The organism is Peribacillus sp. FSL K6-1552 (genome assembly GCF_038005205.1).
GTDB classification, from domain to species: domain Bacteria; phylum Bacillota; class Bacilli; order Bacillales; family DSM-1321; genus Peribacillus; species Peribacillus butanolivorans.
In genome coordinates this window covers 692,057-807,399 of sequence record NZ_JBBOST010000001.1, presented here as the reverse complement: position 1 = coordinate 807,399, position 115,343 = coordinate 692,057, and the positions used below count along the sequence as shown (strand labels likewise).

Sequence of the window (115,343 nt, the reverse complement as noted above, 5' to 3'; positions counted from 1 at the left end):
TCATCGTTTGCATCTGCAATAGATCCCGGACGAAGCCCATCTCCTAATGAGAAAGATACATCATATGCTTTCATGATTTCACAGATTTCTTCAAAATGGGTATAGAGGAAGCTTTCTTCATGATGAGCCAGACACCATTGAGCCATAATAGATCCCCCCCGGGAAACAATTCCCGTCATCCGCTTTGCTGTTAATGGGATATATCGCAGAAGCACACCAGCATGTATGGTAAAGTAATCAACACCTTGCTCAGCCTGCTCAATTAAAGTATCCCGAAAAACCTCCCATGTTAAATTTTCAGCGACTCCATCTACTTTTTCAAGCGCTTGATAAATCGGTACTGTTCCAACAGGTACAGGCGAATTTCTAATAATCCATTCACGGGTTGTGTGTATATTTTTTCCGGTAGAGAGATCCATGATGTTATCGGCTCCCCAGCGAGTGGCCCAAGTCATTTTTTCTACTTCATTTTCGATGGATGAACTAACCGCTGAATTCCCAATATTCGCATTTATTTTCACATGAAAATTACGTCCGATAATCATCGGCTCACTTTCAGGATGGTTAATATTAGCCGGTATAATGGCCCGCCCGCTAGCTACTTCATCTCGTACAAACTCAGCGGAAACACTTTCTCTAATCGAAATAAACTCCATTTCTGGGGTAATGATACCTTTACGAGCATAATGGAGTTGGGTTATGTTTCTCCCCTTCTTTGCACGCAAAGGATTTCGTATCAATCCCGGAAAAACTTCTGCTTTGGAATGAGACTCAACTTTTTTATAACCATTATCTTCGGGTTTTATTTCACGCCCCACATACTCTTCAACGTCTTCCCGTTCAAGAACCCAGTTGCGTCTAATAGGGTCAAGACCTTTACGAATATCAATAGAATACTCAGAATCCGTATAGAAACCGCTAGTATCATAAACGCGTAGAGGTAAATTTTCCTCTTCACCAAATGCTCCTGTTGTGGGACTTAGTTTAATTTCACGCATAGGAACTTTTATATCAGGTCTAGACCCCTCTACATAAACTTTTTTACTTCCTGCAAAATTGGACATAATTGAAACGTTCATGTCATTTACTGAATTACTCATGATTTCATTTCTCCTTTTTAAGTTAGATTAAAAAGGACAAAATCCAATCCATTTTCGCACGAAAAAGCCAGGTCTCATATTTAAGACCCGGCTAAAGTTAGTATGACTACAGAAATGACCAAATTAAATGTCATTGAATAGTAGATTCTAACTTCCCCACGCTGGTATGAACCAGATCAGGTCCTGAGGGTTAAGAAGCTTTAACACGCTTCTCTCTCAGCCCAACTTTTATTGGACACCCCTAGTCTGAATAATATTAATTATTACAAGGTAACTATATACCATCCATTTTGGTTTGTAAATAAATTCAAAGACCTATTATTTTAATGCCATGTTTTGAATTAAATAAAATCCCCTCCAAGTTAAGTCTTTTGGAACTTACTACTTGAAGGGGATATATCCGTTATTTATTTAGACTCTCAAGGATAGGAAAAAGCTCCTCTAAATGCATGATTTCATAATTAGGGATAACTTCATTCCGTTCCTTATCATGACGGTTTATCCAAACCGATTTAATGCCTGCACGTGATGCACCAAGGATATCCGTCATTAAATTGTCGCCGACCATTAATACTTCATCCTTATCAAGCTCCATGATTTCTAATGCATGCTCGAAAATAGAAGCATCCGGTTTCCCACGTCCAAACGCGCCGGAAATAACGATTTGATCGAAATAAGGAACTAACTCAGGCGTGATCTCAAGCTTCGTATTTTGAAGCTCAGGCGAACCATTCGTCAGCAATAACAATTTGTACTTCCCTTTTAACTCATCTAACACCTGGAATGTTTCTTCATAAATAAATGGTTTTTTCCGTCTCTCAGCAGGGAAACGTTCTGCTAGCTCAAGACCAAATGCCGGGTCATCTATCCCTAATGCATTCAAGCCTCTTGTCCATGCCTCTTTCCGATAAGCTGGTACAATCTCGGCCATCTTACGGAATTCATCATGATCATCTCGAAAATTACCCCAAAGTCCTTCAAACGGGTTGATACCGATCATTTGCGTAAATTCATATGTATCATAAGAAGAATAAAGCTCACGTGCTTCTTTCCGTACTGCTTCCTCAAACTCGTCAACATTCAAATCATATTTCGCCATAGCCAATTCGCAAGTCGCTATAAAAGCCTCTTTCACACTCTTCTGATCCCAAAGTAACGTATCATCTAAATCAAAAAAAACTGCCTTTACCAAAATGCTCACCCTCTTTTCCCTACCATTGAATTCGAAAAAATTACACTATTACAATAATAAACCACAACCATTAGAAAAAGAATAACTATCGGTAAAATGCCTTCATCTTTCTTTGAAATATCAAAAGGCTTACCCTATTTGCTCATGAAAACTTAAAAAAGTTCACATGCGAGTTTTTCCTTATTTTCTTTCGAACACATACAACTTTCCATTACTAGCAATCTTAAACTTTGGACCTGCGAATCCCCGTCGGATCAGCTCTTTCCTCATATATACCATGAGAGCAGCATGACTCACAATCAACACATCCTGCTCTCCTTTTGCGAGAAGCTCGTCCAATACTTTATTGATCCGTTTCTCAGCAATCTTAATCTCCGCTCTCGTCTGCTTGTTAACTACCGAGCAACAGCGAATCCAAATGGCCCAAAGTATGAATGGCAGCTTCACATTCCCGTTAAGAGGTGGAGATGGTATTTCCCGAAGTTCCTCCATCTGATTAACCTCACCAGGATAGATATGCTCAGCCGTCTTCACTGCTCTCGACATATCGCTGCAATAACATCTCTTCCATTCCTCATCGTCCAATAAAGTTGTCCCATAAATAATATCTGCTACATCATAATCCTTAAACCATTGATTCATATCATCCGCCGTCACATATTTTCCAGTTGGGAATTCATGTGCCACCTTAAAGTGTCGTACTAAACCAATTTTCATTTTTTTCTCCTCTTTAACTTTTGAAATAAAAAATTCACTTTCTAATTAATCCACCTACTTATATAATAGATAATGTAAAAATTATACAAAGGTGGTAATTGAATGCTATTCAAGAATTTCACTAAGATTGTCCTTGCTGTCGCATTAACTTTTACATGCATCTCTTTTTTACTGATAAAAATCGACTCAGTCTCAGCAGCCACTACAGAAAATGCCACGGTAAATACGAAGGGTTCCCCTTTAACTGTTAGAAGTGGCCCCAGCACCAGCTATAAAAAAGTAGGATCGTTGGAGAAAGGGAAAGCCGTAACCGTTTATTCGAAAACAAAATCCGGCTGGTCGGAAATTCGGTACAATGGAAAAAAAGCCTATGTATCTACAAAATATTTAAAATTCAGCAATGTGAAGATAACCAAGAAAAAATATAAAAATATCAGTGACTTGTCGTATCCGCAAGTATCAGGACTAAAAAGTAAAGCAGCTCAGGATAAAATTAATCTGGTGTTAACTAAGCATGCCAAGGACGCCTATTCCTCTTATCTACAAGCCAAAAAGGATAGGGAAAAAGATAAAAATGAGGAATGGTGCAAAGAATCCCCATACTCTTGTCAGTATAGTTACAGTATTTCGTATAAAGTGAAATTCAACCAAGATGGAAAGCTAAGCATTCTTATTGACGATTACTACTATAGCGGTGGAGCTCATGGAATGGGATACACAACATCCTATAATTTCAAAGAATCTTCCGGTAAACAGGTGAAAATCAGTGAAATCCTCACATCCAAAGTGAAATATACGAAGGTGCAGAAATATGCTTATGACTACATGAGGAAAAGAGATAGTTTTTATGTAAAAAAACAGAGCGATGTTCCCGTCAATAAGGATTCACAGTTCTATTATACAAACGGGGGGATCTATCTCGTATTCCAAGAATATGAAGTGGCTCCTTATGCTGCTGGCCATCCTGCCGTAAAAATCCCAAGTAAGGTTTATAAATAATTTCGTTGCACAGGAGCTAACTCCTGTGCTTTTTTAGTACCCTTTAATTCAATATATCTAACAAATGATGAAAAATATAGAACCATATTTCACAATCTGATGCGATTTCATGCATACTTACCATCGCATTCAAAAAAGTGGATTTTTTAATAATAGATATTTGATGGGAATATGTTTTTAACCAATGCCGAACTTACTTTTGTCTGATTTAAACATAATTCGAAGAAGCTCTTAGTTAAAGGACGAGAATAAGGAGTGAATAGGGTTAGATGAGGCCGAATACGAAGAAAAGCTAACCAGAACGGATTTAAAATGATCCAAGAATAATAATGAAAATAGAGAAGGCTTTTACCTTCTCTATTTTTTTCACTTCAAAAATTGGAGTTCCGTAATCGTACATATTTTTCTAAATTTATATTTACCGCTCATATCACTAAATTGGTAATTATTCAGTACCTTTTCCAGCTGTCCTTTTAGCTTTTCTTCCGCAATAAATGAATCGACAGTCACTTTCCAATTTTCTTTTCCGATTAGATCATCGAACGGAATAATGTCTAGAACTTCATCATAAATTTGGATGCTCTGATCAATTCCAAAGCTTCCGTATATGCTGCCATTTTCATCAGCAAAAATATGCTCCGATTCCAGATCCTCCACCAACACCTCTAAAAACCCCTTTGACTCAACAGGCTTGATGGCAATCTCTGCTTCAGCCTTTACAGGCCCTAATCTCTTATCAACAATCTCAATCGTTAACTGAACTTGAATAGGCTGATATACTGCCTCAAACCCTTCACACAGTTCAGCTGCCGAATTATATACCATCAGACCTACCTCCCTTTATCAATATTATTATATAATAAATTGCATCATTTTCTTATCAAACAATCTTATTCAAGATCATTTATCGGCCTTTCTTTTTTTAAAGCTCCTATTATACTTCTCTATATCATAATACTATGAAGATCTGACGCGCAAATTGCCGTAGATGTCACACGTACGATAATATCATCCTTCTTCTGAAGTTTCGGATTAGGTTTAAATTCTAAAAAACGAGATACAAAAAAAAGCCCCGAAGAATCGAAGCTTACTTATGGATACCTTTATTTAGTTGATGATTCCTAATAAGCTTATATAAATCTTCTCAATCTATTCTTCATTTACTCATGATCTTATTGTATTTTTCTTTTTTATACTCTTTTATTACCTCATTAAATACATCAGGGTAATTTGTAAACAATCCCGTTGCTCCCCATTCTAAAGCTTTTTTCATATCAGCTCTTTCATTTACTGTATACGGATGAAATTGAAGACCATGATTTCTGACCATTTTCACGTATTGTCCATCTATCTTAGTGAAGTTCGGACCAACTCCAATGGCATATTCCTTAATAGATTCTAATTCTTTATCAGAAATAGTTGCCTGATTCTTATAAGAGAAAAGTTGAACCAGTGGTAACTTTGGATTCATGTCATGAACCTTCAACAGACTTTCTTTGCTGAACGATTGTATAAGTACATTTTTGGTACGTCCCTTTGAATCTACCATCTTATAATCTTTCAGAACCTCTAGAAGTTCTTTTTCCATTCCTGGATATACCTCTGGAGACTTAGTCTCAATATAATAATTTGCCTGTCTGCCAAATTTTTTAAAAACCTCTTCAAGAGTTGGAACCACTAACCCTTTATATTTCGTTTTTGCAAATTGCGGATATTTTTCATTGAACCAAGAGCCGGCATCCAGTTTTTTTATTTCTGCTAGTGTTAAATCTTTCACCAGACCTGTACCATTTGTTGTGCGATCCACCTTTTCATCATGCATCGCTATTAATCTTCCGTCCTTAGTCATCTGGAGATCGATTTCTATGTAGTCACCCTTCATTTGTTCTCCCAATTGATAAGCGGGAATGGTATGTTCAGGAGCATAACCAGAAGCACCGCGATGCGCGATATTCACAATTTTCTTGTCATAAATTGATGAGTTTGAATGATTTTCTTTTGCTGAAGCAGCTGAAGCATCCAACGATGTAGCCTGTAATATAAATCCTACGCTCATAATACATAAACCTAATTTCTTTATACTAGTTTTCAATTTCCCTCTCTCCCTTCTATTCTTACTTTCATTTTAGAAGGGAAATGTAAAGCTACAACTAATATAGTGTAAAGAAACTACACCTCTATAAAAATAAGGAAAGAAACCCATAAAACAGCATACTGATAAAAATCACTTAGTCCGTTTCACCTATATTGAATGCACTATCCAGTTCCTTTAGACTTACTTTACTTAATTTGCTTCCCAACTTAAAGCTTTGTAAAATGAGATATCAAAATCTATGTTTTTTTGATTTACAAAAAACTAGTAAAAGATTACTATTAAAAAAAACAGAATATTAAAATCAAGGGGAATTATGTTAAAAAACTATCAGTATTATCAAAACAAACACCGATTTATACTTAAGGCATTTATGGCAATGATATCCTTTTTACTATTAGTTGGCATTTCTGTATCTCCAATAAGTTGGAAAGCTAATCCTTACGATATGTCTTTACAGGTCATTTTGATATCTGGAATCATTCTTTCTTTGTTATTTTTCGTAAAAAAAGAAACTAATTTATATAAAACCCTGTTCATTTTCTTAATTACTGTTTATTTATATATTAAATTTTGGGTATTCCCAGATACTGCAATTATGTTGTCTTTATTCGCAATAGCACCCTTAATCCCCATTTTTCTCTTTGATAAAATAGGGTTTTATATTGTCGCTTCTTTAAATATCATACTTGGACCTACTTTTATCTTAGTTATTTCGCATACAAATCTTCAGTATACGTACGAGTATGTCGCATTGGATAGTTTTGGTAATACATTGAATTTTATAGCTATACAAATAATATTAGTATTTGTATTTATAGGAACAAACAATAGAATGGAATCCACAAATGCATTTCATAAAGAAATTCAACAAGCTAAACAATTAAATTCAGTCGGTCAGCTAGCCGCTACCATTGCGCATGAAATAAGGAACCCCATTACAGTCGTAAAAGGATTTGCCCAATTATTAGATCAAGAAAAAGAACTGAACGAAACAGAAAAATTTTATGTACAAACCATGCTTACAGAACTTGAATATACACAGGTAATAATCAATGACTATTTATCATTAGCAAAACCACAATCAGGAAATATCCAGGTTATTCATTTGAATCATGAAATTCAGAAAATCTCTGATCTATTAACTAGTTTTGCTAATAATTGTAATGTAGGCTTTCTACTTAAATTTAGCGGAGAACTATACATCAAAATGAATCCGATTGAACTTAAACAAGTTTTAGTTAATATTATTAAAAACGGGATTGAATCAATGAACAATCCCGGATTTATCACTGTAGAAACAGAACAAGAACGAAATATGGCAAGAATAAAAATCACGGATACAGGTATAGGACTTTCTAAGGAACAGCTTAAAATACTAGGCACGCCGTTTTATTCACTTAAAGAAAGAGGTACCGGTATCGGCTTAACTGTTTGCTATAATATCGCCCAAAAATACAAGGGAGAAATTATAGTAAAAAGCCAATTGAATAAAGGAACATCCTTCACTATTTTTTTACCTTTATATAAAGAAAAAGAATAAAAAACAACACCTTCCAGTAACTCCAACAAAACAAAAAAAGGATGACCTCCCATCACGGGCGGTCATCCTTTTCAATTAAGCTTTAAAGCTATCTTGCCATTTCAGTAAATGATTTTCTAAAAAGCGGACAAACGAGTCTGAGATTTTACCAGCGAGAGCAAAAATGATAATACCTACGAAGTCGTTCACGTGCACTCAGAAACTGGGAAAAAGCATTTGTTATTAGGTGGCTTTGCGGGAAGAGTTGAAGGATATACAACAAGTGAATCTGAAAGATTATTAAGTATCTTCGATTCATACGTTACCCGCTTAGAAAATACCGTACGTTGGCAATGGAGCGAAGGGGATGTTGTTATTTGGGATAACTTAGCCACGCAGCATTACGCTATTGCAGACTACGAGAGCCAACAACGCGTTGTTCGCCGTGTCACAGTAGGAAAAGATGTTCCTGTAAATAAAGACAACGAATCCAGTAGACTACTTATTAAGAAATAAAACTTTCTGTCTGAAGTGAAAAGGGACACTCATAAAAAGTGTCCCTTATTCTGGTATTTATATGTCATCTTAAGGCAAGCCCGTTTATAATGAAGGATTTATTGTACCTTGGGAACTAGGTTTGATACTCACTAACTTTGCCTTGTTTATTCAAACTTATGTTTTTTTGATAGACGATTGGTGATGGTATCTTCTTGTGGTGAAGTTCGCCGTATGTAAAAGGCCAGTATGAACGCAACTACGGTTAACCATGTAGCTATCATAAATGCATCATCTACCCCCATTACACTTCCTTGTTTAATGGCCAGTGCCATTTGAGATTTATTTTCTGATGATATGTTTCTTTCAGTTAAAATGCCCTGTACATGTTTCGTTCCCTGATTTGTCATAACTGATACAAAGAATGCCATGCCAACAGCACCTGCAATCATTCTCAACGTATTGACCATTGCTGTTCCATATTTATTTAAGCTAAGTGCCAATTCATTTAATCCAGCTGTGAAGATAGGCATCATCAGTATCGACATACCAAACATTCTAATAGTATATACCCACACCACATAAGAATAAGACGTATCTGTTTCAAGCCGTGTTAAAAGATAGGTTGTAATAATAGTAATAGCAAGTCCGCTTACCGCAAGCCATCTCGCACCAAACCTATCAAACAGCTTACCTGTGATAGGAGACATAATCCCCATTACAATACCTCCAGGCAATAGCATGAGGCCAGATTCCAAGGGAGTAAAGCCACGGATATTCTGCATATAGATTGGCATTAATATCATTCCAGAGAACATACCCATAGTCGCGATGACGTTGATAATCGTAGTTAATGTGAACATCCGATAACGAAAAATTCGAAATTCCAAAATAGGATGCCTTACTGTAAATTGCCTCCAGACAAATAACACTAAACTGATCCCGCCTACAAGGAACATTATAAGGACTTCAAAACTGCCCCATCCCTTAGTACCTCCTGTAGCAAATCCGTATAGAACTCCGCCGAATCCCATGGTGGATAGAATTACACCCATTTTATCGAGTTTGGGACGGCTAGTTTCCCCTACATTTTTAATAATAAAAATTGCAAAAAGAAAGTCTAGAAGTGCAAATGGGAAAATGACAAAAAACAGTACTCTCCAGGAATAGTTTTGTACAATCCATCCTGATAACGTTGGTCCTACGGCTGGAGCAAAATTCATCGCAACTCCAAATATACCCATCGCAAAACCCCGTCTGTTCGGAGGAAATAAAGTGAAAATCACGTTTGTAATCAAAGGGAATAGAATCCCTGCACCTGCTGCTTGAACCACACGTCCGATCAATATGACGGAGAAGGTAGGTGCAATCCCACATAATAAAGTTCCTAAAGCAAAGAGTCCCATCGAAGCAAGATATAATTGCCTTGTATTAAACCTTTCCATCAAGAAAGCTGTGATCGGGATGACAATCCCATTGACCAACAAAAAGATAGTTGTCAGCCAATTAGCTGTTGCAGCCGATATTTCAAAATGATTCATCAATTGAGGCAAGGCGATATTGATTAGAGTCTGATTCAAGAAAGCGACGAGAGCACCAGCCAGCATCACCGCAAACATGGGGCCTGTACGAACTTTAGTGATTGCTGTTTTATCGAGATTCATTCTTACGGCACTTCCTTTGGTTGAGTTATTACATATTGTTACTTCCTACTATTTTTTTCAAGTCTTAATATTCTAATTCGACTTTACTAAGTTAATATGCCTCTCTATCATAAAGGAAATCAACCTATCTTTTCCAATAATACACGTCAGCTAAATTCGTTTAACCTCAATTTACGACTTTTAGATGGTGTTTTTCTTTTTATCAACTCATATTGGCACTATTTTAAAGATATTTCTTTGTTGTTCCCCTTCTAATAACCATACAACCAGACCTTAATTCGTATAATTGTATCTACATTCTTTACGTTTACCACTATGAATGTAATCACCTCAGTGAATAGATAAAAAAAGAGAAACTGCCGATAAATTTATATCGATTGTTTCTCTTCATTCCATATTTCAGCTTATTTTTGTCTGCAACCTCATCCAATACTGATTTTTTTAATTAGGTCTTTTTATAAAACTTTCCACTTAATGGGGGGAAAGTTCAAAATTCAAGTAGCCTTTTTATGAATTAATTCCCCTTAACGATTATCTCATCGATAATACCGTATTCCTTCGCCTCATTTGCGCTTAAAAAATAATCACGATCAGTATCCTTCGCCACCTTTTCGATAGGCTGCCCAGTCCTTTCCGAGATGATCTGATTGATATGGTCCTTCAGTTTCAAAATCCTTCGGGCAGAAATTTCAATTTCCGTAGCTTGCCCCCTTGCCCCTCCAAGAGGTTGATGAAGCATAATTTCACTATTCGGCAAAGCGCACCTTTTTCCTTTCGTACCCGCCAATAAAAGCATTGCCCCGAATGATGCAGCCATACCCGTACATACAGTCCGGATATCAGGTTTAATATATTGCATCGTATCATAAATGGCAAAACCGGCACTAGTCGATCCCCCAGGACTATTTATGAAGATGGTAATTTCTTTATCAGGTGCATCTGCCGCCAAGAATAACAATTGGGCAACCACACTATTGGCTAAATGATCGGTGATTTCTTCCCCAATCATGATGATTCTGTCTTTTAGAAGTCTTGAATAAATATCGTATGAGCGTTCACCCTTGCTGGATTGCTCAATTACATATGGAATGGTAGTCATATCTCTTCTTCCTCCTAACAAAATGATTGGCTATGCAGCCATTGAGAGAGTGTTTGAAGGAGTGAAGCATGCTTTGGAATGCATCGAACGATTCATCAGTTTAGGAATCATTGATTCACTGTTCAGGGATTTGAAAGATGGAATGCTTCTAATGAGGATATCAGGATTTTGGGCCTTCAAAGCCTGTGTCATCAGAGACATCAGCCTCTGTTCCTCATCATCTTGCCAATCTTCCGCACAGGACAACTTACGCTCTTCAACGCCATCATTGTCAAAACGCTTTTTCACACGATTCAAGATGGCCTTTACAGCCGTTTCCGTCGTGTTCAAATAATCTGAGATCTCTTTAGATCGATAGAGGAACCCTTCCTTTAATATGAACACCACAGCTTGTTTTGGGGTAAGGGATTTTATAATATATTCAACCGTTTCAAAGGCATTTTCCCCAATTGCCGCCTGCTGTTCGGTGTCCTTCAGATCTTTTACAGATTCTTTTTTTCTTTTACGTATCGTATCAATCCAGGAATGACGGGCTATCGTCTTCAATAAAGCCGTTGTTACCTCCGTTTTATTCCCATAGCCCTGCATTACCTTCAGTATCGTATCCTGTGCTAGATCATCGCCATCCCAATTATTTTGGGTAAGGAATCGGCAAAACCGAAGCAATTCAGGATAGACTTCACGCAAAATCATGTCGTTATCTTTTCCTTCAGAAATATCTTCTTTCACCTTATTTAACATTTTTCTCACTCCTTCAACACCCTCTATCCTATAAACGTTTCAGAAAGAGAAAAAGATATGGGGGTGAAAAATTTTTCCTTTATTTTATTCTATTCCATTTTTTCCTGTGAATCTCCTTTCATACTAAAAACCTGTTTGGTTATGACCAAACAGGCTAATGTCAGCGTTCTGTATGCAGCAAATAGACTTTCCTCGCCTACCGCGCTGTGTACCCGGTTCTTCACCAATGATTTCAGAGAGGCCCTTATTTTCTAAAACACTTAATCCTCCGAGCATTCAGTTCGGTTCCATTAAGCCAACCAGCCAAATCTTTGGATGTGACCTCCCGCTTACCGTAATTTTTCGCAAATGTCCTTACCTTTTGAATTCTGAATTTCAAATTTCCGGGTGGTCCATAGGAACTTGGCTGCTATTCCAAGTGTTCAATGCATTCAACCGTGTATTCACTAGGTTCCATTTCGTTGGTTTCAATACCGAACCAACTGGAGGAGCGACTCTCATTAGCGCTATCTTTACAATAATTCACTAAAGAACCGGCTGGCATCTCTTCCGATTCTAGATCGCTCATCTCTTCAAAATTCACTGATCGCTCGTAATGCCGTTCACTATCTGATACCCTCTTTTCATTCTCCAGGTCTGCGAACATGAACATGCAGTAAAAAACTGCAATCATGATTGCCATAGTCATCAACCTTGACTTTGCAGGCAGTACCTTATTTTTCAATATAGCTAATATACTCTTCATGTTAATTTCCTCAATCCTGATCATACTAAAAAAAAGCCTTTTAATTCTATAATGGTGTTTCTTGTAAAATCAATATTGCATTTTCATGTTAGACAAAAACCTTGAGCATCCCCACTTTTACCTAAGATATCCAGTTACCATGATAACATAAAAATTAATTATTTTTCTAAAATGAACCAATTGTCATTTAAAATCCTACTTGAACATGAATTGATAAAAGAAACAAACCTCCCTCTTTGAACAGGAGGGAGGTTATCAATAGCCACAATCAATCCGTAATATTCACTTAATGCCTTAATGCACTCCTGTTGATGCTACGCTGGAATTCATCAGCATCCGTTTTTTCGATGAAATCATTCAATCCGTCGATAAATGATTGTTTATCCCTTGGCAATATCCCGCTTAATGTTAATGCATTCGAAGCATGCAATGACGATATCCTTGTATCGTCCTTTACATTTAAATGTTCGATGAATGTTTTTAATTCTATGATTCTCTCCATTTCAGCAGCTTCTTCAAAATCGCCTTGTAAATACTCCATATGCAGCTCTGTACCCGGTATTAACGTTGTAGACATAGGGAATATCGCCTTGGACCGAACTTCATTTAACAATGCCGCTGTATCCATCGCATTAGGCAATCCCTTCCCTCTCCCTGCAAGGCCGTACATGACCATAACGAAAAACTCGATATCAGCTTCACCCGATTAAATATATTACTTTGGCTGAAAGAACCAGAAAAAAACTTCAAGGAATTTGGATGGGCCCCACATTTAACGGAACCAGAATTCATCAATAGTGTTTGTGTTTATCATATTCAGTTAAAGACAGGGAACTCCCAATCAACTACATCGGAAAATTTATCAATACTTGAAAAAGCAGGTCTACTGCAATCCAAAAAAGTTGCTGTATGGACACTTTATCAAAGAAATGAAAAAGTAATAAAAGAGTTCTCCGAATGGATAGGCAATGTACTATAAATACTAGGAAAATCAAAAAAGCGCGGCTTTTCTTTTGGGAAAATCAAGAAAGTGCCGCGTTTGTATTTTCTACATTCATCCACTGGGTATCTTACCCTTCCCCCTACAAACGATCACAAAGCTATCAAAACACTCCTCACGTTGACTTCTATCCTTTTCAAGTGTTAATCTTAAACTAACTAAAAAAGTATACATTCAAAATACCGATTCCACTAGCATGAAAAAAGGGTGATCCACAGTGCCGAAAGAACATTTAATTGACGTTCAACCAATCAGAGCGTTGTCTAAAATAGACGATATGAAATGGTCATTGAAAAGACATTGCAGCGAAAGAGATTACATATTGTTCTTGTTAGGCATCAATACCGGCTTGCGTGTATCTGATCTATTATCGTTGAAGGTAAAGGATATTAGAGGCAAGATGAAAATTATCATTAAGGAAGGCAAGACAAAGAAGCCTAGAACAATACAGCTTAACAATGTATTTAATGAGTTAGCAACTTATATAGATACCATTGATAGCGAATGGCTATTCCCTTCACGCAAAGGTGATAAGCCGATAAGCAAGATACAAGCATACAGACAGCTTAATAAAGCCGCAGATATGGTAGACATTGAAAGTGTAGGAACTCATACCATGCGGAAAACATTCGGATACTGGTACTATAAACAGAGTAAAGACGTAGCTAAATTACAAATGATTCTTAACCATTCACACCCTGAAATAACTTTGAAGTACATAGGAATTGCTGATGAAGAAATAGAGGACTGCTTAAATGGCTTTGTACTATAGGAGGACGGATTAAATGACACTAACTGAATACAATGCAAAATACGAATATATCATTCGCAGTAATATTTCTGACAGACAAAAGGCACTGAAATTAGCTGATTTAATGACCGATATAGAAGGACATCTAAATGAGGCGGGGGAACATCAGAATAAAGAGGCAAATGCTTTGTATAGAAAAGTATCCCTTCTATCCAACTTGTTATAATCGAGCCTAAGACCTCGCCTTATGTGCAGAGGTCCTTTTTTTTGTCTTGAAAGTAGCGATTACAATTTATGCTTAAAGTATATGCTTTGTTTCTGTAAGGCTTTGGACTGAACCTCATTTAATAATGCCATTATGCCACTCGCATCCAGTAGGCCTTTTACTCTTCCAGTAAGACCACACCTAACATAACGATAGGCTCTATTCCAAGCTTCATTCTCTCTCTTTTCTGACCCTCCTAAGCCGAATGCTTAACAAAACAATCTATAACTCCAGACATCTTTCGTATAGAAAATTAAATGATTAATATGATCCGACTTAATCATCGCCGCAGTGGTGTCAATGTTTACATATTAAACATACTTAAGGAATACTTTTTCGCCATCATTTCTAAGATCTTTATCCCGGCAACGCTGTTCCCCTTCTCATCCAGTGCTGCACCATAAATTCCAATCCCACATTTTCCGGGAACGGCCCCCATGATTCCCCCTGACACACCGCTTTTAGCCGGAATGCCAACATTAATGGCAAATTCACCTGATGCGTTATACATGCCGCAGGTAACCATGAATGTTTTGCAAATACGAGCAATGTCCCCAGGGATGATTTGCCTTCCCGTCAACTGATCTTTCCCATTCATGGCCAGCACACAGCCTATCCTCGCCAAATCCTGACTGTCCATTTCAATGGCACACTGCTTCGAATACAATTCGATTAAGTCCTCCACATCCTCATTTATTACATTATGCTGCTTTAAAAAATAGCTTAACGACCTATTTAAGTCTGCTGTATTGTATTCTGAATGGGCAACCTCTTCATTAAAACCGATAGTAGGATTTTGCGTCAACTCCCGGATAAAATGTAAAATACGCTTGAATCGTTCATTTACACTGTCACCTGCAATCATGTGGGTCACAGTCAATGCTCCTGCATTGATCATCGGGTTTAACGGCTTGGATGCCTTGTTTGTCTCTAACTTGGCAATCGAATTAAAAGGGTCACCGGTGGGTTCTTTTCCTACATAGGAAAAGACATATTCCTCACCTTTTTCCATTAATACCAGAGCAAGTGTCAAAACTTTTGATATGCTTTGCAGAGTCACTTTACCACTTACATCCCCCGCACAATACCCTTTACCGTCAGGATAGTAAATAGCCACAGATAAGCCCTCAGGATTCGCCTTTTCAAGAGCCGGTATATAGTCCGCCACTTTTCCCTTATTTGTATATTTTTTTGCCTGATCAACCAGTTGCTGTAATTCTTCATTGGACCTGCATTGACATCCCATATTGTTCACAATTTTCCGCCCCTTTGAGAATTTGTCATGTGAAGTGTTGTTAGATAGTGGTCATATTATTTATTACCATATTTCATAGTTATTATTTGCAAAACTAAGAAGCAGATAATAAAAGAAGTAAAGTTACAGGAGCTACTATCTTCATTGTGGGAGGAGGCTCTTCACTCTCTTTGCACTGCTTCTGATATAGAGGAACTGTTACATTGTTCTAATTGACTTATAATGACAAAGGAGAGGAGCGTATAGAGGGCTATGTAATCTCAAAAACCCCTTTTTCATTTTCTATTTATTTATTAATCAAGCTTTCTCAGACAACTCCTCTTTCTCTTGGTCTTGTCTTATTGGATATCAGTTTAATTTCTCACTCAAAAGCCAGCTCCAGAGCGAATCTCCAAAGAGTATTCACCAGTTGCCCCTCCAAGGAGGCTTTTTCATAAGTGTTCCTGTTCCATTACTACCTTACTAGGTTGCCTTGAAAATGGGAAATCCAGAGTGAACAAGGGAGGAAAAGCTCTTTTGACTCTTCACGTTTGCTGGAACTAATATTACATACTTAAAATGGTGTGGCTTTCAGTTTAAAGTCGGGTCTCAATTTTCTTTCATGTTCTTAACCGTAGGAGCTAACTAAATTTCCATTTTCTTTAATTACATTAATTTATTAGCATTTTATCTAACTCACGGACTTTATCATATGACTCCAATAGTTGTTCAGGTATTAATGTTCTCCCATAATCCCAAGCATTAGTTTCTATTTCAGATTTCAGCGTTTCTTTTTCCTCTTCGTGACCATACATCATAATCCTTAAATCATGTTTGTTTTTCTTAAAATCTAAATAATAACCAATAATACGATAAAGAATAATTTTCACAAAGTCTTCCTCTGTCTCTTTAATTCTAACTTTTCCTTTATAACCGTTAACTTGAAGATAATTAAACTTTATAGTATTGGTCGATACGTTATAACTCATAGGTGCACTTAGATTATTGTCAAATTCACAAATAATATCCAAATTGTGCTCATTTAATGTGTTATTAATTATCTTTTCGATATCGCTTATATAAAGCATTTAACTGTCACTTCCCTTTTAAAGACTTACTTCATTATAGTATTAGCTTAAGTTATTCTTCCTTTATCAATATAATAAACTGTTTAGATATTAAAATCATACAGTTAAAAAACAAAGGAAATATTTACTATGTAATAATGAATTGGTGTGCAAGTCCTACGAGAAGATTGTGAATAATCCCCTACTAGACCCCCTAAAAGGGAAGAGATTGCTTTTAATTACTCTTCCAATCTTTCCTCCTTCTATTTATTTTAATTTGAAACTTTCTATCCTTGGTTGTATTTCTTCTTGATATTGTTCCACCATCATTTCAAGTGAAAGCATTGTAAATCCGGTTCTTTGCCTTTGGCAAAGGCGTCTATCGACATTTTCTAGTTACTCAATTTGAGTACAGATGTACATTCATCTGGTGAGTAAAAATGCTCAACAGATAAAGATTGACAACATTTTTATGGTGACTCATACTTGTAGTGAATAATATAACAGAATATTAAGAATATTGGAGGGGTAATTATGAATAAGATTTTCGTTCCTAACGCAATCGCTACTTTAACAAGACTTTTCTACAGTTCAACTACACTGAATGAGTATTTAGCGATGCGAACCGCTCAATTCTACATTGAAGACCTGAAGTTACTACAAGACGTGGAAGCTGTTGCCTTGGCAATTGAAGATCAAAATGCTTTCGCTTTATTGTCTAAATTTAAATTATTTGATTATAAGGCTGCTGAAGAAATTGAAATAGCACTATCCGCTTCTGGCTATACGGAAGCAGAACTCAATGCTATGAATATAGAAATCTGAAATCATCGGGCCACTACCATTAACTGGTTCTAATATCAATAATGATTTTTAGGTTACGAATAGTTTTCGTAACCTCTTGTTCCGCTAGTTCACTGAGCCTCTCAAATTGACCGCTATAATGTAGCGGTGTAAATCTGAATGAAGTAATTGTTCATGCAGGTCAAGAAGGCACTATATGCAATGTATAAGGTAGGTAAAAAGCTGATGTGTGTAATATACGCCTCAGGCCCTAACGTCAAAAAGCTAGAAACTCTAATAAAGTTACCCGCGTTGAAATAGCCTGTAATTATTACAATGATATGTAGGTGCCTCGGTAGCCACGAGGTACCTGCATATTTAATATGCACGTAAAATCCCCAAGATTATTTAAAATAATGTTGAAATGGAGGTGAATACACCGTCATGACCGAATATTATATTATGGAGAAGGTCGACCCAAAGAAGTTTGTACTCGAAGAAGTTTTAACTTCCACCGAATGTATAGAACTGCCTCTCGAATCAAGTACCAACCTTACAATTTTACCGATTTAACCTAAATGTGAATAGCATAAGAAATGAAGGTGAATAAGCTTTCAATGCACACTTGATGGAAAGTAGGAGAAGCCATGGAGAAATCGAAGAGTTTACAAGAAATCTATAATGCCAACCGACCAGAAAATAATGAGCTTTTCCGAGCGATACAACAACATCTTCAAATGAAGCATCCAGACAAGCGAATGACAGCTATGAGAACCTTGCAAATAATTGTTGCCGATAGTGTTTCATCTGGAGAGCTGCGTAACGTGGAAAGTCGGCTTTTATACAGTTGAGTTGATACGAAAAAGTTTCTTATCAACTCATCCAGTCCTGTGAGTTATGCAGTTCTGAAATTACCGAACACAGAAAGGAATAATCCCACCATTGAAAAAATTTCTAAACAAAATCAAAATAGCTGGCTCCATTTTGACCATCATACTCATGATATTCACTTTCGGAATTATACTTTTCAACAAAGCTTTCACAGAGCCAGAAGTAGATATGAAGTATTACAAGATGGGGCATGTCGAACACAGGCCAAATATTTGGGAGGGCATGAGTAAAGAAGAATACCAAAAAATAAAATATTTAGAGGAACAGAAAACATTCAATTATGATCTTTACGAACCAGAGCTGCTTGACGCAGAAGGAAATCCGATTATTGAAGAAAATGTTGAATACTAAAAAAGATGTGCCCGATTTGGACACATCTTTTTTGCTTACTTATAAATGCAATGCTCCGAAATTAGGCTTCGTTTTCTCAGTGGTAGAAATCCATTCTCCTAATTCATCGAAATATTTTTGAACTTCTTCTTTAGTTTTGGTTTCTGAAGCATCCCAAATATCTGATAAGAAATATCCTAAATCGTTTGGATATGAAATTGATTCTCCGCCAAATGCTTTTTCAATAGCAGGACTGCCGTGTTTATCGCCTTCGTCACCATGAATTTTCATAGTAATAACAGTCCATCCATTTTCTTTTTTTATAAGAGTGTAATTGTCATAATGGCCCCAACGATTGCTATGAACACGTAATTTAAAATCCTCACCGATATTATTCAAATTTTCCCCTCTCTTCCCATAATACTACAATTATATTTTACCACCAGAACGCAGTAAATGACGAACTTCACGGTATTTTAATATCATCAATTTAATATCCTTTTCTGTCATTGTTACCAATGGTCGTTTAATCGCATTAAATTGTTCTTGATAATATTTCAAAGTATGAGGACAAAGATTCCTTAATTGGCAGTCTTCAAAGAATAATTTAAACTCCAATTCATCAGATTTAACGTAAGTAGTTTTGTAACAATTCTTAATTCATCTTCCGATAGTAAATTTCTTCCTTTACTCATCGCACACTACCCCGCACAATATTTGTACATATTCTGTAGTGCGTGATAAACACAAAAAAGCTTCACACAATTAAGTGTGAAGCTTGAAGTAATAGCTTTTCTTCGCTACCGGTGGCCGGGGTCGAACCCGCACTCCAGATGAACACGATTTTGAGCCGTGCTTCGGGCAATTTCGAAATGGAATCGAACCCTTATCCGTTGATATATCGACAATATAAAGCGTGAATGACGTCACACTATTCGGTTGTATTCGTAAGATTCATTTTCAACGTGTTCACTGCTTGAACGTTTGTAAGTGCCATAAAAAACTCCCTTCCAAGTCGACTATTATGAACATCATACCTTGTCCACTTTTTTTACAGTCTACCTGAAGAGGATAACATCAAGTCGAAGTCAGACATTACCTAGGACGGAAAAATATAACAGCGTTTTCAGCCTGAGCGTTTACAAACCCATTCCTAACCATACATAATACAACATCACTTATAGGAGCACCTACCCGTAGGAACTCTCTACACGGGGATGCGCTTCCGATTATTTCAAATTTAGCAATATTCTCAAAATCATCTTCATCTCTAACTATAATGACTACATCTGGCCGTTTATTACTCATACAACCACCTCCTTTTGATGTCATAAATTAAATTATTCAGTTGTACATGAAGTTGTCGCGGCTTTTTTATTAATAAATTTTTAGGAAATATTTATCATTTTAGAGAAATGGGAGGGTCGCTAGACTCTTATCTATTAAACTACACCGTGAGGTTGCCACGGAGATCAATCGGCAGCTTCGTTCCGCTAACAGGTAACGTTAGTTCAAACAACTGCCCTTTCAGTGGGCGTTTTTTTTTGGTCGAAAATCAAAACATTCTGATTTAACATAGCCTAAATAAAAACGCACGACTAAAAATCCGTGAAAACACGAAAAAACGGCTTTCCAATTAAGGAAAACCGCTTTATATCGCCGTTCTAAGATACCGGTGGCCGGGGTCGAACCGGCACTCCAGAGGAACACGATTTTGAGTCGTGCGCGTCTGCCAATTCCGCCACACCGGCATTTTTGTTGGAGGCGGCAACCGGAATCGAACCGGTGGTAAAGGTTTTGCAGACCTCTGCCTTACCGCTTGGCTATGCCGCCAACGTTTTTGGAGCGAAAGACGGGATTCGAACCCGCGACCCCAACCTTGGCAAGGTTGTATTCTACCACTGAACTACTTTCGCGAATGGCTGGGCTAGAAGGGATCGAACCTTCGCATGACGGAATCAAAATCCGTTGCCTTACCGCTTGGCTATAGCCCATTGACGTTATATTTATTATACCATCATTTATTAAAAAATGGGGCGACTGATGGGAATCGAACCCACGAATGCCTGAACCACAATCAGGTGCGTTAACCACTTCGCCACAATCGCCATTATAAAATTAAAATTGGCAGGGGTAGTAGGACTCGAACCCACACTGGAGGTTTTGGAGACCTCTGTTCTACCTTTAAACTATACCCCTATAAATAAAATGGTGGAGGGGGGCAGATTCGAACTGCCGAACCCGAAGGAGCGGATTTACAGTCCGCCGCGTTTAGCCACTTCGCTACCCCTCCGCATATGGATGTTACTGGTGCCGGCAAGAGGACTTGAACCCCCAACCTACTGATTACAAGTCAGTTGCTCTACCAGTTGAGCTACACCGGCACTACAATGGTGGCTCAGGACGGAATCGAACCGCCGACACAAGGATTTTCAGTCCTTTGCTCTACCGACTGAGCTACTGAGCCAAACAATAAAAATGGCGGTCCCGACGGGAATCGAACCCGCGATCTCCTGCGTGACAGGCAGGCATGTTAACCGCTACACCACGGGACCATAGATTGCGGGGACAGGATTTGAACCTGCGACCTTCGGGTTATGAGCCCGACGAGCTACCGGACTGCTCCACCCCGCGACGTTAATAATGCTGCTATTGCATCAAGTTTTCGTTTTAACTGTTTCATCATATCTGATATATAGAAACAACTTGTTGCTTTTTAAAAAATGGTGGAGGATGACGGGATCGAACCGCCGACCCTCTGCTTGTAAGGCAGATGCTCTCCCAGCTGAGCTAATCCTCCATATGTTTTCGAAATGGTGACCCGTACGGGATTCGAACCCGTGTTACCGCCGTGAAAGGGCGGTGTCTTAACCGCTTGACCAACGGGCCAGTTGTAAATGGCGGAGAGCAAGGGATTTGAACCCTTGAGACAGGGTTACCCGTCTACACGATTTCCAATCGTGCTCCTTCGGCCACTCGGACAGCTCTCCAATAATGGCTCCGCAGGTAGGACTCGAACCTACGACCGTTCGGTTAACAGCCGAATGCTCTACCACTGAGCTACTGCGGAACGATATAAGCTTGGCGACGTCCTACTCTCACAGGGGGAAACCCCCAACTACCATCGGCGCTGAAGAGCTTAACTGCCGTGTTCGGAATGGGAACGGGTGTGACCTCTTCGCTATCGTCACCAAACATTATTAACATTTTTTCAAGACATATATTATTATAACGTATTTTTGAGAAAATGCAAGAAGAAATTTTCATTCCTTCAAAACTAGATAATAAGAAGGTATTTCATTTTTTAAAGCGTGGTTAAGTCCTCGATCTATTAGTATCAGTCAGCTCCACATGTCGCCACGCTTCCACCTCTGACCTATCAACCTGATCATCTTTCAGGGATCTTACTAGCTTGCGCTATGGGAAATCTCATCTCGAGGGGGGCTTCATGCTTAGATGCTTTCAGCACTTATCCCGTCCGCACGTAGCTACCCAGCTATGCCTTTGGCAAGACAACTGGTACACCAGCGGTGCGTCCATCCCGGTCCTCTCGTACTAAGGACAGCTCCTCTCAAATTTCCTGCGCCCGCGACGGATAGGGACCGAACTGTCTCACGACGTTCTGAACCCAGCTCGCGTACCGCTTTAATGGGCGAACAGCCCAACCCTTGGGACCGACTACAGCCCCAGGATGCGATGAGCCGACATCGAGGTGCCAAACCTCCCCGTCGATGTGGACTCTTGGGGGAGATAAGCCTGTTATCCCCGGGGTAGCTTTTATCCGTTGAGCGATGGCCCTTCCATGCGGAACCACCGGATCACTAAGCCCGACTTTCGTCCCTGCTCGACTTGTAGGTCTCGCAGTCAAGCTCCCTTGTGCCTTTACACTCTACGAATGATTTCCAACCATTCTGAGGGAACCTTTGGGCGCCTCCGTTACTCTTTAGGAGGCGACCGCCCCAGTCAAACTGCCCACCTGACACTGTCTCCCACCCCGATAAGGGGCGCGGGTTAGAATTTCAATACAGCCAGGGTAGTATCCCACCAACGCCTCCACCGAAGCTAGCGCTCCGGCTTCTCAGGCTCCTACCTATCCTGTACAAGCTGTACCAAAATTCAATATCAGGCTGCAGTAAAGCTCCACGGGGTCTTTCCGTCCTGTCGCGGGTAACCTGCATCTTCACAGGTACTATAATTTCACCGAGTCTCTCGTTGAGACAGTGCCCAGATCGTTACACCTTTCGTGCGGGTCGGAACTTACCCGACAAGGAATTTCGCTACCTTAGGACCGTTATAGTTACGGCCGCCGTTTACTGGGGCTTCGGTTCAAAGCTTCGCTTGCGCTAACCTCTCCCCTTAACCTTCCAGCACCGGGCAGGTGTCAGCCCCTATACTTCGCCTTGCGGCTTCGCAGAGACCTGTGTTTTTGCTAAACAGTCGCCTGGGCCTATTCACTGCGGCTTTTCTGGGCTATTCACCCTAAAAAGCACCCCTTCTCCCGAAGTTACGGGGTCATTTTGCCGAGTTCCTTAACGAGAGTTCTCTCGCACACCTTAGGATTCTCTCCTCGCCTACCTGTGTCGGTTTGCGGTACGGGCACCTTACATCTCACTAGAGGCTTTTCTTGGCAGCGTGGAATCAGGAACTTCGGTACTATATTTCCCTCGCCATCACAGCTCCGCCTTAATGGAAACGGGATTTGCCTCGTTTCCGGCCTAACTGCTTGGACGCGCATATCCAACAGCGCGCTTACCCTATCCTTCTGCGTCCCCCCATCGTTCAAACGATGTATAGGTGGTACAGGAATATCAACCTGTTGTCCATCGCCTACGCCTTTCGGCCTCGGCTTAGGTCCCGACTAACCCTGAGCGGACGAGCCTTCCTCAGGAAACCTTAGGCATTCGGTGGAAGGGATTCTCACCCTTCTTTCGCTACTCATACCGGCATTCTCACTTCTAAGCGCTCCACCAGTCCTTCCGGTCTGACTTCAACGCCCTTAGAACGCTCTCCTACCATCGACACCATACGGTGTCAATCCACAGCTTCGGTGATACGTTTAGCCCCGGTACATTTTCGGCGCGGAGTCACTCGACCAGTGAGCTATTACGCACTCTTTAAATGATGGCTGCTTCTGAGCCAACATCCTGGTTGTCTAAGCAACTCCACATCCTTTTCCACTTAACGTATACTTTGGGACCTTAGCTGGTGGTCTGGGCTGTTTCCCTTTCGACTACGGATCTTATCACTCGCAGTCTGACTCCCAAGAATAAGTATTTGGCATTCGGAGTTTGACTGAATTCGGTAACCCGTTGGGGGCCCCTAGTCCAATCAGTGCTCTACCTCCAATACTCTCATCTTGAGGCTAGCCCTAAAGCTATTTCGGAGAGAACCAGCTATCTCCAGGTTCGATTGGAATTTCTCCGCTACCCACACCTCATCCCCGCACTTTTCAACGTGCGTGGGTTCGGGCCTCCATTCAGTGTTACCTGAACTTCACCCTGGACATGGGTAGATCACCTGGTTTCGGGTCTACGACCTCATACTCATTCGCCCTATTCAGACTCGCTTTCGCTGCGGCTCCGTCTTATCAACTTAACCTCGCATGAAATCGTAACTCGCCGGTTCATTCTACAAAAGGCACGCCATTACCCATTAACGGGCTTTGACTACTTGTAGGCACACGGTTTCAGGATCTATTTCACTCCCCTTCCGGGGTGCTTTTCACCTTTCCCTCACGGTACTGGTTCACTATCGGTCACTAGGTAGTATTTAGCCTTGGGAGATGGTCCTCCCTGCTTCCGACGGGATTTCTCGTGTCCCGCCGTACTCAGGATCCACTCAGGAGGGAACGAAGTTTCAACTACAGGGTTTTTACCTTCTTTGACGGACCTTTCCAGATCACTTCATTTACCCCGTTCCTTTGTAACTCCATGTTGAGTGTCCTACAACCCCAAGAGGCAAGCCTCTTGGTTTGGGCTAATTCCGTTTCGCTCGCCGCTACTCAGGAAATCGCATTTGCTTTCTCTTCCTCCGGGTACTTAGATGTTTCAGTTCCCCGGGTCTGCCTTCAGTACCCTATGTATTCAGGTAAAGATACTGTTCCATTACGAACAGTGGGTTTCCCCATTCGGAAATCTCCGGATCAAAGCTTACTTACAGCTCCCCGAAGCATATCGGTGTTAGTCCCGTCCTTCATCGGCTCCTAGTGCCAAGGCATCCACCGTGCGCCCTTTCTAACTTAACCGTTAAAAAAGATCTTACTGATGCTTTGAAAAAATTAATTGCCTTCTATCTATTATCTAGTTTTCAAGGAACAAAGAAGAAAGAATTCCATCACTACGTGATGAGATCTTTCGAATCTGAATGAATTACTCATTCAAAACTGAACAAAACAAAAGCGCTCTCGTATTTATCCTTAGAAAGGAGGTGATCCAGCCGCACCTTCCGATACGGCTACCTTGTTACGACTTCACCCCAATCATCTGTCCCACCTTAGGCGGCTGGCTCCATAAAGGTTACCTCACCGACTTCGGGTGTTACAAACTCTCGTGGTGTGACGGGCGGTGTGTACAAGGCCCGGGAACGTATTCACCGCGGCATGCTGATCCGCGATTACTAGCGATTCCGGCTTCATGTAGGCGAGTTGCAGCCTACAATCCGAACTGAGAATGGCTTTATGGGATTCGCTTACCTTCGCAGGTTTGCAGCCCTTTGTACCATCCATTGTAGCACGTGTGTAGCCCAGGTCATAAGGGGCATGATGATTTGACGTCATCCCCACCTTCCTCCGGTTTGTCACCGGCAGTCACCTTAGAGTGCCCAACTGAATGCTGGCAACTAAGATCAAGGGTTGCGCTCGTTGCGGGACTTAACCCAACATCTCACGACACGAGCTGACGACAACCATGCACCACCTGTCACTCTGTCCCCCGAAGGGGAACGCCCTATCTCTAGGGTTGTCAGAGGATGTCAAGACCTGGTAAGGTTCTTCGCGTTGCTTCGAATTAAACCACATGCTCCACCGCTTGTGCGGGCCCCCGTCAATTCCTTTGAGTTTCAGCCTTGCGGCCGTACTCCCCAGGCGGAGTGCTTAATGCGTTAGCTGCAGCACTAAAGGGCGGAAACCCTCTAACACTTAGCACTCATCGTTTACGGCGTGGACTACCAGGGTATCTAATCCTGTTTGCTCCCCACGCTTTCGCGCCTCAGTGTCAGTTACAGACCAGAAAGTCGCCTTCGCCACTGGTGTTCCTCCAAATCTCTACGCATTTCACCGCTACACTTGGAATTCCACTTTCCTCTTCTGCACTCAAGTTCCCCAGTTTCCAATGACCCTCCACGGTTGAGCCGTGGGCTTTCACATCAGACTTAAGGAACCACCTGCGCGCGCTTTACGCCCAATAATTCCGGACAACGCTTGCCACCTACGTATTACCGCGGCTGCTGGCACGTAGTTAGCCGTGGCTTTCTGGTTAGGTACCGTCAAGGTACCAGCAGTTACTCTGGTACTTGTTCTTCCCTAACAACAGAACTTTACGACCCGAAGGCCTTCTTCGTTCACGCGGCGTTGCTCCGTCAGACTTTCGTCCATTGCGGAAGATTCCCTACTGCTGCCTCCCGTAGGAGTCTGGGCCGTGTCTCAGTCCCAGTGTGGCCGATCACCCTCTCAGGTCGGCTACGCATCGTCGCCTTGGTGAGCCATTACCTCACCAACTAGCTAATGCGCCGCGGGCCCATCTATAAGTGACAGCCGAAACCGTCTTTCCATCTTCTCTCATGCGAGAAAAGAACGTATCCGGTATTAGCTCCGGTTTCCCGAAGTTATCCCAGTCTTATAGGCAGGTTGCCCACGTGTTACTCACCCGTCCGCCGCTAATCTCAGGGAGCAAGCTCCCATCGATTCGCTCGACTTGCATGTATTAGGCACGCCGCCAGCGTTCGTCCTGAGCCAGGATCAAACTCTCCGAAGAAATGTTTGACTTGCTCATTTTGCTTTTTGATAGTGTGTGCTCACTTTAAAAAATTAACGTTGGCGCTTTGTTTTGTTCAGTTTTCAAAGAGCAATTTCGTTGCCGTTTACTTCGTAAGCGACTTTTACATCTTATCATGTTATCAACTATTTTGTCAACATGTTTTTTTGATGTTTTTTGTTTTGTTGAAGCTGCGAAAGCTGATGTCCCGCAGCGACATGTATTAATATAACACCTAGATTATTATTGGTCAACACTAAAAATGATTTTTTTGAAATATTTTTTTATACTCTATAAAATCGATGATAAACGTCTTGTCCTTTTGTTTCCACTTTGATGACATCTATTACTTTCTTCTCTATTAAGTATTCTAACAGAACACCTAGATCTACTGAATAAAACTTAAGTTCCGGATGATCCATTAACTCTGCAATTGTCCAAGGATCTTCTTTTGTACTCATTATTTCAACTAAATGCTGTGAACCCGTATTCGTCCTAGAGTAAATAAGAAATTCACTCGCAAGGAAAAGAAGCTCCAATCTTTTTTCAAGCGTTTCCTCACTACTAATCAATTCTTTATACAACTTATAGATTTCAGGTTCCATATGTTTCACTTGGTTCCAGACTGTAACTTCTGGATAAAAACCTTGTTCTATTACTTCTAAACGAGCTAAGTGATGCAGGGAATGAACAATATGGTTATATGCATCAAGATAATGACCTTTTTCAAAGAAGCCTTTTCCATCCATATATCTGCGAATTAACTTCGCAAACTCCATCCCTATCTTCAACTTCCTTCCATAAAAAGGGAACTCTCGAATTTCGGTTTTCAAATGATCCAAATATTCATTTCGGTCAAAGAGGACCTTTCCGTTATAAATCCAGTCAACTACTTTTCGGTTTGTACCTAATAGAAGCCATTCTTTTAGTTGTTCTTCCTTTACGATATGTAAAGCTGCCTTTTTGTCCTGGTATGTGTAGTGTTTTAAAAACACTGCCTCTTCTGCTTCATCTACAATAACAAAAAGAATGTAGTCAAATGTATCGGTAATCGGGCTGTTATTTTCTCTTTTTTCTATTAACAAGATTCCAAGTGTAGATTTTAAACTTGCTCGCTCTTGATAAATCGGGCGAAGGATATCTTCCATTATAAATTCCTCCAAAACCTTTTTTTTTTTTACATTCGACAAAACTCTTCAAAATCCTGTATTTCACCTAGATGATATTTACAAAAACAACATATTCAAAAGTAATATGTATCCTTTATTTCTTTTTTGTTCCATCCGAAGTTTATGTTATAGTTAAAGTTATATTTTAGGAGGGACAATCCATGGCTAAATATTCTAGCAAAATCAATAAAATCCGTACATTTGCTTTAAGTTTGATTTTCATCGGCTTTATTGTGATGTATCTCGGACTTTTCTTTAAAACACACCCTATAGTTATGACACTTTTTATGGGTCTAGGTCTTTTATTCATAATTGCAAGTACCGGCGTTTATTTTTGGATTGGAATGCTTTCTACAAAATCGATCCAGGTTGTATGTCCTAACTGTAGTAAACCTACAAAAATATTAGGGCGCGTGGATATTTGCATGCATTGTGAAGAACCATTGACCCTTGATAAAAAGTTAGAAGGCGAAGAATTTAACGAAAAATATAATCGCAAAAGCCTGCAAGACTAAATAACCCCTTAAGAGAGCTTATTTCTCCCAGGCAGATGGTCCAAGATTAATTGTATCATTTTTTTGCAACAAAAAAAAAGTTCCAACCAAGTGGCGGAACTTTTTTTAATGCGCTTCTTTTTTTGAGCACTCTGTACAGTCTCCATAGATTTCCATCCGATGGTGACTAACATTGAAACCGGTGACCTGTGCTGCAAAATGTTCGACTTCGTCCAATGCCGGGTAATCAAAATCTACAATTTTTCCGCAGGTTTGGCAGATTACATGATAATGATTCGTCGTTACAAAATCAAATCTTGCTGAAGAATCACCATAGGTAAGTTCTTTAACCAATCCTACTTCGCGGAACACACGCAAGTTGTTATAAACTGTAGCCACACTCATATTGGGAAACTTACCTTCTAGCGCTTTATATATATCATCTGCGGTAGGGTGAGACATAGAGCTTATCAAATATTCAAGTATCGCATGGCGTTGAGGAGTTATTCTTACACCGGTATCTTTAAGGGAATCCAACGCTTCTTTTAACTGAACTTCAGACACCGCCATCCACCTCTTTTTCTCATTAAGTATGAATTATTAAATTATAATATTTATAAATAGTGTACCTTTTATACGTTGATTTTGTCAATATTTCATCTGTTTATCGATTCATTTTTAGTTTATTCATTAATCCTTTAAATCTTTCCCATTTTCTAATTGTGCCTAGTATCCTTTTGATAGATCAATGACGTTGATAAAGTCTTTTTTATCTATTCAGGAATTCATGCATGTTTTTTTCAAAAATTGAAAAGGTTCTATGTAAATATTCACTGCTTTTACTCGAAAGATGCGGTGTGACCATTACATTTTCCATACGCCAAAACGGATGTTCCTTTTCTAAAAGTTCTGGATCGAATACATCTAAAATGGCATGAGCAATTTCCCTGTTTTGTAAAACCTCTATCAACACTTCCTCTTTAACCAGATCACCTCATCCAATATTCACGAAGACAGCAGAACCTTTCATAGCTTTAAAGTGTTCTTTTTGCTACAGATTCTTTGTTTCAATCGTACTTGGCAGAACAGATACGATGTAATCTGCTTCCGGTAATACATCAACTAACTTAAAGAGCCCATAAAGACGATCAATGTGCTGCACAGGATTTCCGCTACGATTGACCCCAATCGTGTACTACCAAAATCCCGCGCTTCTCAATGGCTTTAAAAGGCATTAATTCCATACCTGCACTCATGACCATAACCCACTTTAAATTCGGTGCTTTCTCAATTGTCTCATCTGTTAAATCTTCGCCGTATGTAATTAAGATTTTTGCTTCACGAAGTGGTTCATCCCCCCAATCCTCTTGATAAATGAAATTCAAAGCAGGAAAGGTATCCTCCATCTGCTTTTGGATGTCTTCGTTTGGAATAATTGTTGAAGGTACTAACATGTTTATCTCACCTTTTAATTAACATAAAAAAAACACGGGCTCTGTATGTCCCGTGCAACTTTCTCTGAGGAGGTATTCCCTTAATAAAGCATATTCAGGTGTCCTCTTTTTGAGTTGGACAAAAGCCTTACCCCTGTTAAAAAAGGCTTTATTTTAATAAATTTGGATTTAAAGCACTTAGTTCCGGCAATATAAAAATGCCATCCCTTCGGATCAGAATGTCATCAAAGTAGATATCACCACCGCCATATTCAGGACGCTGGATCAAAACCATATCCCAATGCGTAGAAGAACGGTTACCATTATCAGCCTCTTGATAGGCTTGGCCTGGAGTTAGATGCAGACTGCCACATATTTTCTCATCAAACAAAATATCGTCCATTGGCTCCATAATGTATGGATTGATTCCAAGCGCGAATTCCCCAATAAAACGGGACCCTTCATCTACATCGAGAATCTCGTTCATTTTAGAATTTTGATTAGAAACTGCTTTCGTGATTTTCCCCTTTTGTATGGTTAAAACTATGTCACGAAAGGTGATTCCTTGATATGTTGAAGGTGTGTTGAAGGCTACCCTACCATGAACACTCTCTTTTACGGGTGCCGTGAACACTTCCCCGTCAGGTAGATTGTTTTTTCCAGCGCATATGACAGCCGGCATTCCTTTAATGGAAAAGGTGAGATTTGTCCCAGGTGAAACAATCCGGACTTTTTCAGTACGCTCCATCAATTGCTTAAGCGGTTTCAGTGCCACTTCCATTTTCCCGTAATCCATTGTGCACACGTTTAATAGAAAGTCTTCGTACCTTCTAAAACTCATACCGGCTTTTTGTGCTAATCTGACGGTCGGGTAATTAAGTAAAACCCAACGCCGATTGTTTACATAGAAAAGAGTCGACGACTTCATCGCTTCCCCATGAAGACGATGCCTCTCTGCAGGAACATCTGCCAATTCAGCATCGTTTTCTTCACTGGAGATGATTATTATCGCATCAATATCAGTATATTTCCTCAAAGTCCATTGTGATAAGGTATCAAGTTGTTCCTTCACATTCCCTTTTAACAAGTGTCGGCTTATTTCATCGTCTTCCAGTTCGACATATGGATATGCACCGATTCTGTATGTTTCATCAATCAGCTCTTTCAATAGCGGTTTCATGTTGATATGACCCCGTATCAAGATTCTCTCTTTTGGCTGTAATTGTACGGAATGATGAATCAGCCTTTCAGCAAGCTTGGTTATTCGCTTATCCTTCATCTGGCTGTACCTTATTTTTCTAGATCACGAAGAGTTTCAAGCGCTTCTTCGACATGGCCTTTGACTTTTACCTTACGCCATTCTTTAACTATCGTTCCTTCCTTATCAATCAGAAAAGTTGAACGTTCAATGCCCATATATTCCTTGCCGAAGTTCTTTTTTAATTTCCATACATCATATAATTCAGCAGCTTCTTGATTTTCGTCAGCTAGTAGCAGAAAAGGTAACCCATATTTTTCAATAAATTTTTCATGACGCGCCGCTGGATCTGGACTGATCCCTATGATGACAGCATTCAATTCCTCAAACTGCTCATTGTGGTCACGGAAATCACAGGCCTCCGTTGTGCAACCAGGCGTCATGTCTTTCGGATAAAAATATAAAACAACGTGTTTGCCCTTAAAATCCGATAGGGAAACTTTTTCACCGTTGTTTGCAGGAAGTTGAAAATCCGGTGCTTTTTCTCCAATTTTAACAGTCATTCTTACCCCTCCATTTCTTTCATTATGGTAAGCGTACCCAATAATTGAAAGAAACACAACTTTCATTTATTCTTCCTTTCCTTCTGCTCTAAGTCAATCACTGTCCGGATCACAAACGCAGCCGGGAGAGTGTATCCAATGAACGCCTGGATTGTCGCAATCATCCTGCCCATGCCTATCGGGGCTATATCTCCATACCCTACTGAAAACATTGTCATTGCACTAAAATAAAAAGAAGTCTTCAGTTGCTCGTAAAAACTGCCGTCCAAACGATTGCCCATATCAAGAATCACCGAATGATTCTGTAGCTCGTATAATAAATAAATCAGTGCAAAACCTACTAATATCGTCGCATATAAATTGCCGAGCCACAGCATATCCTCTAGAGAAAACTTTTTTCCTCCCGACTCAACAAGAAATAACGTTCGAATGCTCATCACCATGCAAAAAATAATCCCTGCAATCAAGATGTAAAAAGTCATCCCCCACGCCTCATTTCAAAACAACCCACTCCCCCTATACATACTCCCCGTCCAAACAATATATTCTTTATTTAGGGGTCAGACCCCATTTCCCAACATTCACATCCTTAAACAAACCTAGGTGCACCAATAGTTTTGTCGATATAAGGCGGGGTCAGCCCCCATTTCCCGAGACTTTTTTCCTTGTTGACCATTTTAGTCGGGATATGATAAGCTTGTCTAAATTTTTATAATAGTTTTTATTTTATAAATATTTGTTGCCTGCAGTTTAATTTACAGCGGGTTTGTGAAATTTCATATGTGGAAATAGGTTCCTAATTTTTTTAGGATTAAAAGGGAAGTCCGGTGTAATTCCGGCACGGTCCCGCCACTGTAATAGGAATGTTAGCGCTATGCAATATGCCACTGATTTTCGGATTGGGAAGGCCTGCCGCTAATAAGATTCCTAAAGTCAGGAGACCTGCCTGTTTCGACAACACTGTTTTAACCTACGGAGAATAGGGAAGTGTTAGGGACCTTATAATTTTAAGGGGTTTTTGTATACCCCTTTATTTTAAGCATTTCTAACTTTCTCTTTTGACGGTTAGGGGTGCTTTTTTTGTTGTTATTTTATTAAAAGAAAAAAGAATGTAGGAGGATGGGAATATTGAAAAGTAGTAGTTTAGGGTACCCGCGAATTGGGGAAGATCGTGAATGGAAACGCACATTAGAAGCTTACTGGTCCGGAAAAATCGATGAATCGGAGTTTACGGCACAGCTAGAAGCCATCCGTTTAGGCAACTTACAAAAGCAAAAGGACCAAGGTATTGATATTATTCCTGTCAATGACTTTACTTTATATGATCAAATGCTCGATATGTCTGTAATGTTCGGTCTTGTTCCTGAGCGTTATTCAGCCTATAAAGGCGGCACTGTTCCCCTTTCTGTATATTACTCTATGGCTCGCGGAAACAAGGATGAAGTTGCTTCTGAAATGACGAAATGGTTCAATACAAATTATCACTATATCGTTCCCGAATTAAAACCGTCAAAGCTGACTTTGACAGAAAATAAACCACTTGCTTCTTATCGCGAAGCCAAAGAAAAACTAGGAATTGAAGCTAAGCCCGTGTTAGTCGGACCTTATACTTTTATTACTCTGTCTAAAGGCTACAATAAACAAGATATACCTGGAATCATCCTTAGTCTCCTGCCTTTATACACACAAATTCTGCAAGAGCTAGAACAAGAAGGCGTGAAGTGGGTGCAAATGGATGAACCCTCCCTTGTTTCATCCATTTCTAAAGATGATATGCAAACTGTTACTTACTTATATGAAAAATTGAATGAAGCAGCTCCAAATTTGAACATCATGCTACAAACATACTTTGATGCAGTAGAGCACTACCAAGAGGTGATTGAATTACACGTTCAAGGGATCGGTCTTGATTTTGTCCATGATAAAGGGAAAAACCTTAGTAATCTCCAAGAATTCGGCTTCCCGAAAGACAAAGTGCTCGGTGCAGGTGTGATTGATGGGAAAAACATATGGCTTTCCGATTTATCGAAAAAGAATCAGTTGATCAATACCATCACAAAAACCGTAGCCGAAGACCAAATTTGGCTTCAACCCTCTTGCTCCCTGCTTCATGTACCAGTAACGGTTCGTAATGAGACGGCTCTTACTAAAGAAGTGCAACAGGCCCTTGCTTTTGCTGATGAGAAGCTTGAAGAAATCACTCTACTAGTAAAAGGTAGTAATCAAGGTGCCGAAGCAATTGCTGAAAAAGTAGCCGCTAACAAATTAGCACTTCAAACGTTAGCAAGTTCAAATGCGCGAAATCATAAAGACGTCCAAACTGGTGTCGAACAGGCGAAGAGTCAAACAGCCTGCCGTCAGCTGCCATTTAAAGAGCGTTATCAAAAACAACAGGAATTTTTCAAACTGCCTTTCCTTCCATCAACAACAATCGGAAGCTTTCCGCAGACAGCTGAAGTAAAACAAGCTCGCGGGAAATTCAAACGAGGAGAATGGACTGCTGCTCAATATGAAACATTTGTTAACGAGGAAATCAGCAAATGGATCGATATCCAGGAAGAAATCGGCTTGGATGTTCTTGTACATGGAGAATTTGAACGAACAGATATGGTTGAATTTTTCGGCCATAAACTGGGCGGATTCGTTTTCCTCGAAAAAGGCTGGGTACAATCTTACGGTTCTCGCTGCGTAAAACCGCCTGTCATCTACGGCGATGTTCATTTCATCGAGCCGATGACGGTCCGGGAAAGTGTGTACGCGCAATCCCTGACGAAGAAAACAGTAAAAGGAATGCTGACAGGTCCTGTAACAATTCTGAACTGGTCATTTGTACGTGATGATATTTCAAGGGAGAATGTTTGCTACCAGTTAGCGCTTGCCTTGGAAAAAGAAGTGGGAGCATTAGAAACTGCTGGAATCAAAATGATCCAGGTGGATGAGCCTGCCCTTAGAGAAGGTCTGCCATTGAAAAAAAGCGACCGCGAAGAATACCTAAAATGGGCTGTGAACTCTTTCTTGATTTCCACTTCAAGTGTGGAAGATACAACGCAAATTCACACGCATATGTGTTATTGCGATTTCAACAGCTTCATGGATGTCATCTCTTCCTTGGATGCCGATGTGATTTCCATCGAAACATCTCGCAGCCACGGTGAACTTGCTTCCGCATTTGAGGAAAAAACATATGAAAAGGGCATTGGCTTAGGCGTATATGATATTCACAGCCCACGCGTTCCTGCAGTCGAGGAAATGGTCGATATGATTGAACGGGGCATTAAAGTATTGGATAAAGATCAATTTTGGATTAACCCGGACTGCGGTCTTAAAACAAGAGGCGTCCCTGAAACCGTTGCTTCCTTGAAAAATATGGTCGAAGCCGCAACAATCGTTCGTAAAAACCTATTAGTCAATCAACAGGCAAATGGCTGAAAAAGGTATTGATTTTACAAATGCTAATCCTACCCGGCAGTCACGGACTTTTTTAACGGATCTTGTTTTCCCACCAGATACAAATCATCACAACACCATCTTTGGCGGTAAAGTTATGGCATATGTAGATAAAATCGCCTGCATTTCAGCAATGCGCCATTGCCGAAAACCAGTTGTGACAGCATCAAGCGATTCCTTTGACTTTTTGGCACCCATCAAGACAGGGGATGCGATTAACCTAGAGGCCTTTGTCACCTGTGCCCATCGGACGTCGATGGAGGTATTTGTAAAAGTGGAGCGAGAGAACCTATTAACCGGTGAAAAACAGCTTACAGCCCGCGCTTTTTTAACGATGATAGCAATAGACGAAGATGGAAAACCCACCCCCGTTCCTCAGGTATTTCCGGAAACGGAAGAGGAAAAGCTGCAATTTGTTCAAGCACAAGCTAGATATATTGAAAGAAAGAATAAGCGTAAATAAGAAAAATCCCTTCAACAGTATTAATGTTGAAGGGATTTTTTAGTTTCCGGCCCCGCGGTACCTTTTCACTCCCTGATTCCAAATGAAAACAGATACAGTGAAAAAGACAATCCCGATAACCGGTGTTGCAAATGCATAAACATACCACTCTTCTTTTCTAAGAAAATAAGAGGCTGGATACACGCCGACAAACGCGAATGGCAGCACCCATGTAAGGACAAACCGAATGACCTTGTTATAAATATCAACAGGATAGCGGCCGTAGTTCCCGATATTGTACATCATTGGCATGATTGACGTTTTCGCATCCGACCAGAACCCAATGCTTGCAATCGCTACAAAGATGGCCGCATAAGCAAGTGCCCCGCCGACTGCAAAAATCACAAAGAGAATAGGATCATACCAGGCAAGTTCGAGATTCAATGAAGCACCTGAATAGAAAATAATGATCAAGCCGGTCACAACACCAAATAATGATTCAAGCTCAATTCTTTCCAAAATGACTTGAAACAGGCTGTGGATCGGCCTAGTTAATATTCGGTCCATCTCACCTTTAACGATATAGCGATCATTGAAATCCCAGATATTAAAAAATGAAGAAAAAAGAGCGAATGGTATAAGGAAGAATCCGTATATAAAAATAATTTCTTCACGACTCCAACCGCTTAAAAATTGCGTATGTCCGAAAACAACTAAGATAAATACCAGATTCACGACCTGATTCAATAGGTCAGATAGAATTTCCATGAAAAAATCGGCACGGTACTGCAATCTCGTTTTCATATATTGGCTTACATATTGAAAAAACATCGATACATAGAACATCTCATCAACCCCCTTGAATAATCAGCTGTTTTTTTGCGACTATCCATAAAAGCTGAATTGGTATTATGAGAATGATGACCCAAATCAATTGCTGTAAAAGGGCCATGCCGATATCGCCTGAGCTATAACCATTTGTGAAAATCATGCTTGGTACATAGCTGATCCCTTGAAAAGGCAAATACTTCATTACTTCTTGCGCCCATATTGGGTAAAAACTGATTGGTAACAACAGCCCGGAAAATAAATCAATGATGACCCTTTTTGCCCGGATCAACCCTGCGTTGTTATATAAGAAAAATGTAGTGATTCCCGTTAATAAGTTAATTTGTGTATTAATGATGAAACTGAACAGCAAGGAAATGCCGAATATTCCCCACGTTGCCGGTTCATGTGGCAATTCGATAGGAAAAATAAAAGCTACCAGCAACATACCTGGAATGGAAAAAAAGAAGAAACGGAATATTCCCTCTCCCAGTCCTTGCATCGTCTTCATGCCTAAATAGTTATAAGGTCGAATCATTTCGATGGCAACTTTGCCGTCTTTTATTTCATTAGCAATTTCACGGTCAATATTATTAAAATAAAAAGCACGCGCCATCCAGGCAACCGCTACATAGGTTGTCATCTGCATACTTGAAAGTCCTTCGATGGAGCTTTTATCCCCATATATCGCATTCCATAAGAAATAATAAGCACCAATATTGATGCTATAAATTAAAATACCGGTATAATAATCCGTTCGATACGCAAGCATCATCAAAAAACGCATGCGAATCATAGCAAGATATTTCCCCATGGTCCTCTCCCTTCTTGTCAGACACGTTGTTTCTTAATGGTACGAGAGTCAGACCGTGCCTTCTTCATAAATATTACGAACAATCTCTTCGATAGAGGTTTCATGAATTTTGACGTCCTTAATTTTAAAATGTGATACGACCGCAGAAACAAGCTGTGAAATATGATCGCTTTCCTCTTTCATCATAGCCATGTAAGTTTGATGTTTTTCATCGTATACCCAGTTCGCGGTAAACGGCAGCGGTAAGGATTGCAATTCGTGTAACTCAACCGGCTCAATAAATTGAAAGTGAACCTGTTTTTCCTCCGCCCAATTATCTTTCAAACTCTGCAGTTCCCCATCATAAATAATCTGGCCTTCATCAAGCATGATTACGCGCTCACACAAAGCCTCTATGTCTCCTAAGTCATGGGTAGTCAAAAGGATTGTCGTGTTATATTTTTTATTGATTTCTTTCAAAAACTCGCGAATTTTCATTTTCACGAGCACATCAAGGCCAATCGTCGGCTCATCTAAGAACAGCAGCGGTGGATTGTGAATCAGTGCTGCAGCAAGCTCACAGCGCATCCGCTGACCAAGTGAAAGTTTACGCACCGGTTTGTCGAGCAAAGGGCCGATATCGAGCGTCTTGATCACATGTTCCATATGGTCGTTATATTGTTCATCTGATACTTTGTAGACTTTTTTCAGCAACCGGAAGGATTCTTGAACTGCGATATCCCACCACAGCTGGGAGCGCTGACCAAATACAACCCCGATTGTCTGCGTGAACTTTTCCCGTTCTTTATGTGGATTCATGCCATTTACCGTAATTTCACCCGCTGTTGGCTCTAAAATGCCTGTCAGCATTTTAATCGTTGTCGATTTCCCTGCACCATTTTCCCCGATATAAGCTACCATCTCACCCTTTTTTACAGTAAAATTAATATCGTTAACAGCAGGAACAATTTTATAATTTCTTGTAAGTAAATCGCGAAAGGCCCCTTTTAAACCAGATCGGCTTGATACCGACTTAAATTCCTTCCGCAGCTGTTTCACTTGAATTGCATCACTCATTCTATTATTTCCTCCGTAATCTCTTGTCCTAATGAATTAGTTTATCCAACCTCAGCTTTTTAGACAATAAAAATGCCTAGATGCAAAGGACTATTTTCAGGGCAAGTTTTGACGTTGCATGAGATACATATATAAAGGAGACAAGTATGCTATGAATATTAAACAATTTTTACTATCCCAAATCGAAAAGGTCGTTATCGATCTTCGATATGATTTCCTTTACGAAGATGAATACGATGAAATATTATGCCAAGTTGTCCAAAGGGATTCCTCCGGATCGATTGAAAACACCCCCTTAAGCTTCCACTTGCATATTAATGAAGAAAAAGGAACCGGCCACCTTATCTTCTACCAAGCCCAAGGTGAAATCAAACGCCAAAGCTTTGACATCGAAAACCCTACCACCATCCTGAACATCCTATCCTTTATAACTGAAGTTTTGGGGTCAGACCCTATTTCCCAAACAAAATAAAATGCGAAGAAGCCTGCTGTTTCTAGGGTTTCAGCGTTTTTATTAGGGGCCAGACCCTATTTCCCTGCCTTTCACCCCAGATTTCTGGCCAGAAAAGTGCTATGATTAAGGGGATTATGATTGTATTTTTAGGAGGTTTTTAGATTGGATTTTAGTAATTCAGAGCTTTTACATAAAGAAGCATTGGAGCATATTGTCGGAGGGGTCAACAGCCCTTCTCGTTCTTATAAAGCCGTAGGCGGCGGTTCACCGGTAGCCATGGATCATGCCAAGGGAGCTTACTTCTGGGACGTCGATGGCAACAAGTATATCGATTATCTAGCGGCATACGGGCCGATCATCACTGGCCACGCCCACCCCCATATAACAGAGGCGATTACAAAAGCAGCTGAAACAGGTGTTTTATACGGTACGCCCACTAAACACGAAGTCAAGTTCGCCAAAATGCTGAAAGAAGCGATTCCATCCCTAGATAAAGTCCGCTTCACCAATTCAGGTACTGAATCTGTTATGTCCACCATCCGTGTGGCCCGCGCTTATACTGGACGCGACAAAATCATCAAGTTTGCCGGCTGTTACCATGGTCACTCCGACCTTGTTCTCGTAGCTGCAGGTTCAGGTCCGTCTACGCTTGGAACACCGGACTCTGCTGGTGTGCCGAAAAGTATTGCACAAGAAGTCATCACGGTGCCTTTCAATGATATCGAGCCATTTAAAGAAGCGCTTAACAAATGGGGCAATGAGATTGCTGGTGTCCTAGTCGAGCCGATTGTCGGCAACTTTGGAATCGTCGAGCCAAACCCAGGCTTCTTAGAAGAAGTCATCTCTCTATCTCATGAAGCCGGTTCACTTGTTATTTTTGATGAAGTCATCACCGCTTTCCGTTTTATGTACGGTGGAGCACAGGACCTTTTGGGAATTCAACCTGACCTGACTGCCCTTGGAAAAATAATCGGTGGAGGCCTTCCAATCGGCGCTTATGGCGGTAAAAAAGAAATCATGGAAACTGTAGCACCGCTCGGACCTGCCTACCAAGCAGGAACGATGGCAGGTAATCCAGCTTCCATGCTTTCAGGGATTGCATGCTTAGAAGTTCTAAAAGAAGAAGGTCTATACGATGAGCTTGATCGCCTAGGGAAAATCCTCGAAGAAGGTATCCTAAAAGCAGCTCGCCAATATAATGTCCCTATCACTACTAACCGCCTTAAAGGGGCTTTAACCATCTACTTCACAACAGAAAAAATTGAAAATTATGAGCAGGCAGAAAACACGGATGGCGAAATGTTCGGTAAGTTTTTCAAGCTTATGCTTCACCAAGGCATCAATTTGGCACCGTCAAAATATGAAGCTTGGTTCTTGACAATAGCTCACACAGATGATGATATCGCTTATACTCTAAAAGCGGTTGAACATGCATTCAAAAACCTAATATAAGAAATAAAAAAGCATAATTATGCAATTTTTATACACCTCCAAGATGCACATCATTCTTGGAGGTTTCTTATTTCCTTTAAATAAATCATTGAAATTGGCCTTTAAAGCATTTTTTCATAAAATTGACACTCATCCTCTCATCCAATCTATTGTATAAAAAATTGATTTCTGAATATTTAAATGATATGATATCAATACATTTATATACAATTTCTTTCAATCAATTAATAACTTAAACGTTTGTTTAAGTTTACTAATATTATCCTCGTTAAATCAAATGCTACAGGAGGTGAAAGGCAGAAAATAAGGGAAAACCTTATTCACGCCAAACATATGACTCAACAATGGACACCTGCTTCATTCAAAGAATTTTACAGAGAAGAACATGATGCCTGCGGAATTGTTTCCTGCATTGAAAAAAAGAAAATCCCAACCAACGAAAATATCTTTGCCTGTATCGACGCTTTGGTTAAAATGAACCATCGCTGCGGCTTTATTAATGGTGAAGGAGATGGCGCCGGTATTCATATTGATATTCCTAGGGCTCTCTGGAAAAAGAAGCTTGAAGCGGAAAATATCGATTCCAGCATCGTCGATCAAGATGCCTTCATAGTCGGCCACTTATTTTTAAGCAATAAAACAGAAGCAAATGATTTGAAAATCGAAGTCAAAGAGAAACTCCTTCAACACGGGCTTTCCTTAATCTTCGAAACAGATAAAGCATACCGTTCTGAAGCATTAGGGCCGATTGCCATTCAAGAAGATCCAGTGTTCTGGCAATTTGCCTGTTCATCCACAATCGAAAACCACCAGGAGCTTTCCAATGCTCTTTTTGAACTAACTTCCGACATCGAAAAAAGTGATTTTATCCATGTTGCTTCTCTAAGCCAGTATCATGCGGTCTACAAAGTAATGGGGGCCGGAGATACGCTTCCTGCCTATTACCATGATCTTGCTGACCCTTTAGCAGCTTCCACTATGACCCTAGGACACAATCGTTTTTCAACTAATACTCTATCAAGCTTTTTCAGGGTCCAGCCCTTCAGTGTGCTTGGACATAACGGCGAAATCAATACTATTGCCAAATTGCGTGATGAAGCAAAAATGATTGGGGTTCCGATCGCAAAAGACGGGAGTGACTCCCAGGATTTAAACAAAACAATTGAAACATTTATCTGTCGTCATGGCTACTCTTTGTTTGAGGCAATCGATCTTGTTTTCCCTCCAATTATTAATGAAATCAAGGAATATCCTGAACACTTACAAAACTTATATACGTATTTACGAGAAGCATGGGGACATTTTGCACAAGGTCCTGCTGGAATTATCTCCCGTTTTGGCGACGAAGCAGTTTTCTCTGTCGACTCTTTAGGCTTGCGTCCACTTTGGAATATTGAAACGGAAACATCCTATATGTTCACTTCTGAACCAGGTATCATTTCTTCTAATGAATATACAGGAGATCCAAAACCATTGGGTCCAGGGGAAAAAGTCGGCTTGAAATGGAACGGTGATTCTATTGAATTGTACAACTACAAAGATTTCCAGGATAAGGTGTTTGAACTTTTCAATAATCGTTTTGTTCTTTACAATGATCTAGTTCGCTTACAGCCACAGTTTTTTGAAAAAGTGGTCTCCATGACAAACACACAAGCCATTCATAACGGCCAATATAAAGCCTTTGGCTGGGAAAGAGAGCATGTTCAATTAGTCGAACAGATGTCCGAAAAAGGAGCTGAGCCTATTCGTTCACTAGGTCACGATGCACCACTGGCCGCCCTCAATCCTCAGCGGACAAATATTGCAGATTTCATTAAGGAAAGTGTCGCCGTTGTAACTAACCCAGCGATCGACCGGGATCGGGAAACCGAGCACTTCTCAACAAGAACCATCATTGGGAAACGACCTTCTTTATTTGAAGCAAAAAAGGCGGGGAAAGTTACGGAGCTTCTAACTCCTTTACTAATTGAAGGATTAACAGGTTATGAATGCTCTTCTATTGTTTCGCAGCCTAGCTACGATCAATTCGTTAAATATAATCAAGATCAAAAACTAGTACATTTTATTTCAAGCACTTTTACAGAGGATGAAAGTATTCCGGATGCATTAACCAGAATTACCGATGAAGCGGTTAACGCAATCGATGAAGGAAAAACTCTGCTCGTTTTGGATGATGCCCTCGCCCATCAAAACGGGAATCTTTGGCTTGATCCACACCTTGTCACTTCAGCAGTCGATCAAGCATTAGTCAATACAGGTAAACGTAGGGATTGTTCCATTCTTTTACGTTCTGCATCACTAAGATCCCTGCATGATATCATTGTTTCTTATGGACTTGGAGCCAACTTAATCAGTCCGTATTTCATGTTCCTATCCTTATCTTCTGATGATCTTAAGGGTGTTACCAATCTATATAACTCATTGACAAAAGGACTCGAGAAAGTTATCTCCACCATCGGCATTCATGAACTACGCGGCTATGGACGACTTTTCTCAAGCATCGGCTTGCATGAGGAAATTGCCAATTATTTAAATATCGCTAACTTCTTTGGTTCAAATGATTTAGACTATAACTTTGACAAAATAAAAACCGACGCCATACAGCGTGCGGTAGATTACGATAATGAAAAAGAACGGATGGGTAAAACCTTTCATTTATTCCCGAGGATTTGGAAATCGATTGGAGAAGTTGCTTCAACCGGAGACTATGACGCTTATCGCGAAAAAATTACTGAACAAGAAGAGTCCAATCCGACAACGATTCGTCATTTAACATCCTTAAAAGCTTCCGATTCATCTGTCCCTACCGAAGAAGTCAGTCTTTCTATCGGCGAACAGGAGCTGCCATTTGTCATTGCCTCTATGTCCTTTGGATCACAAAATGAGATAGCTTTCCGGGCGTACGCAGAGGCTGCCGAACGGTTAGGAATGATTAGTATGAATGGTGAAGGTGGAGAAATTAAGGATATGCTGGGCAAGTACCCGAAATCCCGCGGACAGCAGATTGCTTCCGGCCGTTTCGGTGTCAACGCAGAGCTCTTAAACTCTTCTAATCTATTAGAAATTAAAATTGGGCAGGGGGCAAAACCTGGTGAGGGCGGACATCTTCCCGGCTCGAAGGTTACCGCGAAAATTGCGGAAGCCCGGAATGCAACCATTGGTTCTGACTTAATCTCCCCTTCCAATAACCATGATATTTACTCTATTGAAGATTTGGCGCAAATGATTCATGAGTTAAAAACGGCAAACGACAAAGCCAAAGTCGCCGTTAAGGTACCAGTTGTTCCAAACATTGGTACGATTGCAGTCGGTGTCGCCAAAGCTGGCGCCGATATCATCACGCTTTCTGGTTTTGATGGCGGAACAGGTGCAGCTCGGATTCATGCCCTCGAACATGTTGGTCTTCCAGTTGAGATAGGTGTGAAAGCGGCCCATAACGCGCTCCTTGAATCCGGGATTCGTCAAAACATTGAAATTTGGGCTGATGGCGGGTTAAAAAGCTCGATGGATATATTAAAATTGATGTTGCTTGGGGCAAACCGTGTCGGCTTTGGAACCCTTTCGATGATTGCAGTTGGCTGTACAACGTGCCGTGGCTGTCACCTTGATACATGTCATGTTGGAATCGCCACTCAAATCGAATCGGAAGCCCAAGCAAAAGAACATGGGCTACGCCGCTTTGTTCCTCGAAAATTTGATTTAGCGGTTCAAGGATTAACGAATATGTTCACTGCGTTTGCCAAAGAACTTAAAGCACTGACCGGATCTCTTGGTGTGAAGAATCTTCAAGATATTGTTGGTCGCTCTGATTTGCTTCAGCAAGTTAGAGGTCAACAAACACTGGATTTAACATATTTATTAAAAAACCTGGATATAACGCCATTCTCTAATAAAGAAAAAGCGACTTATTTGAATGAGGGTTCCATGCAGGTTGCTGTAGGTGCAGAATACCTGGATTCACATGTGGAAGAACTGCAGCAATCCCGCAGCTATAGCTCGATCACATCCGAGCAGCGTGTACTCGGTAGCCGGGTATCCTGCCACCGGGTCCGAGGCAGACTGGATGGATCATACAAAAAACTTCCTCCTGTTCACCTATCCTATCAGGATGGCTCGATTCCAGGTAATGGACTTGGGGCATACAATACCGAAGGAATCTCGATTAGCGTAAATGGCGGCGCCCAGGATGGAATTGGTAAAACATCAATTGGTGGGAATATCGCCATTTTTAAATCTCCCGGGAAAGATGGAAAGTTTTATAATGGATCAGTCGGTAAAGGCTTCGGATATGGCGCACAGCACGGTCTCCTTATTGCCCAAGGCGATGCCGATGCCAGGGCAGGAATCCGGCTTTCCGGAGCAGATATGATTATTGGCGGACTACTGAAGCAACCCATTCCAGCAAAGGAAACTGGAAATATTGCGGTAACTTCCAATATTAAGGGATTTGCTTTTGAATATATGACAAATGGAAGAGGATTGGTTCTAGGTGATCCGGGTCCATGGATCTGTGCAGGGATGACCGGCGGTGTCGTTTATTTACGTCAACAACCTGAAGCTGGATTAACGAAAGAAGTTATTCAAAAGCGGGTTGCAAAAGGAGCGAAAATTTCAATTGAGGCGCTTTCTAAAAAAGGTCTTCAAGACGTGACTGAACTTCTTGGAAAATACGTGTCTCTGTTAAAAGATCAAGGCCAAACAGAAGAAGCAACTTCTCTAGAGACTTTGCTTCAACACCCTAGTAAACATTTTCTTCAAGTTGTTCCCGTTAAAGAACAAGCGGATCCAGCTGTATCCACTGAGTAATAAAGAGTTCTCACTTGAAAGATACTTGGCAGCTTAAGTCTTAATATTATCGAAAAAGCTGATGCTCTTTATTTTGAGCATCAGCTTTTTCCAATAGCATACTTCTATTTACACTGCCTGAAGAGAAAGACATATGAGGTAATTACACGTATGATAAATTGCCTCTATTTTCTTTATACATTAGACTTAAAATTACCTATTGTAACTTTTAGGGAATTCCTGTATATTACTTTTTGTTTACTTCCTCTTATTTTAGTGTAAAGTACTAACAAATAAGTTAGAATACAACTTTAAGCAATAGTCTATATATAAGTAGAGCCTTTGTTATAAAAACCTATTACATTACAAAGAAAGGATTAACCTATATATGAAGTTTGGTGCCCGCATTCTCAAAACAGGAATAGCGATTGTTTTAGCTCTTTATCTTTCGGAACTACTTAATCTTCCTGCTCCTGTTCTTTCTGGGATTGCTGCAATTTTTGCAATACAGCCGACCATTTATCGTTCTTATCAAACGGTATTGGAACAAGTACAAGGAAATATAATCGGGGCGTTGGTAGCTGTTTCCTTCGTATTGATATTCGGAAATGACATTTTTATAATCGGCCTAGCCGTGATGGTCGTCATAACCATCAATTTAAAATTAAAAATGGATAAAACGATTGTACTTTCTATCGTGACGGTTATTGCCATTATGGAAAGTCAGCAAGGTGAATTTCTAAACTTTGCCTTTATTCGTCTCTCATCTGTTTTACTGGGGATTGTCTCTTCTTTTATCGTCAATCTTGTTTTTCTCCCACCTAAGTATGAAGCAAAGCTTTATACACGCATAACAGATGTGACGGAAGATATTTTAAAATGGATTCGAATTAGCACAAGACATGCTACTGAACACACATTATTGAAAAAAGACATCAGCAGGTTAAAAGAAGAGTTACTTGATCTAGAACATATCTATTCCATGTACAAAGAGGAACGTGAATATTTCAAAAAGAACAGTGTTGCTAAAGCCAGGAAGCTAGTTGTATATCGGCAAATGATTATCACCACAAAAAAGGCGTTTGAAACTTTGAAGAGAATTCATAAATTCGAGAATGAACTTTATCAAATGCCTGAAGATTTCCAACGGAGTATCTTGCAGCAGCTTGATTCCCTAATTCGTAAGCATGAACAGCTGATATTACTGCATATCGAAAAAATTAAAGCGATTGAGGAAATTGAAGATTGGGATCAGGATTGCTTAAGTCGTAAAGAGCTTCTTGCCCACTTTTTTGAACAGCAAAATCAAGTGGACGAAATGCATGATAACTTGGGCCATCTTTCTGCCCGCCTTGTACCGTTGATTTCAGCCGTCATAGAGTATGACGAACAATTGGAGCATCTTGAAAAGCTAATTGTCAGCTTCCAGTCCTTCCATAAGGAGGACAATGAAATCTCTGTCCAATATGAAGAAGATTAATAAAAAAGACGGTTCCTCGGAACCGTCTTTTTTCGTTTTTCTATTTATTGTACTTCTATTCAATCTTCCAAAAGGTGTTGATCTGCTGCCTTTTCAAGCCTATCCAATTTCATTAATAAATCCTGCATCTCATCCTCTGAGAATGTGTTAAAGTTCTTACCCATTAATTGGTTATGCTCCGCAAGGACTTTACCCAAAATTTCTTCCCCGCCCTTTTTTAATTCAAGGTTAATGACTCTGCGGTCCTTTTCTGAAGGCTGCCGTTTCACATAATCCATTTCGACCAATTTATCTACAAAAACAGTAATCGCACTCGGCTTCACCGTCAAAAAGTCAGCCAGTTGAGTTGATTTAATTGACCCTTCTCGCTTTAATATCATCAATATGAAAAATTGAGGCGACGTCAATCCATAAGGCTGAAGATTTTTGACAACGATATTCCGAAGTTTCTTCCTGATTCGAAAAATCTGCATTTCTACACTATTGGTTACTTCCCATTTAAAATCCAGCCTTCTCACTCCTTATATAGGACAATCCTACCTTAAATTTAAATAAATGATAAAGTATTGTCAAATCTACTCATCTTTTATCCTTAAAGCCGCAGCTCTTCCCCTCAATTTTCCCATTAGGGTTTATTTACCATCAGTAACTCCGAATATATTACATGACAAAAATTAAGTAAACTGGTAAACTTTTTATTTAATAATATTAATACTTATAAAAATTAATATTTATTAAACTTAACCAATATGCTATAAACATAGAAGGCAGGTGTTAATTAGGTCACGTCAGTTTTTTATAGAAGGATCTCTGCAACAAATCGTGTGGCAATTTTTTAGAGCAATTCAATTGAATCATTATCAAAAATTCTTGGAGGCGAAGAACACGTGAATAAAGGACGTTTAATTTTAATCAATGTCATTGGATTAGTGGTTATTTTGGCAGTCGTAGGCGGAGGGGCTTTTTACTATTATGAAAGCACGAATTTCATCAAAACAGATGAAGCAAAAGTTACAGGAGATTTATATACGATCGTAGCTCCTGCTTCTGGAAAACTAACAGATTGGGACCTAAAAGAAGGCGACATTGTCAGTAAAGACAATAAAGTGGCTAAAGTAGCAACGGTAGAAGGTGACCAAACTGTAAAAACTTCAGCTCCAGGTACAGTTGTTAAAACACAGGTATTAGAGGATCAACTTGTCCAAGCAGGTCAAACTCTTGCACAGACCATTAATATGGAAGAACTATCGATAACAGCTAATATTGAAGAAAATAAACTGAAAAACATTGAAAAGGGTGATAGCGTCGATATTATCATCGATGGAGATCCCGATACGGTTTTCGAGGGTACATTAGAACAAATCGGTTACGCAACCACATCAGTCTTTTCAGTGATGGGTAACCAAAATAGTAGCGGAAACTATACAAAAGTCACTCAAAAGGTTCCAGTTACAATTTCCATTAAGGCTCCTTCCGATAAAGTATTACCAGGCATGAACGCCGAAGTGAAGATATCAACAAAATAATCTTGCCAACTCAGGTTTACAGAAAGGAGGTTGGCTTAAATGGCTCCTCAAACAATCTCAGTAAATGAAAACAAAGGAATGAAACAATATGCTCCCATGTTAATCATCTTAATGCTTGGCTTGTTCATGGTCATCTTGAATCAAACCTTGCTAAGTGTCGCGATGCCGAGAATGATGGCTGAATTTAATGTCGCAGCAACTACGATTCAATGGTTATCCACTGGTTTCATGCTCGTCAATGGGGCATTGATTCCTTTGTCTGCTTTTTTAATTGAGCGTTTTGGCACGCGCGTCTTATTCCTCGCTGCCATGTTTTTATTCACAGTCGGAACTCTTATCTGTGGTATTGCACCAAATTTCCCTGTTATTCTTACCGGCCGGTTAATTCAGGCAGCTGGTGGCGGGATATTACAGCCATTAGTCATGACGATCATCCTTTTTATCTTCCCTCCAGAAATGCGTGGGAAAGGAATGGGAATCTTTGGGCTCGCTATCATGTTTGCCCCTGCCATCGGTCCAACTTTATCTGGTTGGGTCATACAGGAATATAGCTGGAGAGTCATGTTCTATGCAATGGTGCCGTTTGGCATAATCATCATGACACTAGCCTTTTTAAATATGCGCAATGTGGCAGAACCTAAGAAAATCAAATTGGATATATTAGGTGCATCCTTATCTCTGATAGGTGTAGCATCCCTACTATACGGTGTCAGTGAAGCAGGTTCAAAAGGCTGGTTAGACGCTATCGTTCTAGGAACCATCATCGTTGGGCTTATCCTTCTTACCCTATTTGTAGTTCAGCAGCTACAATCGGATACACCGATGCTCGATTTCCGTGTGTTTAAGTACGATATGTTCGTTTTATCAAATATTATTTCAGCTATCGTGACGGTGGCGATGTTTACCGGTATTTTCTTGTTGCCGATTTATTTACAAACGCTAAGGGGATTCACACCTGTTCAATCTGGTTTATTGATGTTACCGGGAGCACTTGTGATGATGGTGATGTCTCCTATTTCGGGAGGTTTATTTGACAAAGTCGGACCTCGTCCATTAGCACTTGTTGGTTTGATTATTACAGCAATCACAACCTTTGAATTCGCAAACCTGACTACAGAAACGACCTATTCGACTTTGGTTATCTTCTATGCCATTCGTTCTCTTGGAATGTCTTTACTGATGATGACAATTATGACAGCTGGGATGAATCAGCTTCCAAAGCATCTGAATACACATGGTACTGCGATGAGCAATACGGTGAAACAAGTAACCGGGGCCATCGGAACAAGCTTTGTTACGACCATTTATACAACTCGTGCTACTTTTCATGGCATCACTTTAGGAACGGATATGAGTGTTAGTGATCCTGGTTTTGTGCAAAATTTCCAATCAATGGTTCAATCCATCATGAGTTCCATGAATCAAACTAGCGAACAGGCACAGGAAACCGCAATGTCACTGATTTCCACCCAAATCCAGGGTCAAGCAAACGTAATGGGAATCAATGATGCTTTCTTTTGGGCAACAGGCTTTGCAGTTGTCGGCATTGTTCTCTCACTCTTTTTGCGTGACGTTCGGAAGGACAAAACATTTAAACAAACTAAACAAGAGAAAATGGATGTACCTTTATTGCCTTCACCAGTAAAAAAATCAGTTTAACCAAATAGGGGGATAAGAATGAAGATCTATGTTATATACGACAGTGAAGGCAACCACACGAAGGCACTTGCCGAAGCAATCGCTCATGGAGCCGCTATGGTTCCTGGAGCTGAAGTTCTAATTGATCATGTAAACGAGGCGGATGTATATAAGCTTCCAGAAATGGACGCCATCATTTGGGGCTGTCCCGGACATTTCGGAACCATCAGTTCGAGTCTGAAAACCTGGATTGATAAACTAGGCTATCTATGGGCGGAAGGTACACTGATCAATAAAGTCGGGGCTGTATTCTGTACAACGGCTACCTTACATGGCGGGCTGGAGGCTACGATGCTGAACTTGATTACTCCGATGCTTCATCAGGGGATGATCATTGTCGGTTTACCTGGTACTGTTCCTGAAAACGCATTATACGGGTCTTATTATGGTGTGGGAATCAGCTGCCCACCCGGCGTGGATGACAGCATCACCACAAAGGACTTCCAGCTTGGAGAAGCATTAGGAAAACGGGTAGCCCATGTCACCCGATCATTCATAAACGAGCTCTAGGAGGCTTGGTTCAATGGGCATAATTCTAATTATTATCGTTGCCATTTTAGCGATTACGGGTTTAATTACTTTTAATATCAAAGCGTTATCCCCTGATGAGAAGCCGGTCGTTGAGGAAGAGCACTCTTTAGAAGAGTCCGCTTTTTCCCCAGAAATTGACCTTAGTACCGAAATCATTGTCCAAAAGGACAGGGATGAACTGAAAATGAAGGATGATGATTATCGTTTGGTGCTTTCTAATCTTCACAGTCAACTGCACTCAAACGATGATTCATCTGAAGAAAACAATCCAACCGTTCGCAAAATGAAGGATGAAGAATATCGCGGCAAGTTAGAGGATTTTCAGCAATATGGCAAATAAAATAAGATCCTCGCATTGGCGTTAGACCATGTGGGGATCTTATTTTATAATTCAGAGTATAGGGAATCTAAAGGTCTGTTGTCGCCTTAAGGTTACCCATCGACGAGTTTACTTTACTTTTTTTTCTGGTTGACAATTATTCACAGAGACTTTAAGCTAAGGTAATGCAACACCATCATTTTTAAACTCAGCTTTTGTTGAGAGACGGAATTTTAAAAGGATTTCCTTTTTTCGTTCGTCACTTGCCCTTTAGGCAGGTGGCGATTTTTATTTTTATAGGGGTGAAAAATTATGCAACTATTGAAGTATTCCATAATGGTTTTAATCGGCTCCATCTCATACGGTACACTATCCACTATGATTAAGTTTGGATTCATGGACGGCCATTCTTCCGGAGAATTAGTCGGAAGTCAATACCTGGTCGGCTGGCTGATTGTCTCTGTTTTATTTCTTTTTTCGTTTAAATATAAAGTTTCATGGAAAAGTGCCGGATTACTTTTATTCACAGGGATGATGTCCACTTTTGTCGGGAAGGCATATGCCGTCTCAGTATCAGAGCTTCCAGCTTCGATAGCCGTGGTATTTTTATTTCAGTTTACCTGGATCGGCGTCCTAATCGAAAGCTTTCTAAATAAAAGACGTCCGGATAAAAATAAACTCATTGCCATTTTCGTTCTATTTATCGGTACGTTATTAGCAGGAGCAATTTTTGGCCAGCCTCTCTCTGCACTTAGTTTTAAAGGAGTATTGTTTGGCCTTTTATCGGCGTTACTTTTTGCTCTTTATATGTATTGTAACTCTCAGTTCGCCGTTGGAGAGTCTTCCATGAAGCGGTTGTTTTTCATTGCAACAGGGGCGATGCTGACTGCTGTATTCACTACTAACCCTATCACACTTGTAACAAATCTGGTTCAAACAAACCTATGGTATTATGGTCTACTGCTTGGCACGTTGGGTGTCCTTGTTCCTTTCTTTTTCTTTGCTGTCAGTATGCCGAAAGTTGGTGTCGGGCTTGGCGCGATTCTTTGTGCGGCAGAATTGCCATCCGCGATGGTCGTTTCGGTTATCTTCCTAGATGAACAAGTTACATCCCTGCAGTGGTTCGGAATGTTCTTGATTATTATCGGAATTGCCTTACCTGAGGGGATGAAGCACCTCACTAGATTTCTTCCTAATAGTAAAAGGACTTCGCACGAAAAAAGAGTATCCTAATGAATATAGCAGGTTCTTTTAACTGGAAGTATTGCAGGCTAAATTACTTTTTTTGTTTTACTTTTCACATTTAAAACAGCTGAAAATTCAACAATAAAGAGCATCGATTTTCGATGCTCTTTTAGTATGCAAATTACATCATGAACGACTTTAACAATTTGGGAGCATTACACTTATTGTGATAGTTTTTAAATAAAAAAGAGACCATTGCACTACTGCGAAATGATCTGCTCTTTTATTTAAAATTCCTTCTGTAGTGAATCCGATTTCCTATATGCTATTTTTCTTAAGCGTCCAATTGTTGAACTTGAAATAGGTTATAGTAATGCGCTTGTTTTTTCATGAGTTCCTCATGTGTTCCGATTTCGGTAATTTCCCCATTATCAATATGAACAATCCGATCGGCATGGGTAATGGTTGATAAGCGGTGTGCTACAATGATCGTGGTCCGTTTTTTCGCCAATATATCAAGCGCTTCTTGGATGTAATGTTCACTCTCTAAATCCAAGGCGGATGTTGCTTCATCCAGAACAAGGATTGGCGGGTTTTTCAAAAATACCCTCGCAATGGCAACCCGTTGCTTTTGGCCCCCGGATAATTTCACGCCCCGCTCACCCACTTTAGTTTCGTAACCGTCTTTTAAAGACGTAATGAAGTCATGAGCATTTGCTGCTTTTGCGGCTACAAATACTTCTTCATCACTTGCATCAGGCCGTCCCATTAGGATATTTGCCTTAACCGATTCACTAAATAAGATATTATCTTGAAGCACCATTCCGATTTTATCTCTTAGGCTGCGGACTTGATATTTCCGGATATCCGTTCCATCCAGTAATACGCATCCCTCTGTAACATCATAGAAACGGGAAATTAAACTAACGATTGAGGATTTCCCTCCGCCACTCATTCCAACAAGCGCAATGGTTTCACCCGGTTTCACATCCAGGTTGATATGTTTTAAAACAGGTGCCTCTTTCTCATCATAAGCAAATGACACATCCTGAAACGTAATTCGACCTTCTACCTGCTTCAGCTCTTTTGAACCCGGTTCATCATCTATATCATATTTCTCATCCACAAATTCAAAAACCCGGTCCATAGACGCCAATGTTTGTGTCATTGTCGTCGAAGAGTTAACTAATCGTCTGAGAGGATTATAAAGCCTGTCTATGAAACCGACGAAGGCTACCATAGTACCTAGCGTCACTTGCTTATTGATGACTTGATAACCCGCAAAGCCAATCACTAGTAAGGGTGCAATATCTGTAATTGTATTGACGACAGCAAATGACTTAGCATTCCAACTCGTATGTTTCAGTGCCTTATCCAGGAAATTTTTATTCTGCTTCGCAAACAGTTCCTGCTCACGATCTTCAATCGCAAAGCTTTTAATAACCGACATGCCTGAAACACGTTCATGAAGATGACTCTGCACATCCGCCAACGCTTGAGACCTAACCCTTGTGTAGGTTCTGAGCTTTCCAAAAAAGTGTTTGATTGAAAAAGCATAAAATGGCAGCATAATGATGGATACAATGGTTAGCTTTACGTCCATCGTGAACATAATCACTATCACAATAATAATTGTAGCGATATCTAGCCAGAGATTCATCAAACCGGTGATAACAAAGTTCTTAGTTTGTTCCACATCCGTGATCATCCTTGAGATGACCTCGCCCACTCTTGTGTTGGAATAATATTTAAAACTTAGTTTTTGTACATGGGTAAATAAATCATTACGGATATCATATAAGATTTTTGTTCCTGTCCATTGAGCAAAATACTGCCGGTAATACTCGATGGGCGGCCTTACCGCTACAAAGATAAAAAGCATGATTCCCATAGCCCATAAAAGGCGTTCGGATTTCATATCAGTAGACAGATCACTATTGATGATGTCATCCACAATATATTTACTAAGCAAGGGAATCAACAGTGGAATCGCGAATTTTAACAGCCCAATCAATACCGTCCCGATAATCTGCCATTTATACGGCTTAACAAATTGTAAATATCTCTTAATGCTCTCCACGGGATTCCTCCATTTCTCCAAATAATTTTGAAGAAGATTTAAGATAGTAATGCTCTAGTATTAGTTTATACTGTATAATGTCGTGTAAAAGATTCGAGAAGATACACTTTCAGTTTTATTTTCCTTTTAGAAAATTAAGCTATCATTAGTCTTTCACATATTCACGTTCTCTTCCAAATATTTTATGAATAGTTCCAAAATATTCTTTTCAACAACATATTATTCAGAGGCTTTCTATAAACGGGATTCATTTCAGCATCTCGTAAGTTTAACTTTAAAACCGCAACAGTTAAAGGAATAGGGCTTACTTCTAGAAAAATAAGATGAATAACATGTATAATCTGTCGCATTGATTTGTTAGAGTACTGGGGAATACACAATAGAAAAAAAGCCTGCTAGATAAGCAGCAGGCCTTTTTACTATTATCGATAAGTTAAAAAGCGTTCATACCAACTATCAATAAATTCTGCGGAGAATGGTCCTTTTCGCTGGCGTATCATATAAATTAAATAATCTACGTTCTGTTTTAATATTTGATCGATAGCATCAGGATAATTCATCTCTTTCCGATGCCTTTCATATTCATCCTCATCCAGCAAATTAAACGTCATATCTGGGAATACTTTGATGTCCAGGTCATAATCAATGTATTTCAATGCTCCTGGATCGTATGTGAACGGAGAACTGATGTTGCAATAATAATAAACCCCGTCCTCTCTCAACATACCAATAACATTAAACCAATACTTTGAATGAAAATAGCAAATCGCCGGCTCTCTTGTAATCCATGTCCTTCCATCTGATTCCGTCACCATAGTACGGTCATTTGCCGCTATCACCAGATTTTGGGTTCCTTTTAAAACGGTTGTCTCTTCCCAGATACGATGGATATGTCCATTATGTTTATAGCTATGAATTTGGATTTTTCCTCCTTCGGCAGGAACAATCCCCATTTATCTCTCCCTACTTTCTATAGACACCCTTTCAGCGTACTGTGCCCTATTCCGTTTGCAGTTGTTGTGTGTATTTAATATATATACTTTTTTCCATTTACCCTATATTCCTATATTATAGCGATTTATTCATAAATTTAAAACAAAAGTGGCTAATCCCCCAGTAAAAATGTGAAAAAAAGCCAAAAAAATCTGACCTTCCACTCATTTCTACTAAGAAATTAGCCAATTATTTATTGTACTGCAGCCTGTCCTTGCTGAAAATAACGAATGACCTCTTCTGTTTGCCTCTCGAACATATCATGGATACATTTCAATTCTTGCTTCTTAAGTTGAATCTCTTCCTGAATGGTAACTGCTTCACTCTCCTCTTGCAGGAGTTGCTTCTCTATATCTTGGCATCTTTCGATTTCAGATTGTAAAAGTAAAAGCTTTTCCATCGTTTTCAACTGATTGTTTATAAGCTGATTAAATTGCTCCATGATTGCACCATCCTAATCTGTATTTTTTCTATAGTATGTATATTCTATTTTTATCTGATATCTCCTTTGACATAAAATGTAAACGCAAAGAAACATTTGTCGAATACAAAAGAAGGGAAAAAAATAAAAAGACACCCTTCAAAAGAAGGATGCCTTTTCGTATCAGCAATTAGCCTTGGCTTTTATTGCTTTGAGATTTTTGGTTTTGTTTTTTCACTTCTTGAACATTTGTTTCACTTGCAAACTCAGTACCGAATTGACCTTGACCTTGGCCTTTATTTTGCTGAGATTGCGCGTTTTGTTGTTTCACTTGTTGAACGTTTGTTTCACTTGCAAACTCAGTACCGTATTGGCCTTGACCTTGACCTTGCTGAGATTGCGCATTTTGTTGTCTCACTTGTTGTGCGTTTGTACCTGCTTGTGATTTATTGTTGTTAGCCATTAATATCACCTCCACAAATAATAAGATAACCAATATCATGGAGTGTTATCCGGCTAAAAACATTTAAATTTTACCAGTTATATTAAACAAGCAAAGAGATGCCTCCATCAACAATTAAGGTTTGTCCGCGAATCATACTTGCTCCATCGGAAATTAAGAATAGGATAGTGTTCACCATATCTTCTACCTCAACCATCCGACCAGCCGGAGTCTGTTCAGCTGCTTCAGCAAGCATTTCATCCCGATTCGGGAAAGATTTTAGCGCATCCGTATCAATCACACCGCCTGAAACGGCATTGACACAAATATTCATTGAAGCCAATTCAACAGCTAAATATCTTGTCAGTGCTTCAAGCGCCGCTTTCGATACTCCGACAGCTGTGTAATTTTTCAAATAGCGAATGGACCCAAGTGAACTGATACTTACAATTTTACCTCCGCCATTTCTTTCCATCAATTTCGCCGCTTCCTGGGCACAGAAAAGGAGGGCTTTTGTATTGATATCCATTGTCCAGTTCCAATGGGTTTCTTCAAGCTCCATTAACGGGCGCTGCACACCTGATGCAGCATTATTGATAAAGATATCCAAACGTCCATAATACGCATCGATTTCCTCAAACATGCTTTTCACTTTCGCAACGTCACCGACATTCGCTTTTACTACAAGGGCTTTACGACCCAATGCTTCAATTTCAGCAGCTACCTCTAATGCTTTTGACTTGCTCCGGGCATAATTAATAACGAGGTCGTATCCTTCCTCTGCAAGTCTTAATGCTGTGCTTCTTCCTAGACCTTTACTGCTTCCTGTAACGAGCGCTACTTTTTGTTCCATTTGTTTATTCATCCTTTCTGAGTAAACACCCATCACTTTAAAAAAGGAGTGTTATTTTTTATGTATGTTGGACGTGATATGACAGAGTTGTCGATGATGAAAAAATCGGATTGGGAAAATAGTGAACTTGCCTATTTTCATCACTCCCTTCAACAAATGGTACCTTATTTAAACCAAGAAGGACAGAGTATCCATACCGAAATCGTCAAAGAAATTGAAAATAGAGGCGGAATTAACAGACAAGAAGCCAATTACACCCATGGAACAGAAACAAGCTACGATTAATTTAACTTGATACAATTGAAAATTGAGCGAAAAAGAAGAGGGTATCTTAGCGGATATCCTCTTTTTGAGTATAAACTATTGAGAGGAACCATTGCTGGCTTTTCATATTTATTGAGCTATCTCTCCGTAAAGATTTTTTTATAGGAAAATATAATAATTCCGCAAATCAGAGCTACACCTACAAGGGATACCAAGTAAACAGAAGGGGAAATAACTTTACCAAAGACTACTTCATTTTGAAGTGTCTCCGCTTGACCCCATGCGTTTTCAATTCCTGGTTTATATTGGCTTGTTTTTATAGATCCGACTATCATCGTACTAACAAAATAAAACACATGAAGAATTATTGAACCAATAAATGCTTGAAAAACTACCTTCATTTATATGCCCCCTCCATATCCTTATATTACCATAAAAACAATGTACTATCTTATCCGGAACACACTGCTTTTTCTATTTAAATTGGTTGTATGGAGGGTATTAAAAAAACGATAACTTAATTGATACCCTCTTTATCGTTATAGGCCTTCATCATTTTTTGGTGTGAAACCGGAAACGCGAACTCCTCCATCTCCGTTTTACTCACCCACTTCAGCTGATTCTCTATTAAAGTCGCTTCACTAATTTTTTCTTTGACTGTCCCGGTATACGTATCGACTTTCCAGACAAGGTGTGAAAAAACATGTTCAATTTTCACAAGCGGATCTGTAATCTCCGGTTTTACACCGTACATTTCTTGAAATCGACTTTCAAAGAATTCCCGTTTATGCTGAAGGGATGTATGGTTTTCGAAGTTTGGATATTCCCAAAGGTTTGCTAGCAATCCTTCAGATGCTCGCTTATGAATTAAAAATTCACCTTTTTCATTCGTTAATAACACAGCCACAATTGGTACATCACGCGTTTTTTTCTTCTGGATTTTCACCGGCAGTTCTGACTGAACCCCTGCCTCAAAGGCAAGACAGTGGCTTTGAACAGGGCACAGCAGACAGGCAGGCTTACCAGGTGTGCAGATTAAAGCCCCCAGTTCCATTAAGGCCTGATTGAAAGCAGATGTATGGTTGTGATCAATCAGCTTACGAACAGCCGCTTCAAATGTTTTTCGTGTCTTTGGCTTTGCAATGTCTTCATAAATCATTAATATCCTTGATAGCACACGCATGACGTTTCCATCCACTGCAGGTTCAGGCTTGCCATAAGCTATGCTCAGAATCGCTCCAGCTGTATAAGGACCAACACCTTTTAACTTAGAAATTTCCTCGGGACTATCTGGTACAACACCATTATATGACGCCTTTACCTCTTGAACAGCACTATGCAGGTTCCTGACCCGCGAATAGTAACCGAGCCCTTCCCATGCTTTTAATATTTTTTCTTCATCGGCATTGGCAAAATCCTCAAGTGTCGGAAACCAATCTATAAACCGGTTAAAATAAGGAATGACCGTATCCACTCGCGTTTGCTGAAGCATTATTTCTGAAACCCAAACACGGTATGGATCCTTATTTTCCCTCCATGGCAATTCTCTTTGTTCTTCGAGAAACCAGGAAACTAAATCTTTTTGAAACGCCTCGATATTTATTTTTTCTATTGTTGGGATATTTATTTCTTTCACTTCAGTTCCTCCAAAGATGTTACACTTTTATTAAAAATGGGAATACATATAGTAGGCATTCTTTTTTTTTATATCGTTCATATTTATTTTATTGTAATAGGTCACAAAAATAAGTCAAAAATATATTCATTTGATGGATAATATATAAATACGGTATGATTAAGTAAGATCTTTTTTTCAAATTGTGGCAGGGAGGTTAGACTTTTGGATACAGGTACTCACTTTGTCATGGGAATTGCTCTTGGAGGACTTGCCACATTAGATCCTGTTATTGCGCAAAGTCCAGTTACTGCAAGTGCAGTCATTGCAGGCACGATATTAGGATCACAAGCTCCTGACATTGACACCGTTTTAAAATTACGAAATAACGCTGTATATATACGAAATCACCGTGGAATTACACATTCGATTCCCGCTGTATTACTTTGGCCCTTGATTATCAGCGGCGCACTTTTCGCCTTCATACCTGAAGCAAATTACCTTCATCTTTGGCTTTGGACCTTTTTAGCCGTATTTCTTCATGTTTTTGTCGATATCTTTAATGCCTATGGAACACAGGCGCTAAGGCCTATTTCTTCCAATTGGGTAGCTCTAGGGGTCATCAATACATTTGACCCGTTCATTTTTGGAATCCATGTTGCCGGCTTGATATTGTGGGGGTATGGATTTCCTCCCGGCTATTTATTTCTCTCCATTTACGGGATACTCGTGATCTATTATATCTCTAGGTTCAGGGAACAGGCTTTCATTAAAAGAGCTGTTAAGCAGCAAATTCCGGGAGCAAGAAAAATTATTTTATCACCGACCATGCGTTTTCATCGCTGGAAAATAGCCGTGATTACCGAAAAGCATTATTATGTAGCGAGAGCTGATAATGGTTATGTGACGATTCTTGATACATTTGATCGAATTCCATTGCCTGAAAGTAAAATTCTCGAAGCCGCCAAGCTTGATATCAATTTGGCTGCCTTTCTGTCTTTTTCCCCTGTTTACCGCTTTGAAATCGAACAAATTAAGGACTATTACGAAGTCCGTTTTATTGATTTAAGATACCGAAGCAATGGGTATTACCCCTTTGTAGCTGTCGTCCATTTAGACAGCGACCTAAATATCTTGAATTCGTATACCGGTTGGATCTTTAGTGAAGCGAAACTGCAGAAGAAATTGAATATTATTTTGTAGGTCTAAGCAGATTGAAAAAAGGCTGATTCCAGGGGAAACCCGCTGGAATCAGCTTTTTTAATGCAGTCGATTCTGTTGATTTAATAAATGCTTATATTTAGGATTTTTCGCAATGAATTCGTGGAATTGTTCACCGTAATTATCAATCCAGGTCTGGACAACCCGTGATGTCATTTCTTCGCCAGCATACTCATGCCCAGCTTTTGCATAGGTCGCTTCGAAATCTTCCCATAATAATTCCACCCAAGTTAAAGCTTGCTCATACGTGATGTGATCATTTTTCTCAAGCAGGATCTTGGTTAACCTTTCATGGTATTCATTCATTAGAACCACCTCATTGCCAATATTTTTACAGACTGAACTTTACTGTACTTTACCCATACTAGTAGTAAGCGGAAACGCTTTTTTTTAATTCTGATGTTTGGAGGAGAAAAACTTGCGAAATAAACAAAAAGGATTCCCCAACATTCAAGGTAAGCCTCGTGCAAAGGCGAGATATGCTTCAAAGCGAGCCGATGGCAGCATTAACACACACCCTCAAGAACGGATGAAAGCATCAAACGAGCGATCGAATTAGAAACAATAGAACACTTCAGAAGGAATCGGGTCTCCCGGTTCCTTCAATTATCTCAACATCGAAATCGGCAGTGCTTCTTCCTTCCCGCTTCCACCCAAACGGTATCCCCAGGCGAATACACCATTCATATAATCAATTTTGAAATAGACTCCCGGATCGCCTTCAATTTGATAAATTTCACCTTTTTTAAAATCATCCGGATTTAACAGATAGGCTTTGGCCATAGTTACTTTGCGTTCCAACACCGAGAATTCGTTAACCATCCCTAATTGCTCAGCTTTTCTCGCTTTTTCGGTTAACGCTGCAATTTCCTGTTGTAGTTCATAGGCCGACAACTTGCTGTATCTTACGTCGCTCATATATATGGCTCCTTAAATTAAATATTAATTTACTTCTATATTAAACAAAATTTTGCGATTTGGCTATCGATGTACTTATTCCATGTCTGAATTGGAAAGATATCGGTCAATTAATTCTATTGGAAAACCTTTTCGGTATAATGCCTGCTTCATCTTTTGGTCATATTCGAAGCCTTCATAGTTTTTATAGCGGCGCTGCATCTTTTCTGCATGATGACATAGCGAATCCCATTGTTCATCTTCATCCTTTTCTACCGTCACATCCTCAAGTGCCTCGAGAATGACATCTCTTGGAAAACCCTTTCGTGTCAATGTCTGTTCAAGCTTCTGCTTTAAAGCTCGTTCCGAGATGTTTTTTTCTTTTTTCACTGATTTTCCCGCAAGCTTTTTCGCATGCTCAATTTGAATATCATAGGGGTATTCCTTCAAGGCCTCCACAACTAGCTTTTCTTGTATTCCTTTTTCCTTCAGCTCCATCTTAAGGGTAGTAGGCCCTTTATTGCCTCCGTTTACATGGGTCCGCACGTAAGCCTTGGAAAATTCAAGATCATCTAAATAGTTAAAGCTGTATAGCTTATGTATCGCTTCCTTTATAATCGGTTCTTCTATTTCCTTCTTTCTTAAATAAAGGCGAATTTCCGATTCTGAACGCATGCGGTATGATAAATAATTAAGAGCATCCGTAAATGCCTTTTGAATTTCATCATGGAATTGTATTTCAGCAAGAAGCAGGTCATCAAGTGCAGTACCCTTTTTCAAGTGAAATTTCAATAAAACTTCTTCGTCCACACTAAACGCATATTTTTCATCAACAAATATGTTATAACGATCTTTACGTTTTTTTTGGGTTGTTATTTTTGTTATGTTTGGCATAAAATCCACCCCCATCCCTACTTTACCCCTTTACGAGTACCTTTTCTATATATAGCATGTCTAAAAATGAAAAAAGAACAAGGGCATGTTAAAGTGAATAAAAGACAGGAAAAAGGAAGTGGTTTTCATGAAAATAGCCATTGCTGGTGGAAGCGGTTTTGTCGGCACAGCCCTTATCGATGAATTATTAAAAGAAAATCATGATTTATATATATTGACACGTCATCCTGACAAATATAAAAGACGGGAAAATCTCCAATATATCGGCTGGCTGACCCCAGACTCAAGCCCTGAACAAAATTTAGATGGCCTTGATGTGTTCGTTAACCTTGCCGGTGAGTCTTTAAACAGTGGGCGTTGGACCCCGGAACGAAAACGCCGGATTGTCGAAAGCAGAGTTGAAGCTTCCAAAGAAATGAACCGGATCCTTTCTAAGCTTCCCGATAAAGTTTCTGTCATTATCAATGCAAGTGCAGTGGGTTTTTATGGTATCTCTGATCATGAGACCTTTACTGAAGCCTCTGATTCCATCGGTGATGATTTCTTGGCTCGAACAGTTAAGCTATGGGAAAAAGAAGCAACCAAATCCCGCTCATACAGTAAGCGAGTTGTCCTTACAAGGTTTGGTGTGATTCTAGGGGAAAAAGAAGGTGCACTGCCAATGATGGTTCTTCCTTATAAACTTTTCGGCGGAGGAAAAATGGGCAAAGGAAGTCAGTGGCTTTCCTGGATTCATATTCACGACGTCGCCCGTGCAATTGTTTTTTGTATGAACAATCAACACATTCAAGGTCCAGTCAATTTCACAGCACCTAATCCGGTTAAAATGGATAAATTCGGAAAAGAAATTGGTACTATCATGCACCGGCCTCATTGGTTACCTGTTCCTCCCTTCATGCTAAAAATCATGCTCGGTGAAATGAGCATACTTGTGCTAGAAGGCCAAAAAGTCCTTCCTAATAAACTTGCAGAGGAAGAATTCACGTTCACTTTTCCAACCCTTAATACAGCTTTACACAATATCTTAAAAGAAAATTCTCATGTATGAATGAAACTTTTTAGGAAAAAATAGGGATATCAAGTGAAATGGAGATGATCTAATTGCCCAAAAAACAGGAAAAAGAAAAAAGTACCTTAACGAGCACGCAAGCAATTCTTTATTCTCGAGAATTTAAAAATGCAGACCGAGCAGGTGGATTTAACGAGAAGAAATCTCGCCGTTAAGTTTGGAGTATTTTCCCGTACATTTTGATCTACCATTCAGCACAAAATAAGCTAGCGATGATTAAGGAAATCATCGCTAGCTTATTTATTTCTTTACTCTAAGGGGGCGCTGATATGGGACGCAATAATAATCGAGACAATAACGCTCAAAAACTTCCACAAGTTCCTAAAAACCTAAAAAGTGACGGACTTGATGTCGAATATTCTTCAGAACTGGCTGACCAACAAGATATTGAAGCACAAGCGCGATCCAATGCGGCTAATCGCCGTGCCCATAACCGCAAATTATAACTTTTACACCTTAGGGGGCTGTTAGTCAGCCCCTTAAATTAGCTTACTGACACCGTCTTATCCACACCCCTGTGTATATTGTGGATATTTTCTGAAAATACTGACAAATAATAGGTGTTTGTCTCGCGGTATCAACATGTAAATAATGTAATTTCTGGATAACTATGTGGATAGTGTGGATAACCCTAAGATCTCATTGATTCAACTGCATTTCATTTGTGGGTAACTTTTCTTTTTCTTACATAAAAAAACACTACCCTAAAATGATTTGACTGGATTACTTATTTTCATTTTACTAACTCAACTAAAAAATCCATTCTGCTTAAAACAAAGAGGGTTTCCCCACCATTTGTTATTCAGCTACAGTTTCTTCCAACTGTTTACGAAGCATGAATTTTTGAATTTTCCCACTTGCGTTTCGAGGTAACTCTTTACAGAAGATATATCTTCTTGGACGTTTATAGTTAGCAAGTGTATCGCTGTTCTTACACCAGTCTTCTAAATCACTTTCCGTCAATAACGGATCTTTAGCTACTACAAAGGCCGTCACCGTTTCTCCCCACTTATCATCAGGCTGACCAATTACTGCACAGTCGAGAACTCCTTGATGCTCATAAAGTGTGTCTTCCACTTCACGTGGATACACATTTTCGCCACCAGAGATAATCATGTCATCCACACGATCTTTGACCCACAAATATCCATCTTCATCAAGGAAACCTATATCCCCGGAATGGTACCAGCCTCTGTAAAGTGCTCTCTCTGTCTCTCCATCTCTTTGAAAGTACCCTTTCATGATGCAAGGGCCTTTCACAAGAATTTCCCCGATTTCTCCGGGTTCGAGTGCATCATCGGGATCCGATGGGCCTTCGTCATTTGGACGGGCAATGACGATTTCATGATCGCGGCACGCTTGGCCGGCAGAGCCAGCTTTACTTATTTGATCATCCTCTAATAGTAGAGTGATCGCCGGACCCATTTCCGTCATTCCATATGCTTGGATAAATTGAATGCCCAGTTTTTCCTGACAAGCAAGTACAAGCGTAGGCGCCATTGGAGCGGCTCCATATAGTCCCAGCTTCAAACTTTGAAATTTATAATCATTCAGATTTTCCTGAATAAGCATATTCCACATCGTTGGTGCCGCAAACAGTTTGGTAATCCCTTCGGATTCAAACAGTTCTAGTACCTTTTTAGGATTGAACTGATGAAGAACTACATTCGTTGCACCAACATGCACGCGCGGTAAAAATGAGCAGTGCAATTCCGCACAATGAAACATTGGCGCGGTAATCAAACCGATATCACTGCTTTCATACTTCATCGCCTCTGATAAAATCTTAGCCTGCTCGACCATATCTTTATGAAGGTGAATAACTCCTTTTGGTCGTCCTGTCGTCCCGCTTGTATACATAATGGCATAGACATCATTCTCGTGAATGTCCACATCAACAGGCTTAGAAGATGTACTGACCATTTTTTGGCGGTATCCTTCGGCATAGCGAGGCACATTCTCATCAATATACCAGAACGCTATTTCAGGGAAGCGTTTTTCAACAGCTGTCACAGTCGATTCCAATTCACCTTCAAATAAAACGACCTTTGGCGCCGCATCACTTAAGATGAATGCAAGCTCTTCTGCCATTAAGCGAAAGTTGATTGGATTAAAGACCGCACCGATTTTTGCACAGGCAAAGAATGCGGTGGCAAGTTCTTCATTATTATAAAGATAGGTAGAGACCCGGTCCCCTTTTTGGACACCTTCTGCTTGGAGAGCCGCCGCCAACCTATTCACCTGCTCATTCCATTGAATGTAGGTATAGCGGATATTTCTTCTCACGTCGTAGATAGCTTCTTTAATGGGGAATTTTTGAACCGTCTGATCAAAGATATTTTTAATCGTTACTGACATATCATTTCCTCCTCAAGTAAACCCACTATCAGCAGGATGATTTCACGTCATGCTCCTGATGGTTGGCTTTATCACTTTTTCAGCCTTTACTTTCGTGTGAATTTCTAATGTTATTCACGAGAAAATACCGTCTCAATCTATTCTTTCAATAATGGTAGCATTCGCCATTCCGTGACCTTCACACATTGTTTGTAATCCATATCGGCCGCCTCTTCTTTCTAATTCATGGATCATCGAAACCATTAAACGGGCACCACTGCCGCCAAGAGGGTGTCCTAAGGCAATCGCTCCTCCATTTGGATTTAGCTTCTTAGGGTCGGCCCCTGTTTCTTTTAACCAGGCAAGCGGTACAGGAGCAAAGGCTTCATTAACTTCAAAGACATCGATATCATCAATGGAAAGACCTGCTTTTTCCAATGCTTTTTGAGTGGCAGGAATTGGACCTGTCAACATTAAGGTAGGATCTGATCCGACAACAACCCGTGTATGCACTTTAAAGCGTGGTTTCAATCCAAGCTCTTCTGCTTTACTACGCTCCATTAATAGTAAAGCTGCAGCACCGTCACTTATTTGGCTTGAGTTCCCGGCATGGATTAATCCTTCTTCTTTAAAAACTGCCTTCAACCCTGAAAGGACTTCTACCGTAGTTCCCCCCCTTGGCCCTTCGTCTTCGGTAACTTCAATATGATTTCCTAATTTATCTGTACCTGTAACTGTGATTATTTCACGGTCGAAATAGCCTTCCTTTTGAGCACGTATTGCCCTCTCATGGCTTTCAACAGAAAACTGATCACATTCCTCACGGGTGATTCCCCACTTTTCTGCGATTCTTTCAGCCGATAAACCTTGGTTGATTACCTCGTAGCTGTCTAAATACTTTTGACTTGTTTCAGCTCCTTGATAATTTGAACCCATTGGGACACGAGACATGTTTTCTACTCCTCCGGCTACAACCACATCCATATCTCCTGACAAAATGGCTTGGGAAGCGAAATGGACAGCCTGCTGACTCGATCCGCATTGTCGGTCAATTGTCGTACCTGGCACTTCAATCGGATAGCCTGCAATCAAAGCAGCAACCCGAGCAATATCTCCGGCTTGCTCCCCAGCCTGCGAAACACAGCCTAAAATGACATCATCGATGATAGCATGATCAATGCCTGCTATTTCAACCAGCCTCTTTAATACTTCACCTGCTAAATCATCTGGGCGAACATCCTTTAAGACACCGTTTCTTCTGCCAACCGGAGTACGAATTCCCTCAACAATTACCACTTCCCGCATGTTATCTCTCCCCTTCTCATTTTGTTTTTTAAAGTCCAATGTTCTTTGCTATGATTTTCTTCATGATTTCATTTGTTCCCGCATAGATGCTTGCTACCGGCACATCACGGTACCTTCTAGCAATCTTGTATTCTTCCATATAACCATAGCCACCATGAAGCTGCATGCATTCAATGGATATTTTCCGGGCAGTCTCTGTCAAACGCCATTTAGCCATCGATACTTCTGTGACCACCTGTTCACCCGCCATATGATTAGCAATCAATTGATCCAGGAAAACTCGGCCCATTTTAATTTCAGTGGCCATTTCTGCGATTTTAAATTGAGTGTTCTGGAACTGACTCACTGATTTCCCAAACGCTTCCCTGCTTTTGACGTACTCAATCGTATCCGCTAGCATATCCTCGGATGCGGCTTGGGCACAAATTGCTACGACAAGACGTTCCTGCTGTAATTTCTCCATTAAATACTTAAACCCTTTGCCTTCTTCACCTAGCAAGTTTTCCTTTGGTACACGACAATCTTCAAAGATAAGTTCTGCTGTATCCTGACAATGCAAACCAAGCTTCTTCAGTTTTCGTCCCCTGGTGAATCCCGGAGTATCTCTTTCGACCACAACTAAACTGACGCCTTTATGCTTCGGAACAGCATTTGGATCCGTTTTACAAGCCACGATGACCAGATCCGAATGAATCCCATTTGTGATGAATGTTTTTTGGCCGTTTAGTATGTAATGATCTCCATCCAAAATCGCAGTCGTTTTAATATTGGCCAAATCCGAACCTGTTCCCGGCTCTGTCATGGCGATGGCTGAAATGAGTTCCCCTGTCGTGCATTTAGGGAGCCAGCGCTGTTTCTGCTCCTCATTTCCGTATGCGGAAATATACGGAACCGTAATATCACTATGGAGCCCGAAGCCTATGAAACCTGAACCCACTCTTTCTAGTTCTTCATTAATTATGACCGCAAAGCCCCAATCTACTTCAGAACCCCCATACTCTTCTCCAAGATCCGGACATAAAAAGCCTTGCTCCCCCATTTTCCCCCAAAACGAACGAGGTATAATACGGTCTTCTTCCCATTGTTCATAATAGGGAACCGCTTCTTTCTCTAAAAACTTGCGTAATGATTTACGGAAAATCTCGTGATCTTCACTTAAGTATGGATGTTTCATCTGCACTATCTCCTCTGTCATCAGCTTTTTCGTATCAACCTTTTCCTTTTTACGGAAAATACACTTTATTTTTCTAATCAATTATTTAAAATTTCCCAGAAGGATTTGAACCTATCTTATCTAGGTGACATTCGAATGGCCCCGTCCAACCGAATCGTTTCTCCATTCAGCATAGGATTCGTAATAATGCTTTCCGTAAGTTTAGCGTACTCTTCCGGATATCCGAGCCTTGATGGAAATGGCACGGTTTTCCCTAATGACGCCCTCGCTTCTTCAGGTAATGAATCAAACATCGGTGTATGAAATAACCCCGGTGCAATCGATACGACACGTATCCCTTTGGAAGCAAGCTCCCTTGCAATCGGAAGAGTCATACCGACAATCCCACTCTTTGAGGCACTATATGCCGCTTGTCCGATTTGTCCTTCAAATGCAGCTACCGACGCTGTGTTGATAATTACACCACGCTCCCCCTCTTCGTTTGCTTGGTTATTGACCATTTTTTCAGCCGCAAGACGAATTACATTAAATGTACCGATCAAGTTAACCGTCACTACTTTTGAGAACGCTTTCAATTCATGCGTACCTTTTCTTCCGATGACCTTTTCAGCAATCGCAATGCCAGCACAATTGACAATTGTGTTAATTGATCCAAATTTCTCAATTCCCTGTTCCAACGCTTCTAGTACACTTTCTTCACTTGTCACATCTGTTTTAATAAATATGACTGAATCTCCTAATTCCTCGACCATTTTGACGCCATTTTCTTCTGAGAGGTCAAAGATAACGGCTTTTCCACCTTTTTTAATGATGTTTCTTACAGTGGCCGCTCCCAGACCTGAAGCCCCACCTGTCACTACTGCAATAGTTTCTTGAATATCCAAATCTTCACCTCATTTGTTTTCGTCTAGAATATATATTCATCTTTACCTATCGTCAAAACTCATTTCAATATAATACTTTGAAGTATTTTTATTCTGATGGTTTTGCTGCTTGAAATGCCTGATTCACTGTTTACTTTTTAAGCTATGAAGTGTTTCGGTAAAACCTTTAATCACCTGTTCAAAATCCTGCTTCAATTCATCAAGCTCTTTAATACGTTCATTTATTTCATTTAATTTCTGTCCAGCTGTATCAATTGTTTTCTCCAATTGCTTAATACCCGTCCTGTCCTTATCAAATAGCAGAACAATATCCTTTATTTCAACTAAAGAAAAGCCATACTTCTTGCCACGCATAATGATTTTAAGTTGAGCATGTTCTTTCTTTCCATACACTCTTTTTCCGGTTTCGGTCCGCTTTGGCCTTAGCATACCTAGTTCCTCATAATATCGTAGTGTTCTTGTTGTCAAATCAAATTCTTTTGCTAACTCAGAAATGGTGTACATGTTAAAACCACACTTTGCAAAGGGATTATTTACCTTATCTTAACATTGACGTTAACGTAAACTTCAATAAATATTCACAAAATTTTAAATATATAAAACTGAATGAAAGTTATAAACTGATATACTATGGGTATATTCTTTTTAAATGAAGGGACGGATTAATTATGCTCTGCTCAAGAATATTAGTTGCTTATGATGAATCTGAATTGGCACGTAAATCTTTAGAAAAAGCGATTGAATTAGCGAAGCTGGATCCTGCTATTGAGATTCAGGTACTTCACGCTGTTACACTTCCAATCCATCCAAATATATATGGCAATGCTTTTCAAGAAATTGAAGAAGCCATGCTTAAGTATGGCAACGAAGTTATCGAAAAAGCGGATGCACTGTTATCCGAAATTCCTAATGCATCTCAGTCTTTTGTCGTAGAAGGCTCAGCCATCACTACTTTGTTGGAACATGCGAAATCTCAAAATTGCGACCTTATCATAATGGGCAGCAGAGGCTTAAGTGGATTCAAGGAGTTCCTAGGAAGCGTCAGCCACTATATCGTCCAGAATTCTCCGGTACCTGTCTTATTAGTTAAATAAACAATTTGCGACAACCCTATGACTCACCAATTAGAAGAAGCTGGGCTCTTATTTGGAGCCCAGCTTTTTTATACGCTCACGAAACAAAGAGGAAATCTTACCAACAAAGCTTCTCATGTTTTACAAACCCTTCTGTTAACAGGTAAAATGAAAGAAATTTAAAAGAGGATAAGCAGGTGAAGTGATGGATATTAAGCATTTACAATACTTTATAGAGGTTACCAATTTCAATAGCTTTACTCGGGCAGCGGATCATTTATTCATTACTCAGCCGACCATCAGTAAGATGATCAAAAACTTGGAAACTGAGCTTGGTGTTGAACTTTTTGATCGTTCCCGTAAACAACTGATTCTGACTGATGCCGGAAGGGTTGTATTAGAGCAGGCAAAATTGATTGATAAAGCATTTCATAATTTAGAAACAGAAATGGACAATTTATTAGGCTTGAAAAAGGGACATATACGAATCGGATTACCGCCGATTATTGACGCCTCCTTCTTCCCCCGAATTCTTAGCCGTTTTCATGAGGATTATCCTAATATTACCTTTCAATTAGTAGAGGATGGCTCAAAGAAAATTGAAGAATCTGTCCAAAATGACTTACTCGACATTGGCGTGATAGTCCTGCCAACTAACACCGTACTTTTTCATCATTTTGCCTTTTTAGAAGAAGACATTAACTTGATTGTGCCCCCCTCCCACCCACTTGCTTGTCGGGAAGAGATTGATTTGGCCGACCTAGAAGACGAGTCTTTTATCTTATTTAATAAAGATTATGTCTTGCGTGATCTCATAATTTCGTCCTGTAAAGAAGCTGGTTATTCTCCACACATTGTCACAGAAAGCTCACGTTGGGATTTTATAGAGGAAATGGTTTACTGTAATCTTGGAATCGCTCTTTTACCGGAAAGTTTATGCCGCCATGATAACCGCATCAAGTCCATTAAGGTTAAAAACCCCTCCATTAGTTGGAATTTGGGATTCATTTGGAGCAAGGATCAATACCTTTCATATGCAGCAAAAGAATGGCTAAAATATACAAGAGAAGCTTTAACTCATAAAGATTAACTACCTCGATAGTAAAGCATTAGACATGTAAGCACTATCATAGATTTAAGTTATGCTCATGATAACATCTAACCATTTTACAATACTTAACCGCGGAGTTAGACTTGGTATGAGTAAAAAGCACTGTAATTACTGATGGAATCTATATTTTCAGAAAGGAGATATTTATGATCACTTTATCTAGTGTCGATGAGTTACAAGCAACCGAAGAAGCTTTGGAGAAAATTAAATATTCATACCCCGAATTATTTAATAAACTACTCCATGTCGTTGCCTTAACACGAGCTTTTCAATTTAAATATCAATTTATGGGCACATTAATCATGGATGAAAACCATAACGAATACACCCCTGAATTCGTTATGCCCTCCGTTATCCACTTATATATAGAGGAAGTTCAAAAGTTAAAGGATGATCCTAATATCCAGGTTTTACAACAAACCTTCTCCCAAAATGAAAATATTGGATATGCTAAAATCAGTATGCTAGTGCTCGGTAAAAGCCCTGAATCACTTTTAGGCTCATCATACATTAAATAACACCCCCTGATATGTTCCCAAAAAAAACCTCCGATTTACGGAAGGTTTTTTTTCTTATTCTAATATTAGAGCACTTTGCTTAAAAAGGCTTTAGTTCTTTCCTGCTGCGGATTATCAAAGATCTCACTTGGAATATTTTCTTCGATAATAAAGCCCTCGTCCATGAAAATCACACGATCACCAACTTCTTTAGCAAACCCCATCTCATGGGTCACTACGACCATTGTCATACCTTCTTTAGCCAATTGCTTCATAACCTCAAGCACTTCACCGACCATTTCCGGGTCTAGAGCAGAAGTCGGTTCATCAAACAACATGATTTTGGGTTCCATTGCCAATGCCCTTGCGATTGCCACACGTTGCTTTTGTCCACCCGATAATGAATCCGGATAGGCGTTCGCTTTCTCAGCAAGTCCTACTTTCTTAAGTAGTTCCATGCCTCTTTGTGATGCCTGTTCTTTGGAAACTTTACGAACCTTTAGCGGCGCAAGCATAATGTTATCAATAACTGTTTTATGCGGAAATAAGTTGAAATGCTGAAATACCATGCCAACTTCAGTGCGTACTTTATTGATATTGACCTTCTTATCTGTCGTATCAAGTCCCTCTATAAAAATATGTCCTCCCGTTATCGTTTCAAGTTGATTAATACACCTGAGAAAAGTAGATTTACCAGACCCTGAAGGCCCAATCACCACAACTACCTCCTGTGGGGCAACGATTGCATTGATATTCTTTAATACCTCGTTATCTCCAAATGACTTTTTTAAATTCTCGACCTTAATCATTCTGTTTTCAACCTGCTTTCGAGTCTATTTAATACGAAACTTAAAATAAGGGTCAGGAAAAGATAGATAAAGGCACAAGCCAAATACGGCTCCCAAACTTTAAAGTACTGCCCCCCCATCGCTTTTCCCCAATACATTAATTCGGGGGCTGCAATGACACAAAGGAGGGAGGAATCTTTTAATAATACGATGAATTCATTTCCTAATGGAGGGATCATTCGTTTGAATGCTTGAGGTAAGACAACATGAATCATTGTTTGAGTATGGGTCATTCCCAACGAACGAGCCCCTTCCATTTGTCCTTTATCAATGGATTGAATTCCTGCACGGAATATTTCCGCAATATAAGCCGCTGCATTTAAAGACAAAGCAATGACTCCCGCTGTGATTGCGTTCGTCTTCCCAGTAAAAAAGGGCACAATACCAAAATGGATTAAAAAGATCTGAACTAATAATGGCGTTCCACGAAAAACCGTGACATAACAGTAAAATGGAAACGCAAGCACCTTGTTTCTCATTATTTTCCCTAAACCAATCAGTAACCCTAAAAAAGTTCCGATGAGAATAGAGGAAACCGATAGCCCAATTGTGAGTATCGTTCCCTTTAATAAGAAAGGAGCATATTCAAAAATAATATCCCAGCGAAAATTCATTCTGTTCCCCTCCTAAAGACCAAAAAAACTGCGTAACTTCACACGTAAAGTTACGCAATTTTTTAATATCAATTTGTTTTATTGCTGTGCTTTTAAGGTTTCAACATCTGGTTCTGTGCCGAACCATTCTTTATAGATTTCTGCGTACTTTCCATTCTCATAAATAGCATTGACGGCTTTATCAAAATCAGCTTTCAACTCGCTACCTTTTGGGAACATAAGACCATAAAATTCCTGATCAAAACTGCTGCTATCTTCAACAACTTTCAGCTTTTGGTCAGGGTTATTTTTCACATATTCTTCAACAACGGTATTGTCCGCTACTACCGCTTCAGCTCCGCCTTGTAATAATTCCTGAATGGCCAGGTTATTATTTTCGAATTTTTTGATATCTTTATGATTTTTCCCAAGAAGTGACTCGACTGCTTCCTGTCCAGTTGTAGCTGTTTGAACAGCAATAACCTTTCCTTTCAATTCTTTTCCTGATTTTATATCACTTTTCTCAGGAACTAAGATTTTGTTTGTGGATAAGAAATAAGGCACCGAAAAATCATACGATTGTTTTCTCTCATCATTTACTGTAATTGCAGATATCCCTACATCCGCTCTTTTAGACTCGATTTCTACAAAAATCGGATCCCAGCCAACATGCTCAACTTTCACTTTATAACCGGCTTCTTTTGCAACAGCATTGATAAAATCAACATCGAATCCAACAACTTTATCGCCTTCCAGATATTCAAATGGAGCATATGCTGCATCCGTCACGATCCTAAGTGTTTTCCCATTTGATTCTTCTTTTTCGCTAGTTGTCGTTACTTCCTTTTCTTTCCCGCATCCAGTCATAATCAGTAACAAAGAAACTACCATGGCAAACATTAAAAACGAAACCTTTTTCAAAATAATCCCCTCTTTTCTCTAGTAAACTCTCTTTTAAAGAACGCAAACAAATCAAATTTGAAAGAATATTCAGTATTTTCACTTAAAAATATTATACGTTTATTTGTTTTTTTATGCAATAAAAAGTCCGTAAATAACTTTAGTAAAATAAATTTTTATCCAATTAACTCAAAAAACCAAGAAGTTAAATAGGCTTTAATTATACAGACGGCAGACATTTCCTCATTTATAAAGTAATTATTGATATTATATTGAAAACAGATATTAGAACTATTAGCCAGATTTTAAACCAGATTTTAAATAGGAAACAAAAATAAGCAGCAACCTCATTAGCTTGGTCGCTGCTTACATAAATTTTATTTAGGGCACTTCTTTAATCCCCTCTTCAATATCTAACATATCTAATAGGAAGATAAAGATCGGAATCCCAATGATCAAACCCCATATCCCAAGAAAATGCTCGGAAAACAGAAGAATGATGAAGGTGAAGAACGTTGGCAGATTTGTTTTTGCCGACATGAATTTTGGATTTAAAATATAGCTTTCAAGTGCATGTATAATCCCAATCATAACAAACACAGCAATAACCTTTGGCATACCGCCGATACTGTAGGCAATCATGCTAAGTGGAATTAGGGAGATAATAACTCCTGCAACTGGAATCAACCCTAGGAAGAAAATCATAATTCCAAGACCGAGCAACTGTGGAAACCCAAGAATCCATAAGAAAGTTACCGAAAGGACTGCATTCGTAATGGCAATTAAGAACTGGACCTCAATTACCTTTCCGAATGAATTGATAAATTTTACTCCAAAGTGACCAAGGTTTATAAAGAAGGATTTGAATTTACCTCGCTTAAATTTAGAAGTAAAGCGAATAATTTTATCTCTTTCCAATAAGAAAAACAGACTAAGCAGTATGGAAAGGAAAATCTGTAATGCCAGCTTACCGAAATCAGATACATAAAGATAGAGCGTATTCATCTGTTTTTGAAGATCGAGCGGCGATTCAGTCTCGTTCATTAAACTAATGGCGTATTGAATGACCCGACTATCGGGTGGATGTTGAAAGAAAAAAACAATCTGTGTAACTAATTCTGTAAATTGCAACGTAATGACCGGCAAATATTTATAAAGAACGATGGCTAAACAAGAAATGACGACTATATATAAAAAGCTTATGACAACTTTAGAGTTAATACGCATCACTTTATTTAGTCGAATCATGATAAATTGTTCCAGCCTTCCCATTAGGAAAGTGAAAACAAATGTGAATAATACAATATTAACCATACTTCCAATGCTTATTAGAAACAGGACTAACACTATTAATGTAATTAACCTTGAAAAACCTTCACTTTGTAAATACTCTTTTACCACTTACCTATCTCCTAACTACCATTCTGCCGTGATAATTCCTTCTACATATTATTTTACACGGAATTGAGGGATTCTACTACAATTACCTTCCATTGAAGACAAAATTATTTGAATGATCAGTAAGTCTTATTGAGAGGAGGTTAGATTATTATTCTAGACTCACTTTTATATAGAACATCCACTGACTTCAACGACGATTTAGGTCTTTATTTTAAAAAAACATCTGCCAAAAAGGCAGATGCTAATCTTCATCTTTCACATCAATATCTTCTGGGATGGGTTCACTATAATAGTCCGCTAATTGCTTCTTATATTTTTCCATCTGTTCCAGATGCGTATTGAACTGCTCTTTAAAAATTAAATACTGCTCACCATCATAGACGGTGCGAATTTTATTTTGAACAATCATGCTTTCTATATAAGATTCCGGCATTGATAAATATTCCGCAGTCTCTTTTACTGTCAAGTACATGCCTTCACCCCTTTTCCTCTTAACTATACTAGATAAGAGTCTTCATTTGAAGTGCCTAATCCATACAAATACATGGGCCTTCTCAATTTGAGAGGCCATTAACTTATTACAAAGTGACTTTTACCGTTTTGCATTTCCAGTTTTATCGATTGCACCGACAGATAGCTTAGAGTTTTCTTTTGTTTTTATAGTCACTTTATCCGTTCCTTTTTATCTTCAGTCGCTTTTTAAAGTACTTTGTACCCTGCTTTAACCCTCATTTTTACCTTCCCCTCGATTTTACCTAAAACGAATTGGCAAGAACTCGTTTTTGCGAAGGTTGGGGTTTCTAGGGCGGTTAGATCTTTTACGGTTGCTGTTATTGGAGTAATTTGATATTTTTTATCTCCATCCAACCATGTGGTCCAATCCGATACTTTTGTTCCAGTCTTTTGTTTAACGATTTATTAACCTTTACTTGAATTTGGATCAGTTTCCCTGCTTCACGCAAGTGTGTAAAGGGGTTAAAGGATGATGTCTAAACCTCAGTCTCAGAAAAATTCAACCTATGAATAAATGGCTATCTCAAAAAAACAAATCACAGTAATAACTTACAAACCCTTCCAATAACATGTAAGATAATACTAAAGTGATAGATCTATAGATTAAGAGGAGTTGACCAAATGACCTTATTTTATGTAATACTTGCGGCAATTTTCGCTGTCTTTCTAGTCATTGTTGTGAAACGGCGAAGTGAGCCAGCTAGAATAGAGCGGTATCAAAATGAATTTGGTAAATTATTTACGGACACTTTGGACGTGGAAGTATCCGAAATTGTACCAGAAGCATTAATCGTACAGCTTAACAAAGCACTGGATTACGATTATATGGAAAAGGTCAATACAGAATTCCGGCTGAAGTATCCCCGAAACTCACAGGAAAGGGTTAATGAGCTGTGGCGCGAATTTAAACGCTACTTGATTATGGCTGCTGTGTTTGGCAAAGTTGAAATGTTTAATGAGGTCATCGATGAGCTATGGCATATCATGCTGAATTACAAACAGGAATATGATGATTTTTGCCAGACATTCATTGGCCAACCCATTCAGCATAATCCCCACTCACAGCCTGTTTTTAAACCTGAAGAACGCACGCTGTTTGATTTTTACTATGTACAACTGTTTACGGTTGATACAAGTTCGATTCAAAAATGGGGGAAATTTTTCAAGCATGATAAAGGAAAAGAATTGCTCCATGAATTCGAAACGCTGGAGTTGGAACAGTTAAAGGAGAAATATATGCGCACTCCTACAAGTATAGAAGCGGAACAGACCTTTGAATGTTTCACCTCCCTTTTTAAAGAGAATCGTCCGAAAATAGTATTGGATTGGCGGGAAAGATACGATCAAACAGACTATGCTGCTCCTGCCTACTTCATCTATGCCAGTTCCGATAATCATGATACAGACTTTAATGATATTTTCGGGGTAGAAGCAGCCACTACCTCCTCTGACTCAATCAATGTTAATCATGGTGGAGATCATAGCAGCACCTATGACAGTGGTTCTAGTTCTGGTTCTGATTCTTCTTCTAGCTGTTCTTCGTGCAGCTCGTGCTCGTCATGAAATTTTTGTTATATAGTTCCGACATGTAGAGAAAAATTAAGCGCTTGGACAGATATCCAAGCGCTTTTACAAGTTGAATTAGAAGTATATAAGGCCTTCCAATCGAAGGCACTTTTTATCATTTCCCGCCAGAAGACTCCCTCTTCAAGCGTGTGAAGGGCGAGAGCCCAACGGTAAGGGGGAGATGAATGGCGGTTGGCATAAGCCAAAGTAATCTTTTGACAAACATACGTTCGATGCTTAATAATAACTATAAGGGGGTGAAACCAATGGTCGTAAACAAAGCTTATAAGTTTCGAATCTATCCAACTAAAGAACAACTAGTTCTAATCAATAAAACGATCGGCTGCTCCCGTTTTGTCTTTAACTTCTTTTTAGGCAAACAAAAGGAGAAAGATGCCTACTGGTATATTTGTGAAGAAATGAAGCAGAACGGCCAATTATCCTCTAATGAACGGAAAGGTTCTTTTCTGAATAAATACGCAACAATCAAAGAACTTCCAGCTTTAAAGAAAGAGTATTCTTTCCTGAAAGAAGCAGACAGTATTGCCTTACAGAAATCGGTGGAAAATTTAGCAGATTCTTATAGTCGATATTATAAAAAGCAAAACAAATCACCACGCTTCAAATCGAAAAAGAATCCTATCCAGTCCTACACGACTAAACATACGAATGGAAATATCGGAATGATTGGAAACAAAATCAAATTGCCAAAGCTCGGTCTAGTTCGTTTTGCTAAAAGCCGCGAAGTTGAAGGGCGAATCATCAATGCCACAATCAGGCGGAACCCTTCGGGTAAATATTTCATTTCCGTTTTAGCCGAAACCCATGTACAAGTACTTCCTAAAACGAATCGTTCGTGCGGTGTAGATGTTGGCTTGAAGAACTTTGCTATTCTTTCAGATGGTACGGTCTATCAAAACCCAAAATTCTTCCGGACGGTCGAAAAGAAATTGACCAAAGCACAACGGATTCTTTCAAGGCGACAAGAAATAGCCTTGAATCAAAATAAACCATTGGCTGAAGCCAAAAACTATCAAAAACAAAAACGAAAAGTGGCTATCCTACACGAAAAAATTTCAAATGCCCGAATGGATTACTTACATAAAGTTTCTACCGAAATCATCAAAAACCACGATGTTATTGGAATGGAAGACTTGCAAGTGTCGAATATGATGAAAAATCACAAACTAGCTAAAGCTATTAGTGAAGTATCTTGGTACCAATTCAAAAAAATGTTGGAATACAAAGCAAAATGGTATGGTAAACAAATCGTGACCGTATCTAAAACGTTTGCTTCTAGCCAATTGTGTTCTAGCTGCGGTTACCAAAATAAAGACGTTAAACATCTGAATCTTCGTGAATGGGATTGTCCTTTTTGTTCTACTCACCACGATCGAGATATTAACGCAGGACTCAATCTAATGAATGAAGCCATAAGGCTTCTAACCGTAGGAACTACGGGAAAAGCCTAATTAAAAATTGGCCGATAGGCTAATGTTCTTAGGAATCCCCCACTTCAATCAGACCATAAGGTCGATAAGTGGTGGGTAGTTCAATGTACAAGAACCCTTTTGTGAAATGAAAAGAAATTTATAGTTTGCTGTATTAGAGATTAGAAGAAATGAGCCTCCTAAAAAATTGAGGTCTATTATTTTCTAGTCACCCGAAATATGAATTTCATCAATAATAGATGCACCAATGTTAAAGTGCCCCCTTTATTAAAGGAGGCACTTTAACTGAATCATACTGAAAATTTCATTTCTTACTCCTTTAAGCAAAAGCCTTTGGCTACTGCCTTAGTTTAGTTAAGCTCTATTAATTCCATCGATTGAACCAATTTTTAATTCTTTGTTTATTTTTCTCAAGAACTTCCTTCGATGTCCTATTGTCTTTTTGTTTTTTCCATTCAAAAAAGGAAGCAATTCCGATAAGCACCCCTCCGCCGATGATCAAATACAGCCACCATGGCATCTCACTCCACATCGAATTCGTATTCATATAAATATTGAATAAAATTGTCCCGGTCCCTACTATGAAATACGATTTGTATTTCATCATGAATCCAAAGAGCAATGCTGATAATGAAATCGTTCCGATAATAAGTGCATCATTTAAGGTATTGCTTGCCATTGCATCACCAATCAAGACTAAAAACAAAAGAAAGACAATTCCAATCTCGATATATTGCGTAGTTTTGCCTTTAACAAAGATTTTTCTCAATAATATAGTACTGACAATAAACAGTGGCAGAATCTCGGTCTCTACCTCGAGGACAGCAGGAATCGAAAATTGATTGACGATGACCCAATACGGATACAAACTAAGCAATATAACGGCAGCCAAATAGATTTTTCTTTCCATTCGATCAGTCGTCGTGCTTCTCATCAAGATGAAATAGGCCGGAATCAGAAGTGCTACGAAAACTTCTAGAATGAAATGTACTGATCCACTCATCAGAACCTCTATATTCATTGCAAAAAGAAACAGCAGCCCATATACCCGGTAAAAATCCATACTAAGGCCAATTTCGCTTTTCGTTAGTATTCCTTTAAAATATCTCTTGCTTAGTATCACCATTATGGTCGTACATCCGAAAAGGAGCGTGATGCCAATCGGAAGAGCTAACGTGTCTGCATACTTAATGATGATCCAATACGGATACAAACTTAGAATTCCAGCAAGCCATACATAGATATCTCTTTCCTTCACATTACTTGTAAAGCTTTTCATCAGGATGAAGTAGCCCGTTATCAAGAGTGATACAAAGACTTGCAGTAACTGATATGTCGTTTCATTCACTAGTACTTCTCTATTCATGGCCAGCAAAAATAAAAGACCATAAATCCGGAAAACATCAATCGTTGCGCCTGTTTCTTCTTTCTTAATCAATACTGTGAAATAGCGACGGCTTAGCATTACCATTCCTAACATACAGATGAAAAGAACAATCAATCCTAATACAATCGAAAGGGTGTGAACATAGTTCATAATGCTTAAGAAAGGATACAGACTGACGATTGCTGCAATATTGGAGTAGATTTTCCGTTCATTTAGTTCGCCTGTAAAGCTTCTCAGTAATATGAAGTAGCCCGTTATCAAGAGCGATACTAAGACTTGAAGCACCTGATATTTTGTTTCATTCGTAAACACTTCCACATTCATATCAATCAAAAATAACAAACCGTAAATCCTAAAAGGATCAATTGTGGTGCCTGATCCGTTCTTCTTGATTAGTCCTTTGGAATAGCGTCTGCTTAGCAACAACATCCCTATCATACAGACGAAAAGAACAGCCATACTCGTAAAAATCGGGAGTCTGTGCGCGTAATCTTGGATGTTCATAAACGGATATAGGCTGACGACAGTCGCTATACCTGAATAGATGTTTCTTTCCTTCGCATGAATTGTGAAGCCTCTCATCAGGATAAAGTAGCTCGGCAACAATAGTGAAACGAAAATTCCTAGGATTTCATAACCTGTTTCGGTCATTAAAACTTTCACATTCATATAAATCAAAAATAACAAGCCGTATACCCTATAATAATCAATGAACCTCATTTTACCTTCTTGTTTAATTAGCCCTTTAAAATAGCGACGGCTAGCAAATACCATCACAGCTGCACATGCAAACAGTACAACTATCCCCATAACCAGAGGTAAACTATTTACAAACATCGCATAGAAAATGAAAGCGAGGATAAGAGGAACCACAACAAAGTTCTGCCAATTCCTTCTCATGAGCAGATACCAGGAAAACACAATCTGTACAGTCACAAACCCCACCCAAATGATCTCCCGATTTAGTGGGAAATCACGGATTGCCGTTTCAAATATCGAAACACTGACCGCCAAATGAATGAATGGAATGAGGTAATATTCCATGATATCTTTCCAGTTCTTATTAGATACTGCCCATAGAATGGTAATGATTCCTGCTGTAATCATCAAGCAAATCGAAGTAACAAATTTTATTTGTTCCACGTTGGATAAAAACAGAAGCACTTGTAAGAAAAGCACTGAAAACCCAAGGTACGTAAAGACGTATTTTTCCCATTTCACTTTCGTACGTAAGGCACTTAAGATATATATCAATAGCTGCGTAACATATAGAAACGGCGAGCTATTCGTATGGACAATGAGTAAACATCCAACAGGTATCGCCACTAAATTTGCAAGATGGCTGGAGTAAAGAAAGTATAGTCTCCCATTTTTTGAATATTTCCCAAGCCATTCTCCTACAATGAAAAAGATAAAAGGACCAAACAACGAGAAACCAATCTTAAATATCACCTGGTTAAAATCAAAAACATCGTAAAGCGAACCATATAGGCTGGCACTTGTAATAATGACGGGCAGCCAGAATATATGTTTCAGGTGTACATGAACAGACCATACGTTTATTGCAGTTGCCATAGTAATTAAACCCGTTACGCCCATTGGATTCAACTCACTGTATGGAATCAGTATAAAAGCAAGGAAGGAAAGAATCTGTCCACTATAGATAAAGACAGGAAAGAATATTGGAAATCTACTCTTTAAAGCGTAGGCCGCTCCGATTGAAATCAGTGCTGTCCCCATTAAATAAAGGCTGACAGTGATATTTGAACTGACCCAAACGCTACCTTCCAACAAATATGAATAGAAGGCAACCAACGCTAATACGAAAGAAATCGGAAATCCATATACGGCTGTTTCCATCATAGATTTTGTATCATCTTTTACATAGGTAATAAAGAAAAGTCCAGAAATCAGGACGAGAGCTGCACTAACAGCAAGCCAATCCATTTCAATCAATTTACTAGTTAATACCCCCACCATTATCATTGGAGAGATAAATAAGACACTTTGCTTAAATAGGCTGTAGCTTGGGTGGCGATTATATAAATACAGCCCAATATACTTGAAAACCTGAAGCACGAATATTAGATTTAAAACAGTAGTAAACGAGAATTGAAAAGCAAAGCAAAGATATACAAATGCTAAATTAAAAACAACAACAGCTGGATACGTGAAGCTCGTATTTTTCGATTGAAGTGAAACATAGACAAACTGAGCAGATAGTATCATAAGCGCAACAAAAATTTGCGCATAGTTTTCCTGATAAACCATCGCGTTTATATATAAAAAAACGATTCCACTCTCAATCAAACTGGTAAACATAAAGTTCTTGGATAACTTAGGTTCCTTTGCTTTAGCCATATAAGTCGAAAGCGCCATAAAAATGATTGTCACAAGTGCAAAAGCAATGACCATGAATTCATTGAAAAATAAATTATAAACAAAATGGATATATCCGTAAGTGAAGATAGCACTAAAAGCAATTTCATAATATTTCTTTTGAAATTTGACTGCAAAAATTAAAAACAAAACAGAAATGAAAATCAATGTTATCGAATAAACCAGGTTACTTGAAAATAATGTCAAAATAACAAAGGTTTCCACAATGATTTTAAACAGGATGAATTGAAAAATGAACGGTTTGAATAACACTAATTTATTCCTATTTTTCAACTGTTCAACATTCCATAAAAGCAATAGATTAAGGACACTAACCGTCAAAAACATCCACTCAATCGTTGGAGTCGCAAAAGCAAAACCGAAGTAACAGGTAACAGCAAACGTTAATATGGATATGATAATGAATATTTTCGACTTAAAGTAATCAGCAATCTTGAAATATATGCCAAAGCAAAGTAATCCTCCAAGAAAACCAAGTAGAGCCCGCCCTTCACCATTAAGCGATAAGTACTCTCCAAATATCTGATAATATGAAGCTGATAAAATCGTAATTGGAATAAATAATCCTGCAAGCGTCAGGAAAGCAAAAGCCGTCTGCTTAATTTTCAGCTTCCAGGCGATAAAGGCCATTCCCGCGAAAACGACGGATACCATTCCTATGAAAAACACCTTCAGAACCGCATTCAAATTCCCCCATGATGAGGTTGCCAAAATTAAACCTCCAAATAGAAGTAAAATTACCCCCGTGAGCAGGACGACAGAGATATTCCGTTCCCGGATTTGCTCGGGTGTTCTCTTTGGCCTTATTGGTTGAACAGGCTTCTCCTGCTTGATTACCCGCTGTTGATTAACAGGTTTCCTTTCAGGGATGCTCGCGATGACCAGTTCAGGTCTTTCTACTATAACTGGTTCGTTAGGGACATCCGAAACCTTATTATCATTCATTATTGATTCGTCAAATATAGGTATCCCTTGTACTCCTTCTTGATGTGATTCTTCATCTTTAACGAGGTTATCTTGAACCTTCTTCTCAGCTGCCTCACTTTTCAATATTGTCCCTGCTTTGAGACTAGCTTGCTTTTTTTCATTATCTAATCGTTTTTGTTTATAAAGGGCTCTTTGAAAATGCCGATCATACGCCCTGCTAATCCGTATATATTCTGTTTTTGGGATGAGCCGCCTTTCCCATAAAACTTCAAGCTCTTCTTGGAAAATCTGCTTCCTTCTTTCTAATGTCATTTCTTCATTTGAAGAATCATCCATCCAAAGATTCCCCTTCCTTCACTTAGACCTTATATTATCGTATGTATAATCTCTTTTAGATAATAACAAAGTTTTTCCATTTTTTATATATTTAGTATCCAAGTCGGATAACCCCTTAAATCTACCAAAAACCATTTCCATTCAATCGGGCAAACTTTGCTACAAAAAAAAAGATAACCCTCAATGGAGTCATCCAAAATTTCTATACTATTTTTAACTTACCCTCACTTCTAACAATCCAAATATAAACTATAATCGAAATGAAAATCGAGACAGCTGCTGTGATATAGATACTCCGATAGCCGAAAAGGTAGCCAATCTGTCCGAAAACAATAGCTCCTATACCAACTCCAAGGTCGAAAAATGAGAAATAAGTGGCATTTGCCATCGCTTTACGATTGGGTGCTGTTTTTTCAATCGACCATGCCTGCAAGGCCGGCTGAACTGAACCGAATCCAAATCCATAAAGCACCGCAGCTATATATAGAACCGCTTCACTTGGCATCCAAGCTAACAGGAGCATACCTGTCATGATGAGCACTGTTGATGGCACAAAGATTGCCCGATGGCCTCTTCTGTCATATAATCGGCCAGAGAATAATCTCGTGACCATGAGAGCCATTGCATAAAGCAAGAAGTACCACTGAATTCCACTCACACCTTTTTCAGCTGTATAAAGTGGCAGGAAAGTTGCGATTCCACCAAATGTAACGGAAATAAAGAAAATAAGCAGAGATGGCTGCAGGGCACTTTTCTCATAAATATCAAACCTCTTTACAGCCACAGCAGTTAACGGATTTACTTCCACTTTTTGATATCGAATCATCGATCCCATTATTACAGCAAACAATCCTAACAAAGAACAAATCAGAAACAGCTCTTGAAATGGAAGGACTGTAACTAGAAAAAGCCCCAGTGATGGACCGAATGCGAGTGCTAGATTGCCCGATAATCCGTAATACCCCATCCCTTCGCCACGGCGTTTGGCCGGAATTATGTCAGAGGCGATGGTGCCAGAAGCTGTTGAAGAAAAACCCCAGCCGACTCCCTGTACAATGCGCATTAAAAATAACAATCCGATGCTCCCCATAAAACCGAAGGAACCCACGGATATAGCGAAAATGGCTAACCCGATAAGAAAAACAATACGTCTTCCTTTCGTTTCCAATAATTTTCCGGCAATTGGCCGAACAAGCAGAGCGGAAAATGTAAAAATCCCTAGGACAGCCCCTACTAGGCGATCGTCCCCTCCAAGCTGCTCAACAAACAGCGGGATGGTCGGCATCGTCATTTGGAAACCCATGAAAATACACAGATTTGCCAAACAAATCATGATAAAGTCACGTGTCCATATTTTATCAGAACCTCTTACCCGCTCATCCACTAAGGTTTCCCTCATTTTCCTTCACCTTCTAATCCAAATAGTTATTGCCAGTTTACTAAAAATAGATACAATAAGCGAATGATTTATTTCGTGTGCCTAAATATAATTCAAAATGATAAGCCCAGCTTGGAACTGGACCAAGTTTTCTAATCTTCATGAACATAAAAGAATGATATGTACATACACAAAAATCTCATAATTTAGGAGTAATGGATGTTTTTACATTAGCGTTTATTCTATCCCCTAAGAAGCATATGGTATGTTGCCCATCTGTATGCGCACTTACTATTTCTTTACCGGCTGCAGCTGCCTTTCCAATTGTTAAGGTTCCCATAATATCTGCATTCACTAAATTCATTTTAGGTATCGTTTTCTTTGGCTCCATTTTATTTTTAAAGGCATGCTACTTTTTCCTTTTAAAAGTTTATATAGACTGTGAAAGCAAAATAGCCTTTGACTTGTGAAAAAAAGGAGCCGAAAACAATGATTTATGAAGAAACCTACCGATATTTAATACGCCATGTATCCTCCAAAGAGTTCGACACATGTTTATATTCCCTCCTTCATATGGATTGGGATGGTGTGATTCAGAGTCCGCTCCACAAAATGGCTAAAGGAATTGGAACGACTGAAAAATATCTGAAAAAGATCATCAAGAAATTTTCATCCCCACAAGTTGGATGCGGCCGAAAAATCTTCCTTCCCATTCAACAGGAGATAACAAAATATAAATTCAATCTTGGGCCGACAGGCAGTCTCAGCTTCAACAGTAAAAAGGACCGATACTGTAAAAAATACCGTTTCTTCTATAGTAATGCCTTCCGAAGCCTATCCCTGCCCTCCAAGAGACTCGTGCTCATGGCAGCATTCAATATGTCTGTCAATAAATCTGAAGAGGTCTCGCTGCACTACGATGAAATTGTCCATTCAGAATGTTCCCTTTTCAAAAGACAGGATGTACTTGATGCCATGGAAACGGTTAACCAAACATTAGGCGACATGGTAACCTTTACTATTGCCAGCTCCGTTTTCACACGGAAAGAAATCATTTTAGCTTCTTTCAAAGAAGGAATGTTGAAGGATTATCTTGAAAATCGTACGGAGAGGATGTTGGTACGGAAAACAATTTATGAAGCGGGATTCCTTGAATATATAGAAGATAAAGTCTGTATGGAGCTAGAACGGGTCGGAAAATATATCTACCGTTCGTTTCTTAAAGCTGCACATGGACCTATAAAAGATGATTTGTTAAAATTGGCTCGATTTGTGTATAGCACTTCACTTAAAAAGTTCGGTAAAGTCCTGTCTAACAAAAAGCATTTATTAGCCGATCCAAAACAGGCTTCCGCTTATTTTAGTACAATCGTTTATAATGAAGCACTGGAACAATTGGCCACGTATGCACACCAGGCTGCCTGCATTAAAAACTTAATGGAGCGCGAACACTTGCACCGCGGAATTTCGGAGGGATCTTTAGCGAGAAATGTGGATTATATAGAAGTGAATGAGCATATTGAAATGATCCGTGTGAAGCATGACAAGGCGTTTAAGATTCATAGAACACTAAGCATATGGTGCGAAGATTGGGTGATCTCACGCGTGAATTCTGTCATAGTAGGTACAGAAGATACTGATCAAAAGTCTATACGCGGAAAAAAGCGAATTCTAAAAAAGGATCAGTCTATTTCCGATTACCTCAACTCACTTAAAAAGCATACATACGAACAACTTGGGAAACATATTACGATGTACCAAAATGTAAATAATAACGAATCCGTCCTAGATGTATTGAAACAGAAAAAAGAAGCCATACGATCCTATTTTGCTATCCAAAAAGATCATATGAAAAATTAGGATAAAATATGGCTAACAGAAACACTGGCTTTTGGGCGAGTGTTTTTTGTCATGCATAAAAATCCCTTTCTCCATTCCACTCCAATACCTATTCCTTTATGTAGCTGCCTCCCTCCCTTTTTCTGATTTTGAGGACTGATAATTTTTTAGTTGTTCTGTGAATTAGCTTTTCCCTGACTGTAGACACCCTTCATCCGGGTGTGCATTGAACTCTTTAAACTGTGAATAGTGCCTAACATACTGTGGATAACTAAATGATGCTCTTCTTTCCCCTGATAGTTTCTATTCGAATCAGTCATACCAAGGCTTTCGGCAAAAAAGTTATTAAAGGGTCTAAAGAAAGGGTCTAAATCACTTTACTAACAAAGGAACTAAGAATGGTTATGAATAAGGGGATGAATGCAGGACCCCCTTTTCCCCATAAAGAAGATCATCTTTTCAAAGTAAAGTTTATGATTTCTATTTTCATAAAAAAAGGAGAATAATGAAGATACTCAAGAAACAAGAAGCTATTCCATGGTTTCACGAATTACAAAAGCATATGGAATGCCTGACCGTATAGAAGAAACGAAAAAAATAAAGCTCCTGCTTAAAATGTATATCCATTCCAAGGATACAAGAGTTTTCGACTCTAATGGATTTATTACCCATAATAAACAAAAAACTGTGGCAATTTTATTCCACAATATCAAAACCGCACCATAGCAAATTACCCCCGCTATGATAAAATGAAAAACGAAAAGACTATCAGCACCTTCTATTATTATTAAAAACTTCGTTTGTTCTTCTCCACCTGATCTACAGATGATAGTGTGAAACTTCCTTTGCTGGGACTTTCACAGGGATTTTACAAACATGATAGTACGAAGCAGCTTGCCTTTATCATCATACGTATTTGGCTAGGAGTGAAATTCGTTGTTACAGAAGTTAAATCATTTTCTTGAAAAGGCCATGCCTTTTATCACGCCAACTGGTGTAGTGGTCGGCGTATTGCTTGCCAGTTATTTAGATTCCTATATATTCCTCGTCCCTTGGATTTTTGCATTTATTACATTTTCCGGAAGTTTAGGATCGGATTTCAGTTCATTGAAGCGTATCGCTTCCAATCCCTTACCGATAATTGTGGTCCTTTGTATCCTGCATATTGTCATGCCAATTTGGGCCTGGCTACTTGGACACCTGGTGTTTCCTGGAGACAATCTAACCATAACTGGTTTAGTTCTAGGTGTTGTGATTCCAACTGGTGTTACCAGTTTGCTTTGGGTATCCATTTACAAAGGGAACACCCTGCTCACTTTGACGATTGTCTTAATCGATACGCTCTTGTCACCGATTATTGTACCGTATAGCGTTGCTTTCTTCAGCGGAACATCGGTTGAAATGGATACCATGGCAATCATGAAAGGGTTAATCGGCATGGTTGTCATTCCTTCACTGATTGGGATGGTGCTGAATCAGATTACCAAGGGAAAAATAAAACCGATGCTTGGACCTCGTTTAGCTCCCTTTTCTAAAATGGCACTTGGTATATGTGTGACCTTAAACAGCGCGAAAGTTGCTCCATATTTAAGTCATATCGATGCAAAATTAATCAAAATGGCTATTATGGTCTTCTTTATTGCCTTTTCTGGTTATCTATTATCCTGGATGGTCGGGAAATTCCTGAAGTGGGAAAAAGAAGAGATTATTACCGTCACCTATACAGGAGGTATGAGAAATATCGCTGCAGGAGCTGCTCTTGCCGTTGCTTATTTCCCAGCCGCCGTTGCTGTTCCTGTCATTCTCGGTACTCTTTTCCAACAAATACTCGCTTCCGTTTATGGTTCATTCTTAAACAGGTATTATCATAAGCCTAAGCCGATTCAAGAAGATAAAATGGCTGCTTAAATAAAAAAGCCGATTCCAAATGGAATCGGCTTTTTTCTCGCTTTGTTGCTATTTTGTTATCTCAATTTTCCCATTATTTGTTTCTAATTTAACCAAATTTTCACCTTTACCAATAACAACATTTCCCTCATATTTATTGAGAATATCGATTTTTCCATTATCAACGTGAACATCAAAGGTTGTATTGGTCGGCTCCTTATCTGTTGTAATCATAATTTTGCCATTGTCACTTTCCAATTGAATATTCCGATCCAAGTCTTTTGTGACAAGGGAAATTTTTCCATTATCCGAGGACCCTATCAGATTTCCCTCTACATTATTAAGATCTACTTTTCCATTAGCAGATTTCACTTCAACTTTTTCAGATATTATATCTTTTAATTCAACTCGGCCATTTTGTGATTCCACGTTCAGACTCTTTATGTCCAATTCAGCCATTTGTACTTTTCCATTATCACTTTTAACGACAAACGACTTATAAGATTTCTCAGGCACATACACTTTTAAATGTAATGATTGAATTTGAAAACCAATGCTAAAGGAGCGTCGATCTTTTAATGTAACCTTAAGTTTCTTTCCTTCCACATCTGCAGAAAAATTCAGCTTAGAAACATCCACACCTTTTGATACTAACTCTATACTAGTATCCGTACCTGTCGTTGGGATGATTTCAACAGCTGCATTGTCAGAGATGACCTCTACGTCCGTTACCTCATCTGAAATCGATTTTTCCTCTGTATTCGTTTCCTTATTCGTCACTTGAGAAAATGTAAACAAACTCCCTACTACACCGATTAATAACAGAACAAGTGCAATAATCGATAATTTTTTGATATTAATCATGTTTCAGACCACCTTTCACAAGGGAAACGTTAAATTTCAAATAACGAATAAACCCTTTAGTTAAAGCACTTGTAGCGACAAACATCCCCATGGCAATGAAAATTCCAATTCCGCAAAGACCCAATGCAAAGAACAAATCAAATAATTGAAAGTTGCCTATAATTAGATTAATAAGTACGCCAAACGGGGCAAGAATGAAGCCTATCGCTGATGCCCATCCTGCAATAACAACCCCTACCAGCGCAATAAAAGGTCCTAATACAATTACTAAATTAAAAAAACCTAAACCAATAACTGCCCAAACGGCTCGCATGACATTTCCAGCAGAAGTCGTTTGCTCGACTTGATCAAGACGGTAAGATGCCGTTAGTTCCTTGGAAATTTGATTCGGATTTCCAAGGGATGCTGAAATTTCCTGCTCCGTTTTTCCTTTTTCCATCCCAACCGCGAAATACTCTTCGTAATCTTGTAAAATATCCTGCCGTTCCTCTTGAGAAAGCCTTACTAATGAGGCATTCAATTGTTTCAAAAATTGTTCTTTATTCATTTGCCCGCACCTTCCTTGATTAATTGATTGACTCCATTAGAAAACTCGTTCCATTCTGTCAGCAATTCGTGAAGGTATTCTCGGCCTTTCTCGGTTAACTTATAATACTTACGCGGCGGCCCTTCTGTTGATTCTTGCAAATATGTCGTAAAATACTCTTCCTTCGTTAATCTTCGTAACAGTGGATAAACCGAACCTTCCGATATCTCGATTTGATCTGAAATCTTCTGAACAAGTTCATAGCCGTAACGGTCTTGCTTATCCAACAACACAAGGACACACAGTTCCAAGACACCTTTTTTAAATTGTACATTCAATGCACCATCACTCCTTTCTTGAATGTTTTGGTACTATTCATTAAACAGTACCAAACAACGAATAATACATCTTATGTAAATAATTTACCACATGCTACTGTTTATTGCAAGGTACTGTAAAAATATTTTAACGCTCACCCTCTTCCTTGTTCTTATCTTATTTTAATTATGCTTTGAGCAGACTGCTGCTTAACCAATCAGGAATGCAATTTATTGTTATTCTGTTAAGTGTTATCAAAAGAGGGTAAGAGAAAATTAAACATATATTAATAGCTAACGGAGAATAAGTTATATAATAGAAATATATGGAAGGAGGAACTACTTTGACAAAAAAAGAAATAACGAAAAAGCAGTTTGATTTTCTTGAACACGAACTTAAGTATCTTGAAACAGGAGGAGTTATCTCTGAGCAAGAAAAAGAAAAGATGCTAGGTTCCTATGATGTGAAGGATAATTTAAGTTTCATTACTATTTTATTATCCATCGGGGCGCTTCTTTTAGGTCTTGGGGTATTAACCTTCGTCGCCAGTAACTGGATATATTTAAATAAGGGAGTTAAATTCCTAATAATAATTGCGTGTCTAATTGGAGTAAACTTCGCTGGTGTTAAGTGGCAGAAACGCTTTCCCAAAACAGCCCGGAGTTTACATTATGTTGGAATTTTGATATTCGGAGCAGGCATATTTCTAGTTGAGCAGATGTTTAACATTAGCATCAATTTCAACAGTTCCTTTTTATTATGGGCCATTGGAACAGTATTCATTGGTTACTATTTAAAAGACGTCTTCATCCTTCTTTTTACTTCCTTTCTGCTTTTCATTTATATTAATGGAAGTATATTCCTTGATGAAACGTCTTACCCGCTTGCCATTCTTGTATTTATACCTTTTTTATATATTCTATTAAAAAAATTCGATTATCCTAAGGCCTTGGGCTTTTTTATTAACGCATTAGCCATCAATACAATCGCCTTATTTCTAATGGAATTTGTGCCAAAGTTAGATTTTAAACAGTCGAATACGATCGTCCTTTCCATTCTGTTTGTATTGGGAATCATACTGGCGTATCTTCCATTTCCATCTAAATTACAAAGCACCACCCACATACAAGGGCATATCTTACATGGAATCACCGCACTCTTCCTTACCTTTGAATTTTCGATATGGTTCCCTATAGCTTATTTTATTTTCCTGCTTTACCTCATTCTAAAGGGCAGTTTAACCAGCATTGTGATAATATGTGCACTGATTTTTAGATACTATATTGATTCCTTTGACTTCCTGCCAAAATCGCTTACATTCATAATCGGCGGCATCATGCTTATTGGTTTTGGCTTCTTCTTTGAAAACCAACGGAAAAAAGGAGGCGATTTCAATGAAGAATAATCTATTCTTCCGACCGCTCATCGTATTTTCCATTCCAATCTTGATTCTTTTAGTCTTGGCGATTCCTCCCGTCTGGACTACCATGACCGGAGAGGAAATCAAAATCAAAACCGCTCCAGTCGACCCGACGGACCTGTTCCGGGGTAGCTATGTGGCTCTGAATTACGAAATAGAGACCGTTAAGCCTTCACAACTTGATGACTCTGTTATTTCTGAGTTTAAAACAAGAAATATGGGTGATTATAAAAAGGTATATGTAATACTAAAACAAAGCAATGATGGTCTATATAAAGTCGATTTAGTAACGAAAGAAAAACCCAGCAAAGGTGTTTATCTAAAAGGAGAATTAGAAATTCCTTATGACTTAAAAAGAGCTACAACTGTTCAGATTAGATACGGCCTAGACAATTATTATGCATCCCAAGAAAAGGCTAAGGAAATGGAAACAGACGCTTTGGCTAAACCTTCAGTTGCTATAGTAAAGGTTAGAAATGGTAATGTTGTATTAACAGATATTATCATTGAGTAAGTGTTTTTCAACTATCCGAGACTAGCAAAAAGAGCATCAGATTTTCGATGCTCTTTTTGCTAGTCATATTATAAAGTATCCGTTATGAATATCTGAGCTTTTACTTAATGACCCGTTTAGCCCCAATATATCGATCTTTCCAATACTTGTCACTCATTTTAACTACCCTTACACCTTTTGTTGTGGTTCCCACAAATGTACCTTTTCCATTATAGATCCCCACAAATGAGACTTTTCCTTTCGTGCCAGTTGCATAGAACACTAAGTCACCTGTTTTTAAGTCTGTTTGCTTCACGGCTTTACCGGTTTTATACTGTTCTGCACTTGTTCTCGGAATTTTCATTTCTGTCGCTGCATTTTTATAAACATACTGTGTAAGCCCGCTTGCATCGAATCCTTTTGGTGTCGTTCCTCCATATTTATATGGGCTCCCCACCTGCTTCTCCGCTAAGGCGGCCACTTCATCGCCATAGTTGATTGATGCTGATGCATTAGCTGGACCGAAAATAAATGCTGCAACCAATGCTACAAGTGAAACAATTGCTACAAGCCATTTTGAAACTGGTAAACTAAGACTCATTCTTTTTCCTCCCCAATCTGTAAATGAAACACAATTTTAAATATATGATGAAGTTTTGATTTGATTCCTAAAATCCTTTTTTATTTCTACCATCTTCGTTTATTCACCATAAGTTCTATATTTGAACTACCCACCACTTATCGACCTTACGGTCTGATTGAAGTGGGGGATTCCTAAGAACATTAGCCTATCGGCCAATTTTTAATTAGGCTACTCCCGTAGTTCCTACGGTTAGAAGCCTTATGGCTTCATTCATTAGATTGAGTCCTGCGTTAATATCTCGATCGTGGTGAGTAGAACAAAAAGGACAATCCCATTCACGAAGATTCAGATGTTTAACGTCTTTATTTTGGTAACCGCAGCTAGAACACAATTGGCTAGAAGCAAACGTTTTAGATACGGTCACGATTTGTTTACCATACCATTTTGCTTTGTATTCCAACATTTTTTTGAATTGGTACCAAGATACTTCACTAATAGCTTTAGCTAGTTTGTGATTTTTCATCATATTCGACACTTGCAAGTCTTCCATTCCAATAACATCGTGGTTTTTGATGATTTCGGTAGAAACTTTATGTAAGTAATCCATTCGGGCATTTGAAATTTTTTCGTGTAGGATAGCCACTTTTCGTTTTTGTTTTTGATAGTTTTTAGCTTCAGCCAATGGTTTATTTTGATTCAAGGCTATTTCTTGTCGCCTTGAAAGAATCCGTTGTGCTTTGGCCAATTTCTTTTCGACCGTCCGGAAGAATTTTGGGTTTTGATAGACCGTACCATCTGAAAGAATAGCAAAGTTCTTCAAACCAACATCTACACCGCACGAACGATTCGTTTTAGGAAGTACTTGTACATTGGTTTCGGCTAAAACGGAAATGAAATATTTACCCGAAGGGTTCCGCCTGATTGTGGCATTGATGATTCGCCCTTCGACTTCGCGGCTTTTAGCAAAACGAACTAGACCGAGTTTTGGCAATTTGATTTTGTTTCCAATCATTCCGATATTTCCATTCGTATGTTTAGTCGTGTAGGACTGGATAGGATTCTTTTTCGATTTGAAGCGTGGTGACTTGTTTTGCTTTTTATAATATCGACTATAGGAATCTGCTAAATTTTCCACCGATTTCTGTAAGGCAATACTGTCTACTTCTTTCAGGAAAGAATACTCTTTCTTTAAAGCTGGAAGTTCTTTGATTGTTGCGTATTTATTCAGAAAAGAACCTTTCCATTCATTAGAGGGTAATTGGCCGTTCTGCTTCATTTCTTCACAAATATACCAGTAGGCATCTTTCTCCTTTTGTTTGCCTAAAAAGAAGTTATAGACAAAACGGGAGCAGCCGATCGTTTTATTGATTAGAACTAGTTGTTCTTTAGTTGGATAGATTCGAAATTTATAAGCTTTGTTTACGACCATTGGTTTCACCCCCTTATAGTTATTATTAACCATCGAACGTATGTTTGTCAAAAGATTACTTTGGCTTATGCCAACCGCCATTCATCTCCCCCTTACCGTTGGGCTCTCGCCCTTCACACGCTTGAAGAGGGAGTCTTCTGGCGGGAAATGATTAAAAACAAAAAAACCACATGTTCCGTTACATAAAATAAACGGTGACATCTGGTTTCTTCTATATTTTTAGTAGAAAAAGGTTCGTCCAATTACTTAGGTTCCTCATATTTTCGAGCCTCATCACTGTCGCTTAAACCTTTAGTAGTATGATCAACCACACCGCCGACCCCAAAGAATGTAAGCGCAATAAAGTTAATAATCCCCATCGCCCCATTCAGCGCATCATCGGTAATGGTAAAACCAATCGGGTGGATAAAGTTATTAATGAACGCTGCAACCATTTGCGTTAATATTAAAAGCCCAGGGAGAAGAACTGTAAAAATAAACGTCGGATTTTTAAAACGCACTTTCCAGTTGATCATTGCTATGCCCCTTATTTATATTAAGCCCACTTCAGTTCATAAAATAGTACGGACTTGCTATATTTTATGTAGCTTGTCCTTCTAGCGTTCGGGAATCCTATGAAATTAATATATCGCTTTATACTTTGATTTCCTTACTTATAATTTAAAGAAAAATTGATAACAGAAAGTAATCTATAACAATGCGCATTTTATAGGCAAAAGAGAGAAAGATAGCTAAAGCAGATAATAATAGTAGGTTTGAAATAAAGTTTGATAATTTTATTACTATTAACCTTTATAAACGTACAAAAGAAAAAGCATGTTTTGAAAAAGGACTTGTCAAAACAAGCTCTTAACTTATTTAATCAAATGATACTTTTATTAATACTTTTCCATACTTCTTAATGAATGAACGTACGCACCCGACTGTACTTTAAATAAAAATTACGAAATAGAAAACTAAAAGTAAAACTTCTTTTTTTCCTTTTCTCAAAGAACAATCCCACTATTTTTTAAAAAACGATCTCATTATTAAAAACCGCCTGATTTATATTCGAAGAAGAAAAATTAGTAGCTAACTGGATAAAAAAATCTTCCCTCTATTACTCATAGGGGATTCTGTTACACGAATAGCTTCCTGTACCTCCTGTAAGTCATAGTGAGAGTCTGGCATCATAAACCTCAACCTTTTATCGTTTATAAAATTTATCAAAAGGTTAAAAGTTTCTTGCCAAGTTTGTACTGATACCTGTTGATTCCAATGCCGAAGATGAAACATTTTAACATTCACTTTTGTCCTATTTGAAATTTCCGCCCAATTTACAGGCTTTTCTGATAAAAGCCCAATAGTTAATAACATTCCATTTGGTTGAACACAAAAAGCTAACTCTGAACCATCTGTTCCACCCACAGAATCAATAGCAGCGTTTGCTCCACGCCCATTCGTTAATTCCATCACGGTATTATGTAATGATCTATCCGAAGTATTGATTACATAAGAAGCTCCAAGTTTAAGTAGTTCTTCCGTATATTTATTGTTTCTTGTTACAGCAATCAACTGAAAACCGAGAATCTTGGATAACTGAGTAAAGATACGACCAATAGAAGATCCGCAAGCATTCACGATTAATACATCATCCGGTTTCAATGCTAATACTTCTGTACAAGTAAGCCAAGCTGTTATCGGATTTATATATAATTGTGCTGCAATATAATCCTCAATGGAACGAGGTATAGGAACTGCCAACTCCGCAGATGTTCTAACATATTCTTGCCAAGTTCCTTCACCACGCAGAGGCAGAACACGCTTACCTATTAGTTCTTGAGAAACTGAAGGACCCACCTCTTCTACAATACCGACCCCTTCATAGCCAGGAATGGAAGGTAAAGGGATTCGATGAGAATATACCCCACGAATTGGTAGCAAGTCAGATGGATTAATAGGGCGAACTTTCATACGCACAAGGATTTCTCCATTAGCAGGTCGTTGAATGTTTTTACTTTCAACTTTCAATACGCTTTGCGGGCTTCCGAATTCATAGAATTTAATACATTTTGCTTCCAAAACAATAAGTCTCCTTTACTTTAAAATCATCTATATTTATAATATCACCTTTCACTAACCTGCCCTGTTCGTGACATAAGAAAAAGAGCTGCCGAAGCAACTCTCTTATTGAAGTAAAGAACCTGTAAGTTGATAGTTATTCATAAATTTTTAATTTTTAATGTTATTATTTCTTAAAAATCCTTTGATTTTTTCCCCTTCGATTTAGTTAAAGGAGATATAACCAATTGTTCGCATTTCTCATAAACCCCTAATAATTTCAGAGTCAAGCGTAACTTAGGAACAATAAGGTAAACAATTGAGCCTGAAATGATGCTTATAATAGCTCCTGCTAGAACATCTGCTGGATAGTGGACACCGACCCAAATACGAGAAAAACCAACAAGGAAAGCCGGTGTGATCCATAAAAACCACCATCCTCTTTTGAACATCCAAAAAGATACACAAAATGAGAAAAACAATATTGTATGGTCGCTTGGAAAAGAATTATCAACTGCTTTTTCAATTAATTTATTAACATTTGTCAACTCAGCAAATGGTTGATTATTGGAATGAAATTCCCCTGCTATCTTCCCGATTATTTCAGCAAATACAAAAGTAATGGCTGCACAAAAAACCATCATTCTACTCTTTTTATTTTGAGTAAACCAAATTACAATAACACCAAAAGCTAAGAAAAATACCATATACTCAGCAATGAAAATCATAGCAGGATTTAAGTATGTGTATTGTTTCCCTAAGTCATTAATCATTCTAAATAAATTAATATTCAGTTCTAAAAAACTCATTTCATACCACCTTTTTTTCCTCTTTTTCTTAAATCTTAAAAGAGGGAGAGATAAATCGCCATCGATTAACCTAACAGTTTAAGGCTCACATCTTACAATTTTGTCATATTTTTGTAAGGTGGTTTATTATTCACATAATAGCGTTATTCTTCGGGATTGAGTGGTTAAATAACAATAATATTAGCTAGCTTCAAAATTGGGATCATCTGATGGTAATTTCAATAGAGAACTCCAATAAATTGCTGTTTACTGAGACTAACTTCAACAATTGGATCAATACCATTTTTGAATAACCGAAGAGTCTTACTGAATCCTCAGCTTTACTTCCGATTGTAGAAGGAGGTTCTTTATATATTCTTAATACATTTTTAATATAATTGATAATGAAAATCATTTTCGATGATGTTATTATATTCCTTAGTACTTATTATTTTGAAATACTGGAGGAAAACATGATGATTGATGCTCTAAGACAAAACAAAAACATTTCTATACTCTTAGCTGTATTACGTGTATATATCGGATATACGTGGATTATGGCTGGTTGGGGGAAGATAGCAAGTGGACAGTTTGATGCTTCTGGCTTTTTACAGGGTGCTCTAGCAAACTCAACCGGAGAACACCCGGCTGTTCAAGAATGGTGGGTGGTATTTCTAAAAAATATAGCGATTCCTAATATAGAGGTATTTAACCTCTTAGTACCTTGGGGAGAACTATTTGTAGGTGTAGGTTTATTAATCGGTTGTTTTACAAAAACAGCAGTGTTTTTTGGAATAGCGATGAACTTTTCTTATATGTTTAGTGGTACTACAAGTACCAACCCACAACTTGTTTTATTGTCAATGTTTATCCTAGTTTCTGCTATGAATGCAGGAAGATATGGGGTAGATGGTTTGATTATACCAACTCTTAAAGAAAAACTATTTGCTAAAAAAACAAGAGAGATAAAAAATGCTGCTTAGTTTTTTAATACGTAGATTCGAAAGATCGCCAGTATAGGCGGTCTTTTTTGCATTCTTCTTGTTGAACTCCCTCAGTTATTTAAGTATTTCTTACGAATGCTCGCTTATTCGCAGGATTTCATCCCACTAGATAGAGTAAGAATGAGTGAATAAAGTATCATAAGGAAAGGGAATTGGTACAAAGCTTTTACAGAAGCTAATCCAAGAATTACAAGGGTTATCGCAAGTTATTGCCGATGTTGAAATAGGAAACCAAGTCGGAGAGATTTACTAAAAGCTAAAGGATTTAAACGTTTCGAAGAATTTGATGAGGACTTTATAGACACAAGCTAAGAACCAAACGAATGGCTTTAGAAATCTAATGAAAATGCACCGTTTCGCATTTTCCAGAAAAGTGTAAAATTAAACGGAACTTTTATACGCTATACTCGTAATTAGATGAGGAGGTGTAAAATGAAAAAGTATCTAATTTTCACTATTAGTTTCTTATTGTTATTTACCTTATTGGAAATTTCATCTGGACTATTTCTAACTGCTACATATACCCCTGATTTTTCAGAGTCATTGGGCATGAGTAATACACTTTCTCAAGAAGTGATTTTTGTTCAAAGTTCACAAATACCTACATTAATAATTGCTGTTTTATCTGCTATAACAGCCTATTTCATTTTGAATAAAGTCGCAAAAAAGAATTGAATGAGAAGGACCTGCAAAAAAAGAGTGCGGCTTACCCTCCGCACTCTTTCCGTTTACTTTTCATATTCAATCCTGAACCACTTTTTGATATTCTTCCAAAAACAATTGAATCTTTTCTGCAGCTTCTGTCAATCTCTCAGCCGGTTGGACCAAGGCCATTCGAACATACCCTTCACCTTGTTCTCCAAAAGCATCCCCAGGGACGACCGTAACCCCCGCTTTTTCAATCAATTCATAAGCAAAATCGCGTGACTTCCAACCAGCAGGAATTTGCGCCCAAATAAACATGGTAGCTGAGGATTTAGGTACATGCCATCCTCCTTTTGCAAGACCTGTTATCAAGGCATCCCGACGGGCCTCGTATTCCTTAACCTGATCGGACAGCAGCGAAAGGTTGGATGTAAGCGCCATTTCAGCAGCTTTTTGAATCGGATAAAAAACTCCATAATCGATGTGTGATTTCAATGTACCTAAGATATGTAACGCATCATGATTGCCGACCACATATCCAATACGACAGCCTGCCATATTGAACGTTTTCGATAGCGAATTAAATTCAATCCCAACCTCCTTAGCACCCGGAATAGACATAAAGCTAATCTGAGGATGATCATCAAAAATTAACTCAGAGTAAGCAAAATCGTGAACAACCAGAATCTCATTCTTTTTAGCAAACGAAATAACCTCTGAAAAAAAAGCTTCATCAGCAAGTGCAGTGACTGGATTTCCAGGGTAACTGATGATCATCATTTTCGTTTTGTTCAATATTTCCACTGGGATTTGATTGAGCTGTGGCAGAAATTTATTCTCGGCAGTAAGTGGCATCGGATAAATGTTACCTCCCGCGAGTTTTACACTTGCTTCGTAAATTGGATATCCCGGATCTGGTACTAACACATAATCGCCCGGATTAATCATCGCTGTTGCCAAGTGTGCAAGCCCATCTTGTGAGCCCATCAGTTGAAGGACCTCTTTATCTGAATCAAGCTCTACCCCGTAACGCTGCCGATAAAAATAACAAACAGCCTCATGGAATTCAGTTGTACCTTTCAGCGTATAACCGTATGAGTTTGTATCCTGTGCATATTTGACCAGCGTATCCACTACAAATGCAGGCGGTGGCAAATCAGGACTACCAACGCTCAAATCGATAACATCTATCCCGCGCTTCATCGCATCCTGCTTACGAGTCGCCAACTCCGAAAAAATTCCTGTTGTGAATCTTCCGACTTTTTCAGATGGAGTAATATTCATAATACGGATTCCCCTTCATCAATAATCTTTTTATCTATTATTATAGCAAATCACTCTCTAGTGTTTTATACCCTTATTTAGAACTCTTGAGTATTTGTTGAAGGGCTGCATCGAGTTTATCAAATTTAAACTCGTAACCCTCCCTTACCAATCTTTCAGGAATAACCCAGCGACTCTTTAAAATCAATTCAGTTTCGGTTCTCATAAAGAAAGCTCCCATTTCAAGCATGGGTCTTGGGCATGGCAATCCTATCTTTCTATTCATGGCTTTTCTCAAGTGAGCCATTAACTCGCGATTTGTAACTGGGTGAGGCGAAGAACAATTGAATACCCCGCTCAACTCCTCGTTCTTTCTGAGAAAAAGGACAATGTTAAATAAATCATCTATATGTATCCAACTGAACTTTTGATTTCCCGATCCTTGATGACCGCCTAGACCAAATTTGACTAAATTTTTATAAGGAGTCATTACCCCACCATCATCGCCCAACACAATCGCAATTCTTAAAGCAATTTGTCTTGTCTCAGGTAATTGAAATTCAAAAAATGAACGCTCCCACTCTTTGGCCACATGAACCGAGAAACCTGAGCCGATGATACCGTCATCCTCTGTCATTGGATTATCTTCAGCATGCCTATAAATAGTCGCCGTACTTGAGTTTATCCATAATGAAGGAGGATTTTCACATTGTTTAATCGCATTTCCGAGTATTTTAGTAGTTTCAGTTCGTGAATGTAAGATTTCTTCCTTATTCTTAGCATTGTAGCGACAGTTAACTGTTTTTCCTGCCAAGTTGATTAGCATATCAGAATTCTCAATCGATTCTCTTATTCCTTCGTTATTGCTCCAACTGATATGTGGAGATTGTCTTGAGATGATTCTTACCTCATATCCTAAATTCATGAAATGATTTTCAAAGTATTTACCGACAAAACCAGTCCCGCCAGCTAAAACTACTTTCTTCTTCATATAACCAACTCGCTTTCTTTCAAGAGTTAATAGCTAATACTTTAACTAGATATTTCTATTTTTGTGAATTTATTCACAAAAATTATATCACCCAATTACATTAAATGGTAGGAGTATACTCTTTTTAATTTAACGTGATGGATAAAAGAATGAAGATAAATATAAAGGCTGTCGAAGGTTTCGCGACAATCTGAGGCTCTGCTAAAGAGTTATCCCCTTTTTTCATCAATAAACACAGGGGTTTTTTCTATAGGTTCTCGAATGAAATCCACAAAGATTATTCCAGAAATTCCCCCTCTTCATTTACAAAAACCATACTCTCCCCAAATAGCTACTTAATACTTTTACAATAAAATTGGCTTGTTCAATATTATTTCAATATTTCGGAGGTATCAGAAAGATGTTAAATAAGTTCAAATCATTCACGGTAATGGCTCTCAGCTTAGCCATCTTTTCTCAAAGTCTGCCGGTCGCTGCAAAAGATACAGAAGAAAACAACCAGACAAATTCTGGAGGCAGATGGATGAAAGGGGAATATCATGCCCATACCACTCAGTCCGACGATACAGAGGGGTCTCAGACCCTTGAAAACGTGCTCAACAACTCATTTGACAAGTATGGTATGGATTGGATGGGGATTTCCGACCATTTGAGAATGTCTTCACGGGATGATGAAGGACAATTGGTTCCAGGCGGTCCGATTCCGCTGTCTCAGGGAATCATTCAATATCAAGCTCCGAAAATGAAACAACTGCAGAAAAAGGGCAAATATAAAAATAAAATTATCTTTTCGGGGTTCGAATGGGACATGCCTACATACGAGCATGTCGGCATAGGAATTTTGGGAGATCAGGCAGGATCATCGAAAAGTTTAAAAGCTGGCAATCAATTCGAGTATTTGTTTACCAACCAGGATGAAAAGATGTTCAATTCAACGGATGTAGCCATCTGGAAAGCACAGGATCAAAGAGCCAATAAGACACCCCAGGATGCTCGAACAGCCTTGGCATGGCTTGAGAAGAATTATAAGAATACAAGTTATGCCATCCTGAATCACCCTTCGAGAAAAAAGGTGTACACCATATCTGATTTCCGCGACTTCAACAATATCGCACCGGATGTCTTGTTCGGATTTGAAGGCATGCCCGGAAACCAGATGGAGCCTGATAGAGGCGGCTTAAACCTGACAACGCCTGAAAACAGAACTTACGGTGGTTCCGATTACATGCTTGCTAAGGTAGGCGGTGCATGGGATGCGCTTCTTGGAGAAGGACGTCAGTTCTGGAACTTTTCCAATTCGGACTCCCATTTCGAAATCAGTGAAAACCGCCTTTACTCAAGCGGATACTGGCCTGGCGAATATTCCAAAAATTACACTTGGGTTAACGGTTCCACAATGCAATCCGTCTTGGAAGGCATGCGATCGGGGAAATCATTCTCTGTTTTTGGTGACTTGATTAACGCACTTGATTTCCAAGCTAAAGGCGGCAGCAGCAAGGAAGATATGGGTGGGGACCTTAAAGTGAAGGAAGGACAAATGGTCAAAATTACAATCCGATTTAAGAGCCCTAAAAAGAACAACAACGGCGATTCGGTTAAAGTGGATCACGTGGATTTAATTTCCGGTGATGTAACTGGGAAAGCTGTGCCTGGAACACCTGCTTACAGTAAAGACACCAATGATACGACAAAAGTAGTTAAACGCTTTACAAGCAAAGACTGGAAAACTGATGGCGACGGTTACCATATTATCACTTACAAAGTCAAAGCGAGTAAGGACCAATATTTCCGTTTGAGAGGTACGAATCTAGGAGAAAATGTCTCTGGAGAAACGAGCAACGGTGAGCCGCTGATCGATTCAAAGACTGATATTGAGGATAACGAATCACGTTTTGCCGAGATCAACAACCGTAACTATAAAGACCTTTGGTTCTATTCGAACCCTATCTTCGTAAGCGTAGAGGAAAGAACACATGACAATCACTAGCCAATAATAAAGATGCTGCAATAGTTTCGGGCGGTTCAAATCCAGAAATAACACTCCCATCCCCTGCTTAGTTCTAAAGGTGGATGGGAGTCTTTATGTTCTGGAAAGTTTTAAATCCATCGTTTCTAATCTCCTTAGTCTCCTCCAGACAAAAAAACCTTGAAACTCACGAGCGAGTTGGGTATCAGAACAGATGCTATATAAGTAGAAAGGATAAGTGGACCCCTCCAATTATCTTGAGAATAATTAGGACGAACGTTCTCAAGGATAAAAGGAAAATCTATGTAGGCATCATTTTTACGAGATGGTTGATATTAGAAATGAAAAGTTGTAGAAAAGAACAAGCTCTTCGTTATGAGTACTAATTCACTTCAATCCCTTAAAATCTGTATAATTCGCAAAGAAACATTAACACTAATGATATAAGTTGTTTCTATTGACTTTTTGCCCTTTCTAATTTAGTATCACAGAGTATCAATCCCTATCAGATTACTAGGAGGTTTATCAAATGAAAAAATCGATTGCTCTTTTATCGCTATTGTTAGCTTTCACAATTGTACTTACGGCTTGTGGTTCAAATACAAAAAATGAGGCAAATAATACCGACAATAAATCTTCTTCACAAGAAAGTCTATATGATAAAGTCAAAAAAGATGGCGTATTAACAGTTGGAACAGAAGGTACATACCCTCCTTTCACATTCCACGATGATTCAGACAAACTAACTGGGTTTGATGTTGAAATTTCTAAGGAAGTAGCAAAGCGGCTTGGTGTGAAAGCAGAGTTTAAAGAAACACAATGGGACGGTATGTTTGCAGGATTAGATGCCAAACGTTTTGATATGATCGCAAACCAAGTTGGAATTGATGAAGACCGTCAAAAGAAATACGATTTCTCTGACCCATATATTCAATCAGGAGCAGTATTACTTGTTCACAAAGACAATTCAGATATTAAATCATTCGATGACTTAAAAGGGAAGAAATCTGCACAATCTTTAACAAGTAACTACAATGATATAGCAAAATCCCATGGTGCTGATGTTACCGGTATTGAAGGATTTTCTCAAGCTGTACAGCTTATTGGTTCTAAACGTGTAGATGCAACGATAAATGATAAATTATCTTACCTTGATTATAAAAAACAACACCCCGATGCACCTATCAAAGTGGCTGATGAGGAAGAAAACGGTGTAGCTAGTGGGTTAATGTTTAGAAAAGACAGCGGCAAGTTAGTGGAAGAAGTAAACAAAGCACTAAAAGATATGAATGACGATGGTACGTACGCAAAAATCTCCGAAAAATGGTTTGGTGAAGATGTTTCTCCTAAGTAATATTTTCTCTGACCCAGAGCGTATGAACCAACTTGTTTCTATCGCTCAAACCTCCCTCTATCCTATGGTAGAGGGAGCTATTAAATATACAATTCCACTAACATTAATTTCATTTGTTCTTGGCCTTATTCTCGCTGTACTAACAGCCTTAGCTCGATTATCTTCTATAAAGATTTTACAAATAATTGCGCGTGTATATGTGTCAATCATCCGCGGGACACCATTACTTGTGCAATTATTTATTATTTTCTACGGGCTGCCAAACTTAGGCATAACTATTAATCCTTTCATATCGGCTATTATAGGGTTTTCTCTAAGCGTCGGAGCTTATGCATCAGAAATTATACGGGCAGCAATTCTATCAATACCAAAAGGACAATGGGAAGCAGGCTATTCAATTGGTATGACGTATACCCAAGCATTAAAGCGAATTGTTTTACCGCAAGCAGCTCGAGTATCCATTCCCCCATTATCAAACACTTTTATTAGCCTTTTAAAAGATACATCGCTTGCATCACTAATTCTTGTAGCAGAGATGTTCCGTAAAGCTCAAGAAATTGCTGCAAAAAACTATGAATTTCTATTACTTTACATCGAAGCAGCTGCTTTATATTGGATTTTGTGTACTATTTTATCTTTCATTCAAGGAAATATCGAGGACAGACTTAATCGTTATGTAGCAAAATAAGAGCTGCAGTATTAAAAGGAGATTTTAAAATGATTAACATTAAGAATCTTCATAAATCATTTGGTGACCTTGAAGTGTTAAAGGGCATTGATTTGGAAGTAGAACAAGGAAAAGTCATTGTATTAATCGGCCCTTCTGGTTCAGGTAAAACAACGTTTCTTCGTTGCTTAAATCTCCTTGAGGTGCCTACAGACGGGACGATTGAAATTGATCAAAAATTAATGGAGTTTAAAAAGCCTGTTAGTAAAAGATCCATTACTTCTTTTCGTAGTTTGACAGGAATGGTATTTCAAAACTATAACCTCTTCCCACACAAAACATCAGTAGAAAACGTCATGGAAGGTCCCATTATAGTAAAGAACATTCCAAAACAAAAAGCGAAAGAAACAGCCAAGGCATTGCTTACAAAAGTGGGGTTAGGTGACAAAGTTGATTTTTATCCGTTCCAGTTGTCTGGCGGCCAGCAACAGCGCGTGGGAATTGCAAGGGCATTGGCCATGGAGCCAAAAGTAATGCTGTTTGACGAACCAACCTCTGCTCTGGACCCTGAACTAGTTGGTGACGTCTTACAAGTAATGAAAGACCTAGCGAAAGAAGAAAGAATGACAATGGTTGTTGTGACACATGAAATGCGTTTCGCTCGTGATGTAGCAGACGAAGTTATCTTTATGGATGAAGGAAAAATTATGGAGCGTGGAACACCCGAACAAATTTTCACAAACCCTAAAGAAGAGCGTACACGCCGTTTTTTGAATATGATTCAATAAAAAGGCGCTTATATTAAGTAGAATAGAAAAACCCTATTTGCAAAATAGGGTTTTTTTGCTCATTTAAATTAAATGTATAATCTCAATTTCGACTGTACGAACTTATTGAAAAAACCTGTAGATTTGCCCGACTTTGGACGATATCTACAGGCTAGTTTAGGGTTGCACATACATCAAACAAATGCTTTAACTTGTTTCGTCTGTGCATGATAAATCTGATAAAGAACCAATGCAAAAACTGAAAGCATAGCTCCTGAAATAAATGGCAAATCTATCGAAATGGAAAATAACCATCCACCTATTGGAGGCCCAGCAATTCTACCGAATGAGTCAAATGAAGAAAGTAAGCCAGTAACACTGCCATGTCCAGTTGTAGAATTTTTGGTCAACAGTGCCGAAATGGCCGGCCGGATGAAACCATTCCCTAATCCGAAAATGGTTAAGAAAACTGCAGATGTCCAGAAATTATTAGAGAACAGTATTAGAATAAATCCAATGGCCGATACGATAATCCCGATTCGGATGACCGCTCCTTCCCCATATTTCTTGGTCATCCTTCCCACTAATCCACCTTGAACAATCGCACTGCCAAATCCCATGATCATAAAGATATAGCCTAATTGTACAAGGCTTATATTAGCCTTTTGAGCTGCGAAATAGGCGAAAGTCGTTTCGAGTCCAGCCATCGAAAGTGTGATTATCAATTGTAGAATAAACATAATACTCAGAGGTCCATTAAAGGCTTTCCACATTGATTCTTCATTTTTCGAATGCTGAGATCTTTTTTCTACTGTAAGTGATTCTTTCAGTATTATAAACACTAAAATTAGAGTAATTAAAGATGAAATTCCAGCAATATAAAAAGGTAAATTCAAACTTGATTTTGAGAAGATACCTCCAATTGCCGGACCAAAGATGAAGCCAAGTCCTGTAGCAGCACCAATGATCCCCATCCCTTTCCCTCGGTCCTCTGGCGTCGTAATATCAGCTACATACGCCATTGCAGTTGGCATGTTAGCAGAGGATAAAACCCCACCAACAATTCTAGCTACGAATAAAACCCATAAAGAATCTGCTGTCGCCATGATGAAAAAAGAAAGCGCTAATCCTGCGATTCCAATCATCATAACAGGCTTACGACCTATTCGGTCTGAGATACGTCCCCACATTGGGGCAAATAATAATTGCATTAACGAATAGACAGCCATTAAAAGACCAAGCTCTGTCGGACTGCCACCCACCTTTTCAGCTAGGAACGGCATTACAGGAATAATAATCCCAAAGCCGACCATCACTAAAAACATGACTAAAAAAAGAACAGGCAACACCTTTTTTGTTTCCATTATTTTTTTCTCCTTTAATTCTTTCACATTTGCTGCATACTTTTTCTAATGATCTTTGATAGAAAATGATTTTGGTCTAGAAAGAATATTATCGAAGACCTAGACTTAATTGCATAGTAAAACATAATAGCTATATCATTATCTACCTTCCAATACTTTAAACAGTTTATCATACAACCTTTACCAAATCAGTATTTAGTACTATCTATATCCACCTCAAATAAATAAGCCTACAACCAGAAACTACCTCATTTAAAACCAAGCCATGATCAGGCCTCTACGTTTTATGGCAACAAGGTCCTGATCCTTACATCGAAAGTACATTTTCTTTTTTAATGGAACCTATGTGCTTTTCTCTACTTTGTTTCGCAGCTTATCTTCGCTATTAAATATAATCTTGAATGAAAAATTATGAAACGGATGCCTAAGACGCCGCTTATTCCAGAAATATCTCTCCCTTCCCCTTATTTTTTGCTACAGGGTACTCTATACTGTAGGTTAAGATTGATGTTTGGGAGGTAGAAGAATGGCTAATGATCAGTGGATTTTAATTATTGACGATGAGGAAGATTTGGCGCGTCTCATGGAGACAGTTTTACATAAAGAAGGTATTACAAATATTGTAACGGCGGGGACCGTTGCGGATGGTTGGGCAAAGTTTCAGGAGTTTAATCCTGCACTTGTATTGCTAGATATTATGCTGCCTGATGGTGAAGGCTATGATTTATGCAAGCAAATTCGTGAAGTATCAAATGTGCCCATTTTATTTATGTCGGCTAAGGATGAGGAAATTGATAAGCTTTTAGGGCTGGCGATAGGTGGGGATGATTATATTACCAAACCATTTAGTCCAAAAGAAGTTGCTTATCGGGTAAAGGCACAGCTGAGACGCGCTGGCTTTTCAGAGGAAAAAGCGGCTCCGAAAAGTTTGCAAGTTGGTCCTTTTGAGCTTAGTGCAAATGAAAAAGAAGTGAAAAAGGATGGCGAAACGATTGAGCTCACAGCTAAAGAAATCGGACTGATGAGCTGTTTTATGCATCACCCGAATCAGATTTTGAGCAAGGAAACTTTGTTTGAACATGTGTGGGGCGATGATTTCTTTGGCTCTGATAATACAGTGATGGTTCATATTCGCCGTTTACGCGAAAAAATTGAGTCAGATCCTTCAAAGCCTTCGTTTTTAATAACAGTTAAAGGGCTTGGTTATAAATTACAATCCAAGGAGTGAGACAAATGAAGTGGAAATTGACACGGCGCTTTTTAGGATCCGTTGTGACAATTGTTGTAATCGTAGGGATTGTAAATACAATTTTACTCCTCTGCTTACTCTTTTATCGAGCCATGCATAATTTTGGGACAGAAGAAGTATCTGCGGAAAACTTTAGCCGAACATTTTCACAATATGTAGAACTACAAGATAACAAACCGATGGTAAATGAAGAAGGGCTGGAAAAACTCCAAGACAATAAGGCCTGGATACAATTTTTGAATAATAAGGGTGAGCAAGTGGCAGCCTTTTATACACCTCAAAATTTGCAAACAGTATATTCTCCTATTGAAATCGTACAAATGTATAAGTATAAAGAAATTGATGCAGAGACGACTGTTTTTGTCGGCGAGGTCCATAATTTCAGCTATTTTGTAGGTGTTAAGGAACAGAAAATAGGTCGCTATGTAATAACCTATGATTATGCTAAAGTTTTTAAATACATTAATATTTTACTTTTACTATTTTTAATCGTCGATATTATAATTGCGTTAGTAATTGGATTTTTATTTGGAAAAAGATTAACTACTCCACTCAACACATTAATAGAAGGAATTCAGCAGCTTCGGGAAAAACGTTTTAAAAAGATGCTTATACCAAAAGGCGTATATGAAGATGTATTTAGCAATATGAATGAACTATCGGTAAAATTAGATCAGTATGAGAAAGAACGTGATCAACTCGACCAAATGCGTGAGGAATGGATTAGCAATGTTTCGCATGATATGAAGACACCACTTGCTTCTATCCATGGGTATGCAGAATTGATAAAAGATAGCTCCACAGATATAACACCACAAGAACTGTATGAGTATACATCTATTATTAATAGACAGTCTAAATATATGAAAGATTTGTTAGATGACCTCAATTTAACGATGCGTTTGCGCAATCAACAACTCCCGTTACAATTTGAAGATGTAAATATTGTTGGGTTTATTCGTGAAATGACGATTGAGCTTTTAAATGATTCATCATTTGGGGATCGACAGGTTGAATTTGAGGCAAATGTGGACAAAGCCATGCATAAAGTGGATAAAAAATTACTGAAAAGGGCGATCTTTAACTTTATCTACAACGCACTTGTGCATAACGATGAAAATGTCGTTGTGAATATTCGAATTGATAATATTTATCTACAGAGTGGACAAGAGCAAAAGTCAAGCAACATATCCACAGCTTCAGTCTTTCATACCCAAATTACCATTGCCGATAATGGCCGCGGTATCCCCTCTAAAGATTTAGAACAGGTTTTTGAACGCTACTACCGAGGTACGAATACTACCAGTACACATGGAACTGGTTTAGGAATGGCGATTGCAAGAGATATTATTCTAGCCCATAATGGGAAAATCGATTTGACTAGCGTTGAAAATAAGGGCACCACCATTACTATTCTTTTATAATGCTAATTATTTTTTTCTTAACAGGCAGAGAAAAGGGCTGTACTCCACTTACTTATTGGAGACAGCCCTTCTTTCATATTTTATTTTTTTTGTGCCTTTTTTGGAATTTCCTCAAATTTCACTTCATCATATGACGATACTTCATCACCATTTTTCACGTACATTTTCAAGTAGGCATCTTTCCGAAGATTTTTTTGTGCAGTGAATTCTAGTGGAATTGTTTCACCATCAGCATTAGTAGCGTCCAGTTTATAAGAGTAGGAGGTCATCACGGTACCATCATCCAGTTTGGTTTCATGCTCTTCCCCATCCTCTGTAATTTGTAAATAATAATTGCTGGCATTCATACGGTTGAAGTCAATATTAGTAAGCGCGAAGGCTCCTACTACTCCTAGCAAAAACAAAATGCCCACTACCATTAAAAATTTTTTCATCTCGATCATCCTTCTGTTTTATTATTTTGTGTGATAATACGATTGTAAGAAGCTACCGTTAAGATATAATACAGACCGTAGATAACTGTATAAGCAATCATCCAGATCATCACGGGTTTTGCAAGGTCCATCATCAGTAAGCTAGAGAAGGCTTTTAAAGCAACAACACTGTGTAATAACCCTACTGTTAGTGGTACGAAGAAGATTACGAATACTTGTGATGCAATGGATTTCCGCATTTCTTTTGCGCTAACGCCCATTTTATGAAGCATATTGTATTGTGATTTATCTTCCTCTGCTTCAGTTAATACTTTAAAATAAATGATACTACCTGTTGCAGCTAAGAATACCAGACCCAGGAAGCTTCCGATAAAGAGCAGTGATCCTACGCCTTCAATGCTTGTCTGAAAATCTTGAGGAGCACTAGAAAATAGCGCTTCTTCAGGTATTTGTTTTGCAATTTTTTTAGATAAATCCGTAGAAGCTTTGTCCACACCAATGACACGATATTTTAGTGCTTCTCCTTCTTTTTGTAATACTTTAAATTGATCATTTGATACCACAACTGCAATACCTGCTGTGCCGGCATTTAAAACTGTTTGCGTTTTATAGCTCTGGAATGTGATTGCAGAGTTGTTTTCTGTCCTGATGGTCTTTCCTTTGTATTTAGGTGAGAATCTTTTGTCATATCCAATATCTAAAATAACCGAATTGTCAGCATTCACATGTAGTTCTTCCTTGTTTTGTACTGCTGCTAATTTGTTATAGGTTTTTTCGTTGATAACCGTATAAATTCTTTTATCTGAGCTATCGAAAACTGATGCCGCGTTTAATTCTTTTGTATTAAATGTGACTGATAGTGCTTCGATATTTTCATCGTACTTTGTATCTGACAATACATTGCTAACTTGTTGATCGCTTTTTGCATCTGTTTGCTGATACATAAAGGTATTCGGATCAGCGGTCATAACTTGGTCGTTTGTGTTGTAATAAAGACCATACACTGCACCGCCTGCTGTTACAGTTGTAGCACTTAACACCGCAATTACAGTCAATGTACGTGCATTACCCCGAATACGATATAGCAGTTGTGAGATCGTCATTATATGAAGACCTTTCCATAGCCATTTTTCATTTTTCTTAATCACAGCTAACACAAAGCCTGTCACACTGTGGAACAATAAAAATGTACCGGCAATTACTGTTGTTAAAATAATGAGTGCTGTCATTAAAAAGCCGACTTTTTGCCACACTTTAGAAGTAAAAAGATCTTGCATCGCCAACCAATAACCGATGGCAATTAGTAATACTCCAAGAATGGCTACAATCATAGATGGCTTCGGAGCAGCTTCCCCTTTTTTCGATGCATGGAATAAATCAATTAGTTTAAATTGATAAATTAAACGATAGCCTTGGAATGATGTCACTAAGAAAATAATAAGAAATACAATAGCGGTATTCAAAGCTGCTGATCCCGAAAATGTAAATGGTGCTATGACATCATAGCCCATTAAATGAATCAAAATCGTCATAAATCCTTTTGAACAAAGGAATCCAAGAACAACCCCCATTACTAATGAAACCAAACCTAATAATAAGTTTTCAAAAAAGAGCATAAAGCCAATTTGACGATTACGTACGCCTAGTAATGCATACAATGCCACTTCTTTTTTACGTTTTTTCATAAAGAATGAATTCGAATATGCGATAAATATGGCAACGAAGAATATTAGAATGACTGCCGCACCACTCATTAGTGAATCTAATTTTTGTGATGACGCCGTTTTTTCTGCAATCGTATCACTATATTTTAATGTCACAAATGTGAAGTAGATGACAATACTAAAAACCATAGATGCGATGTATAAAAAATATTGGGAGAAGTTTCGTGCAATATTTTTTCTCGCTAGACTAAATAACGTCATCTACCTCACCCCCAATTGTTGCAAGGACATCCAAAATCTGTTGGAAGAATGCTTTACGTGTTTGGTCACGACGATAAATTTCTGTTGATAGCGTACCATCCTTGATGAAAATAATACGTCGGCAGAAGCTTGCGGCATATGCATCATGTGTCACCATCATGATGGTAGAATTATTATTTTCATTTAAATTACTTAAGCTTTCCAATAGATTTGTCGCTGATTTTGAGTCAAGTGCACCTGTTGGTTCATCCGCTAGAATCAGTGCAGGTTCTGTCACAAGCGCTCTGGCTGCAGCTGTTCTTTGCTTTTGGCCACCGGAAATTTGGTAAGGATATTTTGCTAGTAAATCTTCAATACCAAATACTTTAGCAATACGATTCACTAAGATATTAATTTCTTTAGCTGGGGTTTTCGCAATCGCCAGTGGTAATAATATATTTTCCTTCACAGTCAATGAGTCGAGCAAATTGTAATCCTGGAAGATGAAACCAAGATTGTCACGTCTGAAATCTGCTAAAGCAGCTTCCTTCAAATCGTGAATACTCGTATCATTCATATAGATTTTCCCTTCAGTTGGTGAATCAATTGTTGCTAACATATTAAGCAAAGTCGATTTCCCCGCTCCAGAAGGCCCCATGATGCCCACAAACTCTCCTTCATGAATGTCAAAAGATACATTTTCTAACGCAGTATAAGCAGCGCTTAATTTACCATATGTTTTTTTAATATTTTCTACTTTTAATAATGGTTCCATGTGTTTCACCTCGTCGTTTTTGCTGATACTTATACTATAAATGCCCATCCTTACAGCATCTTTGTGCCAACCTTACAGCAACCTTAAATCTATAAAAAAAATCGTCTTCTATTGTATAGAAGACGATTTTTTACCTTATTTTTTTCTAGTTGTATACAAATCAGATGCTTCATCGAAGTAGAAACGGCGTTTTTCTTTACCAAATACGACTAACATAACGTGAATGAATAACACGATTGTTAAAGTAACAAAGATGATCCAAGTACCCAGTGTTAAAAATACGGATGACTTATAATAAGGAGAGTCCATTGGTACTTCCATATTATTCAAAGTACTCGCAATCACTGTTATAAAATACATGGCATAAATTGCACCAAAGCGTTTAAACAATCGCTTGTTTGTTTCTGCCCTACATACTTTACTGTCATAGCGAAAGCGCATAATCTTCGTACCAACTGTATGTCCACTCCAATGCAATGGAATGATAAAAAACATTACAAATAATGCAATTGTACTTGCAACAAATTCACTAACCTCATTAACATTGGACATGTTCAAAACAATTTGGATTACAATTTTACATATGAATAAATCAATAATTATTGCTAGCAATACAGACATCTTTTTTACTTCATCATGGGCTAATAGTTTATCTGCTTTCTCCTTAACTTTCTGCTTCGACGGAAATAACGCTAGTACAGCTGGGGCAATGAAGAAGCCGAGTACGCCACCTGAAGTATTCAACATTAAATCATCTACATCAAAAATTCGATAAGCACAATTATAAATGCCATAAATGCCAGTTACCTGTGTTATTTCGTAGAATAGAGTTAATACTAATGTGAAGCCAAGAGCTTTCTTCCAATATTTTTTCTCTTGGAAGAAATAGCGTAAATAAATGCCAAAGGGCAATAATAATAGGAAATTGAAAAACGCTTGATAAAATGAAGGTTGTTTAAATAACTGCATATATGTGCCTGGTTGTGTTAATACAATACCACTGTTCTCAAAGGTATTCGCCACGAATTGAAATGGCACCAGTGAAAAATGCTGTGTATCAGATTTTTGTAACGAACAAGTATCGCGTATTTCCGGCAATGGCAGTAATACTAAAAACAACGCTGATAGAAAATAAAAGATAAATGAAAATGTGATAAATGTAGTAGAAAGTGGCAAGTGATTATATTTTCTATATGTATAAATGAGCCATGGAATAAATAACATAAACACCAATATGGCAAAAAAGATGGCTGCCACATAGATTGGTTGTGTATAGGCTGTCAATTTCTCTCCCTCTTTTCATGAAAATAATTTATGCTCTTCATCCTAACATGCGCTTTTCTCTCAATTATATTTTTTTATAAAATATATAACATATAACTCCTCTGAGCGGCTCTAATATTTCGTCCTCATCAATCATTAAGTTCCAAAGATGTTCATCTAAGATATCTATTTGTTCTTTTAGATAGTCAAATATATTTTGCACTTAAATATCCCTTTTTAACTGTTTCTTGACAATTTTTCCACTTCCTTCTCTGCCCACATCATCTCACCAAATTAACATAGGTTATTATGAGGTTTTAGAAGGACCAACTATTAAGTTAGCTACGGACAAAATGAACGAGATGAAAGCATAAGAGAATCTCATGAAGTGAAAAAACAACTTGCAGCCATTTAACAAAAATATGGGGCAATTTGGATATAACAAAAAGAGTAGCTATGCATTCCAGCTACTCTATCACGTAATTTTTTAATCCAATATGCCATCAAAAAGTCATTTGTTTTGATATAAATTGAATGTTTCTTTATTATTTAACTTTGCTTCAATAGTTTTCGATCAATAACAAAATTCCCAAACGGGATAAATGAAACGATGAAGATCATCGCCATTTTTATAAATGACCATTTTGATTTAATGCTCACATAAAGTAGTAAAAGTCCGAACACGACAAATAGGAAACCATGAATGCTGCCTAAAATGAGTGTTGCTTCTCCAATATCCAATATGTACTTAAAGGGCATACCAATAGCCAGCAATAGAACATATGAGATTCCCTCAATTATTGTAATAAACCGAAACCATCCAAGAGCTGTAGAAAACACTTGTTCATCCCCCTTACTTTTTTTACAAGTACAAATTGATAGGAACGGTTCACATGAAAGGTTTCTATCTACTTCCTACTTTAATTTTCCAGTCTATTTCTCTATCATATTATATTGCTAGCCGCTCCACTAATAAATAGTATCCATGATTTCTTAGGTCTAGAATAAACAAACAAAGTCCAGTCCAAAGACTGAGCCTAAGTGTTTTCTAACAGCTTCAAAAGAAGCTTTCTAATCGGACTAGTTTAAATGAAAAACCCAATCCTCCACCTCTAGTGTATGTAGCAAAATACTCCCAATTAACAATTTAAAATTTTTCAGTTTTATTTTTTAACCAAGAAGGCTCAATAGTTCTCTCTGGATCACCTTCTTTACTTTTTCGAGTATAAAATGCCCCCAATTACGAGTATTTAATTCCAAATCCTTTGCAATTCTGTTTAAAAACGATTACTGTTCCTTTAACGATACGTAAATAATTTTCAAGATTACATAAGCCTTACTTACCGTTTAAAACCAAATCCTTTCTCTACAGCAATCACTGTTTTTGTCCATCTAATTCTCTAATCATAAAAATTCCCAGTCTTCAGCTTTGTCACAACACTCAAGCTATATTATCTGAATTTCCAAAGGGAGCGATCAATTCCGAAACCAATTTGCCCCCTCATCCATATGTACAAATGGAATATCCGTATCAATTACACCTCTAATTCGGTCTAACTCAACATCTTCTCCTTCGAGCCATTTCGCAAAATCTATTGAAGTAGGTTCCTGGTTCCCTCCCAAGGCCATCCAAGCTTTCATGTCCTTAGGTAAATAAGCGGATGTATGAATCGTTCCCGCCCAGCTGCTATATAAATCTGAGAAGACACCTTGGTTGGTATCATT

Annotated in this window: 110 protein-coding genes, 15 tRNA genes, 3 rRNA genes and 2 riboswitches (2 of these 130 running past the window's edge); of the genes, 45 read left to right on the top strand and 83 right to left on the bottom strand. The window is 38.8% G+C overall.

Going from position 1 to position 115,343, the window contains the following annotated elements; translation table 11 throughout:
- From thiC to NST21_RS03855, 3 genes are all read right to left on the bottom strand, one after another.
- Positions 1 to 1,103, bottom strand: partial view of a phosphomethylpyrimidine synthase ThiC gene (thiC, locus tag NST21_RS03865; RefSeq protein WP_056527356.1) — the 5' portion only. 679 nt of this gene lie to the left of the window's left edge; the window shows 1,103 of its 1,782 coding nt (coding positions 1-1,103); its start codon is at positions 1,101 to 1,103; the stop codon falls past the left edge of the window.
- Between the two features lie 133 nt (positions 1,104 to 1,236).
- A riboswitch (TPP riboswitch) is annotated at positions 1,237 to 1,353 on the bottom strand.
- A gap of 150 nt (positions 1,354 to 1,503) precedes the next feature.
- Positions 1,504 to 2,292, bottom strand: coding sequence for an HAD family hydrolase (locus NST21_RS03860; protein ID WP_340887804.1), 789 nt, complete (start codon positions 2,290 to 2,292; stop codon positions 1,504 to 1,506).
- A gap of 180 nt (positions 2,293 to 2,472) precedes the next feature.
- A complete protein-coding gene (locus NST21_RS03855) occupies positions 2,473 to 3,009 on the bottom strand; it encodes a histidine phosphatase family protein (RefSeq protein WP_340887803.1) in 537 nt (178 codons plus the stop codon).
- A 102-nt stretch (positions 3,010 to 3,111) separates the two neighbouring features.
- Between NST21_RS03855 and NST21_RS03850 the strand changes: the two genes are divergently transcribed.
- Positions 3,112 to 4,008 carry a PdaC/SigV domain-containing protein gene (locus NST21_RS03850; RefSeq protein ID WP_340887802.1) on the top strand — a complete coding sequence of 299 codons (897 nt, stop codon included), beginning with the start codon at positions 3,112 to 3,114 and terminating at the stop codon, positions 4,006 to 4,008.
- A 366-nt stretch (positions 4,009 to 4,374) separates the two neighbouring features.
- Here NST21_RS03850 and NST21_RS03845 read toward each other — a convergent pair whose 3' ends face one another.
- Complete coding sequence (locus NST21_RS03845; protein ID WP_340887801.1) at positions 4,375 to 4,833, bottom strand: hypothetical protein; 459 nt, start codon at positions 4,831 to 4,833, stop codon at positions 4,375 to 4,377.
- Positions 4,834 to 5,164: 331 nt separating this feature from the next.
- Entirely contained in the window at positions 5,165 to 6,064 is a 900-nt protein-coding gene (locus tag NST21_RS03840) for a glycerophosphodiester phosphodiesterase (RefSeq protein ID WP_445670584.1), read from the bottom strand.
- 352 nt (positions 6,065 to 6,416) lie between these two features.
- Between NST21_RS03840 and NST21_RS03835 the strand changes: the two genes are divergently transcribed.
- Both NST21_RS03835 and NST21_RS03825 read left to right on the top strand, forming a co-directional pair.
- Positions 6,417 to 7,643, top strand: coding sequence for a HAMP domain-containing sensor histidine kinase (locus NST21_RS03835; protein ID WP_340887800.1), 1,227 nt, complete (start codon positions 6,417 to 6,419; stop codon positions 7,641 to 7,643).
- Positions 7,644 to 7,859: 216 nt separating this feature from the next.
- Positions 7,860 to 8,138 (top strand): TauD/TfdA dioxygenase family protein, encoded by a 279-nt coding sequence (locus NST21_RS03825; protein ID WP_340887799.1) that lies wholly within the window; start codon positions 7,860 to 7,862, stop codon positions 8,136 to 8,138.
- Between the two features lie 146 nt (positions 8,139 to 8,284).
- Here NST21_RS03825 and NST21_RS03820 read toward each other — a convergent pair whose 3' ends face one another.
- The 5 genes from NST21_RS03820 to NST21_RS03800 form a co-directional block, all read right to left on the bottom strand.
- A complete protein-coding gene (locus NST21_RS03820) occupies positions 8,285 to 9,781 on the bottom strand; it encodes a DHA2 family efflux MFS transporter permease subunit (protein ID WP_340887798.1) in 1,497 nt (498 codons plus the stop codon).
- Between the two features lie 514 nt (positions 9,782 to 10,295).
- A complete protein-coding gene (gene clpP / locus NST21_RS03815) occupies positions 10,296 to 10,880 on the bottom strand; it encodes an ATP-dependent Clp endopeptidase proteolytic subunit ClpP (protein WP_340887797.1) in 585 nt (194 codons plus the stop codon).
- A 30-nt stretch (positions 10,881 to 10,910) separates the two neighbouring features.
- On the bottom strand, positions 10,911 to 11,621 hold the full coding sequence (locus NST21_RS03810; RefSeq protein WP_340887796.1) for a sigma-70 family RNA polymerase sigma factor: 711 nt from the start codon (positions 11,619 to 11,621) through the stop codon (positions 10,911 to 10,913).
- Positions 11,622 to 12,030: 409 nt separating this feature from the next.
- Positions 12,031 to 12,366, bottom strand: a complete 336-nt coding sequence (locus tag NST21_RS03805) for a hypothetical protein (protein WP_252433207.1) — start codon at positions 12,364 to 12,366, stop codon at positions 12,031 to 12,033.
- A gap of 286 nt (positions 12,367 to 12,652) precedes the next feature.
- Positions 12,653 to 13,006 (bottom strand): hypothetical protein, encoded by a 354-nt coding sequence (locus NST21_RS03800; protein WP_252433206.1) that lies wholly within the window; start codon positions 13,004 to 13,006, stop codon positions 12,653 to 12,655.
- A gap of 51 nt (positions 13,007 to 13,057) precedes the next feature.
- On the opposite strand from NST21_RS03800, the gene NST21_RS28660 reads away from it, so the two are divergent.
- The 3 genes from NST21_RS28660 to NST21_RS03790 all read left to right on the top strand — a co-directional run bounded on the left by NST21_RS28660 (position 13,058) and on the right by NST21_RS03790 (position 14,343).
- A complete protein-coding gene (locus tag NST21_RS28660; RefSeq protein ID WP_377430852.1) occupies positions 13,058 to 13,345 on the top strand; it encodes an ArsR/SmtB family transcription factor in 288 nt (95 codons plus the stop codon).
- A gap of 298 nt (positions 13,346 to 13,643) precedes the next feature.
- On the top strand, positions 13,644 to 14,138 hold the full coding sequence (locus tag NST21_RS03795; RefSeq protein WP_340892445.1) for a tyrosine-type recombinase/integrase: 495 nt from the start codon (positions 13,644 to 13,646) through the stop codon (positions 14,136 to 14,138).
- 13 nt (positions 14,139 to 14,151) lie between these two features.
- Entirely contained in the window at positions 14,152 to 14,343 is a 192-nt protein-coding gene (locus NST21_RS03790) for a hypothetical protein (RefSeq protein ID WP_340887785.1), read from the top strand.
- A 343-nt stretch (positions 14,344 to 14,686) separates the two neighbouring features.
- On the opposite strand, the gene glsA is transcribed toward NST21_RS03790, so the two are convergent.
- Both glsA and NST21_RS03780 read right to left on the bottom strand, forming a co-directional pair.
- Complete coding sequence (gene glsA / locus NST21_RS03785) at positions 14,687 to 15,628, bottom strand: glutaminase A (protein WP_340892444.1); 942 nt, start codon at positions 15,626 to 15,628, stop codon at positions 14,687 to 14,689.
- A 659-nt stretch (positions 15,629 to 16,287) separates the two neighbouring features.
- Positions 16,288 to 16,704 (bottom strand): hypothetical protein, encoded by a 417-nt coding sequence (locus NST21_RS03780; protein ID WP_340887784.1) that lies wholly within the window; start codon positions 16,702 to 16,704, stop codon positions 16,288 to 16,290.
- Between the two features lie 513 nt (positions 16,705 to 17,217).
- On the opposite strand from NST21_RS03780, the gene NST21_RS03775 reads away from it, so the two are divergent.
- The 4 genes from NST21_RS03775 (at position 17,218) to NST21_RS03760 (ending at position 18,708) form a co-directional block, all read left to right on the top strand.
- Positions 17,218 to 17,508: a hypothetical protein gene (locus NST21_RS03775; RefSeq protein ID WP_057217218.1), complete on the top strand. Its 291-nt coding sequence runs from the start codon at positions 17,218 to 17,220 to the stop codon at positions 17,506 to 17,508.
- Positions 17,509 to 17,910: 402 nt separating this feature from the next.
- Positions 17,911 to 18,039, top strand: a complete 129-nt coding sequence (locus NST21_RS03770; protein WP_340887782.1) for a hypothetical protein — start codon at positions 17,911 to 17,913, stop codon at positions 18,037 to 18,039.
- 74 nt (positions 18,040 to 18,113) lie between these two features.
- Positions 18,114 to 18,317 carry a hypothetical protein gene (locus tag NST21_RS03765; protein ID WP_056527384.1) on the top strand — a complete coding sequence of 68 codons (204 nt, stop codon included), beginning with the start codon at positions 18,114 to 18,116 and terminating at the stop codon, positions 18,315 to 18,317.
- 91 nt (positions 18,318 to 18,408) lie between these two features.
- Positions 18,409 to 18,708, top strand: a complete 300-nt coding sequence (locus tag NST21_RS03760) for a hypothetical protein (RefSeq protein WP_053344515.1) — start codon at positions 18,409 to 18,411, stop codon at positions 18,706 to 18,708.
- A gap of 39 nt (positions 18,709 to 18,747) precedes the next feature.
- Here NST21_RS03760 and NST21_RS03755 read toward each other — a convergent pair whose 3' ends face one another.
- The 21 genes from NST21_RS03755 to NST21_RS03655 form a co-directional block, all read right to left on the bottom strand.
- The gene (locus NST21_RS03755; protein WP_053344514.1) at positions 18,748 to 19,086 is read right to left on the bottom strand and encodes a hypothetical protein; all 339 of its coding nucleotides are present in this window, start codon (positions 19,084 to 19,086) and stop codon (positions 18,748 to 18,750) included.
- 696 nt (positions 19,087 to 19,782) lie between these two features.
- The gene (locus tag NST21_RS03750; RefSeq protein WP_053344512.1) at positions 19,783 to 19,995 is read right to left on the bottom strand and encodes a hypothetical protein; all 213 of its coding nucleotides are present in this window, start codon (positions 19,993 to 19,995) and stop codon (positions 19,783 to 19,785) included.
- 362 nt (positions 19,996 to 20,357) lie between these two features.
- Positions 20,358 to 20,438 (bottom strand) — tRNA-Leu (locus NST21_RS03745).
- An 8-nt stretch (positions 20,439 to 20,446) separates the two neighbouring features.
- Positions 20,447 to 20,520 (bottom strand) — tRNA-Cys (locus NST21_RS03740).
- Positions 20,521 to 20,528: 8 nt separating this feature from the next.
- Positions 20,529 to 20,603 (bottom strand) — tRNA-Gly (locus tag NST21_RS03735).
- 3 nt (positions 20,604 to 20,606) lie between these two features.
- Positions 20,607 to 20,681, bottom strand: a tRNA-Gln gene (locus tag NST21_RS03730).
- A 38-nt stretch (positions 20,682 to 20,719) separates the two neighbouring features.
- Positions 20,720 to 20,795, bottom strand: a tRNA-His gene (locus NST21_RS03725).
- A gap of 17 nt (positions 20,796 to 20,812) precedes the next feature.
- Positions 20,813 to 20,886 (bottom strand) — tRNA-Trp (locus tag NST21_RS03720).
- 10 nt (positions 20,887 to 20,896) lie between these two features.
- Positions 20,897 to 20,980: transfer RNA gene (locus NST21_RS03715), tRNA-Tyr, on the bottom strand.
- A 15-nt stretch (positions 20,981 to 20,995) separates the two neighbouring features.
- Positions 20,996 to 21,071 (bottom strand) — tRNA-Thr (locus NST21_RS03710).
- Between the two features lie 7 nt (positions 21,072 to 21,078).
- A tRNA-Phe gene (locus NST21_RS03705) sits at positions 21,079 to 21,154 on the bottom strand.
- A 12-nt stretch (positions 21,155 to 21,166) separates the two neighbouring features.
- Positions 21,167 to 21,242: transfer RNA gene (locus tag NST21_RS03700), tRNA-Asp, on the bottom strand.
- 5 nt (positions 21,243 to 21,247) lie between these two features.
- Positions 21,248 to 21,321: transfer RNA gene (locus NST21_RS03695), tRNA-Met, on the bottom strand.
- A 90-nt stretch (positions 21,322 to 21,411) separates the two neighbouring features.
- Positions 21,412 to 21,487 (bottom strand) — tRNA-Val (locus tag NST21_RS03690).
- 14 nt (positions 21,488 to 21,501) lie between these two features.
- Positions 21,502 to 21,576 (bottom strand) — tRNA-Glu (locus NST21_RS03685).
- A 9-nt stretch (positions 21,577 to 21,585) separates the two neighbouring features.
- A tRNA-Ser gene (locus NST21_RS03680) sits at positions 21,586 to 21,677 on the bottom strand.
- A 5-nt stretch (positions 21,678 to 21,682) separates the two neighbouring features.
- A tRNA-Asn gene (locus NST21_RS03675) sits at positions 21,683 to 21,757 on the bottom strand.
- Positions 21,758 to 21,766: 9 nt separating this feature from the next.
- Positions 21,767 to 21,882, bottom strand: a 5S ribosomal RNA gene (gene rrf, locus NST21_RS03670).
- Between the two features lie 116 nt (positions 21,883 to 21,998).
- Positions 21,999 to 24,931: ribosomal RNA gene (locus NST21_RS03665) — 23S ribosomal RNA — on the bottom strand.
- A 175-nt stretch (positions 24,932 to 25,106) separates the two neighbouring features.
- Positions 25,107 to 26,657: ribosomal RNA gene (locus NST21_RS03660) — 16S ribosomal RNA — on the bottom strand.
- The 16S, 23S and 5S rRNA genes sit together here with 15 tRNA genes alongside, the layout of an rRNA operon.
- 284 nt (positions 26,658 to 26,941) lie before the next feature.
- Complete coding sequence (locus NST21_RS03655) at positions 26,942 to 27,805, bottom strand: nucleotidyltransferase-like protein (RefSeq protein WP_340887779.1); 864 nt, start codon at positions 27,803 to 27,805, stop codon at positions 26,942 to 26,944.
- A gap of 182 nt (positions 27,806 to 27,987) precedes the next feature.
- On the opposite strand from NST21_RS03655, the gene NST21_RS03650 reads away from it, so the two are divergent.
- A complete protein-coding gene (locus NST21_RS03650) occupies positions 27,988 to 28,341 on the top strand; it encodes a YgzB family protein (protein ID WP_053344507.1) in 354 nt (117 codons plus the stop codon).
- Between the two features lie 105 nt (positions 28,342 to 28,446).
- On the opposite strand, the gene perR is transcribed toward NST21_RS03650, so the two are convergent.
- The 6 genes from perR to NST21_RS03620 all read right to left on the bottom strand — a co-directional run bounded on the left by perR (position 28,447) and on the right by NST21_RS03620 (position 31,996).
- Positions 28,447 to 28,890, bottom strand: a complete 444-nt coding sequence (gene perR / locus NST21_RS03645; RefSeq protein ID WP_053344506.1) for a peroxide-responsive transcriptional repressor PerR — start codon at positions 28,888 to 28,890, stop codon at positions 28,447 to 28,449.
- 199 nt (positions 28,891 to 29,089) lie between these two features.
- Positions 29,090 to 29,290: an NAD(P)-dependent oxidoreductase gene (locus NST21_RS03640; protein WP_340887777.1), complete on the bottom strand. Its 201-nt coding sequence runs from the start codon at positions 29,288 to 29,290 to the stop codon at positions 29,090 to 29,092.
- 202 nt (positions 29,291 to 29,492) lie between these two features.
- Positions 29,493 to 29,774: a hypothetical protein gene (locus tag NST21_RS03635; RefSeq protein ID WP_340887776.1), complete on the bottom strand. Its 282-nt coding sequence runs from the start codon at positions 29,772 to 29,774 to the stop codon at positions 29,493 to 29,495.
- A 148-nt stretch (positions 29,775 to 29,922) separates the two neighbouring features.
- Positions 29,923 to 31,032 (bottom strand): aminopeptidase, encoded by a 1,110-nt coding sequence (locus NST21_RS03630; protein WP_340887774.1) that lies wholly within the window; start codon positions 31,030 to 31,032, stop codon positions 29,923 to 29,925.
- 11 nt (positions 31,033 to 31,043) lie between these two features.
- A complete protein-coding gene (gene bcp, locus NST21_RS03625) occupies positions 31,044 to 31,514 on the bottom strand; it encodes a thioredoxin-dependent thiol peroxidase (RefSeq protein ID WP_053347943.1) in 471 nt (156 codons plus the stop codon).
- A gap of 62 nt (positions 31,515 to 31,576) precedes the next feature.
- Positions 31,577 to 31,996: a potassium channel family protein gene (locus NST21_RS03620; RefSeq protein ID WP_053344503.1), complete on the bottom strand. Its 420-nt coding sequence runs from the start codon at positions 31,994 to 31,996 to the stop codon at positions 31,577 to 31,579.
- A 291-nt stretch (positions 31,997 to 32,287) separates the two neighbouring features.
- Positions 32,288 to 32,478, top strand: a riboswitch (cobalamin riboswitch).
- A 155-nt stretch (positions 32,479 to 32,633) separates the two neighbouring features.
- Between NST21_RS03620 and metE the strand changes: the two genes are divergently transcribed.
- A complete protein-coding gene (gene metE, locus NST21_RS03615; RefSeq protein WP_340887772.1) occupies positions 32,634 to 34,943 on the top strand; it encodes a 5-methyltetrahydropteroyltriglutamate--homocysteine S-methyltransferase in 2,310 nt (769 codons plus the stop codon).
- Positions 34,936 to 35,424, top strand: a complete 489-nt coding sequence (locus NST21_RS03610) for an acyl-CoA thioesterase (RefSeq protein WP_340887771.1) — start codon at positions 34,936 to 34,938, stop codon at positions 35,422 to 35,424. The genes metE and NST21_RS03610 overlap by 8 nt, the downstream gene beginning before the upstream one ends.
- Positions 35,425 to 35,463: 39 nt before the next feature.
- Here the strand turns inward: NST21_RS03610 and NST21_RS03605 are convergent, their stop codons facing one another.
- From NST21_RS03605 to NST21_RS03595, 3 genes are read right to left on the bottom strand one after another with little or no spacing between them, the layout of a single operon-like run.
- A complete protein-coding gene (locus tag NST21_RS03605; protein ID WP_340887769.1) occupies positions 35,464 to 36,249 on the bottom strand; it encodes an ABC transporter permease in 786 nt (261 codons plus the stop codon).
- Between the two features lie 4 nt (positions 36,250 to 36,253).
- Positions 36,254 to 37,045 (bottom strand): ABC transporter permease, encoded by a 792-nt coding sequence (locus NST21_RS03600; RefSeq protein WP_053344499.1) that lies wholly within the window; start codon positions 37,043 to 37,045, stop codon positions 36,254 to 36,256.
- A gap of 48 nt (positions 37,046 to 37,093) precedes the next feature.
- The gene (locus NST21_RS03595) at positions 37,094 to 38,101 is read right to left on the bottom strand and encodes an ABC transporter ATP-binding protein (RefSeq protein WP_053344498.1); all 1,008 of its coding nucleotides are present in this window, start codon (positions 38,099 to 38,101) and stop codon (positions 37,094 to 37,096) included.
- Between the two features lie 151 nt (positions 38,102 to 38,252).
- On the opposite strand from NST21_RS03595, the gene NST21_RS03590 reads away from it, so the two are divergent.
- From NST21_RS03590 to NST21_RS03575, 4 genes are all read left to right on the top strand, one after another.
- Positions 38,253 to 38,573: a hypothetical protein gene (locus tag NST21_RS03590; RefSeq protein WP_340887767.1), complete on the top strand. Its 321-nt coding sequence runs from the start codon at positions 38,253 to 38,255 to the stop codon at positions 38,571 to 38,573.
- A gap of 144 nt (positions 38,574 to 38,717) precedes the next feature.
- Positions 38,718 to 40,007 (top strand): glutamate-1-semialdehyde 2,1-aminomutase, encoded by a 1,290-nt coding sequence (locus NST21_RS03585; RefSeq protein ID WP_056522175.1) that lies wholly within the window; start codon positions 38,718 to 38,720, stop codon positions 40,005 to 40,007.
- Between the two features lie 333 nt (positions 40,008 to 40,340).
- Positions 40,341 to 44,813 carry a glutamate synthase-related protein gene (locus NST21_RS03580; protein ID WP_340887765.1) on the top strand — a complete coding sequence of 1,491 codons (4,473 nt, stop codon included), beginning with the start codon at positions 40,341 to 40,343 and terminating at the stop codon, positions 44,811 to 44,813.
- A gap of 367 nt (positions 44,814 to 45,180) precedes the next feature.
- A complete protein-coding gene (locus tag NST21_RS03575; protein ID WP_340887764.1) occupies positions 45,181 to 46,272 on the top strand; it encodes an FUSC family protein in 1,092 nt (363 codons plus the stop codon).
- A 59-nt stretch (positions 46,273 to 46,331) separates the two neighbouring features.
- Here NST21_RS03575 and NST21_RS03570 read toward each other — a convergent pair whose 3' ends face one another.
- Entirely contained in the window at positions 46,332 to 46,790 is a 459-nt protein-coding gene (locus NST21_RS03570) for a MarR family winged helix-turn-helix transcriptional regulator (protein WP_157443849.1), read from the bottom strand.
- 369 nt (positions 46,791 to 47,159) lie between these two features.
- On the opposite strand from NST21_RS03570, the gene NST21_RS03565 reads away from it, so the two are divergent.
- The 5 genes from NST21_RS03565 to NST21_RS03545 all read left to right on the top strand — a co-directional run bounded on the left by NST21_RS03565 (position 47,160) and on the right by NST21_RS03545 (position 51,579).
- The gene (locus tag NST21_RS03565) at positions 47,160 to 47,798 is read left to right on the top strand and encodes an HlyD family secretion protein (protein ID WP_053344492.1); all 639 of its coding nucleotides are present in this window, start codon (positions 47,160 to 47,162) and stop codon (positions 47,796 to 47,798) included.
- Between the two features lie 54 nt (positions 47,799 to 47,852).
- Positions 47,853 to 49,457: a DHA2 family efflux MFS transporter permease subunit gene (locus tag NST21_RS03560; RefSeq protein ID WP_445670583.1), complete on the top strand. Its 1,605-nt coding sequence runs from the start codon at positions 47,853 to 47,855 to the stop codon at positions 49,455 to 49,457.
- Between the two features lie 18 nt (positions 49,458 to 49,475).
- On the top strand, positions 49,476 to 50,006 hold the full coding sequence (locus tag NST21_RS03555) for an NAD(P)H-dependent oxidoreductase (protein ID WP_201182804.1): 531 nt from the start codon (positions 49,476 to 49,478) through the stop codon (positions 50,004 to 50,006).
- Positions 50,007 to 50,019: 13 nt separating this feature from the next.
- Entirely contained in the window at positions 50,020 to 50,367 is a 348-nt protein-coding gene (locus tag NST21_RS03550; protein ID WP_340887762.1) for a hypothetical protein, read from the top strand.
- Positions 50,368 to 50,658: 291 nt separating this feature from the next.
- Positions 50,659 to 51,579 carry an EamA family transporter gene (locus tag NST21_RS03545; protein ID WP_053344488.1) on the top strand — a complete coding sequence of 307 codons (921 nt, stop codon included), beginning with the start codon at positions 50,659 to 50,661 and terminating at the stop codon, positions 51,577 to 51,579.
- 286 nt (positions 51,580 to 51,865) lie between these two features.
- Here NST21_RS03545 and NST21_RS03540 read toward each other — a convergent pair whose 3' ends face one another.
- From NST21_RS03540 to fabL, 5 genes are all read right to left on the bottom strand, one after another.
- Positions 51,866 to 53,611 (bottom strand): ABC transporter ATP-binding protein, encoded by a 1,746-nt coding sequence (locus NST21_RS03540; RefSeq protein ID WP_340887761.1) that lies wholly within the window; start codon positions 53,609 to 53,611, stop codon positions 51,866 to 51,868.
- A gap of 422 nt (positions 53,612 to 54,033) precedes the next feature.
- Positions 54,034 to 54,564: a nucleoside tri-diphosphate phosphatase gene (gene ntdP, locus NST21_RS03535; protein ID WP_053344486.1), complete on the bottom strand. Its 531-nt coding sequence runs from the start codon at positions 54,562 to 54,564 to the stop codon at positions 54,034 to 54,036.
- 233 nt (positions 54,565 to 54,797) lie between these two features.
- Positions 54,798 to 55,046, bottom strand: coding sequence for a YgaB family protein (locus NST21_RS03530; protein ID WP_340887760.1), 249 nt, complete (start codon positions 55,044 to 55,046; stop codon positions 54,798 to 54,800).
- Positions 55,047 to 55,215: 169 nt separating this feature from the next.
- A complete protein-coding gene (locus tag NST21_RS03525) occupies positions 55,216 to 55,488 on the bottom strand; it encodes a gamma-type small acid-soluble spore protein (protein WP_056522193.1) in 273 nt (90 codons plus the stop codon).
- An 82-nt stretch (positions 55,489 to 55,570) separates the two neighbouring features.
- Positions 55,571 to 56,320 (bottom strand): enoyl-[acyl-carrier-protein] reductase FabL, encoded by a 750-nt coding sequence (gene fabL, locus NST21_RS03520; RefSeq protein ID WP_053344483.1) that lies wholly within the window; start codon positions 56,318 to 56,320, stop codon positions 55,571 to 55,573.
- 60 nt (positions 56,321 to 56,380) lie between these two features.
- Here fabL and NST21_RS03515 point away from each other — a divergent pair, with 60 nt between their 5' ends.
- On the top strand, positions 56,381 to 56,605 hold the full coding sequence (locus tag NST21_RS03515) for a hypothetical protein (protein ID WP_053344482.1): 225 nt from the start codon (positions 56,381 to 56,383) through the stop codon (positions 56,603 to 56,605).
- Between the two features lie 116 nt (positions 56,606 to 56,721).
- Here NST21_RS03515 and NST21_RS03510 read toward each other — a convergent pair whose 3' ends face one another.
- Positions 56,722 to 56,985 carry a hypothetical protein gene (locus tag NST21_RS03510; protein ID WP_056522195.1) on the bottom strand — a complete coding sequence of 88 codons (264 nt, stop codon included), beginning with the start codon at positions 56,983 to 56,985 and terminating at the stop codon, positions 56,722 to 56,724.
- A gap of 116 nt (positions 56,986 to 57,101) precedes the next feature.
- Complete coding sequence (gene mutY, locus NST21_RS03505) at positions 57,102 to 58,220, bottom strand: A/G-specific adenine glycosylase (protein ID WP_190270329.1); 1,119 nt, start codon at positions 58,218 to 58,220, stop codon at positions 57,102 to 57,104.
- A 204-nt stretch (positions 58,221 to 58,424) separates the two neighbouring features.
- Here mutY and NST21_RS03500 point away from each other — a divergent pair, with 204 nt between their 5' ends.
- Positions 58,425 to 59,402: a metal-dependent hydrolase gene (locus tag NST21_RS03500; RefSeq protein WP_053344479.1), complete on the top strand. Its 978-nt coding sequence runs from the start codon at positions 58,425 to 58,427 to the stop codon at positions 59,400 to 59,402.
- Positions 59,403 to 59,459: 57 nt separating this feature from the next.
- Here the strand turns inward: NST21_RS03500 and NST21_RS03495 are convergent, their stop codons facing one another.
- The gene (locus NST21_RS03495) at positions 59,460 to 59,726 is read right to left on the bottom strand and encodes a YfhJ family protein (RefSeq protein WP_340887758.1); all 267 of its coding nucleotides are present in this window, start codon (positions 59,724 to 59,726) and stop codon (positions 59,460 to 59,462) included.
- Positions 59,727 to 59,838: 112 nt separating this feature from the next.
- On the opposite strand from NST21_RS03495, the gene sspK reads away from it, so the two are divergent.
- Positions 59,839 to 59,979, top strand: a complete 141-nt coding sequence (gene sspK, locus NST21_RS03490) for a small, acid-soluble spore protein K (RefSeq protein WP_053344477.1) — start codon at positions 59,839 to 59,841, stop codon at positions 59,977 to 59,979.
- A gap of 47 nt (positions 59,980 to 60,026) precedes the next feature.
- Here the strand turns inward: sspK and NST21_RS03485 are convergent, their stop codons facing one another.
- Positions 60,027 to 60,338 carry a YfhH family protein gene (locus tag NST21_RS03485; RefSeq protein WP_053344476.1) on the bottom strand — a complete coding sequence of 104 codons (312 nt, stop codon included), beginning with the start codon at positions 60,336 to 60,338 and terminating at the stop codon, positions 60,027 to 60,029.
- A 75-nt stretch (positions 60,339 to 60,413) separates the two neighbouring features.
- Positions 60,414 to 61,211: a recombination regulator RecX gene (recX, locus tag NST21_RS03480; protein ID WP_340887755.1), complete on the bottom strand. Its 798-nt coding sequence runs from the start codon at positions 61,209 to 61,211 to the stop codon at positions 60,414 to 60,416.
- A 127-nt stretch (positions 61,212 to 61,338) separates the two neighbouring features.
- Here recX and NST21_RS03475 point away from each other — a divergent pair, with 127 nt between their 5' ends.
- The 3 genes from NST21_RS03475 to NST21_RS03465 all read left to right on the top strand — a co-directional run bounded on the left by NST21_RS03475 (position 61,339) and on the right by NST21_RS03465 (position 62,726).
- Positions 61,339 to 62,259: a TIGR01777 family oxidoreductase gene (locus tag NST21_RS03475; RefSeq protein ID WP_340887752.1), complete on the top strand. Its 921-nt coding sequence runs from the start codon at positions 61,339 to 61,341 to the stop codon at positions 62,257 to 62,259.
- Between the two features lie 53 nt (positions 62,260 to 62,312).
- Positions 62,313 to 62,435, top strand: coding sequence for a YfhE family protein (locus NST21_RS03470; RefSeq protein ID WP_082527457.1), 123 nt, complete (start codon positions 62,313 to 62,315; stop codon positions 62,433 to 62,435).
- A 114-nt stretch (positions 62,436 to 62,549) separates the two neighbouring features.
- A complete protein-coding gene (locus NST21_RS03465; protein ID WP_082612836.1) occupies positions 62,550 to 62,726 on the top strand; it encodes a YfhD family protein in 177 nt (58 codons plus the stop codon).
- A gap of 352 nt (positions 62,727 to 63,078) precedes the next feature.
- Here NST21_RS03465 and NST21_RS03460 read toward each other — a convergent pair whose 3' ends face one another.
- The 5 genes from NST21_RS03460 to NST21_RS03440 form a co-directional block, all read right to left on the bottom strand.
- Positions 63,079 to 64,638 carry a fatty acid--CoA ligase gene (locus NST21_RS03460; protein WP_340887748.1) on the bottom strand — a complete coding sequence of 520 codons (1,560 nt, stop codon included), beginning with the start codon at positions 64,636 to 64,638 and terminating at the stop codon, positions 63,079 to 63,081.
- Between the two features lie 132 nt (positions 64,639 to 64,770).
- Complete coding sequence (locus NST21_RS03455; protein WP_340887747.1) at positions 64,771 to 65,922, bottom strand: thiolase family protein; 1,152 nt, start codon at positions 65,920 to 65,922, stop codon at positions 64,771 to 64,773.
- 28 nt (positions 65,923 to 65,950) lie between these two features.
- The gene (locus NST21_RS03450; RefSeq protein WP_340887746.1) at positions 65,951 to 67,096 is read right to left on the bottom strand and encodes an acyl-CoA dehydrogenase family protein; all 1,146 of its coding nucleotides are present in this window, start codon (positions 67,094 to 67,096) and stop codon (positions 65,951 to 65,953) included.
- 116 nt (positions 67,097 to 67,212) lie between these two features.
- Positions 67,213 to 67,980, bottom strand: a complete 768-nt coding sequence (locus tag NST21_RS03445) for a 3-hydroxyacyl-CoA dehydrogenase (protein WP_056522214.1) — start codon at positions 67,978 to 67,980, stop codon at positions 67,213 to 67,215.
- A gap of 123 nt (positions 67,981 to 68,103) precedes the next feature.
- Positions 68,104 to 68,484 carry a MerR family transcriptional regulator gene (locus NST21_RS03440; protein WP_053344470.1) on the bottom strand — a complete coding sequence of 127 codons (381 nt, stop codon included), beginning with the start codon at positions 68,482 to 68,484 and terminating at the stop codon, positions 68,104 to 68,106.
- Positions 68,485 to 68,648: 164 nt separating this feature from the next.
- Here NST21_RS03440 and NST21_RS03435 point away from each other — a divergent pair, with 164 nt between their 5' ends.
- The 3 genes from NST21_RS03435 (at position 68,649) to NST21_RS03425 (ending at position 70,682) form a co-directional block, all read left to right on the top strand.
- The gene (locus NST21_RS03435; protein WP_053344469.1) at positions 68,649 to 69,074 is read left to right on the top strand and encodes a universal stress protein; all 426 of its coding nucleotides are present in this window, start codon (positions 68,649 to 68,651) and stop codon (positions 69,072 to 69,074) included.
- A 184-nt stretch (positions 69,075 to 69,258) separates the two neighbouring features.
- Positions 69,259 to 70,143 carry a cidABC operon transcriptional activator CidR gene (gene cidR, locus NST21_RS03430; RefSeq protein ID WP_056522223.1) on the top strand — a complete coding sequence of 295 codons (885 nt, stop codon included), beginning with the start codon at positions 69,259 to 69,261 and terminating at the stop codon, positions 70,141 to 70,143.
- A 167-nt stretch (positions 70,144 to 70,310) separates the two neighbouring features.
- Positions 70,311 to 70,682 carry a hypothetical protein gene (locus tag NST21_RS03425; RefSeq protein WP_201182838.1) on the top strand — a complete coding sequence of 124 codons (372 nt, stop codon included), beginning with the start codon at positions 70,311 to 70,313 and terminating at the stop codon, positions 70,680 to 70,682.
- Positions 70,683 to 70,747: 65 nt separating this feature from the next.
- On the opposite strand, the gene NST21_RS03420 is transcribed toward NST21_RS03425, so the two are convergent.
- The 5 genes from NST21_RS03420 to NST21_RS03400 all read right to left on the bottom strand — a co-directional run bounded on the left by NST21_RS03420 (position 70,748) and on the right by NST21_RS03400 (position 74,875).
- Complete coding sequence (locus NST21_RS03420) at positions 70,748 to 71,470, bottom strand: amino acid ABC transporter ATP-binding protein (RefSeq protein ID WP_056522225.1); 723 nt, start codon at positions 71,468 to 71,470, stop codon at positions 70,748 to 70,750.
- Positions 71,467 to 72,123, bottom strand: a complete 657-nt coding sequence (locus NST21_RS03415; protein WP_201222142.1) for an amino acid ABC transporter permease — start codon at positions 72,121 to 72,123, stop codon at positions 71,467 to 71,469. Before NST21_RS03415 ends, NST21_RS03420 begins: the two co-directional genes overlap by 4 nt.
- Before the next feature lie 78 nt (positions 72,124 to 72,201).
- On the bottom strand, positions 72,202 to 73,023 hold the full coding sequence (locus NST21_RS03410) for a basic amino acid ABC transporter substrate-binding protein (protein ID WP_056522229.1): 822 nt from the start codon (positions 73,021 to 73,023) through the stop codon (positions 72,202 to 72,204).
- A 360-nt stretch (positions 73,024 to 73,383) separates the two neighbouring features.
- Positions 73,384 to 74,403, bottom strand: coding sequence for an AI-2E family transporter (locus NST21_RS03405; protein WP_340887743.1), 1,020 nt, complete (start codon positions 74,401 to 74,403; stop codon positions 73,384 to 73,386).
- Between the two features lie 241 nt (positions 74,404 to 74,644).
- On the bottom strand, positions 74,645 to 74,875 hold the full coding sequence (locus tag NST21_RS03400) for an excisionase family DNA-binding protein (protein ID WP_098174491.1): 231 nt from the start codon (positions 74,873 to 74,875) through the stop codon (positions 74,645 to 74,647).
- 662 nt (positions 74,876 to 75,537) lie between these two features.
- Here NST21_RS03400 and NST21_RS03395 point away from each other — a divergent pair.
- Both NST21_RS03395 and tnpB (NST21_RS03390) read left to right on the top strand, forming a co-directional pair.
- Entirely contained in the window at positions 75,538 to 76,479 is a 942-nt protein-coding gene (locus tag NST21_RS03395) for a hypothetical protein (RefSeq protein WP_340887742.1), read from the top strand.
- Between the two features lie 269 nt (positions 76,480 to 76,748).
- A complete protein-coding gene (gene tnpB / locus NST21_RS03390; RefSeq protein WP_340887741.1) occupies positions 76,749 to 77,954 on the top strand; it encodes an IS200/IS605 family element RNA-guided endonuclease TnpB in 1,206 nt (401 codons plus the stop codon).
- A 343-nt stretch (positions 77,955 to 78,297) separates the two neighbouring features.
- Here the strand turns inward: tnpB (NST21_RS03390) and NST21_RS03385 are convergent, their stop codons facing one another.
- From NST21_RS03385 to NST21_RS03375, 3 genes are all read right to left on the bottom strand, one after another.
- A complete protein-coding gene (locus NST21_RS03385; RefSeq protein WP_340887740.1) occupies positions 78,298 to 82,983 on the bottom strand; it encodes a hypothetical protein in 4,686 nt (1,561 codons plus the stop codon).
- A gap of 202 nt (positions 82,984 to 83,185) precedes the next feature.
- Positions 83,186 to 84,382 carry an MFS transporter gene (locus NST21_RS03380; RefSeq protein WP_340887739.1) on the bottom strand — a complete coding sequence of 399 codons (1,197 nt, stop codon included), beginning with the start codon at positions 84,380 to 84,382 and terminating at the stop codon, positions 83,186 to 83,188.
- Between the two features lie 178 nt (positions 84,383 to 84,560).
- The gene (locus NST21_RS03375; RefSeq protein ID WP_056522234.1) at positions 84,561 to 84,752 is read right to left on the bottom strand and encodes a hypothetical protein; all 192 of its coding nucleotides are present in this window, start codon (positions 84,750 to 84,752) and stop codon (positions 84,561 to 84,563) included.
- 98 nt (positions 84,753 to 84,850) lie between these two features.
- Between NST21_RS03375 and NST21_RS03370 the strand changes: the two genes are divergently transcribed.
- Entirely contained in the window at positions 84,851 to 86,221 is a 1,371-nt protein-coding gene (locus tag NST21_RS03370) for a hypothetical protein (RefSeq protein WP_340887738.1), read from the top strand.
- A gap of 915 nt (positions 86,222 to 87,136) precedes the next feature.
- Positions 87,137 to 88,108, top strand: coding sequence for a bile acid:sodium symporter family protein (locus NST21_RS03365; RefSeq protein WP_340887735.1), 972 nt, complete (start codon positions 87,137 to 87,139; stop codon positions 88,106 to 88,108).
- A 48-nt stretch (positions 88,109 to 88,156) separates the two neighbouring features.
- Here NST21_RS03365 and NST21_RS03360 read toward each other — a convergent pair whose 3' ends face one another.
- The 3 genes from NST21_RS03360 to NST21_RS03350 are packed head-to-tail and all read right to left on the bottom strand — an operon-like array spanning position 88,157 to position 89,815.
- Positions 88,157 to 88,951, bottom strand: a complete 795-nt coding sequence (locus NST21_RS03360; protein WP_340887733.1) for a DUF4097 family beta strand repeat-containing protein — start codon at positions 88,949 to 88,951, stop codon at positions 88,157 to 88,159.
- Positions 88,944 to 89,498 carry a DUF1700 domain-containing protein gene (locus NST21_RS03355; RefSeq protein ID WP_201254222.1) on the bottom strand — a complete coding sequence of 185 codons (555 nt, stop codon included), beginning with the start codon at positions 89,496 to 89,498 and terminating at the stop codon, positions 88,944 to 88,946. The genes NST21_RS03360 and NST21_RS03355 overlap by 8 nt, the downstream gene beginning before the upstream one ends.
- Positions 89,495 to 89,815: a PadR family transcriptional regulator gene (locus tag NST21_RS03350; protein ID WP_053344452.1), complete on the bottom strand. Its 321-nt coding sequence runs from the start codon at positions 89,813 to 89,815 to the stop codon at positions 89,495 to 89,497. The genes NST21_RS03355 and NST21_RS03350 overlap by 4 nt, the downstream gene beginning before the upstream one ends.
- Before the next feature lie 323 nt (positions 89,816 to 90,138).
- Here NST21_RS03350 and NST21_RS03345 point away from each other — a divergent pair, with 323 nt between their 5' ends.
- Both NST21_RS03345 and NST21_RS03340 read left to right on the top strand, forming a co-directional pair.
- Complete coding sequence (locus tag NST21_RS03345) at positions 90,139 to 91,200, top strand: DUF2157 domain-containing protein (protein ID WP_340887729.1); 1,062 nt, start codon at positions 90,139 to 90,141, stop codon at positions 91,198 to 91,200.
- Positions 91,190 to 91,729 carry a GDYXXLXY domain-containing protein gene (locus NST21_RS03340; RefSeq protein WP_340887728.1) on the top strand — a complete coding sequence of 180 codons (540 nt, stop codon included), beginning with the start codon at positions 91,190 to 91,192 and terminating at the stop codon, positions 91,727 to 91,729. The genes NST21_RS03345 and NST21_RS03340 overlap by 11 nt, the downstream gene beginning before the upstream one ends.
- A gap of 100 nt (positions 91,730 to 91,829) precedes the next feature.
- Here the strand turns inward: NST21_RS03340 and NST21_RS03335 are convergent, their stop codons facing one another.
- From NST21_RS03335 to NST21_RS03315, 5 genes are all read right to left on the bottom strand, one after another.
- Positions 91,830 to 92,309, bottom strand: coding sequence for a C40 family peptidase (locus NST21_RS03335; protein WP_340887726.1), 480 nt, complete (start codon positions 92,307 to 92,309; stop codon positions 91,830 to 91,832).
- Between the two features lie 205 nt (positions 92,310 to 92,514).
- Positions 92,515 to 93,720: an IS200/IS605 family element RNA-guided endonuclease TnpB gene (gene tnpB / locus NST21_RS03330; RefSeq protein WP_340887724.1), complete on the bottom strand. Its 1,206-nt coding sequence runs from the start codon at positions 93,718 to 93,720 to the stop codon at positions 92,515 to 92,517.
- A 242-nt stretch (positions 93,721 to 93,962) separates the two neighbouring features.
- Positions 93,963 to 94,235 (bottom strand): phage holin, encoded by a 273-nt coding sequence (locus tag NST21_RS03325; RefSeq protein WP_053344448.1) that lies wholly within the window; start codon positions 94,233 to 94,235, stop codon positions 93,963 to 93,965.
- Positions 94,236 to 94,791: 556 nt separating this feature from the next.
- Positions 94,792 to 95,781: a zinc-dependent alcohol dehydrogenase family protein gene (locus tag NST21_RS03320; protein ID WP_340887722.1), complete on the bottom strand. Its 990-nt coding sequence runs from the start codon at positions 95,779 to 95,781 to the stop codon at positions 94,792 to 94,794.
- A 173-nt stretch (positions 95,782 to 95,954) separates the two neighbouring features.
- Positions 95,955 to 96,569, bottom strand: a complete 615-nt coding sequence (locus NST21_RS03315) for an undecaprenyl-diphosphatase (protein WP_340887721.1) — start codon at positions 96,567 to 96,569, stop codon at positions 95,955 to 95,957.
- A gap of 452 nt (positions 96,570 to 97,021) precedes the next feature.
- On the opposite strand from NST21_RS03315, the gene NST21_RS03310 reads away from it, so the two are divergent.
- The gene (locus tag NST21_RS03310) at positions 97,022 to 97,531 is read left to right on the top strand and encodes a DoxX family protein (RefSeq protein ID WP_098174510.1); all 510 of its coding nucleotides are present in this window, start codon (positions 97,022 to 97,024) and stop codon (positions 97,529 to 97,531) included.
- Positions 97,532 to 97,984: 453 nt separating this feature from the next.
- Positions 97,985 to 98,227 carry a hypothetical protein gene (locus tag NST21_RS03305; RefSeq protein ID WP_340887718.1) on the top strand — a complete coding sequence of 81 codons (243 nt, stop codon included), beginning with the start codon at positions 97,985 to 97,987 and terminating at the stop codon, positions 98,225 to 98,227.
- Positions 98,228 to 98,293: 66 nt separating this feature from the next.
- On the opposite strand, the gene NST21_RS03300 is transcribed toward NST21_RS03305, so the two are convergent.
- Both NST21_RS03300 and NST21_RS03295 read right to left on the bottom strand, forming a co-directional pair.
- Complete coding sequence (locus NST21_RS03300; RefSeq protein WP_340887717.1) at positions 98,294 to 99,481, bottom strand: LL-diaminopimelate aminotransferase; 1,188 nt, start codon at positions 99,479 to 99,481, stop codon at positions 98,294 to 98,296.
- 73 nt (positions 99,482 to 99,554) lie between these two features.
- Complete coding sequence (locus tag NST21_RS03295; protein ID WP_056522284.1) at positions 99,555 to 100,451, bottom strand: TIGR01777 family oxidoreductase; 897 nt, start codon at positions 100,449 to 100,451, stop codon at positions 99,555 to 99,557.
- Between the two features lie 430 nt (positions 100,452 to 100,881).
- Here NST21_RS03295 and NST21_RS03290 point away from each other — a divergent pair, with 430 nt between their 5' ends.
- The 4 genes from NST21_RS03290 (at position 100,882) to NST21_RS03275 (ending at position 105,226) form a co-directional block, all read left to right on the top strand.
- Positions 100,882 to 102,438 carry an S-layer protein gene (locus tag NST21_RS03290; protein ID WP_340887716.1) on the top strand — a complete coding sequence of 519 codons (1,557 nt, stop codon included), beginning with the start codon at positions 100,882 to 100,884 and terminating at the stop codon, positions 102,436 to 102,438.
- Positions 102,439 to 102,946: 508 nt separating this feature from the next.
- A complete protein-coding gene (locus NST21_RS03285) occupies positions 102,947 to 103,771 on the top strand; it encodes an amino acid ABC transporter substrate-binding protein (protein WP_340887714.1) in 825 nt (274 codons plus the stop codon).
- Positions 103,755 to 104,459 (top strand): amino acid ABC transporter permease, encoded by a 705-nt coding sequence (locus NST21_RS03280; protein ID WP_340887712.1) that lies wholly within the window; start codon positions 103,755 to 103,757, stop codon positions 104,457 to 104,459. The genes NST21_RS03285 and NST21_RS03280 overlap by 17 nt, the downstream gene beginning before the upstream one ends.
- A 29-nt stretch (positions 104,460 to 104,488) precedes the next feature.
- Positions 104,489 to 105,226: an amino acid ABC transporter ATP-binding protein gene (locus NST21_RS03275; RefSeq protein ID WP_340887711.1), complete on the top strand. Its 738-nt coding sequence runs from the start codon at positions 104,489 to 104,491 to the stop codon at positions 105,224 to 105,226.
- A gap of 173 nt (positions 105,227 to 105,399) precedes the next feature.
- Here the strand turns inward: NST21_RS03275 and NST21_RS03270 are convergent, their stop codons facing one another.
- Entirely contained in the window at positions 105,400 to 106,569 is a 1,170-nt protein-coding gene (locus NST21_RS03270; RefSeq protein WP_056522301.1) for an MFS transporter, read from the bottom strand.
- 526 nt (positions 106,570 to 107,095) lie between these two features.
- Here NST21_RS03270 and NST21_RS03265 point away from each other — a divergent pair.
- Positions 107,096 to 107,797 carry a response regulator transcription factor gene (locus tag NST21_RS03265; RefSeq protein ID WP_340887707.1) on the top strand — a complete coding sequence of 234 codons (702 nt, stop codon included), beginning with the start codon at positions 107,096 to 107,098 and terminating at the stop codon, positions 107,795 to 107,797.
- 5 nt (positions 107,798 to 107,802) lie between these two features.
- The gene (locus NST21_RS03260) at positions 107,803 to 109,242 is read left to right on the top strand and encodes a sensor histidine kinase (RefSeq protein WP_340887705.1); all 1,440 of its coding nucleotides are present in this window, start codon (positions 107,803 to 107,805) and stop codon (positions 109,240 to 109,242) included.
- An 80-nt stretch (positions 109,243 to 109,322) separates the two neighbouring features.
- Here the strand turns inward: NST21_RS03260 and NST21_RS03255 are convergent, their stop codons facing one another.
- The 6 genes from NST21_RS03255 to NST21_RS03230 all read right to left on the bottom strand — a co-directional run.
- Entirely contained in the window at positions 109,323 to 109,676 is a 354-nt protein-coding gene (locus NST21_RS03255) for a YxeA family protein (RefSeq protein ID WP_252430317.1), read from the bottom strand.
- Positions 109,677 to 109,681: 5 nt separating this feature from the next.
- Positions 109,682 to 111,601, bottom strand: coding sequence for an ABC transporter permease (locus tag NST21_RS03250; protein ID WP_340887702.1), 1,920 nt, complete (start codon positions 111,599 to 111,601; stop codon positions 109,682 to 109,684).
- Positions 111,588 to 112,355: an ABC transporter ATP-binding protein gene (locus tag NST21_RS03245; RefSeq protein ID WP_053344432.1), complete on the bottom strand. Its 768-nt coding sequence runs from the start codon at positions 112,353 to 112,355 to the stop codon at positions 111,588 to 111,590. The genes NST21_RS03250 and NST21_RS03245 overlap by 14 nt, the downstream gene beginning before the upstream one ends.
- Positions 112,356 to 112,490: 135 nt before the next feature.
- Positions 112,491 to 113,639 carry a VanZ family protein gene (locus NST21_RS03240; protein ID WP_340887701.1) on the bottom strand — a complete coding sequence of 383 codons (1,149 nt, stop codon included), beginning with the start codon at positions 113,637 to 113,639 and terminating at the stop codon, positions 112,491 to 112,493.
- 528 nt (positions 113,640 to 114,167) lie between these two features.
- Positions 114,168 to 114,458 carry a DUF3817 domain-containing protein gene (locus tag NST21_RS03235; RefSeq protein ID WP_201222184.1) on the bottom strand — a complete coding sequence of 97 codons (291 nt, stop codon included), beginning with the start codon at positions 114,456 to 114,458 and terminating at the stop codon, positions 114,168 to 114,170.
- Between the two features lie 636 nt (positions 114,459 to 115,094).
- Positions 115,095 to 115,343 carry the end of a C45 family peptidase gene (locus tag NST21_RS03230; RefSeq protein ID WP_340887699.1) on the bottom strand. Its footprint extends 816 nt past the window's final position, so only the last 249 of its 1,065 coding nucleotides appear in the window; its start codon lies beyond the right edge, outside the window; it ends in the stop codon at positions 115,095 to 115,097.

Excerpts from the sequence above, each read along its gene's own strand:
- NST21_RS03395 (WP_340887742.1), top strand. The coding sequence starts at position 75,538 with ATGACCTTATTTTATGTAATACTTGCGGCAATTTTCGCTGTCTTTCTA.
- NST21_RS03485 (WP_053344476.1), bottom strand. The coding sequence starts at position 60,338 with ATGAGCGACGTAAGATACAGCAAGTTGTCGGCCTATGAACTACAACAG.
- metE (WP_340887772.1), top strand. The coding sequence starts at position 32,634 with ATGGGAATATTGAAAAGTAGTAGTTTAGGGTACCCGCGAATTGGGGAA.
- NST21_RS03810 (WP_340887796.1), bottom strand. The coding sequence starts at position 11,621 with ATGTTAAATAAGGTGAAAGAAGATATTTCTGAAGGAAAAGATAACGAC.
- NST21_RS03550 (WP_340887762.1), top strand. The coding sequence starts at position 50,020 with ATGGGCATAATTCTAATTATTATCGTTGCCATTTTAGCGATTACGGGT.
- NST21_RS03750 (WP_053344512.1), bottom strand. The coding sequence starts at position 19,995 with ATGAGTAATAAACGGCCAGATGTAGTCATTATAGTTAGAGATGAAGAT.
- NST21_RS03295 (WP_056522284.1), bottom strand. The coding sequence starts at position 100,451 with ATGAAGAAGAAAGTAGTTTTAGCTGGCGGGACTGGTTTTGTCGGTAAA.
- NST21_RS03595 (WP_053344498.1), bottom strand. The coding sequence starts at position 38,101 with ATGAGTGATGCAATTCAAGTGAAACAGCTGCGGAAGGAATTTAAGTCG.
- NST21_RS03840 (WP_445670584.1), bottom strand. The coding sequence starts at position 6,064 with ATGAGCGTAGGATTTATATTACAGGCTACATCGTTGGATGCTTCAGCT.
- NST21_RS03635 (WP_340887776.1), bottom strand. The coding sequence starts at position 29,774 with ATGTTAGTACCTTCAACAATTATTCCAAACGAAGACATCCAAAAGCAG.
- NST21_RS03340 (WP_340887728.1), top strand. The coding sequence starts at position 91,190 with ATGAAGAATAATCTATTCTTCCGACCGCTCATCGTATTTTCCATTCCA.
- clpP (WP_340887797.1), bottom strand. The coding sequence starts at position 10,880 with ATGACTACCATTCCATATGTAATTGAGCAATCCAGCAAGGGTGAACGC.
- perR (WP_053344506.1), bottom strand. The coding sequence starts at position 28,890 with ATGGCGGTGTCTGAAGTTCAGTTAAAAGAAGCGTTGGATTCCCTTAAA.
- NST21_RS03835 (WP_340887800.1), top strand. The coding sequence starts at position 6,417 with ATGTTAAAAAACTATCAGTATTATCAAAACAAACACCGATTTATACTT.
- NST21_RS03310 (WP_098174510.1), top strand. The coding sequence starts at position 97,022 with ATGATGATTGATGCTCTAAGACAAAACAAAAACATTTCTATACTCTTA.
- cidR (WP_056522223.1), top strand. The coding sequence starts at position 69,259 with ATGGATATTAAGCATTTACAATACTTTATAGAGGTTACCAATTTCAAT.
- NST21_RS03600 (WP_053344499.1), bottom strand. The coding sequence starts at position 37,045 with ATGGGGAAATATCTTGCTATGATTCGCATGCGTTTTTTGATGATGCTT.
- NST21_RS03515 (WP_053344482.1), top strand. The coding sequence starts at position 56,381 with ATGTATGTTGGACGTGATATGACAGAGTTGTCGATGATGAAAAAATCG.
- NST21_RS03805 (WP_252433207.1), bottom strand. The coding sequence starts at position 12,366 with ATGAAGAGTATATTAGCTATATTGAAAAATAAGGTACTGCCTGCAAAG.
- NST21_RS03360 (WP_340887733.1), bottom strand. The coding sequence starts at position 88,951 with ATGATTAATATCAAAAAATTATCGATTATTGCACTTGTTCTGTTATTA.
- NST21_RS03855 (WP_340887803.1), bottom strand. The coding sequence starts at position 3,009 with ATGAAAATTGGTTTAGTACGACACTTTAAGGTGGCACATGAATTCCCA.
- NST21_RS03420 (WP_056522225.1), bottom strand. The coding sequence starts at position 71,470 with ATGATTAAGGTCGAGAATTTAAAAAAGTCATTTGGAGATAACGAGGTA.
- NST21_RS03460 (WP_340887748.1), bottom strand. The coding sequence starts at position 64,638 with ATGTCAGTAACGATTAAAAATATCTTTGATCAGACGGTTCAAAAATTC.
- NST21_RS03850 (WP_340887802.1), top strand. The coding sequence starts at position 3,112 with ATGCTATTCAAGAATTTCACTAAGATTGTCCTTGCTGTCGCATTAACT.
- NST21_RS03375 (WP_056522234.1), bottom strand. The coding sequence starts at position 84,752 with ATGGAGCCAAAGAAAACGATACCTAAAATGAATTTAGTGAATGCAGAT.
- NST21_RS03465 (WP_082612836.1), top strand. The coding sequence starts at position 62,550 with ATGGGACGCAATAATAATCGAGACAATAACGCTCAAAAACTTCCACAA.
- NST21_RS03355 (WP_201254222.1), bottom strand. The coding sequence starts at position 89,498 with ATGAATAAAGAACAATTTTTGAAACAATTGAATGCCTCATTAGTAAGG.
- bcp (WP_053347943.1), bottom strand. The coding sequence starts at position 31,514 with ATGACTGTTAAAATTGGAGAAAAAGCACCGGATTTTCAACTTCCTGCA.
- NST21_RS03795 (WP_340892445.1), top strand. The coding sequence starts at position 13,644 with ATGAAATGGTCATTGAAAAGACATTGCAGCGAAAGAGATTACATATTG.
- NST21_RS03820 (WP_340887798.1), bottom strand. The coding sequence starts at position 9,781 with ATGAATCTCGATAAAACAGCAATCACTAAAGTTCGTACAGGCCCCATG.
- NST21_RS03495 (WP_340887758.1), bottom strand. The coding sequence starts at position 59,726 with ATGAATGAATACCATGAAAGGTTAACCAAGATCCTGCTTGAGAAAAAT.
- NST21_RS03335 (WP_340887726.1), bottom strand. The coding sequence starts at position 92,309 with ATGAGTCTTAGTTTACCAGTTTCAAAATGGCTTGTAGCAATTGTTTCA.
- NST21_RS03775 (WP_057217218.1), top strand. The coding sequence starts at position 17,218 with ATGAATAAGATTTTCGTTCCTAACGCAATCGCTACTTTAACAAGACTT.
- NST21_RS03305 (WP_340887718.1), top strand. The coding sequence starts at position 97,985 with ATGAAAAAGTATCTAATTTTCACTATTAGTTTCTTATTGTTATTTACC.
- NST21_RS03655 (WP_340887779.1), bottom strand. The coding sequence starts at position 27,805 with ATGGAAGATATCCTTCGCCCGATTTATCAAGAGCGAGCAAGTTTAAAA.
- NST21_RS03525 (WP_056522193.1), bottom strand. The coding sequence starts at position 55,488 with ATGGCTAACAACAATAAATCACAAGCAGGTACAAACGCACAACAAGTG.
- NST21_RS03425 (WP_201182838.1), top strand. The coding sequence starts at position 70,311 with ATGATCACTTTATCTAGTGTCGATGAGTTACAAGCAACCGAAGAAGCT.
- NST21_RS03475 (WP_340887752.1), top strand. The coding sequence starts at position 61,339 with ATGAAAATAGCCATTGCTGGTGGAAGCGGTTTTGTCGGCACAGCCCTT.
- NST21_RS03400 (WP_098174491.1), bottom strand. The coding sequence starts at position 74,875 with ATGTACTTGACAGTAAAAGAGACTGCGGAATATTTATCAATGCCGGAA.
- NST21_RS03650 (WP_053344507.1), top strand. The coding sequence starts at position 27,988 with ATGGCTAAATATTCTAGCAAAATCAATAAAATCCGTACATTTGCTTTA.
- NST21_RS03455 (WP_340887747.1), bottom strand. The coding sequence starts at position 65,922 with ATGCGGGAAGTGGTAATTGTTGAGGGAATTCGTACTCCGGTTGGCAGA.
- NST21_RS03510 (WP_056522195.1), bottom strand. The coding sequence starts at position 56,985 with ATGAAGGTAGTTTTTCAAGCATTTATTGGTTCAATAATTCTTCATGTG.
- NST21_RS03370 (WP_340887738.1), top strand. The coding sequence starts at position 84,851 with ATGATTTATGAAGAAACCTACCGATATTTAATACGCCATGTATCCTCC.
- NST21_RS03265 (WP_340887707.1), top strand. The coding sequence starts at position 107,096 with ATGGCTAATGATCAGTGGATTTTAATTATTGACGATGAGGAAGATTTG.
- NST21_RS03300 (WP_340887717.1), bottom strand. The coding sequence starts at position 99,481 with ATGAATATTACTCCATCTGAAAAAGTCGGAAGATTCACAACAGGAATT.
- NST21_RS03555 (WP_201182804.1), top strand. The coding sequence starts at position 49,476 with ATGAAGATCTATGTTATATACGACAGTGAAGGCAACCACACGAAGGCA.
- NST21_RS03260 (WP_340887705.1), top strand. The coding sequence starts at position 107,803 with ATGAAGTGGAAATTGACACGGCGCTTTTTAGGATCCGTTGTGACAATT.
- fabL (WP_053344483.1), bottom strand. The coding sequence starts at position 56,320 with ATGGAACAAAAAGTAGCGCTCGTTACAGGAAGCAGTAAAGGTCTAGGA.
- NST21_RS03450 (WP_340887746.1), bottom strand. The coding sequence starts at position 67,096 with ATGAAACATCCATACTTAAGTGAAGATCACGAGATTTTCCGTAAATCA.
- NST21_RS03630 (WP_340887774.1), bottom strand. The coding sequence starts at position 31,032 with ATGAAGGATAAGCGAATAACCAAGCTTGCTGAAAGGCTGATTCATCAT.
- NST21_RS03255 (WP_252430317.1), bottom strand. The coding sequence starts at position 109,676 with ATGAAAAAATTTTTAATGGTAGTGGGCATTTTGTTTTTGCTAGGAGTA.
- NST21_RS03545 (WP_053344488.1), top strand. The coding sequence starts at position 50,659 with ATGCAACTATTGAAGTATTCCATAATGGTTTTAATCGGCTCCATCTCA.
- NST21_RS03780 (WP_340887784.1), bottom strand. The coding sequence starts at position 16,704 with ATGCTTTATATAAGCGATATCGAAAAGATAATTAATAACACATTAAAT.
- NST21_RS03605 (WP_340887769.1), bottom strand. The coding sequence starts at position 36,249 with ATGTTCTATGTATCGATGTTTTTTCAATATGTAAGCCAATATATGAAA.
- NST21_RS03270 (WP_056522301.1), bottom strand. The coding sequence starts at position 106,569 with ATGGAAACAAAAAAGGTGTTGCCTGTTCTTTTTTTAGTCATGTTTTTA.
- NST21_RS03280 (WP_340887712.1), top strand. The coding sequence starts at position 103,755 with ATGTTTCTCCTAAGTAATATTTTCTCTGACCCAGAGCGTATGAACCAA.
- ntdP (WP_053344486.1), bottom strand. The coding sequence starts at position 54,564 with ATGGGGATTGTTCCTGCCGAAGGAGGAAAAATCCAAATTCATAGCTAT.
- NST21_RS03380 (WP_340887739.1), bottom strand. The coding sequence starts at position 84,382 with ATGAGGGAAACCTTAGTGGATGAGCGGGTAAGAGGTTCTGATAAAATA.
- NST21_RS03325 (WP_053344448.1), bottom strand. The coding sequence starts at position 94,235 with ATGATCAACTGGAAAGTGCGTTTTAAAAATCCGACGTTTATTTTTACA.
- NST21_RS03590 (WP_340887767.1), top strand. The coding sequence starts at position 38,253 with ATGAATATTAAACAATTTTTACTATCCCAAATCGAAAAGGTCGTTATC.
- NST21_RS03290 (WP_340887716.1), top strand. The coding sequence starts at position 100,882 with ATGGCTCTCAGCTTAGCCATCTTTTCTCAAAGTCTGCCGGTCGCTGCA.
- NST21_RS03620 (WP_053344503.1), bottom strand. The coding sequence starts at position 31,996 with ATGACTTTTTACATCTTGATTGCAGGGATTATTTTTTGCATGGTGATG.
- NST21_RS03770 (WP_340887782.1), top strand. The coding sequence starts at position 17,911 with ATGACCGAATATTATATTATGGAGAAGGTCGACCCAAAGAAGTTTGTA.
- NST21_RS03765 (WP_056527384.1), top strand. The coding sequence starts at position 18,114 with ATGGAGAAATCGAAGAGTTTACAAGAAATCTATAATGCCAACCGACCA.
- NST21_RS03315 (WP_340887721.1), bottom strand. The coding sequence starts at position 96,569 with ATGAGTTTTTTAGAACTGAATATTAATTTATTTAGAATGATTAATGAC.
- NST21_RS03245 (WP_053344432.1), bottom strand. The coding sequence starts at position 112,355 with ATGGAACCATTATTAAAAGTAGAAAATATTAAAAAAACATATGGTAAA.
- NST21_RS03415 (WP_201222142.1), bottom strand. The coding sequence starts at position 72,123 with ATGAATTTTCGCTGGGATATTATTTTTGAATATGCTCCTTTCTTATTA.
- NST21_RS03275 (WP_340887711.1), top strand. The coding sequence starts at position 104,489 with ATGATTAACATTAAGAATCTTCATAAATCATTTGGTGACCTTGAAGTG.
- NST21_RS03530 (WP_340887760.1), bottom strand. The coding sequence starts at position 55,046 with ATGGAGCAATTTAATCAGCTTATAAACAATCAGTTGAAAACGATGGAA.
- NST21_RS03385 (WP_340887740.1), bottom strand. The coding sequence starts at position 82,983 with ATGGATGATTCTTCAAATGAAGAAATGACATTAGAAAGAAGGAAGCAG.
- tnpB (WP_340887724.1), bottom strand. The coding sequence starts at position 93,720 with ATGGTCGTAAACAAAGCTTATAAATTTCGAATCTATCCAACTAAAGAA.
- NST21_RS03575 (WP_340887764.1), top strand. The coding sequence starts at position 45,181 with ATGAAGTTTGGTGCCCGCATTCTCAAAACAGGAATAGCGATTGTTTTA.
- NST21_RS03790 (WP_340887785.1), top strand. The coding sequence starts at position 14,152 with ATGACACTAACTGAATACAATGCAAAATACGAATATATCATTCGCAGT.
- NST21_RS03435 (WP_053344469.1), top strand. The coding sequence starts at position 68,649 with ATGCTCTGCTCAAGAATATTAGTTGCTTATGATGAATCTGAATTGGCA.
- NST21_RS03285 (WP_340887714.1), top strand. The coding sequence starts at position 102,947 with ATGAAAAAATCGATTGCTCTTTTATCGCTATTGTTAGCTTTCACAATT.
- NST21_RS03845 (WP_340887801.1), bottom strand. The coding sequence starts at position 4,833 with ATGGTATATAATTCGGCAGCTGAACTGTGTGAAGGGTTTGAGGCAGTA.
- NST21_RS03440 (WP_053344470.1), bottom strand. The coding sequence starts at position 68,484 with ATGTACACCATTTCTGAGTTAGCAAAAGAATTTGATTTGACAACAAGA.
- NST21_RS03580 (WP_340887765.1), top strand. The coding sequence starts at position 40,341 with ATGACTCAACAATGGACACCTGCTTCATTCAAAGAATTTTACAGAGAA.
- glsA (WP_340892444.1), bottom strand. The coding sequence starts at position 15,628 with ATGGGATGTCAATGCAGGTCCAATGAAGAATTACAGCAACTGGTTGAT.
- NST21_RS03610 (WP_340887771.1), top strand. The coding sequence starts at position 34,936 with ATGGCTGAAAAAGGTATTGATTTTACAAATGCTAATCCTACCCGGCAG.
- recX (WP_340887755.1), bottom strand. The coding sequence starts at position 61,211 with ATGCCAAACATAACAAAAATAACAACCCAAAAAAAACGTAAAGATCGT.
- tnpB (WP_340887741.1), top strand. The coding sequence starts at position 76,749 with ATGGTCGTAAACAAAGCTTATAAGTTTCGAATCTATCCAACTAAAGAA.
- NST21_RS03250 (WP_340887702.1), bottom strand. The coding sequence starts at position 111,601 with ATGACGTTATTTAGTCTAGCGAGAAAAAATATTGCACGAAACTTCTCC.